The organism is Streptomyces sp. NPDC046862 (assembly GCF_040704615.1).
Classification (GTDB): Bacteria; Actinomycetota; Actinomycetes; order Streptomycetales; family Streptomycetaceae; genus Streptomyces.
This window is the reverse complement of the sequence record NZ_JBEYXP010000036.1, coordinates 20,700-121,133: the sequence shown is the minus strand read 5'-3', so window position 1 is coordinate 121,133 and position 100,434 is coordinate 20,700. Positions and strand designations below refer to the sequence as shown.

General features: G+C 70.9%; 92 protein-coding genes and 10 pseudogenes. 68 read left to right on the top strand and 34 right to left on the bottom strand.

Annotated features, from left to right (window positions below):
• Positions 1 to 203 precede the first annotated feature (203 nt).
• Positions 204 to 1,223, top strand: coding sequence for a sugar kinase (locus AB0959_RS33565; RefSeq protein ID WP_366830469.1), 1,020 nt, complete (start codon positions 204 to 206; stop codon positions 1,221 to 1,223).
• Between the two features lie 338 nt (positions 1,224 to 1,561).
• Complete coding sequence (locus AB0959_RS33560; RefSeq protein WP_366830468.1) at positions 1,562 to 2,572, top strand: sugar ABC transporter substrate-binding protein; 1,011 nt, start codon at positions 1,562 to 1,564, stop codon at positions 2,570 to 2,572.
• 22 nt (positions 2,573 to 2,594) lie between these two features.
• On the opposite strand, the gene AB0959_RS33555 is transcribed toward AB0959_RS33560, so the two are convergent.
• The 4 genes from AB0959_RS33555 to AB0959_RS33540 form a co-directional block, all read right to left on the bottom strand.
• Positions 2,595 to 3,596 (bottom strand): LacI family DNA-binding transcriptional regulator, encoded by a 1,002-nt coding sequence (locus AB0959_RS33555; protein ID WP_366830476.1) that lies wholly within the window; start codon positions 3,594 to 3,596, stop codon positions 2,595 to 2,597.
• Positions 3,597 to 3,803: 207 nt separating this feature from the next.
• A complete protein-coding gene (locus AB0959_RS33550; RefSeq protein ID WP_366830467.1) occupies positions 3,804 to 4,385 on the bottom strand; it encodes a PadR family transcriptional regulator in 582 nt (193 codons plus the stop codon).
• A 52-nt stretch (positions 4,386 to 4,437) separates the two neighbouring features.
• Positions 4,438 to 5,235, bottom strand: coding sequence for an SGNH/GDSL hydrolase family protein (locus tag AB0959_RS33545; RefSeq protein WP_366830466.1), 798 nt, complete (start codon positions 5,233 to 5,235; stop codon positions 4,438 to 4,440).
• Between the two features lie 71 nt (positions 5,236 to 5,306).
• Entirely contained in the window at positions 5,307 to 6,281 is a 975-nt protein-coding gene (locus tag AB0959_RS33540; RefSeq protein ID WP_366830465.1) for a sugar-binding transcriptional regulator, read from the bottom strand.
• Between the two features lie 575 nt (positions 6,282 to 6,856).
• Here AB0959_RS33540 and AB0959_RS33535 point away from each other — a divergent pair.
• The 9 genes from AB0959_RS33535 to AB0959_RS33495 all read left to right on the top strand — a co-directional run bounded on the left by AB0959_RS33535 (position 6,857) and on the right by AB0959_RS33495 (position 14,651).
• Entirely contained in the window at positions 6,857 to 7,528 is a 672-nt protein-coding gene (locus tag AB0959_RS33535) for a PTS glucitol/sorbitol transporter subunit IIC (RefSeq protein ID WP_366830464.1), read from the top strand.
• Positions 7,525 to 8,544 (top strand): PTS glucitol/sorbitol transporter subunit IIB, encoded by a 1,020-nt coding sequence (locus tag AB0959_RS33530; RefSeq protein ID WP_366830463.1) that lies wholly within the window; start codon positions 7,525 to 7,527, stop codon positions 8,542 to 8,544. Before AB0959_RS33535 ends, AB0959_RS33530 begins: the two co-directional genes overlap by 4 nt.
• Positions 8,544 to 8,915 carry a PTS glucitol/sorbitol transporter subunit IIA gene (locus tag AB0959_RS33525; protein ID WP_366830462.1) on the top strand — a complete coding sequence of 124 codons (372 nt, stop codon included), beginning with the start codon at positions 8,544 to 8,546 and terminating at the stop codon, positions 8,913 to 8,915. The genes AB0959_RS33530 and AB0959_RS33525 overlap by 1 nt, the downstream gene beginning before the upstream one ends.
• A 73-nt stretch (positions 8,916 to 8,988) precedes the next feature.
• Positions 8,989 to 9,312: a hypothetical protein gene (locus AB0959_RS33520; protein ID WP_366830461.1), complete on the top strand. Its 324-nt coding sequence runs from the start codon at positions 8,989 to 8,991 to the stop codon at positions 9,310 to 9,312.
• Between the two features lie 11 nt (positions 9,313 to 9,323).
• Entirely contained in the window at positions 9,324 to 9,779 is a 456-nt protein-coding gene (locus AB0959_RS33515; protein ID WP_366830460.1) for a transcriptional regulator GutM, read from the top strand.
• Positions 9,780 to 10,016: 237 nt separating this feature from the next.
• Positions 10,017 to 11,348, top strand: coding sequence for an SAF domain-containing protein (locus tag AB0959_RS33510; protein WP_366830459.1), 1,332 nt, complete (start codon positions 10,017 to 10,019; stop codon positions 11,346 to 11,348).
• Between the two features lie 8 nt (positions 11,349 to 11,356).
• Positions 11,357 to 12,331 carry a thiamine pyrophosphate-dependent dehydrogenase E1 component subunit alpha gene (locus AB0959_RS33505; protein ID WP_366830458.1) on the top strand — a complete coding sequence of 325 codons (975 nt, stop codon included), beginning with the start codon at positions 11,357 to 11,359 and terminating at the stop codon, positions 12,329 to 12,331.
• Positions 12,332 to 12,417: 86 nt separating this feature from the next.
• Positions 12,418 to 13,467: an alpha-ketoacid dehydrogenase subunit beta gene (locus AB0959_RS33500; protein WP_366830457.1), complete on the top strand. Its 1,050-nt coding sequence runs from the start codon at positions 12,418 to 12,420 to the stop codon at positions 13,465 to 13,467.
• Positions 13,467 to 14,651 carry a dihydrolipoamide acetyltransferase family protein gene (locus AB0959_RS33495; RefSeq protein WP_366830456.1) on the top strand — a complete coding sequence of 395 codons (1,185 nt, stop codon included), beginning with the start codon at positions 13,467 to 13,469 and terminating at the stop codon, positions 14,649 to 14,651. Before AB0959_RS33500 ends, AB0959_RS33495 begins: the two co-directional genes overlap by 1 nt.
• A gap of 67 nt (positions 14,652 to 14,718) precedes the next feature.
• Here the strand turns inward: AB0959_RS33495 and AB0959_RS33490 are convergent, their stop codons facing one another.
• Positions 14,719 to 15,666, bottom strand: a complete 948-nt coding sequence (locus tag AB0959_RS33490; protein ID WP_366830455.1) for a sugar-binding transcriptional regulator — start codon at positions 15,664 to 15,666, stop codon at positions 14,719 to 14,721.
• 220 nt (positions 15,667 to 15,886) lie between these two features.
• Here AB0959_RS33490 and AB0959_RS33485 point away from each other — a divergent pair, with 220 nt between their 5' ends.
• Positions 15,887 to 16,201: a hypothetical protein gene (locus tag AB0959_RS33485; RefSeq protein WP_366830454.1), complete on the top strand. Its 315-nt coding sequence runs from the start codon at positions 15,887 to 15,889 to the stop codon at positions 16,199 to 16,201.
• A gap of 91 nt (positions 16,202 to 16,292) precedes the next feature.
• Positions 16,293 to 17,747 (top strand): glyceraldehyde-3-phosphate dehydrogenase, encoded by a 1,455-nt coding sequence (locus tag AB0959_RS33480; protein WP_366830453.1) that lies wholly within the window; start codon positions 16,293 to 16,295, stop codon positions 17,745 to 17,747.
• A gap of 110 nt (positions 17,748 to 17,857) precedes the next feature.
• On the opposite strand, the gene AB0959_RS33475 is transcribed toward AB0959_RS33480, so the two are convergent.
• Together AB0959_RS33475 and AB0959_RS33470 are read right to left on the bottom strand one after the other, a co-directional pair.
• Positions 17,858 to 18,505, bottom strand: coding sequence for a response regulator transcription factor (locus AB0959_RS33475; protein WP_366830475.1), 648 nt, complete (start codon positions 18,503 to 18,505; stop codon positions 17,858 to 17,860).
• Positions 18,493 to 20,172 (bottom strand): ATP-binding protein, encoded by a 1,680-nt coding sequence (locus AB0959_RS33470; protein WP_366830452.1) that lies wholly within the window; start codon positions 20,170 to 20,172, stop codon positions 18,493 to 18,495. The genes AB0959_RS33475 and AB0959_RS33470 overlap by 13 nt, the downstream gene beginning before the upstream one ends.
• A gap of 260 nt (positions 20,173 to 20,432) precedes the next feature.
• On the opposite strand from AB0959_RS33470, the gene AB0959_RS33465 reads away from it, so the two are divergent.
• The 9 genes from AB0959_RS33465 to AB0959_RS33425 all read left to right on the top strand — a co-directional run bounded on the left by AB0959_RS33465 (position 20,433) and on the right by AB0959_RS33425 (position 27,608).
• Positions 20,433 to 22,073: an AMP-binding protein gene (locus AB0959_RS33465; protein WP_366830451.1), complete on the top strand. Its 1,641-nt coding sequence runs from the start codon at positions 20,433 to 20,435 to the stop codon at positions 22,071 to 22,073.
• A 58-nt stretch (positions 22,074 to 22,131) separates the two neighbouring features.
• On the top strand, positions 22,132 to 22,917 hold the full coding sequence (locus AB0959_RS33460; RefSeq protein ID WP_366830450.1) for a PIG-L deacetylase family protein: 786 nt from the start codon (positions 22,132 to 22,134) through the stop codon (positions 22,915 to 22,917).
• On the top strand, positions 22,914 to 23,231 hold the full coding sequence (locus AB0959_RS33455) for a hypothetical protein (protein WP_366830449.1): 318 nt from the start codon (positions 22,914 to 22,916) through the stop codon (positions 23,229 to 23,231). Before AB0959_RS33460 ends, AB0959_RS33455 begins: the two co-directional genes overlap by 4 nt.
• Positions 23,228 to 24,235 (top strand): PDR/VanB family oxidoreductase, encoded by a 1,008-nt coding sequence (locus AB0959_RS33450; protein WP_366830448.1) that lies wholly within the window; start codon positions 23,228 to 23,230, stop codon positions 24,233 to 24,235. The genes AB0959_RS33455 and AB0959_RS33450 overlap by 4 nt, the downstream gene beginning before the upstream one ends.
• A 30-nt stretch (positions 24,236 to 24,265) precedes the next feature.
• Positions 24,266 to 25,309, top strand: a complete 1,044-nt coding sequence (locus AB0959_RS33445; RefSeq protein ID WP_366830447.1) for an aromatic ring-hydroxylating dioxygenase subunit alpha — start codon at positions 24,266 to 24,268, stop codon at positions 25,307 to 25,309.
• Positions 25,306 to 26,022 (top strand): alpha/beta fold hydrolase, encoded by a 717-nt coding sequence (locus tag AB0959_RS33440; protein WP_366830446.1) that lies wholly within the window; start codon positions 25,306 to 25,308, stop codon positions 26,020 to 26,022. The genes AB0959_RS33445 and AB0959_RS33440 overlap by 4 nt, the downstream gene beginning before the upstream one ends.
• A gap of 77 nt (positions 26,023 to 26,099) precedes the next feature.
• A complete protein-coding gene (locus AB0959_RS33435; RefSeq protein ID WP_366830445.1) occupies positions 26,100 to 26,381 on the top strand; it encodes a muconolactone Delta-isomerase family protein in 282 nt (93 codons plus the stop codon).
• A complete protein-coding gene (locus tag AB0959_RS33430) occupies positions 26,378 to 26,767 on the top strand; it encodes a protocatechuate 3,4-dioxygenase (protein ID WP_366830444.1) in 390 nt (129 codons plus the stop codon). Before AB0959_RS33435 ends, AB0959_RS33430 begins: the two co-directional genes overlap by 4 nt.
• A gap of 1 nt (position 26,768) precedes the next feature.
• On the top strand, positions 26,769 to 27,608 hold the full coding sequence (locus AB0959_RS33425; protein ID WP_366830474.1) for a class III extradiol dioxygenase subunit beta: 840 nt from the start codon (positions 26,769 to 26,771) through the stop codon (positions 27,606 to 27,608).
• Between the two features lie 62 nt (positions 27,609 to 27,670).
• Here AB0959_RS33425 and AB0959_RS33420 read toward each other — a convergent pair whose 3' ends face one another.
• Positions 27,671 to 29,284, bottom strand: coding sequence for an MDR family MFS transporter (locus AB0959_RS33420; RefSeq protein WP_366830443.1), 1,614 nt, complete (start codon positions 29,282 to 29,284; stop codon positions 27,671 to 27,673).
• Between the two features lie 82 nt (positions 29,285 to 29,366).
• Positions 29,367 to 29,984 (bottom strand): TetR family transcriptional regulator, encoded by a 618-nt coding sequence (locus tag AB0959_RS33415; RefSeq protein ID WP_366830442.1) that lies wholly within the window; start codon positions 29,982 to 29,984, stop codon positions 29,367 to 29,369.
• Between the two features lie 218 nt (positions 29,985 to 30,202).
• On the opposite strand from AB0959_RS33415, the gene AB0959_RS33410 reads away from it, so the two are divergent.
• From AB0959_RS33410 to AB0959_RS33395, 4 genes are read left to right on the top strand one after another with little or no spacing between them, the layout of a single operon-like run.
• Complete coding sequence (locus tag AB0959_RS33410) at positions 30,203 to 31,141, top strand: ATP-binding cassette domain-containing protein (RefSeq protein ID WP_366830441.1); 939 nt, start codon at positions 30,203 to 30,205, stop codon at positions 31,139 to 31,141.
• Positions 31,141 to 31,986: an ABC transporter permease gene (locus AB0959_RS33405; RefSeq protein ID WP_366830440.1), complete on the top strand. Its 846-nt coding sequence runs from the start codon at positions 31,141 to 31,143 to the stop codon at positions 31,984 to 31,986. Before AB0959_RS33410 ends, AB0959_RS33405 begins: the two co-directional genes overlap by 1 nt.
• A 25-nt stretch (positions 31,987 to 32,011) precedes the next feature.
• On the top strand, positions 32,012 to 33,355 hold the full coding sequence (locus AB0959_RS33400; protein WP_366830439.1) for a histidine kinase: 1,344 nt from the start codon (positions 32,012 to 32,014) through the stop codon (positions 33,353 to 33,355).
• A complete protein-coding gene (locus tag AB0959_RS33395; protein ID WP_366830438.1) occupies positions 33,352 to 34,020 on the top strand; it encodes a response regulator transcription factor in 669 nt (222 codons plus the stop codon). The genes AB0959_RS33400 and AB0959_RS33395 overlap by 4 nt, the downstream gene beginning before the upstream one ends.
• A 674-nt stretch (positions 34,021 to 34,694) precedes the next feature.
• Here the strand turns inward: AB0959_RS33395 and AB0959_RS33390 are convergent.
• Positions 34,695 to 35,513, bottom strand: a complete 819-nt coding sequence (locus AB0959_RS33390) for a LysR family substrate-binding domain-containing protein (RefSeq protein ID WP_366830437.1) — start codon at positions 35,511 to 35,513, stop codon at positions 34,695 to 34,697.
• A 161-nt stretch (positions 35,514 to 35,674) separates the two neighbouring features.
• Between AB0959_RS33390 and AB0959_RS33385 the strand changes: the two genes are divergently transcribed.
• Entirely contained in the window at positions 35,675 to 36,067 is a 393-nt protein-coding gene (locus AB0959_RS33385; protein ID WP_366830436.1) for a DUF5997 family protein, read from the top strand.
• A 136-nt stretch (positions 36,068 to 36,203) separates the two neighbouring features.
• Here AB0959_RS33385 and AB0959_RS33380 read toward each other — a convergent pair whose 3' ends face one another.
• A complete protein-coding gene (locus tag AB0959_RS33380) occupies positions 36,204 to 36,803 on the bottom strand; it encodes a DUF998 domain-containing protein (RefSeq protein ID WP_366830434.1) in 600 nt (199 codons plus the stop codon).
• 148 nt (positions 36,804 to 36,951) lie between these two features.
• On the opposite strand from AB0959_RS33380, the gene AB0959_RS33375 reads away from it, so the two are divergent.
• Both AB0959_RS33375 and AB0959_RS33370 read left to right on the top strand, forming a co-directional pair.
• The gene (locus AB0959_RS33375; RefSeq protein ID WP_366830433.1) at positions 36,952 to 37,122 is read left to right on the top strand and encodes a hypothetical protein; all 171 of its coding nucleotides are present in this window, start codon (positions 36,952 to 36,954) and stop codon (positions 37,120 to 37,122) included.
• A gap of 214 nt (positions 37,123 to 37,336) precedes the next feature.
• Positions 37,337 to 37,861, top strand: coding sequence for a tautomerase enzyme (locus tag AB0959_RS33370; protein ID WP_366830432.1), 525 nt, complete (start codon positions 37,337 to 37,339; stop codon positions 37,859 to 37,861).
• Here AB0959_RS33370 and AB0959_RS33365 read toward each other — a convergent pair.
• Entirely contained in the window at positions 37,833 to 38,114 is a 282-nt protein-coding gene (locus AB0959_RS33365; protein WP_366830431.1) for a hypothetical protein, read from the bottom strand. The two genes, AB0959_RS33370 and AB0959_RS33365, sit on opposite strands and share 29 nt — an antisense overlap.
• Here AB0959_RS33365 and AB0959_RS33360 point away from each other — a divergent pair.
• The 4 genes and pseudogenes from AB0959_RS33360 (at position 38,103) to acnA (ending at position 43,635) form a co-directional block, all read left to right on the top strand.
• On the top strand, positions 38,103 to 38,342 hold the full coding sequence (locus tag AB0959_RS33360) for a hypothetical protein (RefSeq protein ID WP_366830430.1): 240 nt from the start codon (positions 38,103 to 38,105) through the stop codon (positions 38,340 to 38,342). The two genes, AB0959_RS33365 and AB0959_RS33360, sit on opposite strands and share 12 nt — an antisense overlap.
• A 106-nt stretch (positions 38,343 to 38,448) precedes the next feature.
• Positions 38,449 to 39,695, top strand: a pseudogene (locus AB0959_RS33355) (lactonase family protein).
• A gap of 74 nt (positions 39,696 to 39,769) precedes the next feature.
• Positions 39,770 to 40,660, top strand: coding sequence for a GntR family transcriptional regulator (locus tag AB0959_RS33350; protein ID WP_366830429.1), 891 nt, complete (start codon positions 39,770 to 39,772; stop codon positions 40,658 to 40,660).
• 290 nt (positions 40,661 to 40,950) lie between these two features.
• Positions 40,951 to 43,635, top strand: a complete 2,685-nt coding sequence (gene acnA, locus AB0959_RS33345; protein ID WP_366830428.1) for an aconitate hydratase AcnA — start codon at positions 40,951 to 40,953, stop codon at positions 43,633 to 43,635.
• A 50-nt stretch (positions 43,636 to 43,685) separates the two neighbouring features.
• Here the strand turns inward: acnA and AB0959_RS33340 are convergent, their stop codons facing one another.
• Complete coding sequence (locus AB0959_RS33340; protein WP_366830427.1) at positions 43,686 to 44,450, bottom strand: FCD domain-containing protein; 765 nt, start codon at positions 44,448 to 44,450, stop codon at positions 43,686 to 43,688.
• A gap of 793 nt (positions 44,451 to 45,243) precedes the next feature.
• On the opposite strand from AB0959_RS33340, the gene AB0959_RS33335 reads away from it, so the two are divergent.
• The 3 genes and pseudogenes from AB0959_RS33335 to AB0959_RS33325 all read left to right on the top strand — a co-directional run.
• Entirely contained in the window at positions 45,244 to 45,822 is a 579-nt protein-coding gene (locus AB0959_RS33335; RefSeq protein ID WP_366830473.1) for an extracellular solute-binding protein, read from the top strand.
• Between the two features lie 43 nt (positions 45,823 to 45,865).
• Positions 45,866 to 46,330 carry a hypothetical protein gene (locus AB0959_RS33330; protein WP_366830426.1) on the top strand — a complete coding sequence of 155 codons (465 nt, stop codon included), beginning with the start codon at positions 45,866 to 45,868 and terminating at the stop codon, positions 46,328 to 46,330.
• Positions 46,331 to 46,389: 59 nt separating this feature from the next.
• Positions 46,390 to 46,692, top strand: a pseudogene (locus AB0959_RS33325) (ABC transporter permease subunit); the annotation flags it as partial.
• Here the strand turns inward: AB0959_RS33325 and AB0959_RS33320 are convergent.
• A complete protein-coding gene (locus AB0959_RS33320; RefSeq protein ID WP_366830425.1) occupies positions 46,689 to 46,967 on the bottom strand; it encodes a hypothetical protein in 279 nt (92 codons plus the stop codon). The pseudogene AB0959_RS33325 and the gene AB0959_RS33320 sit on opposite strands and share 4 nt — an antisense overlap.
• 176 nt (positions 46,968 to 47,143) lie before the next feature.
• Here AB0959_RS33320 and AB0959_RS33315 point away from each other — a divergent pair, with 176 nt between their 5' ends.
• The 3 genes and pseudogenes from AB0959_RS33315 (at position 47,144) to AB0959_RS33305 (ending at position 48,744) form a co-directional block, all read left to right on the top strand.
• Positions 47,144 to 47,626 carry an ABC transporter permease subunit gene (locus AB0959_RS33315; RefSeq protein ID WP_366830424.1) on the top strand — a complete coding sequence of 161 codons (483 nt, stop codon included), beginning with the start codon at positions 47,144 to 47,146 and terminating at the stop codon, positions 47,624 to 47,626.
• Positions 47,619 to 47,993 (top strand): annotated as a pseudogene (locus AB0959_RS33310) (ABC transporter ATP-binding protein); the annotation flags it as partial. The gene AB0959_RS33315 and the pseudogene AB0959_RS33310, both read left to right, overlap by 8 nt.
• Positions 47,994 to 48,126: 133 nt before the next feature.
• Complete coding sequence (locus AB0959_RS33305) at positions 48,127 to 48,744, top strand: ABC transporter ATP-binding protein (RefSeq protein ID WP_366830423.1); 618 nt, start codon at positions 48,127 to 48,129, stop codon at positions 48,742 to 48,744.
• A 57-nt stretch (positions 48,745 to 48,801) separates the two neighbouring features.
• On the opposite strand, the gene AB0959_RS33300 is transcribed toward AB0959_RS33305, so the two are convergent.
• Positions 48,802 to 50,382 carry a ricin-type beta-trefoil lectin domain protein gene (locus AB0959_RS33300; protein ID WP_366830422.1) on the bottom strand — a complete coding sequence of 527 codons (1,581 nt, stop codon included), beginning with the start codon at positions 50,380 to 50,382 and terminating at the stop codon, positions 48,802 to 48,804.
• Between the two features lie 440 nt (positions 50,383 to 50,822).
• Between AB0959_RS33300 and AB0959_RS33295 the strand changes: the two genes are divergently transcribed.
• A complete protein-coding gene (locus AB0959_RS33295; protein ID WP_366830421.1) occupies positions 50,823 to 51,278 on the top strand; it encodes a hypothetical protein in 456 nt (151 codons plus the stop codon).
• 120 nt (positions 51,279 to 51,398) lie between these two features.
• Here the strand turns inward: AB0959_RS33295 and AB0959_RS33290 are convergent, their stop codons facing one another.
• Both AB0959_RS33290 and AB0959_RS33285 read right to left on the bottom strand, forming a co-directional pair.
• The gene (locus tag AB0959_RS33290) at positions 51,399 to 52,082 is read right to left on the bottom strand and encodes a hypothetical protein (RefSeq protein ID WP_366830420.1); all 684 of its coding nucleotides are present in this window, start codon (positions 52,080 to 52,082) and stop codon (positions 51,399 to 51,401) included.
• Between the two features lie 380 nt (positions 52,083 to 52,462).
• The gene (locus AB0959_RS33285; protein WP_366830472.1) at positions 52,463 to 53,116 is read right to left on the bottom strand and encodes a TetR family transcriptional regulator; all 654 of its coding nucleotides are present in this window, start codon (positions 53,114 to 53,116) and stop codon (positions 52,463 to 52,465) included.
• 205 nt (positions 53,117 to 53,321) lie between these two features.
• Here AB0959_RS33285 and AB0959_RS33280 point away from each other — a divergent pair.
• A pseudogene (locus AB0959_RS33280) lies at positions 53,322 to 53,483 on the top strand (sensor histidine kinase); the annotation flags it as partial.
• Positions 53,484 to 53,919: 436 nt separating this feature from the next.
• Here AB0959_RS33280 and AB0959_RS33275 read toward each other — a convergent pair.
• Positions 53,920 to 54,264 carry a transcriptional regulator gene (locus AB0959_RS33275; protein ID WP_366830419.1) on the bottom strand — a complete coding sequence of 115 codons (345 nt, stop codon included), beginning with the start codon at positions 54,262 to 54,264 and terminating at the stop codon, positions 53,920 to 53,922.
• 137 nt (positions 54,265 to 54,401) lie between these two features.
• On the opposite strand from AB0959_RS33275, the gene AB0959_RS33270 reads away from it, so the two are divergent.
• Positions 54,402 to 55,379, top strand: a complete 978-nt coding sequence (locus AB0959_RS33270; protein ID WP_366830418.1) for a zinc-binding dehydrogenase — start codon at positions 54,402 to 54,404, stop codon at positions 55,377 to 55,379.
• Positions 55,380 to 55,642: 263 nt separating this feature from the next.
• Here AB0959_RS33270 and AB0959_RS33265 read toward each other — a convergent pair whose 3' ends face one another.
• Complete coding sequence (locus AB0959_RS33265) at positions 55,643 to 56,701, bottom strand: low specificity L-threonine aldolase (RefSeq protein ID WP_366830417.1); 1,059 nt, start codon at positions 56,699 to 56,701, stop codon at positions 55,643 to 55,645.
• Positions 56,698 to 57,378: a TetR/AcrR family transcriptional regulator gene (locus AB0959_RS33260; RefSeq protein WP_366830416.1), complete on the bottom strand. Its 681-nt coding sequence runs from the start codon at positions 57,376 to 57,378 to the stop codon at positions 56,698 to 56,700. The genes AB0959_RS33265 and AB0959_RS33260 overlap by 4 nt, the downstream gene beginning before the upstream one ends.
• Positions 57,379 to 57,549: 171 nt before the next feature.
• On the opposite strand from AB0959_RS33260, the gene AB0959_RS33255 reads away from it, so the two are divergent.
• Together AB0959_RS33255 and AB0959_RS33250 are read left to right on the top strand one after the other, a co-directional pair.
• Complete coding sequence (locus AB0959_RS33255) at positions 57,550 to 58,773, top strand: cytochrome P450 (protein ID WP_366830415.1); 1,224 nt, start codon at positions 57,550 to 57,552, stop codon at positions 58,771 to 58,773.
• 83 nt (positions 58,774 to 58,856) lie between these two features.
• Positions 58,857 to 59,054 carry a ferredoxin gene (locus AB0959_RS33250; protein ID WP_366830414.1) on the top strand — a complete coding sequence of 66 codons (198 nt, stop codon included), beginning with the start codon at positions 58,857 to 58,859 and terminating at the stop codon, positions 59,052 to 59,054.
• Positions 59,055 to 59,234: 180 nt separating this feature from the next.
• On the opposite strand, the gene AB0959_RS33245 is transcribed toward AB0959_RS33250, so the two are convergent.
• Entirely contained in the window at positions 59,235 to 59,978 is a 744-nt protein-coding gene (locus tag AB0959_RS33245; RefSeq protein WP_366830413.1) for a carbonic anhydrase family protein, read from the bottom strand.
• 399 nt (positions 59,979 to 60,377) lie between these two features.
• On the opposite strand from AB0959_RS33245, the gene AB0959_RS33240 reads away from it, so the two are divergent.
• The 4 genes and pseudogenes from AB0959_RS33240 to AB0959_RS33225 all read left to right on the top strand — a co-directional run.
• Positions 60,378 to 61,514 (top strand): DUF2235 domain-containing protein, encoded by a 1,137-nt coding sequence (locus AB0959_RS33240; protein ID WP_366830412.1) that lies wholly within the window; start codon positions 60,378 to 60,380, stop codon positions 61,512 to 61,514.
• A gap of 79 nt (positions 61,515 to 61,593) precedes the next feature.
• Positions 61,594 to 62,463 carry a nuclease gene (locus AB0959_RS33235; RefSeq protein ID WP_366830411.1) on the top strand — a complete coding sequence of 290 codons (870 nt, stop codon included), beginning with the start codon at positions 61,594 to 61,596 and terminating at the stop codon, positions 62,461 to 62,463.
• A 63-nt stretch (positions 62,464 to 62,526) separates the two neighbouring features.
• A complete protein-coding gene (locus AB0959_RS33230; RefSeq protein ID WP_366830410.1) occupies positions 62,527 to 63,282 on the top strand; it encodes a hypothetical protein in 756 nt (251 codons plus the stop codon).
• A 35-nt stretch (positions 63,283 to 63,317) separates the two neighbouring features.
• Positions 63,318 to 63,526 (top strand): annotated as a pseudogene (locus AB0959_RS33225) (AAC(3) family N-acetyltransferase); the annotation flags it as partial.
• 96 nt (positions 63,527 to 63,622) lie between these two features.
• Here AB0959_RS33225 and AB0959_RS33220 read toward each other — a convergent pair.
• Positions 63,623 to 64,258 carry a class I SAM-dependent methyltransferase gene (locus AB0959_RS33220; protein WP_366830409.1) on the bottom strand — a complete coding sequence of 212 codons (636 nt, stop codon included), beginning with the start codon at positions 64,256 to 64,258 and terminating at the stop codon, positions 63,623 to 63,625.
• 129 nt (positions 64,259 to 64,387) lie between these two features.
• Here AB0959_RS33220 and AB0959_RS33215 point away from each other — a divergent pair, with 129 nt between their 5' ends.
• From AB0959_RS33215 to AB0959_RS33190, 6 genes are all read left to right on the top strand, one after another.
• Positions 64,388 to 64,984: an XRE family transcriptional regulator gene (locus AB0959_RS33215; protein ID WP_366830408.1), complete on the top strand. Its 597-nt coding sequence runs from the start codon at positions 64,388 to 64,390 to the stop codon at positions 64,982 to 64,984.
• Positions 64,985 to 65,242: 258 nt separating this feature from the next.
• Positions 65,243 to 66,124, top strand: coding sequence for an endonuclease/exonuclease/phosphatase family protein (locus tag AB0959_RS33210; protein ID WP_366830407.1), 882 nt, complete (start codon positions 65,243 to 65,245; stop codon positions 66,122 to 66,124).
• Positions 66,125 to 66,277: 153 nt separating this feature from the next.
• Entirely contained in the window at positions 66,278 to 67,270 is a 993-nt protein-coding gene (locus AB0959_RS33205; RefSeq protein WP_366830406.1) for a hypothetical protein, read from the top strand.
• Between the two features lie 87 nt (positions 67,271 to 67,357).
• Positions 67,358 to 69,205, top strand: coding sequence for an HSP90 family protein (locus AB0959_RS33200; RefSeq protein WP_366830405.1), 1,848 nt, complete (start codon positions 67,358 to 67,360; stop codon positions 69,203 to 69,205).
• A 2-nt stretch (positions 69,206 to 69,207) separates the two neighbouring features.
• Complete coding sequence (locus AB0959_RS33195; RefSeq protein ID WP_366830404.1) at positions 69,208 to 72,153, top strand: hypothetical protein; 2,946 nt, start codon at positions 69,208 to 69,210, stop codon at positions 72,151 to 72,153.
• Between the two features lie 251 nt (positions 72,154 to 72,404).
• Positions 72,405 to 73,619, top strand: a complete 1,215-nt coding sequence (locus AB0959_RS33190; protein ID WP_366830403.1) for an MFS transporter — start codon at positions 72,405 to 72,407, stop codon at positions 73,617 to 73,619.
• Between the two features lie 132 nt (positions 73,620 to 73,751).
• Here the strand turns inward: AB0959_RS33190 and AB0959_RS33185 are convergent, their stop codons facing one another.
• The gene (locus AB0959_RS33185) at positions 73,752 to 73,889 is read right to left on the bottom strand and encodes a hypothetical protein (protein ID WP_366830402.1); all 138 of its coding nucleotides are present in this window, start codon (positions 73,887 to 73,889) and stop codon (positions 73,752 to 73,754) included.
• Positions 73,890 to 74,493: 604 nt separating this feature from the next.
• Between AB0959_RS33185 and AB0959_RS33180 the strand changes: the two are divergent.
• Positions 74,494 to 74,637 (top strand): annotated as a pseudogene (locus AB0959_RS33180) (electron transfer flavoprotein subunit alpha/FixB family protein); the annotation flags it as partial.
• Positions 74,638 to 74,764: 127 nt separating this feature from the next.
• A complete protein-coding gene (locus tag AB0959_RS33175) occupies positions 74,765 to 77,110 on the top strand; it encodes an excinuclease ABC subunit UvrA (protein ID WP_366830401.1) in 2,346 nt (781 codons plus the stop codon).
• 139 nt (positions 77,111 to 77,249) lie between these two features.
• Here AB0959_RS33175 and AB0959_RS33170 read toward each other — a convergent pair whose 3' ends face one another.
• Positions 77,250 to 78,203, bottom strand: coding sequence for a LysR family transcriptional regulator (locus tag AB0959_RS33170; protein ID WP_366830400.1), 954 nt, complete (start codon positions 78,201 to 78,203; stop codon positions 77,250 to 77,252).
• 170 nt (positions 78,204 to 78,373) lie between these two features.
• Between AB0959_RS33170 and AB0959_RS33165 the strand changes: the two genes are divergently transcribed.
• From AB0959_RS33165 to AB0959_RS33145, 5 genes are all read left to right on the top strand, one after another.
• Complete coding sequence (locus AB0959_RS33165) at positions 78,374 to 79,519, top strand: PrpF domain-containing protein (protein WP_366830399.1); 1,146 nt, start codon at positions 78,374 to 78,376, stop codon at positions 79,517 to 79,519.
• A gap of 103 nt (positions 79,520 to 79,622) precedes the next feature.
• The gene (locus AB0959_RS33160; protein ID WP_366830398.1) at positions 79,623 to 80,846 is read left to right on the top strand and encodes an SLC13 family permease; all 1,224 of its coding nucleotides are present in this window, start codon (positions 79,623 to 79,625) and stop codon (positions 80,844 to 80,846) included.
• An 87-nt stretch (positions 80,847 to 80,933) separates the two neighbouring features.
• Positions 80,934 to 81,533 carry a TetR/AcrR family transcriptional regulator gene (locus tag AB0959_RS33155; protein WP_366830397.1) on the top strand — a complete coding sequence of 200 codons (600 nt, stop codon included), beginning with the start codon at positions 80,934 to 80,936 and terminating at the stop codon, positions 81,531 to 81,533.
• Positions 81,533 to 83,152 carry a CocE/NonD family hydrolase gene (locus AB0959_RS33150; protein ID WP_366830396.1) on the top strand — a complete coding sequence of 540 codons (1,620 nt, stop codon included), beginning with the start codon at positions 81,533 to 81,535 and terminating at the stop codon, positions 83,150 to 83,152. The genes AB0959_RS33155 and AB0959_RS33150 overlap by 1 nt, the downstream gene beginning before the upstream one ends.
• Positions 83,153 to 83,298: 146 nt before the next feature.
• Positions 83,299 to 83,502, top strand: coding sequence for a lipopolysaccharide assembly protein LapA domain-containing protein (locus tag AB0959_RS33145; protein WP_366830395.1), 204 nt, complete (start codon positions 83,299 to 83,301; stop codon positions 83,500 to 83,502).
• Between the two features lie 6 nt (positions 83,503 to 83,508).
• Here the strand turns inward: AB0959_RS33145 and AB0959_RS33140 are convergent, their stop codons facing one another.
• Positions 83,509 to 84,519, bottom strand: coding sequence for an aldo/keto reductase (locus AB0959_RS33140; RefSeq protein WP_366830394.1), 1,011 nt, complete (start codon positions 84,517 to 84,519; stop codon positions 83,509 to 83,511).
• 418 nt (positions 84,520 to 84,937) lie between these two features.
• On the opposite strand from AB0959_RS33140, the pseudogene AB0959_RS33135 reads away from it, so the two are divergent.
• Positions 84,938 to 85,435, top strand: a pseudogene (locus AB0959_RS33135) (glycoside hydrolase family 43 protein); the annotation flags it as partial.
• A 154-nt stretch (positions 85,436 to 85,589) separates the two neighbouring features.
• On the opposite strand, the pseudogene AB0959_RS33130 reads toward AB0959_RS33135, so the two are convergent.
• The 3 genes and pseudogenes from AB0959_RS33130 to AB0959_RS33120 all read right to left on the bottom strand — a co-directional run.
• Positions 85,590 to 85,718, bottom strand: a pseudogene (locus AB0959_RS33130) (IS5/IS1182 family transposase); the annotation flags it as partial.
• Positions 85,719 to 85,769: 51 nt separating this feature from the next.
• The gene (locus AB0959_RS33125) at positions 85,770 to 86,537 is read right to left on the bottom strand and encodes a glucose 1-dehydrogenase (RefSeq protein WP_366830393.1); all 768 of its coding nucleotides are present in this window, start codon (positions 86,535 to 86,537) and stop codon (positions 85,770 to 85,772) included.
• A gap of 92 nt (positions 86,538 to 86,629) precedes the next feature.
• Positions 86,630 to 87,652 (bottom strand): zinc-dependent alcohol dehydrogenase family protein, encoded by a 1,023-nt coding sequence (locus AB0959_RS33120; RefSeq protein WP_366830392.1) that lies wholly within the window; start codon positions 87,650 to 87,652, stop codon positions 86,630 to 86,632.
• A 125-nt stretch (positions 87,653 to 87,777) separates the two neighbouring features.
• Here AB0959_RS33120 and AB0959_RS33115 point away from each other — a divergent pair, with 125 nt between their 5' ends.
• On the top strand, positions 87,778 to 88,674 hold the full coding sequence (locus AB0959_RS33115) for a helix-turn-helix transcriptional regulator (RefSeq protein WP_366830391.1): 897 nt from the start codon (positions 87,778 to 87,780) through the stop codon (positions 88,672 to 88,674).
• Positions 88,675 to 88,835: 161 nt separating this feature from the next.
• Here the strand turns inward: AB0959_RS33115 and AB0959_RS33110 are convergent.
• A pseudogene (locus tag AB0959_RS33110) lies at positions 88,836 to 89,264 on the bottom strand (family 1 glycosylhydrolase); the annotation flags it as partial.
• Between AB0959_RS33110 and AB0959_RS33105 the strand changes: the two are divergent.
• Positions 89,265 to 89,756 (top strand): hypothetical protein, encoded by a 492-nt coding sequence (locus AB0959_RS33105; RefSeq protein WP_366830390.1) that lies wholly within the window; start codon positions 89,265 to 89,267, stop codon positions 89,754 to 89,756.
• A 57-nt stretch (positions 89,757 to 89,813) separates the two neighbouring features.
• Positions 89,814 to 90,345 (top strand): annotated as a pseudogene (locus AB0959_RS33100) (site-specific integrase); the annotation flags it as partial.
• A 36-nt stretch (positions 90,346 to 90,381) separates the two neighbouring features.
• Here AB0959_RS33100 and AB0959_RS33095 read toward each other — a convergent pair.
• The gene (locus AB0959_RS33095; protein ID WP_366830389.1) at positions 90,382 to 91,017 is read right to left on the bottom strand and encodes a TetR family transcriptional regulator C-terminal domain-containing protein; all 636 of its coding nucleotides are present in this window, start codon (positions 91,015 to 91,017) and stop codon (positions 90,382 to 90,384) included.
• A gap of 129 nt (positions 91,018 to 91,146) precedes the next feature.
• Here AB0959_RS33095 and AB0959_RS33090 point away from each other — a divergent pair, with 129 nt between their 5' ends.
• Positions 91,147 to 92,577: an amidase gene (locus tag AB0959_RS33090; protein ID WP_366830388.1), complete on the top strand. Its 1,431-nt coding sequence runs from the start codon at positions 91,147 to 91,149 to the stop codon at positions 92,575 to 92,577.
• A gap of 202 nt (positions 92,578 to 92,779) precedes the next feature.
• Positions 92,780 to 93,316, top strand: coding sequence for a DUF2087 domain-containing protein (locus tag AB0959_RS33085; RefSeq protein WP_366830471.1), 537 nt, complete (start codon positions 92,780 to 92,782; stop codon positions 93,314 to 93,316).
• Positions 93,317 to 93,913: 597 nt separating this feature from the next.
• Here the strand turns inward: AB0959_RS33085 and AB0959_RS33080 are convergent.
• Entirely contained in the window at positions 93,914 to 95,215 is a 1,302-nt protein-coding gene (locus tag AB0959_RS33080) for an MFS transporter (protein ID WP_366830387.1), read from the bottom strand.
• A gap of 207 nt (positions 95,216 to 95,422) precedes the next feature.
• Here AB0959_RS33080 and AB0959_RS33075 point away from each other — a divergent pair, with 207 nt between their 5' ends.
• Positions 95,423 to 96,421 carry a LacI family DNA-binding transcriptional regulator gene (locus AB0959_RS33075; protein ID WP_366830386.1) on the top strand — a complete coding sequence of 333 codons (999 nt, stop codon included), beginning with the start codon at positions 95,423 to 95,425 and terminating at the stop codon, positions 96,419 to 96,421.
• 564 nt (positions 96,422 to 96,985) lie between these two features.
• Here AB0959_RS33075 and AB0959_RS33070 read toward each other — a convergent pair.
• From AB0959_RS33070 to AB0959_RS33060, 3 genes are all read right to left on the bottom strand, one after another.
• On the bottom strand, positions 96,986 to 97,831 hold the full coding sequence (locus AB0959_RS33070) for an ATP-binding cassette domain-containing protein (RefSeq protein ID WP_366830385.1): 846 nt from the start codon (positions 97,829 to 97,831) through the stop codon (positions 96,986 to 96,988).
• Positions 97,828 to 99,588, bottom strand: a complete 1,761-nt coding sequence (locus tag AB0959_RS33065; protein WP_366830384.1) for a dipeptide/oligopeptide/nickel ABC transporter permease/ATP-binding protein — start codon at positions 99,586 to 99,588, stop codon at positions 97,828 to 97,830. The genes AB0959_RS33070 and AB0959_RS33065 overlap by 4 nt, the downstream gene beginning before the upstream one ends.
• Positions 99,585 to 100,434 (bottom strand): ABC transporter permease (locus AB0959_RS33060; RefSeq protein WP_366830383.1); only part of this gene is annotated, 850 nt, incomplete at its 5' end. The genes AB0959_RS33060 and AB0959_RS33065, both read right to left, overlap by 4 nt.

Below are 100,434 nucleotides of genomic sequence, written 5' to 3'. Positions count from 1 at the left end.
CTTTCCATACACCACGCTCTTCCGTTCTGTCCCTCCCGGGGTTCCTCCCGCGTGTGGCGTGGGCGCGCGGCCCCACCGGCCGCGCGCCCGGGACCGTCCGCCCATCGCACATCGCCCCAGCCCCCTGTCCCTGCCCTGCCCTGCCCTGCCCTGCCCTGCCCTGCCCCAGAGCCGATCCCCAGCATCAGCCCCAGGAGAACGCCTTGCCCCACTCGCCCGTCGGCCTCAGCGCACCCGCACGCCCCGAGCATGCGTCGCTGGACGTGGTGTGCCTCGGTGAGACCATGGCCGTCCTCGCCCCGCCGGATGCCCGGCCGCTCGCCGACCAGCCCACGCTCCGTCTGTCGATCGGGGGCGCCGAGTCCAACGTGGCCTGCGGGCTGGCGGCTCTCGGGCACCGTGCCGCATGGCTGAGCCGTGTGGGCGACGACCCCTTCGGGCAGCGCATCGTGACCGAGCTCGCCTCCCGGGGCGTGGAGGTGAGCGCCGTCGGCACCGACCCCCACCACCCGACCGGCGTCTACTTCAAGGACCCGGGCCCGGACGCGACGCGTACCCACTACTACCGGCGCGGATCAGCCGCCGCCCACATGGGCCCCGACGCGGCCCGTGCCCCCGAACTGCGTGACACCCGCGTCGTACACCTGTCCGGCATCACCGCGGCCCTCTCCGACAGCTGCGCCCGCCTGCTGGAGGAGATCGTGGTGCACCGGACCCCCTGGACCGACGACGCCTCCGGCACGACGGTCCGCCCGGTCCGCCCGGTCGTCTCCTTCGACGTCAACCACCGCCCCGCCTTGTGGCGCCACCACGGCGACGCGGCGCGGGCGCTGCTGGAACTCGCCCGCGCCGCGGACATCGTCTTCGTGGGGCGGGACGAGGCCGAGGCCCTGTGGCACACCGCCCGGCCCGACGAGATCGCGGCCCTGCTCGCACCGGCGCCGCTCGTCGTCGTCAAGGACGCCGAACACGGAGCCACCTCCTACAGCGCGGGAACCCGCGTCTTCGCGCCCACGCCGCCGGTCGAGGTGGTCGAACCCGTCGGCGCGGGCGACGCCTTCGCGGCCGGGTACCTGTCCGGCGTGCTGCACGGCCGTGACGAGATGTCCCGGCTCCGCCTCGGGCACCTCACGGCCGGGGCCGTCCTGCGCACCAGGGACGACGTTCCGGTCCTGGGACCCGACATGGCCGCCGAGCTCAGCGGACAGCCCTCGGCCGGGTGAAGGACGGCTCCGCCCCTCGCCAGGTGAGCTCTCGAGCGGTGCCGAGCGCTTTGTTGGAAAGTCATGACAAACCTGTTGACATCCCCTGTGGACGGCTGGATAGTACCTGCCACTAGAGCGCGCTAATAAAGCGCTCCAGTGACGCAGAACAGGTGGTCGGCACCCATGACCGCCGCTGACCCCACCCACAGCCGCACAGGGCGCCCACAACCGCTCCGCCCGTCTCGCCGAGCCGGGTGAGGCCTGGTTCGTCATGGCCGCAAGGCCCGACCGCCGGTAGCCGACGCCCTTCCCCCACCTGACCGCCACCCTGAACCGCACAGCGAGGTGCAACAGACATGCGCAGACACCACCGAGCGCGCGCCGCCACCCTCACCACCACCGTCCTCGTCGGCACACTGCTCGCAGCGGGCTGCTCCAGCGGTTCGGGTGGCAAGAAGTCCGAGGAGGGCGGCGTGGACGCCTCGGCGGGCAAGGCGAACACCCCTCGCATGACGGTGGCCATGATCACGCACGCGGCCCCCGGCGACACGTTCTGGGACCTCATCCGCAAGGGCGCCCAGGCCGCGGCGGCCAAGGACAACATCAAGCTCGTGTACTCCAGCGACCCCAACGCCGGCAACCAGGCCAACCTTGTACAGAACGCGATCGACCAGAAGGTCGACGGCATCGCGCTCACCGCGGCCAAGCCGGACGCCATGAAGGACGTCGTGGCCAAGGCCAAGGCCGCCGGCATCCCGGTCGTCGGCTTCAACTCCGGCCTGGACAACTGGAAGGAACTCGGCATGCTCGAGTACTTCGGCCAGGACGAGAACATCGCGGGCCAGGCCTTCGGCCGGCGGCTCAACGAGCTCGGTGCCAAGCACGCCGTGTGCGTCGTCCAGGAGCAGGGTCAGGTCGCCCTGGAGGCCCGCTGCGCGGGTCTGAAGAAGGGGTTCAAGGGCAAGACGGACAACCTGTACGTCAACGGCACGGACATGCCGTCGGTGAAGTCGACGATCACGGCCAAGCTCAAGCAGGACAGCTCCATCGACCAGGTGGTCACCCTCGGCGCTCCGTTCGCGCTGACCGCGGTGCAGTCGGTGTCCGACTCCGGCGGCAAGGCCAAGGTCGCGACCTTCGACCTCAACAAGGACCTGGTGAAGGCCGTATCGGACGGTCAGGTCGAGTTCGCCGTCGACCAGCAGCCCTACCTGCAGGGTTACCTCGCCGTCGACTCCCTGTGGCTGTACCGGACCAACGGCAACTTCAGCGGCGGCGGCACCGCTCCGGTGCTCACCGGTCCGGCCTTCGTCACCAAGGACAACGTCGCCGACATCGCCAAGTTCGCCGCGAACGGGACTCGTTAGGGGCAGGGGCCGGTCCGCTGCCTCAGGCCGACGCCTCCCGGACCGGCCCGCTGGTGCCGCGCACCACCAGCTTCGGTTCCACCACCGCCTCCCGCGGTTCCATCCCCTCGTTCTCCAGGCGCTCCACGGCGAACCGCACCGCGTGCTCCGCCATGAGGGAGGCGTCCTGGCGGACGGTGGTCAGGCCGATCGGCATCAGGTGGGAGAGGTGGCTGTCGTCGTATCCGACGACGGACAGGTCGCGCGGGACGTCGACGCCCGCCCGCGTCAGCGCCATCAACAGGCCCCACGCGCACCGGTCGTTGCCCGCGAGGACGGCGGTGGGCAGTGGCCGGCCGCTGTCCCGCTCGCGCAGGAGCAGCTCACCCGTCTCGATGCCCGACTGCTCGGTGTGGTCGCCGGGGAGCACCCGCAGTTCGGCCTCCAGCCCGTGGCGCCGCATCGCGGCCCGGTAGGCGCGCCGCCGGTCGGCCGAGCCGGGACCCTGACCGCCGTCGATGTGCACGATCCGGCGGTGCCCCAGCTCCACCAGGTGGTCCATGGCCTGCCGTACGCCCTTGCCCTCGGCCGAGTGCACGAAGTCGACGTGGGCCTGCGGCACCCTGCGGCTCACCGAGACGGCGACCGTACGGCGGCCGAGGGCGTCGAGGTACCCGGACTCGGCGTCGGGGCCGAGCAGGATGACCGCCTCGCAGCGGTGGCTGAGCAACGCCTCGATCGCCTTGGCCTCTTCGCGGCCCTGGGTGACGGCGGAGAGCAGGACGTCGTAGCCGAGCCGTTCGGCCTCGGGGTAGATGCCCGCGATGAGGTTGGTGTGGAAGGTCTGGTGGACGGTGAACATCACGCCGAGCGTGCGGCTGCGGCCGCGGGCGAGCAGTCGGGCCGCGTTGTCGGGACGGTAACCGATCTCGTCGGCGACGCGCAGGACCCGCTTGCGGGTCTCCTGGCTCGCGCCCGGCTGGTCACGGAAGACGATCGAGACCAGCGCCCTGGACACGCCCGCCTTTGCGGCGACGTCCGCCATCGTGGGCCGCTGCCTGCTCGGAACATCCACCTGTGAACCCACCCTTCGACGGCGCCCACCTTACGGGCCGTGGCCACTCCCCCGGCAACAAGGTATTGACATGGCATGTGAACGGGGTTCATCGTACTCGGCTGGAGCGCGCTATTAGAGCGCGCCAGAACGCCACCCCGCGGCGGGCTGAGACCTATGTCCTCCTCGCTCAGCCGGTCAGGCAGGGCGGGTTGCCGAAGCACGTCGTTCGAGCCCCTTCAGGACGGTCTCGCCCCACTGGAGGTTCGCCCGCTCAAGGGCCATCCCGCCCAGCAGGGTGAGGTAGGGGCCGACGCGCTCGGCGGTGGCGAGGTACTCGTCCTCGGCACGTCCGGCCAGCAGCCGTTCCTGGAGGCGCTCGTAGCGCGCCAGTTTCGCGGTGGCGCGCTCCACGCGCTCGACGACCGCGGCCCGGACGGCCTCGATGGCGTCGCCGCCGCCGATGTCGACGCACTGGACCTTGACCATCAGTTCGTCCCGGATGGCCGTCGGCCTGGCGGGGGCTTCGGCGACGTAGCCGCTCAGGACCCGCAGACCGGCGTCGGTGAGCGAGAAGAGCCGTTTGTTCGGCCGGCGCTCCTGCTGGACGACACGGGCGGAGACGAGTCCCTCGCTCTCCATGCGCTCCAGTTCCCGGTAGATCTGCTGGGGGGTGGCCATCCAGAAGTTGGCGACGGAAGCCTCGAACCCCTTCGCAAGGTCGTACCCGGACGCCTCGCCCTCCAGAAGCGCCGCCATCACCGCGTTGCGCAGAGCCATCGGCCCGATCCCCTACTTTGCTGATGAGTCGATAGAGCGACCATGGCCCCGGTCAGGAGGGGTCCTCGGCGAGCCCGTTCATCGGCAGCAGTGCCGGCCGTTTCGCCCGCCTGCCGTCGCCGGACGAGCGGCCGCGCACCCGCCGCACGAACCAGGGGCCGAGGAATCCGCCGGCCCAGCGCAGTTCGGCGCCCACGGCGCGCAGGCCCGAGGGCGCCGTCGCGTCGGGGGGCAGCGGCCGCGTCCAACTGTCGTCGCTGCCCGGCAGGTCGAGGGCGTGCGCGACCGCGGCCGCGATCCGTGCGTGGCCGAGCGGGCTGGCGTGCAGCCGGTCGGGGCTCCACAACCGGGGGTCGGTCACCACCGGGTGTGAGGACGTCTCGGCCACCACGACGCCGTGGCGCAGGGCGGCTTCGCGTATACGGTCGTTGAGCGCGGCCGCCCGTGCGCCGATGGGCCGGGCCAGCGGGGTGATCCGGGCGGCGTCGGGGAAGGTGAGGGTCGCGACCCGGGCGCCCTGTCCGGTGAGTTCGGCGAACATCGCCTCCAGATGACCGGCCACCTCGTCCGCGTCGAAGCGGGGCCGCAGCAGGTCGTTGACACCGGCCACGACCGTGGCGAGGTCGGGCCGCAGGGCCACGGCGGGCGCCAGCTGTTCGGCTCGCACCTGCCCGGCGAGGCGTCCGCGCACCGCGAGGTTGGCGTACAGCAGTCCCGGGCTCTCCCGCTCGATCTGCTCGGCGAGCCGGTCCGCCCACCCCCGCAGCCCGAGCACGTCGTCACCGTCACCGAGCCCCTCGGTCTGACTGTCGCCCAGGGCGACGTACCGCACGTACGCGCTGACCGGCACGGGCCGTCCACCTTCCGACGTCGTCCTCGAAGCCGCGAGATGGGAAACTAATCACCTACTCGCATTGTTGACTATATGGGAAGCGTGGAGAAGCTGGAAGCCTTGGCGTCGAGCAGGGCCCGGGCCAAGGCGCTGTCACAGATCAGCACGTCGACCGTGCCGCTGCGCAGGGCGCCGAGGACACCGCGCGCCTTCTCCACCCCGGCCGCCACTCCGGCGACGCGCGGGATCCGGGACAGCTGATCGAGGGACAGGGCCAGCACGCGGTCCTCGACCGGGCCGGGGATCGTCCTCCCCCAGGCGTCGAAGAAGCGGGCGCAGAGGTCGCCGACCGGTTGGCGGCGTTCGAACTCCTCCCGTTCCCGCACGTCGAGCGCCAGGGCGTCGATGATCGCCGCGGAGGAACCGACTCCGTGGCTGCCGATGCCGACCAGTGCGATGCCGACCTGTTCGGCCGCCGTGAGCGCCTCCTGGACGGCGGGCTCGTCGAGCAGGATCTGCCGACTCGCCGGAGTGGTGAGCAGGGCCGGGGCGTGCAGGCGGCGGAACCGTCCGCCGAGTCGCGCGGCCAGGTCCCGCACCAGTTCCTCGCCGGTGATCTCGCGGTCCACGGAGGACAGCCCTCCAACGAGGGGCACCACTTCGACGTTCAGCCCGCCGCTGCCGGGGACCTGCCGCACCACCGCCTGGAGCGTGCGCCCCCAGGAGACACCGACGCTCTGCCCGGGCCGCAGGGTGTCGAGCAGCCAGCGGGCTCCGAGCTCACCGACCCGGGCCAGGGCGCTGTCGCCGCCGGGGACTTCGGCCACCCGGCAGTCACGCAGCCCGAACGCCACGCGCAGTTCGCTCTCCAGGGCCAGGTCACGGCCGGCCGGATCGTGGACGCTGATTTCGACGATGCCCCGCTCCCTGGCCGCGGCGAGCATGCGGGAGACGCCTGGACGGCTGACGTCGAGGGCGTGGGCGATCTCCTGCTGGGATCGGCCCTCCTCGTAGTACATACGGGCGACCTTCACCAGCAGGTGGTGGTCACGGGCGGTCGGCACGGCGATTCCCCGGTGGCACGACGGCCTCAAGGAAGGCCGCCGCGGGCCGGGCGTGCGGTCCTGCTGCGGAGGCGATCGTCACGCGGGTCTCGGGCACGGCGTTCTCCTTCGCGGCTCCGGCCGAGCAGGCGCGTCGTTATACGCGGATCGCTCGGCCGAGGGCTTGGTTCCGGGCGAGGCCGCACGCTACACAGCGGTGGGACCGATGTGAAGAGGGTCTGCATCGATGTGCACATGGCTGCGGTGGGCGGCTGTGCGGCGAGCCAGACCTCCGACATCGTCACTCAACGTAATCAGAGCCGACATCTTGTCGCGCCGTGTCGGCCGATGCTACACCTCTACGGAACAGAGGTGAGGAACCCTGAACAGGCGTGCAAACCGCGCGCCGACCGTGGCCCGGTTCCTCCCGCCGCTTCTCCGACACGCCGGCTCTCCACACCCCAAGAGCCGCCCACAAGCCTCCGCCGTACGAGCCGACGAGCCACGGGCGCGTACGGGCTCCGCATCCATCCGGAATCCCCACTCGGAAAACGAGACCTCCCTATCCCCGCTCAGAAACAGAGAGGAGGGCCGAGATGGTTACCGTTGCTGCCGCCGCCCTGGCCGCGTCGACGCCCAAGGGCGAGGAGAGCGACAACCCCGTCATTCGTGGCGCGGTCTGGGTCGGCTCCCACTTCATCGGCCTGTTCAACGAGGCCGGCAAGCAGTTCACCGGTCTGGTCACCGGGATTCTCCCCACGCTGATCGTCCTGCTCACCGCGATGTACGCGCTGGTGACGTTCATCGGCGAGAAGCGCGTGACCCGGGCCGTCGAGTGGTCCTCACGCTGGTGGATCACCCGCTACACCGTGATGCCGGTGCTCGCCGTGCTGATGCTCACCAACCCGATGTGCTATTCGTTCGGCAGGTTCCTGCCCGAGAAGTACAAGCCGGCCTTCTACGACTCGGCGGTCTCCTTCGTCCACCCGGTGACCTCGTTCTTCCCCTACGCCAACGCCGGCGAGCTGTTCGTCTGGCTGGGCATCGCCAGCGGCGTGCAGAAGCTGGGGCTGTCCACCGTGCCCCTGGCGCTGTACTACCTCGCCACCGGCGTCGTGGTGATCTTCATCAGGGGCGTCGTCACCGAGCGGATCACCCTCATCCTGATCAAGAGGACCGGCCGCACCGAGATCTTCCGCAGGTTCGACGAGGAATTCACCACGGGCACCGGCAGCAGCGCGTTCACGGCGACCGGGGGGACGCGATGACCACCATCGAGCAGAGCCCACGCACGTACCCCTCGGTGTTCGTCCGCAAGGGCGCGGGCGGCTGGGGCAACGGACTCACACTGCGCCGCACCGACACCCGCAACAAGGTCCTGTCGGTCACGGGCGGGGGTATCCACCCGGTCGCCCGGCGGATCGCGGAGCTGACCGGGGCGGAGGCCGTCGACGGGTTCCACACCAGCGTCCCCGACGAGGAAGTCATCTGCGCGGTGATCAACTGCGGCGGCACCGCACGGATCGGCGTCTACCCGCGCAAGCGCATCCCGACGATCGACATCTATCCCGGCTCACCCGGCGGCCCGCTCGCCCAGTTCATCACCGAGGACATCTTCGTCTCCGCCGTCGGGGTGGACGACATCGTGGTCGAGGAGGGCGAGGACGCGGGAGCCGCCACCGGCCCGGAGTCCGCCGCCGTACCGTCAGGAGAGCCCACCGCGGTACCGGCGGGAGGCGGTGGCCGCTTCTCCCGGATCTCCGACGGCTTCATCAAGTTCAGTTCCGGGATCGGCTACGCGGTGAACACCCTGCTGGCCTCGGGCCGGCAGGCCATCAGCCTGACGATCAGCACCATCCTTCCCTTCATGGCCTACGTCAGCCTCCTGCTGGGCTTCGTCATCTACACCGGCGTCGCCGAGAAGATGGGCGAGGGCCTCAAGCCGCTGGCCGGGAACCCCTTCGGGCTCATCGCCCTCGGCGCCGTGGTGGCCATGCCCTTCCTGTCCCCGATCCTCGGGCCGGGAGCGGCGATCGCCCAGATCATCGGCGTGCTGATGGGAACGCAGATCGCCACGGGCGCCATCCCCGTCGAGTACGCTCTGCCCACCCTGTTCGCCATCAACGGTCAGGTCGGCTGCGACTTCATCCCCGTCGGTCTCGCTCTCGGCGAGGCGAAACCCGAGACGGTGGCGGTCGGCACGCCGGCGGTGCTGCTCAGCCGCCTGATCACCTCACCCCTCGCCGTGGTCCTCGCCTGGCTCGTCAGCTTCGGGATGTACTGATGGACAACTTCTACTACGAGAGCACGATCCTCCGCGTCGGTGACGAGGCAGCCGACCTCATCAACGGCGGCGTCCTCATCCTCTTCGGTGAACCGCTGCCCGGTGACCTGGAGAGCCTCAGCGTGGTGCACAAGCCGGCCGACCACCCGGCCCTGGAGATACGGCCGGGCGACGAACTGTGGCTCGGCCGGGCGCGGCTGACCCTGACCGCGGTCGGGGAGCGCGCCCAGGAGAACCTGACGACCCTCGGGCACATGGTCGTCTACGTCGACCCCGATCCGGCCGCCGGACTGCTCCCCGGAGCGGTGCACGCCGAGGGCCCCCTCGGTGTCCCGGAGCCGGGGTGCGAACTGAGGCTCGTCCGCGCGTGACCCGACGTCGTCCCTCCGTGCGCCGTTCCCAGGTGCGGCGCTCGACGGCGGGACCGGGAGGGAGCAGCACCCCATGAACAGGCCCGACGACAGCACCCCGGCCGAGGACGCCTGCCGCGACTGCGGCGGGGCGCTCGTCGAGGGTTCCATGGCACTGCCGCTCCTCGGCTCACCCCGTTTCGCCTACCGGCTCGGCACCACCGAGGTCACCACCGAGGTGGCGGCCCTGATGTGTCTGAGCTGCGGAACCGTCCGACTTCGCGGGCGGAACCCCGATCGGATACGGAACGCGGTGGCGGCCGGGTCGGTCCGCCACCGCCGCTCCCCGGGCCTGCCCCGCATACCGGGCCTGCCTCGCACGCACGGGGCCTCGTCCAACGACCCCGAAGGCCCCTGAGAAGAGGACTCATGGCATACCTCCCCCTGGCCCTGCTGCTGCTCGGCGGCTTCGTTCTCTCCTTGCTGGCGAGCCTGGCCCAGCACCGCTACTACCTGCGCACCGTGAACCGGCTCGCCGGCCAGGAGCACCGGGCGGGTGTCACCCTCGTCTCCGGCCGGGCCACCGGACGGTTCCGCGGCGCCGTGGTGCTGCTGGTCGTACGGCGGAGCGACAAGGTCGTCGAACGGGCCCTGGTGATGCAGGGCGCCTCCGTTCTCGCCCGCTTCCGCGAACGCCCCGAGCTCACCGGGGAGTTGGCCACGGCATCCGCACGGGCCGCATCCGCGGTGACGGCACGCGCGATCGAGGACGCCCACGACCGCTTCCGCCGTATGCAGGCGGGTGCCACGGCGGACACCGGCATCGCCGGAGTCTTCGACGGCCTGGGCGGTCTGGGCGGTCTGGGCGGCAAGCTCCGCGCCTAGCGCGGGGAGCAGTTCGCACGCGGGGTCCGACCGCACACCGCACACGTTCTGAGCATCGAACGACATTCGACTACACGAACAGTTACCGCCAACGCGAACGGCTGCCCCGCGAGCCCGGACCTTGTCCCGAACGCCGCACACGTGCTACCAAGGAAATCACTTAAGTGCATATCTAGTGCACATATGTGCAAACGCTCGGGCTGAGTCATCGGTGGGGCGGCAGGAAGGGACCGGAGCATGAGCTACATGGAGCAGTTGCGGCAACGGGAGCGGGAGCTCGGCCGGCCGGTCCGGGTGGGCCTCGTGGGCGCCGGGCAGATGGGACTCGGCTTCGTCGCGCAGGTGGCGCACCTCCCGGGCATGGAGATCTCCGCGATCGCCGACATCGACCCGGAACGCGGCCACGAGGCGTTCAAGCGCTCCGACCGGGGCCACGCGCTCAGCGGTGGCACACCCGACGAACGCGCCGCGGCCGTACTGGGAGGCCGACCGGTCGTCGTGGCCGACGCCCTCGATCTCGTCCCGCTCCCCATCGACATCATCGTCGACGCCAGCGGTGTGCCGGACGTCGGCGCCTCGGTCGCCTTCTTCGGCCTCCTCGCGGGCAAGGACATCGCGCTGCTCAACGTGGAGTGCGATGTGACGGTCGGTCTGCTGCTCGCGACGGTCGCGCAGCGGATGGGCCGTGTGTACACGGTCTGCCGTGGCGACGAACCGGTGGAGTGCAAGCGCCTGGTGGACTACGTCCGCGACATCGGCTTCACCGTGGTCTGCGCGGGCAAGGGCAAGAACAACCCCCTCGACCCGACGGCGACCCCCGAGGCACTGGCCGACCGGGCCAAAGCCAAGGGCATGAACCCGAAGATGCTGGCCAGTTTCGTCGACGGCTCCAAGACGATGATCGAGATGGTCGCACTCGCCAACGCGACGGACCTCCGGCTCAGCAGGCGCGGCATGACGGGCCCCCACGCGACCGTCGCCGACCTGGCCAAGACCTTCCGCCCGGAGACCGACGGAGGTGTGCTCCCCACCTCCGGGGTGGTCGACTACTGCACCGGTCCGGTCGCGCCCGGCGTGTTCGTCATCGGTCACTGCGACGACCCGGTCGTCACCGCCGAGATGGAGTACCTGTCGATGGGCGAGGGGCCGTACTACTCCTTCTACCGGCCCTACCACCTGGCCAGCGTGGAGGCTCCGCTCTCCGTCGCCGAGGCGGTGCTGGACCGCACCCCGAGCCTCGCGCCCACGGTGTGGAACGCCGAGGTGGTGGCGGTCGCCAAGCGGGACCTGCGGGCGGGCGAACGGGTCGACGGCATCGGCGGTTCCACGGTGTACGGCCTCGCCGAGAGCGCCGAGGCGACCGCGGCCGGGGATCTGGTGCCCCTGGGTCTCGCTGCCGGAGCCGAGCTGGTACGGGACGTCCCCGCCGGCACCGTGCTCACCCACCAGGACCTGCGGATCGACCACCAGTCCATGATCGCGACGCTGCGCCGTCTGCAGGACCGGTTGCTCGCGGGCGAGCGGATCGACCTGCCGACGTCGGGTCCCGCCCCGTCGCTGGCCGCGTGAGGGGCGCCGTGAGCAAGGACCTGACGCGGGACCCCGAGTCGGCCCGCTCGGCACTCACCACCATGTGGACGATCCGCCGGTTCGAGGAGGCCGTCGACGACCTGTTCGCCCGCGGCATGATGCACGGCACCATGCACCTGTCCATCGGTCAGGAGGCCGTGCCGGTCGGCGCCTGCGCCGAGTTGCGCGAGGGCGACTACATCACCTCCACCCACCGCGGCCACGGACACTGCATCGCGCGCGGCGCCCGACTCGACCGCATGATGGCCGAGTTGCTCGCCAAGGAGACCGGCTACTGCCGTGGCCGCGGCGGATCGATGCACATCGCCGACGTCGCGACAGGCAACCTGGGCGCCAACGGCATCGTCGCCGGTGGTGTCCCCATCGCCACCGGCGCCGCCCTCGCGAGTCGGCTGCGCGGCGAGGACCGCGTCGTCCTGAGCTTCTTCGGGGACGGCGCCGTCAACGAAGGGGCCTGGCACGAGGGAGTCAACCTGGCCGCCATCTGGGACCTGCCCGTGGTGTTCGTCTGCGAGAACAACAACTACGGGATGTCGATGTCCGTCCAGCGCGCGTTCCGCGTGGACCGCCTGGCCGAGCGCGCCGCCGGCTACGGCATCCCCGGCGTGACCGTCGACGGCAACGACGTGGGCGCGGTGCAGGAGGCCGTCCGCACCGCCGTCGAACGGGCCCGCGCCGGCGGCGGCCCCACCTTCGTGGAGGCGCTCACCTACCGGTGGAAGGGCCACTCCAAGAGCGACAAGAACCTCTACCGCACGCGCGAGGAGATCGACCGGTGGCGTGAGCGGGATCCGATCGCCCGCTACACCGCCGCCCTGCTGGACGCCGGCACGCTCTCCGGGACCGAGGCGCGGCACTGTCAGTCCGAGGCCCGTGAAGCGGTGCGCGCGGCGGTGCGTACGGCGAACGCGGCCCCCGACGCGAGCGCGGCGGAGCTCACCTCCGCCGTGTACGCCGTCTGAGCCCGCCGAGCCCTCGTGCCCCATGCCTCCTCTTGATCTCTTGAAGACCTGATCCCTTGGAGACCTGACCCCTTGGAGACCCGCGCATGACCACCACGCTCCCCGGCCCCGCGGCTAAGGCAGAGCAGGTGCCGGGGGCCGCCCCGGCACAGCGCACCCTCACCTACGCCGAGGCGGTCCGCGAGGCCCTCGCCGAAGCCCTGCGGGCCGACCCCCGGGTTTTCCTCCTCGGCGAGGACATCGGTGTCTACGGAGGCGCCTTCGGCGTCACCGGCGACCTGGTGCACCGCTTCGGTGAGGACCGGGTGCGCGACACCCCCATCAGCGAACTCGGCATCGTCGGCGCGGCGGTCGGTGCCGCGCTCGCCGGGATGCGGCCCGTCGTGGAGATCCAGTTCTCCGACTTCACGGCCCAGGCCATGGACCAGATCGCCAACCAGGCCGCGAAGATCCACTTCATGCTGGGCGGCGCGGCCCACGTGCCGTTGGTACTGCGCGCCCCCAGCGGCTCGGGCACCGGGGCCGCCGCGCAGCACTCCCAGAGCCTGGAGGCCTGGTTCGCGCACGTCCCCGGGCTGAAGGTCGTCATGCCCGCCACCCCGGCGGACGCCAAGGGCCTGCTGCTGGCCGCGATCGACGACCCCAATCCGGTCGTCTTCCTGGAGCACAAACTGCTCTACAAGCAGAGCGGCCCGGTACCCGCCGGCGCGGACCGGGTTCCGCTCGGACGGGCGGCAGTCCGCCGGCAGGGACAGGACCTCACCATCGTGGCCACCGGCGTCATGGTGTCCCGGGCCGAGGAAGCCGCCCAGCGACTGCTTGCCGAGGAAGGCATCGGGGCGACCGTCGTGGACCCGCGCACCCTCGTCCCGCTGGACGAGTCGGCGATCGTCTCCGCCGTGGCCGCCACCGGACGCGCCCTGCTGGTCCAGGAGGCTCCGCGAACCTGCGGCTACATGGCGGAGATCGCCGCGCTGATCGCCGACTCGGAGGCGTTCGGCCGGCTGCGGGCCCCGATACGCCGGCTCAGCGGCCTGGACGTACCGATCCCCTACGCTCCCCGTCTGGAGCGCGCGGCCGTGCCCCAGGTGCCCGACATCGTGGCCGAGGCCACCCGTCTGGTCAGGTCGTGGTGATGCCGGAGATTCCCCTGGTCATGCCCAAGATGTCGATGACGATGGAGGAAGGCGTCCTCCTGGTCTGGCATCGGGCCGAGGGCGACGAGGTCCGCGCCGGTGACGTGGTGTGCGAGGTCATGACCGACAAGGTCGACATGGAGGTGGAGTCCCCCGTCGACGGGATCCTCGTCAGGCTGGTGGCCCGGCCCGAGCAGGTGGTGGCCGTCGGGGAGCCGATCGCCTTCCTGTCCGGCGCCGAGGACGACCTGCTGGGCGGCGTCCTCGACGACGATGACGACGTTCCGGCCGGGGCGGACGGCCCCCGCCCCACTCGGACGCCACTCGCTCCCGTGCCCGCTCCGGCTTCGTCCCCCTCGCCCCTGGTGTCGGCCGTGCCTCTCGCCCGGAGCCGGGCGGTGGAACTCGGTGTCGACCTCGCCGCCCTCGACGGAACCGGGCCGGGTGGGACGATCAGGGTGATCGACGTGGAGGCCGCCTCCGCGCCGTCGGGGACGCTCACGGGCCAGGTGCCCGGGCGGTCGCCGGCCGCCCCTGACACGTCCGCACCGCGGCTGAGGTCCCGCAGGGCCGTCGCCCGCCGGGCCGGAGCGAGCGCCTCCGTCCCTCAGGCCGTCGTCTTCCGCGACCTCGACCTGGAGGCCCTCGTCGAGCGGCGCGGCCGGTGCGGCTGGACGGGCCTGATCGTCCGGGCGTACGCGAACGCGCTGCGGGACAGCCCGCTCAACGCCCGGTGGACCGGCGAGGCCGGCGAGGTGTGGCCCGACGTCGCGGTGGCGCTGACGGTGGACACCGAACGCGGCCCGGTCGCCCCGGTGCTGGCCGCCCCCGACCTGCTCCCGACCGAGGAACTCGACGAGCTCGTACGGCGCCTGAGCGGCCGGGCCCGCGGCGGCAAGGTACCGGTGGAGCACCTGATCGCGGCCACGACCACCGTGCACGACCTCGGCGAGCTGGGCGTCGACGCCTTCCAGGAGCTCATCGACCCGCCCCAGGCGACCGTGTTGTCGGTGGGTGCGGTGGCCCCGCGCGTCGTTCCCGTCGGCGAGGCAGTCGGGCTGCGTACCCGCTGCCAGGTGGCTCTCACCGTCGACCACCGCGTCGGCGACTGCGCGGACGCGGCACGCCTGCTGCACGCGGTCCAGCGGCGCCTGGACGACCCGGGCTGGTTCGGATGGCGGTGATCCCGAAGGCCGACGGATCGCCCACGTCCTCCGGTGAGCGACCGCGTCCCCGGGGAGTCCCGGCCGCTCAGGCCAGGTCGAGCAGTACCTCTGCCAGCGGGGCGTCACAGATGAGGACGTCCACGTACCGTCCGCGCAGCGCACCGAGCACACCCCGGGCCTTCTCGACGCCCGCGGCCAGGCCCACCACCGTGGGGATCCGGCGGAGGTCGTCCAGCGAGACGGCCAGCACCCTGTCCTCGACCGCTCCGTGCACGGGGTTGCCGTCCTCGTCGAAGAACCGGGCGCACACATCCCCCACCGGCTTCGCCGCCTCGAAGGCCGCCCGGTCGTGGTCGGCCAGGTGGAGCGACCCTATGACGGCCGCGGAGGAGCCCACTCCGACCGCACCGACCCCGAGGAAGGCCACGGAGGACCTGCGGCCGGCCTCCAGGACGCTGCGGATGGAGGGCTCGGCCATCAGGGTGTCACGTGACGCCTTGGTCTCCAGCAGGGCGGGGGCGTGCAGCCGCTGGTAGGTGGTGCCCAGGCGGTCGGCCAGGTCCCGCACCAGTTCCTCACCGGTGATCTCCGAGGTCACCGAGGACAGTCCGCCCACGAGGGGGAGGATCTCCACCGCGAGGTCCTGCCCGGCGGGGACGGCGCCCACCATGGCCTGGAGCGTGCTTCCCCAGGACAACGCGATGCTGTTGCCGGGCTTGACCGTGTCCAGCATCCAGGAAGCCGCGAGTTCCCCCACCTTGGCCAGCGCCGGTTCGTCCGCGCGCACGGAGGCCACACGGCAGGCGGACACACCGAAGGCGGCCTGCAGCCGTTCCTCCAGGTCCAGCTCACGTCCGGCCGGATCGTTGATCCGGATCTCCACGATGCCCTGGTCGCGAGCGGCGGTGAGGATGCGCGAGACGTTGGAGCGGCTGACTCCCAGGGCGCTGGCCACCTCCTGCTGGGACAGGTTGTCCTGGTAGTAGAGCCGCGCGGCCTTCACCAACAGGTCGCGTTCGCGGGACGCCGGCATGTCCACCCCCTCGCCTCGCCTGTCGTCACATCTGCTCGGATTGTTGCACAGCCGACCAGCCGACGGCCCTGCGGATCTGGACAGGGATGGACTTCCGTGCGACCATTTTCACGTCCGTGAATTCATCATGCACATATGTGCATCACCCACCCCCTAAGTGCATTACGAGAGATGGGCGGGCAGCTGGGGCGCACTCGCACACCCGAAGGAGGAGCCGGCAATGATCGAGACCCAGACGGAGACCGCGTATCTGGAGTGCACCTGCGGCGGAGAGCGGCTTCATCGGCTCACCTACGTCCACGGCTGTCTGCTGACGATCGTCTGCGACACCTGCGGGAAGACCACGGCGATGCCCAGAGAACTGGTCATGGGGCAGTACGCCCACGACTTCCGCGGCCGCCTGGGCCGACTGCCCGCCAAGCTCCGGTCCGGCGCCCGCGACCATCCGGTGCGCTTCGCCTTCGGCCTGCCGGGCAAAGCGATCAGCAAAGTGGGCCAAGTACTGCATGAGATACGCCTGATCGCCCGCACCTGAGCTGCGGCGACGGCACGCGCGGCACCCCGTTGAACAGTCAAAACGACGTACGGCTACCATATGAGCGCCGCCTAGCTCGAAAGATACGCCTGTGACTGCCAACGAGGACTCGTTCACCAACTGGAATACCCGCGAGGAGATCGCGGAGTCGATGATCCCGATGATCGGGAAGCTGCACCGCGAGCGGGACGTCACGGTTCTGCTGCACAGCCGCTCCCTGGTGAACAAGTCGGTGGTCAGCATCCTGAAGACCCACCGGTTCGCCCGGCAGATCGCCGGTGAGGAACTGTCGGTCACCGAGACCCTGCCCTTCCTGCGGGCTCTTACCACGCTCGATCTCGGCCCGTCCCAGATCGACCTCGGCATGCTCGCCGCGACGTACCACGCCGACGACCGTGGCCTGTCGATCGAGGAGTTCACCGCCGAGGCGGTCGCCGGCGCCACGGGCGCCAACAAGATCGAGCGCGGCGAGGGGCGCGACGTCGTCCTGTACGGCTTCGGCCGGATCGGCCGTCTCGTCGCCCGGCTGCTGATCGAGAAGGCGGGCTCCGGCAACGGTCTGCGGCTGCGCGCCATCGTCGTCCGGGGCGGTGGGGGGCGGGCCTCCGAGGATCTCGTCAAGCGCGCCTCGCTGCTGCGCCGCGACTCCATCCACGGTCAGTTCCAGGGCACGATCACGGTGGACGAGGCGAACAGCACGATCGTCGCCAACGGCAACGCGATCAAGGTGATCTACGCGAGCGACCCGTCGGAGGTCGACTACACGGCGTACGGCATCAAGAACGCCATCCTCATCGACAACACCGGCAAGTGGCGTGACCGCGAGGGCCTCTCGGAGCACCTGCGTCCCGGCATCGACAAGGTCGTCCTGACCGCACCGGGCAAGGGCGACGTCCCCAACATCGTCCACGGCGTCAACCACGACACGCTCAAGCCGGACGAGCAGATCCTGTCCTGCGCGTCCTGCACCACCAACGCGATCGTCCCGCCGCTGAAGGCGATGGCGGACGAGTACGGCGTGCTGCGCGGCCACGTGGAGACCGTCCACTCGTTCACCAACGACCAGAACCTGCTGGACAACTACCACAAGGCCGACCGCCGCGGCCGCTCGGCGCCGCTGAACATGGTCATCACCGAGACGGGTGCCGCCTCGGCCGTCGCCAAGGCGCTGCCCGACCTCAAGGCGCCGATCACCGGCAGCTCGATCCGCGTCCCGGTGCCGGACGTGTCGATCGCGATCCTCAGCCTGCGACTCGGGCGCGAGACCAATCGCGAGGAGGTTCTCGAATACCTCCGCGACGTCTCGCTGACCTCGCCGCTCAAGCGCCAGATCGACTTCACCACGGCCCCCGACGCGGTCTCGAGCGACTTCATCGGCTCGCGCCACGCCTCGATCGTCGACGCCGGCGCCACCAAGGTCGACGGCGACAACGCGATCCTCTACCTCTGGTACGACAACGAGTTCGGCTACTCCTGCCAGGTCATCCGTGTCGTCCAGCACGTCTCCGGAGTGGAGTACCCGACGTACCCGGCCCCGGCGGTCTGATCGCGGCGGTCTGATCGCGGCGGCCGGCCCTCGCTCCGTTCGTCGAAAGCCGGCCGGTCCGGGGTGTCCGGTCATCCAGGAGACCGGAGGTCGTGCTCATGACGCGAACGTCAGGACCGTGGCGGCACCAGTCCCTGCCGTACGGCGAAGAGCGCGGCCTGGGTGCGTGAGGTGAGGCGGAGTTTGCGCAGCACGTTGCTCACGTGGGTGCGGGCGGTGCGCTCGCTGATCACCAGCTCGTCGGCGATCTGCTGGTTCGAGCGTCCCTCGGCGACGAGGACGAGGACGTCGCGTTCCCGCCCGGTGAGCGCCAAGAGCCCGGTCGGCGGCGAGACGATCTCCTGGGTGAGGCCCCTGGCCACCGCCGGGTCGAGGAAGACCTCGTCCCGTGCGGCGGCCCGGATCGCGGCGACCACCTCGCCAGCCTCGGCGTCCTTGAGCAGGTAGCCGGCCGCTCCCTGGGCGAGCGCGGCGTGGACACGTTCCATCTCGCCGAAACTGGTGAGGACCACGACCCGTACGTCCGGGTGGCGCTTCTTGATGGCTCCGATCGCCGTCACCCCGTCCATCCTGGGCATGAGCAGGTCGATCAGGACCACGTCCGGCAGTTCCCGATGGGCCGCCATCGCGTCCAGCCTGGTGAGCGCCTCCTGCCCGTCGGCGGCCTCCTCGGCCACCTCCATGTCGTCCAGGACCTCGAGATAGGCGCGGATCCCCCGGCGTACGACGGCGTGGTCGTCGACGATCAGGACGCGGATGGGGCGGGGTCCGGGGTCTCGCTCAACGGCACCGCCCGCGGGGCTCTCCGGAGGCCGTCCGGTTCGGAGCGGGCCGGCTCCGGCACCCGTACGGGAAGAGGTATGACCACGCGCACGGTCGTACCGCTCTTGGCGCCCGACCTGATCCTCATGCTGCCGCCCCATCGCTCCGCCCTTTCCCGCATGGTCGTCAGTCCGTAGCCGTGCTCCCAGCCCTGGCCGTCCGTCCCGCCGCGCTCCCCCTCCCGCGGGGCTCCTCGTCCGCCGCCGGATGCCGCGAGTCCACGGCCGTCGTCGCGGACGCTCGCGCTCAGGGTGTGGTCCCGTACGCCGAGGCGGATGGTGACGGCGGTGGCCTCGGCGTGCTTGACCACGTTGTGGATGGCCTCGGCGACGATCCGGTACATGTCCTCGGCCAGTTCCGCCTCGACCGCGTCCAGGTCCCGGCCGCACAGCAGCCGGAACCTCAGGCCGGTCCGGTTCTCCGTGCTCCTGACGAGCGCGCTCACCGCGTCCTGAAGACCGAGCCGGGTGGAGGAGGGCGGACGCAGTTCGTGGACCATCGCCCTGAGGTCGGCGAGCACGGTCCGCGAGAGCGCGCCGACCTCGCCCGCGAAGGCCCGCACGGCCTCCGCGGGAACCGCTTCTCCGCGCCCGCCCAGGACACCGACGGCGTTGGCCTGCATGCCGATGGAGAACACCTGCTGGACGATCGAGTCGTGCAGGTCGCGTGCGAGGCGCCGGCGCTCGTTGCGGCGCGCTCCCTCCCGCTCGCGCTGGAGCAGCGTGGCGTAGTCGACGGCGAGGGCGGCCTGTTCCGCCATGGCGGCGAGGAACTCCAGGGTCCGGCCGCCGATCTCCTGGCCCGGCGCGAAGTAGGCGTTGAGCACACCTTCGGCGCGGCCCCGGGCCGTCAGCGGGACGCTGACGAAGGAGTCCCAGTTCAGCTCGCCGAGGTAGCCGTGCAGCGGCTCCCAGGCCGGATCCTGGCGGATCTGGGACCACCGGTGGGGGACGACGATCGGTTTGCGCTCCGTCAGCGAGTCCAGCATGCACAGCCGGGCACCCCGGTCGCGGCACTCCAGCAGACGGTCGAGGAACACGTCCCAGTGCCGCAGCCCCGCCGATCCCATGAGCCGCAGTTCCCTGCCGGTGCTGTCCAGGATGAGGATCTGGGCCCCGGCCAGACCGTCGGCCTGGACTATCTGCCGTGCCACCGCGTCCAGGGTGGAGCCCAGCGAGACCTCCGAGGCCAGCGCGATCGACGTCTGGGCCATGGCCGCGATCCTGCGCTGCCGGTGCCGTTCGTCGGTCACGTCGCGGAACGACACGACCGTGAACGCCGGGTCCGCCCGCAGGGTGCGGGACCGGTAGGCGAACTCACGCCCGGGTCCGGAGGGCGGCGCCCAGAGGGCGACCTGTTCGTCCGCGTGGCCGGGGTGTTCGGAGTGGTCCTCCTCGGGCGCTGCCTCACCCGCGACGGCACCCTCCTCAAGCAGGGTGAACGGCGCGGGCGCGCCGAGCAGATCGGCCTCGTCCTCCGCCCCGAAGAGCGCGACAGCCGCCGGGTTCAGCCGGACGAAGCGGCCCGTCCGGTCCAGTACGGCGAGACCGTCCGGCAGGGCGGCGGCGACGTCGTCCCACCCGACGAGCGGCGTACCGGACATGACCGATCTCCTCAGCATCGTCGTCGTCGCCATCGCCGAGCGACGGAACCGGCCCACGGGGCGACGCACGGCCGTGGCGGCCCGCGGTCGGCGTGCAGCATCGTAGCCCGGTGGATTCGGGGCGGGCCTACGTCATTCGACCCGTTCCTCGCCACGTCGAAGCGCCGAGCCGGTTCGGTCATTGCTCGCGTTCCCGCGGGGACGCCCCCTGCCTACGTTGAAGAGGGAGCGGGCGGATCCCGGACGAGGAGGTCTGAGGTATGGACGTGTCCATCGGCACGATCTGGGAGGCGGTCTGCCGTGCGTTGCCCGATGCCGTCGCCGTCGCGGAACCGGGCCGGGAGACCACCTACCGCGGGTTCGACGAGCGCGCCTCCCGGCTGGCCGCCGCGCTCGCGGCGGCCGGGGTGGGCGAGGGCGACACCGTGGCCTGCTATCTGTACAACGGGGCCGCCTACCTGGAGACGGTCTTCGCCGCCTTCAAGCTCGGTGCCGTGCCGGTGAACGCCAACTATCGCTACACCGGCGAGGAACTCTCCGAGCTCCTCGGCGACGCCGACGCGGCCGCTGTCGTCTTCAGCGGAGCCCTGGCCGACCGGCTCACGCACGCCGCCGGGCACGTCCGCACCTTGAAGCTGCTGGTGAGAGACGGCGACCCGCCAGGTGACGGTCCGCCCGGACCGGACGTCCCCGGCTTGGAGGAGCTGCTGGCGGCGCACACGCCACGTGAGCCGCGGCCGCGCCCCGGGTCGGACCGGCTCTTCATGTACACCGGCGGGACCACGGGCAAGCCGAAGGGTGTGGTGTGGCGGCAGAGCGACCTGCTCCACTCCCTCGTGGTCCCGGTCTTCCACCCGCTCGGTGTCACCGAGCTCCCGGCCACCCTCGACGCGGCCGTGGACATCGCGACCGCGGCACACCACGAAGGCCGCGCCCCGACCACCATGCCCGTCGTGCCGCTCATGCACGCCACCGGATTGTTCAACACCATGGGCGCCCTGATGGTGGGAGGCCGGGCCGTCACGGCCCGGCAGGGTGGTCTCGACCCGGAGCACGTCTGGCACACCATCGCCGAGCGGCAGGTCGACACGGCCATCGTCGCGGGCAACGCCGTGTGCCGGCCACTCGTCGACGAACTCGTGCGCGCGGAACGGGCGGGGACGCCGCACGACCCGCGGTCCCTGCGCAGGTTCATCAGCTCCGGCACCGCGCTGAGCGACGACCTCAAGGCAGCGCTGCACGAGCGCGCCGAAGTGACGGTCATCGACGCCATCGCGTCCAGCGAAGGAGGGCCTTTCGCCTTCGCGATCACGTCGTCGGTACGGGACCTGCCCGCCCGCTTCTTCCCCGTTCCCGCGACCCGGGTGATCGGCGCGGATTACCGCCCCGTCGAACCCGGCGGCGGCGAGCCTGGACACCTCGCGTACTGCGGGCCCATGCCGCTCGGCTACTACAAGGACACGGAGAAGAGCGCGACGACGTTCCGCACCATCGGCGGGGTCCGGTACGCCGTCCCCGGCGATCTCGCCACGATCGAGGCGGACGGCGCGATCCGGTTCCTCGGACGCGGCGCCGGCGTGATCAACACGGGCGGGGAGAAGGTGCACCCCCAGGAGGTCGAGAACGTCCTGCTGGCCCACCCCGCCGTGACGGACTGTGCCGTGGTCGGCGTCCCCGACGAGACCTGGGGAGAACGGGTGGCTGCCGTCGTGGCGGTCCGGCAGGACAGCGGCGTCACGGCCCGGGAGTTGTGCGACTGGGCCCGGCGGAGCCTCGCCGGCTACAAGACGCCGCGTTCCGTCGTTCTGACGGACCGCCTGCCGCGGACCCCGACCGGCAAGCTCGAACTCGCCTGGGCCAGGAAGGCCGCCCAGGAATCCGGTGCGGGCCACGGTATGTGACGGCCGTTCACGACTCGTTCCGCCCTCTCCGTACCCGCCCTCGACTCCAAGGAGCTCCATGCCCATCGACGCCTCCCCGCCGGCCGGTCCGACCGCTCCGTCCGCTCCCACCTCTCAGCCCGAAGGGGCGCTGCTCGTGGTCAGCGCCCACGCGGGCGACTTCGTCTGGCGAGCGGGCGGCGCCATAGCGCTGGCCGCCGAACGCGGTCTGCGTGCCAAGGTGCTGTGCCTGAGCTTCGGCGAGCGCGGCGAGTCCGCCAGGGCCTGGCGGGACGGCCTGCGCCTCGAGGAGATCAAGGAACTGCGCCGCACCGAGGCCTCGAACGCCGCGGCCGCGCTGGGCGCGGAGATCGAGTTCCTGGACGCCGGGGACTACCCGCTGCTGGAGACACCGGAGTTGGTGGACCGCGTCGTGCGCGTCTACCGGGAGGTGGCCCCCGCCGTCGTCCTCACGCACACGCTCGCCGACCCCTACAACGGCGACCACCCCGCCGCCGCCCGCATGGCGCTCCAGGCACGCGTCCTCGCCCAGGCCGTCGGCTACGACGCACCCGGCGAACCGCTCGGCGCTCCCCCGGTGTTCTTCTTCGAGCCGCACCAGCCGGAGCAGTGCGACTTCAAGCCGAACGTCCTGCTGGACATCACCGCCGTCTTCGACAGGAAGCGCAAGGCCATGGAGTGCCTGGCCACACAGCAGCACATGTGGGACTACTACACCGACCTCGCCAAGCGGCGCGGCGTACAGCTCAAGCGGAACGCCGGCCCCAACCTCGGCCTCTCGCACGGAACCATGGGTGAGGCGTACGTGCGTCTGTACCCGCAGACCACGGACGTCCTGGCATGACGGAGCGAAGCGCGACGGCTGCCCGAGGGGCCACGCACATCTGGGTTCCCTTCCGGGAGACGGCCCTGTACGTGGACTTCGCGGACAACAAGGGGTTCACGGACGACGCGAGCCTGTTGGACGACGCCGTTCCCCGGGGTGGCATCACCCGCGACGACCGCTACGGCGCACCGATGTGGCGCATCGACGCCCAGCGGCTGCACGCCGTGGTGGAGGCCCTGTGGAGCGACGACCACCAGGTGCGGATCCATCTCGACCAGGCGCCGACCGAAGGCCGTGACCGGAGTGGCCCGCAGACCGTGCCGAGGAGATGACGAACGTGACGAGCCCCTCAACCGCAGCCCCCGCCGCGTCACGGCACGCCGCCGAGTACGAGGGCGCCGTGACCGTAGTGTCCCGGCGGACCGTGGCGGACGGTGTCGTGTCACTGGAACTCGCGCCGGACTCCGGCGCCCCGCTGCCGGGCTGGCGACCGGGAGCGCACACGGACGTCGTCCTGCCCACGGGGGTCACCCGGCAGTACTCGTTGTGCGGTCCTCCGGAGGACACCGCCCTCTGGCGCGTCGCGGTGCTGCGCGAGCCCGACGGACGCGGCGGTTCGCGGTGGATTCACGACAACGTCCGCGAAGGCACCCGACTGCGGGTACGGGGCCCGCGCAACAACTTCCCACTGCGGCCCGCCGCGCGGTACCTGTTCGTCGGCGGCGGCATCGGCATCACCCCGCTGCTCCCGATGATGGCCGAGGCGGAGGCGGCCGGGGCCGAGTGGTCCCTCCTCTACGGCGGCCGGACGCATGCGTCCATGGCGTTCCTGCCCGAACTGGAGGGCTACGGCGACCGGGTGACCGTACGGCCGCAGGACCGGTACGGGCTGCTCGACCTCGCCGGCTTCCTCGGCGAGCCCGATCCGTCCGCCCTCGTGTACTGCTGCGGCCCGGCGGCGCTGATCGAGGCGGTCGAGGCGCACTGCGCCGGCTGGCCGCCCGGATCGCTGAACGTGGAGCGGTTCGCCGCCGCGCCCGGAGCACAGCCCGCCGACGAGCGGGGCGAGCAGCCGGTCGAGGTGGAACTCCGGGCGTCCGGGATGACGCTGACCGTCCCGCCGGGTCGGTCGGTCCTCCGGGCCGTCGAGGAGGCGGGCGTCCCGGTCCTGTACTCCTGCGAGGAAGGCATCTGCGGCTCCTGTGAGACCGCCGTCGTCGAGGGCGAGGTCGACCACCGCGACTCACTGCTCACCGACGAGGAGCGTGCCGCCGGAGACACGATGCTCATCTGCGTCTCCCGGGCCCGCGGTGCCCGCCTTGTCCTGGACCTCTGAACTCGCGTCACCGAAGGGAAACGACCCGCCATGTCACAGCACGTACGCAACGGCTGGTACCTGGGAGCCTGGTCCGACGAGATCGGCCGGACCCTCACCCCGCGCTGGATCACCGACCTCCCGGTCCTGTTCTACCGGCTGCCCGACGAGACGGTGACCGCCGTCGAGGACCGCTGCCCCCACCGCAAGTACCCGCTGTCCCTGGGCCACCTCGACGACGAGGGCATCCTCCAGTGCGACTACCACGGTTACCGCTTCGACGGCCGGGGCGTGTGCGTCGGGGTCGCCGAGCAGGCCGACCGGCCCAAGGCCACGCTGCGCCGGTTCCCGCTGGTCGAGCGGAACGGCGCCCTGTGGATCTGGCCCGGCGACCCCGAACTGGCCGACGAGGGCCTGCTGCCCGACACCTCGTGGCTGACCGACCCGGGCTGGACCCAGGTGCACGGCGTCGTCCCGCTGAAGGCACGGCACCTGCTGCTCGTGGAGAACCTGCTCGACCTCACCCACGAGACGTTCCTGCACCCGACGAGCATCGGCAACGCGGCCGTCGCGGCCACCCCGATCGACGTCACCGTGGACGGCGACCGGGTCGGTTTCAGCCGCCGCATGACCGGCATCCAGGCTCCCCCGTTCTACGAGAAGTCCTGCGGACTGACCTCGCCGGTGGACCGCTGGCAGGACGGCGAGTTCCGTCCGCCGGGCATCTTCGTCCTCGACATCCGCGTCGCGGCCACCGGCACCGAGGAACCGGAAGGCTTCCACATGAAGGTGCTGTACGGGCTGACACCCGCGTACGGCAACGAGACGCACGTCTTCTACACGCTGGGCCGCGACTACCTCATCGACGACGAGGAGTTGACGAGGTTCCAGCACGAACAGCAGCTCGGGGTGATGCAGGAGGACGTCGACGCGCTGGAGGCACAGGAGATCATGTACGCCACCGATCCTGGCGGCAGTGCCGAGTCGAGCATCAGGTCCGACCTCGCGGCCCTGCGCGGACGCCGCGCGCTGGCGAAGATGCTGGCCCGCGAACAGCGGGACGCCCGCCCGCGGCAGGGCGGGGTGCCGGCGTGAGCGGCAGCCGCGTCTTCGTACTGCTCCACGGTGCCTGGCACGGCGGCTGGGTGTGGCGGCGCGTGGCACCGCTGCTGCGGGCGGCCGGGCACGAGGTCCACACCCCCACACTGACCGGTGTGAGCGACCGCGCCCATCTGCTCGACCCGCGGGTCGGCCTCGGTACTCATGTCCAGGACGTCGTGGCGCTGCTCGAGGCCCACGACCTGAGGGATGTCGTACTCGTCGGGCACAGTTACGCCGGCCAGGTCGTCACCGGGGTCGCGGACCGCGTCCCGGAACGGCTGGCGAAGCGGGTGCACCTGGACGCCTTCGTCGGCGACGACGGGGATGCGGCGATCGATCTCCTTCCCACCACCGTCGCCGGGCACTACCGGGAGTCGGTGTCCGGACCCGGGTTCGGCTGGCTCATCCCGGTGCGCTCGCTGAGCGTGCTCGGCGTCGAGGACCAGGCGGACCTCGACTGGCTCACCCCCCGGCTGACGCCGCACCCGTGGCTGTCCTACACCGAGCCGTTGCGGCTGACCGGCAAGGGAGACCACATTCCGGGTGCCTTCGTCGAATGCATCGACTGGATGCGGGTGTTCACCCCGCACGCGGAGCGGGCAGCCGCCCGAGGCTGGCCGGTCCACGAGATCGCCACGGGCCACGAGGCCATGGTCACCGCACCCCGCGAACTGGCCGCACTCCTGCTGGAGATCGGCACAGCCTGAACAGATCCAGGTAAGGGACCTCAGTCGTCGTCATACCGTCCGAACCCCACGAAACCCGGCCCACGAAGGAACCCCGCATGGAATTCCTCGTCCGCACCGAGAACAAGCTGCCCGTGGACACCCCCGACGACCTCCGCGAGAAACTGCGCGGGGCCGAGCGCGAGCGAGCCCTGGAGCTCCGCGAGGCGGGAATCCTCAAACGGCTGTGGCGAGTCCCCGGCCGCAACGCCACCATCGGCCTGTACGAGGCCGCCGACGCGGCTCAGTTGCACGACGCGCTGGTCTCCCTGCCGATGTGGAAGTGGATGGACATCACCGTGGAGGCGCTCGCCACCCACCCGCAGGAGAAGGCGCCATGACCGGCTCGCACGGCGAGAGGAGGAGCGCCGTGTCCGGCACCACGCCCAAGGTCCCCGGCACCTACGTCTTCGACGCCGCCGAGAGCCGCCGCGGCCGGGCACTGAACCGGCTGTGCGGATCCCTCAAGGACCCCGGGAACCGTGCGAGGTTCAGCGCCGACGAGGCCGCGTACTGCGCCGCGTACGGGCTCACGGCCGAGCAGCGGGACGCCGTCCTGCGCAGGGACTGGAACCGGATGATGGAGCTCGGGGGCTCCATCTTCTACGTCTTCAAACTCGCCGTCCTCGACCAGAAGTCCATGCAGTACCTGGGTGGTGTGTTCACCGGCATGACGACCGAGGAGTTCACGGAGGCGCTCAGAGCGGGAGGGCGGAGTTTTGGCTGAGGTGATATGGGGACTGGCCACCTCGCACGTGCCGTCGATCGGCGCGGCCATGGACCACGGCAGGACCCAGGACCCCTACTGGAAGCCGCTGTTCGACGGGTACGCGCCGGCGCGGGAGTGGATGGCCCGGCACACCCCCGATGTCGCGGTCGTCGTCTACAACGACCACGCCAACGCCCTCGACCTGAGCGCCACCCCGGCCTTCGCGATCGGCACCGCCGCGTCGTACCCGGTGGCCGACGAGGGGTGGGGCAGCCGGCCCGTACCCACCGTCACCGGCGCCCCCGAGTTCTCCGACCACCTCGTCGAGAGCCTGATCGACGCCTCCTTCGACCTCACCGTCTACCAGGAACTCGACGTCGACCACGGGCTGACCGTGCCGCTGTCGGTGTACTGCCCCGACCCGGGCGAGCGCTGGCCGTGCACGGTGGTTCCCCTCCTGGTCAACGTCATCCAGTACCCGCAGCCGACCGCCGCGCGGTGCCTGGCCCTCGGCCGCGCGCTCGGCGAGGCGATCCGCGGCTACCCTGAGGACCTCAGGGTCGCCGTCTTCGGCACCGGCGGGATGTCCCATCAACTCGCGGGCGCCCGCGCGGGCCTGATCAACCAGGACTTCGACCGGATGTTCCTCGACGCGATCGAGCACGACCCGGAGAAGCTGGCCGCGCTGACGCGCGAGGAGTACATTCGCGAGGCCGGCTCCGAGGGCATCGAACTCATCATGTGGCTGATCATGCGCGGCGCCCTGGGGCCACGGATCCGCCGTGTCCACGAGACCTACCACGTACCGGCGTCGAACACGGCGGCCGGGATGGTGCTGTTCGAGAACCTCGGCGTGTGAGGCCCGGCAGGGTGTGGTTCTCCTCGCCGACGGCGCCCCGCACGGGCGAACCCGGGACCGGCTCAGCCCGCGACGGGCGCCGTCGCCTCGCTGTTCTCCGGTCCGGTTCCGCCTGCGCTGGGTGCTACCTCGTCGGCATCGGGGCCGTTGCCGTCGGCGAGCTTCTTCTCCGGCAGGAGGAAGGCGAGCGCGAGACCGAGGACGAACACCGGGACCATGTAGCGGAACACCGGTGTCAGGGCGTGCTGGTAGGAGAGGATCACCGCGTCCTGGACCTTGTCCGGGAGGGAGTGGACCAGGGCCGGGGTGAGCGAGTCGGTCGCGCCGACCGTTTTCGCGGCGCCGGCGGTCAGGCGGTCGTCGAGCTGGTCGGCGAGGCGGTGGGTGAACACCGCGCCGACGCCCGCGGTGCCGAGGGTGGCGCCGATCTCGCGGAAGAAGTTGTTGGCGGAAGTGGCGGTGCCCACGTCGGAGCCGGGGAAGTCGTTCTGCACGGCCAGGACCAAAGGCTGCATCGCGAGGCCCAGACCGGCGCCCAGCAGGAACACGTAGGCGCAGACCAGGACGAGCGAGGTCCCGGTGTCCATGGTGGACATCAGCAGCGCGGCGGCACCGACGAGGACCGTCCCGACGATCGGGTAGATCTTGTACCGGCCGGTCCTGCTCATCAGCTGTCCGGAGGGGATGGCGGTGGCCATCAGGCCGACGACCATGGGGATGAGCAGCAGCCCGGACTCGGTGGCGCTGACGCCGTAGACCATCTGCAGGTACGTCGGCAGGTAGCCGATGATCGCGAACATGCCGATGCCGATGACCAGGAGCCCGATCAGGGTCGCGGTGGTGAAGATCCGGCTGCGGAACAGCCACAGCGGGATGATCGGTTCTGCGGCGCGGCGCTGTGAGAGGAAGAAGAGCACCCAGGCCAGCAGGCCGCCGCCGGCCATGCCGAGGATGAGGGGATCGGACCAGGCGTAGTCCGTGCCGCCCCATTCGGCCACCAGGACGGTGCACGTCACGGCCGCCGCCATGAGGGCGAAACCGAGGTAGTCGAAGACGACCGTGGCGGCCCGGCGCGGCAGACGCAGCGCGAACGCGCCGACGGCGAGGGCCAGGGCGCCGACCGGAAGGTTGATCCAGAAGGCCCAGCGCCAGCCGATGCCGTCCGTGAACCAGCCGCCGAGCAGCGGTCCGGCGACGGAGGAGAGGCCGAAGACGGCGCCGATCGGGGCCATGTACTTGGCGCGCTGCCGCGGCGGTACGAGGTCGGCGATGATCGCCTGAGAGGTGATCATCAGTCCGCCGCCGCCCAGCCCCTGGACGGCCCGGCCGATGATCAGCATGGTCATGTCCTGCGCGGCGCCCCCGATGACGGAGCCGACGAGGAAGACGGCTATGCCGCCGAGGAACAGGGTCTTGCGGCCGATGAGGTCTCCCAGACGGCCGTAGACGGGCATGACGATGGTGGCCGCCAGGATGTACGCGGTGGTCACCCACGCCATGTGGTTCACGCCGTGGAGTTCGCCGACGATGGTCGGCAGCGCGGTGCTGACGATCGTCTGGTCCAGGGACGCGAGCAGCATCGCGGCCATGAGGGCGGCGAAGGTGAGGCCGAAGCGGGGCGGAATGCCGGAGGAGTCCTGCTCCTCCGCCTCCACCGCCGGGGTCGAGTCACTCAAGGGAAGCTCCTGATATCGATGAGGAGAGGGAGAGCGCGTAACGGCACCGGGGCGCCGGGCCCTTGACGGGCCGGACCGGCGGTCAAGGGGTCAGCAGGGTGCGCAGGAGTTCCGCGGAGCGTTCGACGTACGGCACCGGGGAGTCGTCCTCGGCGCCCGGGGACTCCGCCCCCGCCCAGCGCTCCAGTCCGGTACGCATCGCGGTCAGCGCGAGCGCGGCGAGCAGAGTGGGGACCTCGTCGGCCGCCCGCTGTCCGAGCCGCCGCGCGACCGCGTCGGCGACCGATCGCTGGAAGCCGTCGAAACGGGCCAGCAGCGCGGCCAGCAGGGCGGGGTGGCTGCGTGTGAGCGCGAAGACGGCCTGCGTCTCGGCGCGTCGCGGGGGGCTGTCGCTCAGATCCCGCACGAGCAGCCGGGTGAGGTCCGCGAGCACGTCACGGGGGTGTGCCTCGCCCCGGTCGGCGAACTCGGCGACCAGCGCGGCAGGCAGTTGGGCCGGGGGCGCCGACAGGACGGCCGCCTCCTTGTTCGGGAAGTAGTTGAAGAACGTGCGGGGTGAGACACCGGCCTCCGCGCTGATCATGTCGACGGTGACCTTGTCGAAGCCGTGTTCCTGCGCGAGCCGCAGTGCGGCGCCATGGATCTCGCGCTCCGTCTGACGTCGCCGGCGGTCGCGCAGACCCTCACTCGTGGAAGCCATGGTGAAATTCTTGCACACCATGCAAACTTTGCGTGGTGTGCATCATGGATGTCATCCCTGAGTCGCATGGGCGCGGGCTGCGCGGTGGTACCGCGGTACCACCGGGGTGCCGAGGATTCCCCTCCGGTCCCAGGGCTTCGACCGGCCGCGCTCATAACGTCGAACGCAGACGCCGCGGTGCTTCCGCAGCCGTGTTCGAGGCAAGAAAGGCCACTTCCATGATCGAAGCGCGTGAGCTGACCAAGCGGTACGGGGACAAGACGGTGGTCGACCGGCTGAGCTTCACCGTGAAGCCGGGTGAGGTGACCGGATTCCTGGGCCCCAACGGCGCGGGCAAGTCCACGACCATGCGCATGATCATCGGCCTGGACTCCCCCACCGGCGGCTCGGTCACCGTGGGCGGACGCTCCTACGCCCGGCACACCGCACCGCTGCAGGAGATCGGCACCCTGCTGGAGGCCAAGTCCGTGCACCCGGGGCGTACCGCGTTCAACCACCTGATGGCGCTCGCGCACACCCACGGCATTCCGCGCCGCCGCGTGGACGAGGTCATCGAGCTGGCCGGGCTCACCAGTGTGGCCGGCAAGCGCGTGGGCGCCTTCTCCCTGGGCATGGGCCAGCGGCTCGGCATCGCCGCCGCCCTTCTAGGTGACCCGGCGATCGTCATGCTCGACGAGCCGGTCAACGGTCTCGACCCCGAGGGCGTGCTGTGGGTGCGCAATCTCCTGCGTGGGCTGGCCGACGAGGGCCGGGCCGTGATGCTCTCCTCCCACCTGATGAGCGAGACCGCGCTGATCGCCGACCACCTGGTGATCATCGGACGTGGCCGGCTGCTCGCCGACACCACGGTCGACGACTTCACCCGTGAGGCCGGCGGCGGTGGCGTGAAGGTCGCCAGCACCGAGGCCAGGAGGCTGCGTTCCCTGCTGGCCGGCCCGGACGTCACGATCAGCTCGTCCTCCGACGAGGAACTGCTCGTCTCCGGACGTGACGCCCATGAGATCGGGGCGATCGCCGCCCAGCACGGGGTGGCGCTGTACGAACTCACCCCGCAGTCCGTCTCCCTGGAGACCGCGTTCATGGACCTCACCCGTGACGCCGTCGAGTACCAGAGCGCTCCGGCCGACATGGCCGGCTCCGACCGAAAGGCCGCCTGATGACCGTCACCAGCCTCGCGCCCGCCCCTGCCCCTGACCGCACGACGAAGTACAAGGTGACCGGCCCGCGGGTGCTGCGCGCGGAGTGGGCCAAGTTCTGGTCGCTGCGCTCCACCTGGATCACGCTGGGCGTCGCCGTGTTCCTGCTGGTCCTCTTCGGGGCGATCGCCAGCTACACCTACAGCCCCGACGCCGTCGCGGCCGGCGGACCCCCCGGCCCGGGAAGCGGCAGCGGCGACAGCGACGCGGTCAGCCTGGCCCTGACCGGCGTGTCCTTCGCCCAACTGGCCATCGGCGTGCTCGGGGTGCTGCTGGCCGCGGGCGAGTACACCACCGGCATGATCCGCTCCACCCTCGCCGCTGTCCCGCGACGGCTGCCCGTCCTGTGGTCCAAGGCCGCCGTGATCGGGCCCATCGCCGTGGTCCTCACCACGATCGGCGCGCTGGCCGCGTTCCAGCTGGGCGTTCCGGGTCTGGACGGCGAGAAGATCGCGCTCTCGCTGAGTGACGACGGGGTGCTGCGCAGCCTGGCAGGCGCCGGTGTCTACCTCGGCCTGGTGGCCGTGTTCGGTGTGGCCCTGGGCATGCTGATCCGCTCCTCCGCCGGGGCCATCGCGGCCCTGGTCGGCATCCTGCTCATCCTGCCCGGTCTGGCATCGCTGCTGCCCGACTCCTGGTACGACACCCTCAGCCCCTACTTCCCCAGCAACGCCGGCTCGGCCGTCTACGCCCTGCACCAGTCCTCGGACGCCCTCTCTCCGGGGGCGGGACTCGCCGTCTTCGCCGGATGGGTGGCACTGGCCCTCGCGGGGGCGGCGTTCCGGCTGGTCCGGACCGACGCCTGACCTGGGCACGAGCACAATGGTGTCCATGAGCGCGGAACGCGCGGCAGCCGCCGCGGACACCGCCCGGGGGACAGCGCTCCCGCCGTCCCCCGGGTTCGACGCCGACTGGACGCACCCCGTCCTGGGACGTATGTGGCGCGGCCAGCAGGACCGGCAGCGCTTCGACCGCCGGCATCCGTGGCTGCTCGACACCGCGGTGGTGCTGTTCGTCGTGTGCGTCAGCCTTCCCGATCTGCTCTGGGGTCACGGCGGCTCGCCCTTCGGCGACATGGACTCCCGTGACCGGCTGCCGGCCGGTGTCCTGTTCGTCCTCACCGCCGCACTCGCCGTTCCGCTGTGGTGGCGGCGCAGGGCTCCGGCCGTCGTGTTCTGCGTGATAGCTCTGGTGTCCCTGGTCCAGTGGTCGCTGGGCGTCTGGCTGCCGGCCGGCATCAGCGCTCTCATCGCCCTGTACACGCTGGCCCGGCAAGGTCCGTTGCGGGTTCTGGGCTGGGCCGTCGCGGTGGCTGCCGCCAATGTGATTCTGGCCGTCTCCGTCCTGGTTCCCGTCGAACATCCCCTGCTGGGTGTCTTCTTCATGCTGGGGACGGTGACGGCGGCCACCGCCGTCGGCCTGACGCTCCGCATCCGCCAGATGTATCTGGCGGCGCTGGAGGACCGTGCCAGGCGCCTGGAGATCGAGAACGAGCAACGCGTCCGGCTCACCGCCGCCGCCGAACGCTCCCGGGTCGCCCGCGAGATGCACGACATCGTCGGCCACAACCTCTCGGTCATGGTCAGCGTCGCCGACGGCGCCGCCATCCTCGCCACCAACCGGGGCGAACAGTCCGCCGACGCCCTGCGCGTTCTCGGCGACACGGGCCGCCAGGCCATGAGCGAACTGCGCCGCGTCCTGGGCGTCCTTCGCGAGGAGCACGACGACGAACGGATGCTCGCCCCTCAGCCCGGCATCCGTGATCTGGAACCCCTGCTGGCACGGGTCCGCGCGGCGGGAGTGCCGGTGACCTATCGGACCGTGGGCCACCTCGACGCCCTGGGCGACGGCGTGCAGCTCACCGTGTACCGCATCGTCCAGGAATCACTGACCAACACCCTCAGGCACGCCGGGGCCGGAACCTCCGCCGAGATCACCCTCGCCGTCGAGGCGGGGGAAGTACGTATACGGGTCGCCGACACCGGCGTGCCGCCGGAGGCACTCCCGCGGGCGAAGCCGGAGACGCGGGACGACGGCCCCGGCCACGGCCTGGTCGGCATCCGCCAGCGGGCCGCCATGTACGGCGGGACCGTCGTCATCGGACCGCACGACACCGGCCACGGCTGGCTCGTGGACGTCGTGCTCGACGTACCAGCAGGAGAGCGACTGCCATGACCACCGTCCTCATCGCCGACGACCAGCCCCTCCAGCGCATGGGCGTCCGCATGCTGCTGGAGGGCACGTCGGGCCTGGAACCGGTCGGCGAGGCCGAGCACGGCGCCGAGGCCGTCCGCATGGCCGCCGAACTCCGCCCCGACGTCGTCCTGATGGACATTCGCATGCCCGGCATGGACGGCATCGAGGCCACCCGCCGCATCGTCGCCTCCGGCGGCCGCACCCGGGTCATCATCGTCACCACCTTCGACCTCGACGAGTACGCCCACGACGGCCTGCGTGCCGGAGCCAGCGGCTTCCTGCTCAAGGACGCCCGCCCCGAGGAACTCGTCGCGGGCATTCGCGCGGTCGCCACCGGCGACGCCGTCGTCGCCCCCCGCCTGACCCGACGGCTGCTGGACGCCTACGCCCACCAGGTCCTCGCACCGGCCGGCGCCCCCGCCCCGGAGGACCCCCGGCTGCAGACGCTCAGCGAACGCGAACGCGAGGTGCTGGTGGCCATCGGCCAGGGCTGGACGAACACGGAGATCGCCGAGCGGCTCGTCCTCACCGAGTCCACGGTGAAGAAGCACGTCGGGCGGGTCCTCGCCAAGATCGGAGCCCGCGACCGCGTCCAGGCCGTGATCGTGGCGTACGACGCCGGGCTGGTCAGAGCCAGGTCGTAGCCCGGGCGCGCGTCGAAGACGTCGGTGTCCCCCCTGTCCAGCGTTGCCCCTGTCCAGCATGGAGAAGACAGGCATGGCCTGCGTTACTCGTCGTCAGTGACCAGTCCCCGCAGCGCCACGCCCCGCGCAGGCTGCTGGCCGCGGAGAGCGACCTGACGGTCGTCGGTGAGGCGAGGAGCGGGGCCGAGGCGGTCCCCATGAGCACCTCGCACCGTCCCGATGTCGTCCTGATGGCCGGCCGGCCCTTCGAGACGGGCGGTGTCGAGGCCGTCCGGCACATCGCGCGGCCCTCACGCCTTCTCCAGGCAGTCGAACCCTCCGAAGCCGATGCCCCTCCTCCCCGTGTACTGGTTCTGGCACCGGCCGGCCAGGAGGGACACGCCTGCGCCGCGCAGCGCTGCGGAGCCGGCGGATTCCTCCTCGACGACGCCGGCCCTGCTGAGCTCACCTCGGCCATCCGGGTGGTGGCCGCCGGAGAGGCCGTTCTCGCTCCCGGGCCTGGGAGGTTTCTGAGAGTCGCCGGGAGAGCGGCGCAGGTCACGGGGCAGGCACGACCGGGACGGCGGCCCTCTTCTCAGGAACTTCCCAGAGCCGCACCGGCGCCACCGACGTAGGGGCTCAAGCCACGACCGTCACACCCGTGTTGAGCGCTCGGTGAGAGGCGGCACCCCTCCTCACCGGTGGCGCGGCCTCCCGCGCCTGCCGCCTCGGGAACCGCCGGAGCCGCCGGAGCTCCCAGAGCCGCCCCCTGTCTTCTTGGGCTTCTTGCCGCTCGTGCTGCCTGCCCCGTTGGGCTTCCTGCCGCTCGTGGTCCCTGTTCCGGGCTTCCGGCGTGCGCGGTCCTCGTCGGGACGCCCCCGCTCCGGCTGCGCCTTGGTCGCGGCCCGCCCTCGTGTGCTGTTGACCGTCCGGCCCCGGACGATTCCGATGAAGTCCTCGACCAGGTCGGTGGTGGCGTCCTCGGGCCAGGACAGCGCGACGCTCGACTGTGGCGCGTCCACGAGCGGCCGGTAGGTGAGATCCCTGCGGTGGTACAGGCGTGCCAGGGACTGGGGGACGACGAGGAGCCCCACACCCGCCGCCACGAGTTCGATGGCGTCGGCCGTCGTGGCGGGGCGTTCGAAGGCGGGGCGCCCCGGCGGCTCGTCCCAGCCGAGGACGTCGTCGAGAGGATGGAACACGACCTCGTCGGCGAGGTCCTCGGCCGACACCTCGTCCGCCGCTGTCGCGAGGTGATCCTTGGGGACGACCACCACGGTGGTCTCGGTGTAGAGGGGGATCGCACTGAAGACCGTACGGTCGACCGGCAGCCGCAGCAGCGCCGCGTCGGCCCTCTCGCTCCGCAACGCGTCAGCTGCTTCCGCGGCCGGCACGGGGACGAGGGTCAACGGCACGTCCGGCAGACGCTCGTTCCAGGTCCGGACCCACTTGGCGGGCGTCGCCCCCGGGACGTACGCGAGCCGGAACGAAGAGGATGCTTCCGAACCTGTCACCCGGCCAGGTTACCGGTCGCCCGCCGAGGTCTCTCCAACAGACCTCGCACGCAGATGCCTCGCGGGCAGACGGATCTCAGACAGATGCCTCGCGGGCAGACGGATCTCAGGCGGACGGCTCGAAGTCCGGGGCCCCGTTCACGGCCGATAGTCTGGACACCATGAAGTCGCAGAAGAGCACCCAGACGATGAAGCCCGCGACCGCGGCGAAGAAGCTGGGTGTGTACCTCGAGGCCACCCCGGCCGAGTTCCAGGCCGGTGCCGTCTCACGCGCCGAGTTGAACGACCTCCAGGCCAACCCGCCCGAGTGGCTGCGGGAGCTCCGGCGCAACGGCCCTCACCCGCGTCCGGTGGTCGCGGCGAAGCTGGGGGTCTCCATCTCCGGCCTCGCACGTGGCGGTGTCACGGACCCCCTCACCACCGGGCAGATCGAGACCTTGCTGACGGACCGGCCCGAGTGGCTGGAGAAGGAGCGCGCCACCCAGGCCGAGGTCCGCAGGGAGGCCGCTCGGATCAAGAAGAAGAACGCCGACGTCGGCCAAGAGGCCGGCTGACCGCGCGCCAGTCCCCCGACCCGGACCCCCGGGCATCTCCCCTCCCCACTCCCCCTTCCCCTGGCCTCTCCTCCGCTTCCCCCCTCCACCCCCGCCCCGCCGTCGGCCCTGGCGGCCCGCCAAGTGCCCGCACCGGTCACGTCAGCCGTTGATCGTGACGAGGGTGGAGGAGGCAGGAGGCGACGACCACGAACGGCCACACGGACTGAGCGGACGTCACAACGCGTTCCGCGACACCAGGGGCACCGCGCACCTGCATTTCGAACAGGAACCATGCGGCGCCGACGCCCATCACCGCGGTCGCCACGAGAGAGGGCACGAGGCGCAGGCCCCACGGTGCGGCGCCGCCGCGCCGGGCGGCCAGGACGGGCCACACCGCCATGAGAGTGAATCCGGCCGCGGCGACCGAACCGTGGCGCAGGGAGCCCCCGCTGGTCGGCGCCGGGAACAGCGCCACCATCAGCGCCGCCAGTCCGCCACCGCCCAACGCCACACGTCCGGCGAGCGTGGCGGCGCGCAGACCCCAGGCGGTCAACAGGTAACAGGCGCCCAGGGCGACCAGCGCTCCGGTCATCACCCAGAATCCTGCGGCGCCGTAGGCCGCCAGCACGCTGATCGTCTGCGTGACAGGGTCGTATGCGGGCCCTTCGAGCGTCCCCGCGATCGTCCAGCCCCCGGCCAGCAGGACGGGCGCGCACCCGGACGGGAGCAAGGCCCACTTAGGAACAACTCGCATCAAGATACCGTAAAACACCCACAGATCCCGCCGCCCAGCACACGCGGACGTGAAGCGCAGTCCCCTTCACGACACGTTTGAGTCACCCTTCCGCGGGGAACCCGGTCGGCTCCAGCGAAGAGCGGTACCGGAAAGAGGATGAGGCGTCGTGAGCACGCAGACGGTCGAGAAACTCGTGGTCCGAGAGACCGGCTGGGCGAAGGCCCGCCGTCAGCCCGGAAAGGGTCTGCGCACCTGCCTTCCCGCGCTCGAGACCCGGGGTCTTCGCCGTCCGGAGCGCGTCGGCGCGGACTCGAACATCGTCAGGGGCGAGGACTGACCACTCGATCCTCACCGCACACCGCGCGGGGCGCACTGGCGAAGGGAAGAACCAGGGGAAGGTGCCCGGCGGGCGGTCCGAGAAGGGCCGGCAGGGACAGGCGGAGCTGTCCCGGCCGGCCTTTCGCGCGCCCGGGCCCACCCGCGCCACCGTATGACACTCGTTACAAACCCGGTGTGCGATGCGGCTATAACAATCGTTACAGGAGGTTGCCGTGACCGTCATCACCGCGAACGCGCCGAAGGGCCGTCTCGGTCTCGAGCAGCGTCGCACCCTGGCCGAGACGCTGACGGACGCCGTGCCGGTACCCGAGGTCGGCCGGTTCGCCCCGGCCGCCCGACCCGGGTTCCAGGTGCACTTCGTGGAGCGCGAGCCGGACATGATGGCCATCGGAGGGCGCCTCCTGGCGGACGCCGGTCAGGACCTGGACGTCATGGTCATCGACGTGGCGGTCATGGACGGTGACTGGCCCCGGGAGGTCCGGGCCGAGGTCATCGAGCGCGTCCTGTCCGCGCTCGCCGAGGCCTGCGGACTGCCACAGCCGTCACCGGCCTGGTGGGCCAACTTCCGGGTCATCGAGGAAGGCAGCTGGGGCTCCGGCGGCGGCGCCCTGTCCATCCTCTCCCTTCTGGCCGGCGGCGTGTTCACCGAGGAGAAGGCCAAGGCGATCCGCGCGGCGATCGAGGACCGGGAGCGCGCCCGCTTCGCCGTCAGGCCGGACGGCCCAGCGCAGCGGTGATCAGCGCTTCGAGCTGCTCCGCGACCTGATCCAGGGCTTGCGCGGTGCGCCTGGCGCGGCACATGGCGGTGGCGCCCTCGACCGACGCCACGACGAGAGCCGCCAGCCCTTCGACCCGATCGGCGGCCACTCCGTGCGCCCGCAGCGAATCGGCGAGCAACCCCTCCCAGCTCTCGAACGCCTCAGCGGCGGCGAGGAGAGCGGGCGGGGCCTCGCCGGCCGGCGGCTCCTCGACGGAGAGGTGCGCTACCACCGGCCCGTCCCGCTGGAGACACCGCTGCGGCTCCACGCCCGGGTCACGGGCACCGAGGGCCGCAAGGTCTTCGTGGACGGCTCGATCAGCATGGAGACGGATCCGTCGGTCGCCGTGGTCACGGCGGACGGCGTCTTCGTCACACCCGACCCCGACCGCACCGGGCCCTGTTCCCGAGCGTGCCGGCCGGGCGGTCCGCCACGGCGGCCGCCCAGCCGGGCTGACTGACCACCTCGGCCTCTCAAGGACGCCGATCCAGCACCTGTTGTATCAATCAATCGAAAGATGCAATCAGTCCGCCCATCGACCTCAGAGATCAGAGAGGGGAGCGGACGTGACTTCGCCTGCCGGGCGCCCTGGCCGACGACACCCCACGACGGTCGCCGCGCTGTCACGCCGGGCGGTGGTCACCCTCCCGGTCGCCGTCGTCGGAGCGGCCCGCACCCCCTCGGCGGCCGCCGCTCCGGCCGCACGGCGCGGACGGACCGTCGCCTACACCGGCTCCCGGACCACGGCCGCACGAGAGGGCCGGGGCAAGGGAATCGAGGTGTACGACGTCGGTCCCGACGGCGACGAGTGGACACTGCTGCAGACCATCGAGCTGGACAATCCGACGTTCCTGGCCACCGACCGCACCCGGCGTTTCCTGTACGCGGTGCACGGCGACTTCACGTACGTCAGCGCCTACCGCATCGATCCCGGCAGCGGGCGGCTCACCGCCCTGGGCCGTCAGGAGACCGGCGGCCGCAATCCCGCACATCTCGCGGTGGACCCGGCCAACCGTTTCCTGGTGGTGGCCAACCACTCCTCCGGCACCGTGGCGACTCTCCCGCTGCTGGACGACGGTCGCCTCGGCCCGCTCGCCGATCTGCTGTCCCTCCCGGGAGAGCCCGCACCGCACCGCACCGACCAGACCGGAGCCAAGCCGCACCACGTGCCCTTCTCGCCCGACGGCCGCTTCGTCGTCGTACCGGACAAGGGGCTGGACCGGATCTTCACTCTCACACTGGACGCGGAGTCCGGGAAGCTGGCCCTCGGCCCTGTCCCACCCGTCGCGACCCGCGAGATGGCGGGCCCCGGCACATCACCTTCCACCCACGCCTGCCGTTCGCGTACGGCGTCGACGAGCTGCGCTCGACGGTGACCACCTACCACTGGGACGCCCGGCGCGGCGGGCTGAAGGCGCGGCAGATCCTCTCCAGTACCGAGCCGACGACGACAAGTGACAGCCGGGGCGCGGAGATCGCGGTCAGCCCGGACGGGCGGTTCGTGTACGCGTCCAACCGCGGTGGAGCCGGGGACAACACTCCGGGCGGGCCCGAGCCGGACACCATCGGCGTGTCCAAGGTGTCGGCGCGGACCGGCATGCTGCGGCCGGTGGAGTGGACGTCCACGGGGGGCGTCCGGCCGCGGTTCTTCTGCCTGAGCCCCGACGGCCGGAAGCTCTACGCGGCGAACGAGCGCAGCCACACCATCGTGGCCTACGACGTCGACGTCACGGACGGCCGCCTCCGGCCCACGGGCGGCGTGGTGCACACCGGCTCGCCGGTGTGTGTCCTGTTCCTCCCGTTGGATTCGTAGGTGGCAATCGCAGGGCCTCGGGAGATTCGTAGGATGAGGCTTCGCCGACCCACCACGTGAAGAGCGCAGGAGCGATGTCGCGGCCGAACCTGACCACCTCCATGGCCACCCGGCTGGTGGACCTGATGCGTCGCAGCGGCCTCGAAGAGGGCGCCCACGTCACCGAGCAGTGGGCGGCGGACGAGCTGGAGGTCTCCCGTACCCCGGTACGCAAGGCGATGCTCTTCCTGACCGAGGTCGGCATCCTGGAGCGGATCCCGAACCGCGGCTTCTTCCTCGCGCGTGACGCGGGCGCCCTCGTCCGGCCGGACCTGAGTGAGGGCGAGGACCTGGAGCAGTCGGCGTACTTCGAGATCGCGGACGACTATGTCGGCGGCCGCTTCACCGGCTCCTTCACCGTGGCCGACATCAGCCGCCGCTACCGGCTCACGCCCCGCCAGGCCGACCGGGTGCTGTCCCGGATGGAGGCCGAGGATCTGGTGCGGCGCAAGGCGGGCGGCCGGGGCTGGGAGTTCCAGCACGTGATGGCCACCGTCGACGCGCACGACCAGAGCTACCGGTTCCGGATGATCATCGAGCCGGCCGCGCTGCTGGAACCGGGCTTCACCGTGGACGCCGACGCCTTCGCACGGCACCGGCGGCAGCAGGAGGCCCTCCTGCACGGGGACATCCTGTTGCTGCCGCGGGCCGAGCTGTTCCAGGTCAACGCCTCGTTCCACGAGATGCTGGTGGACTGCTCCGGCAACCAGTTCCTGCTGGACGCCGTACGCCGTCAGAACCGGCTGCGGCGCCTGATCGAGTACCGCCACCAGATCGACCGCTCCCGGCTCGCGGGCCAGGCCCGGGAGCATCTGAGGCTCCTGGACCTGGTGGAGAACGGGGATCTGAAGGAGGCGTCCGCCTTCCTGAGCGCGCACCTGGACAAGGTGCGGTCGCTCAAGACGGGGATCGGCGGGGACGGTTAGGGCGTCACCGGCGAGGTGCGCCGGGCCTCGTCGGAGGCCGGGCTGCCGTCCGTCGGGGGCTTCGCGCCGCCGCCGGTCCTGACCACCGGGTGCGTGCGCGCCGGCCTGCTGCTCCTTGTCCAACTCGACCGTCATCCACTGCCGTTGACGGTCGATGACTCACTTGACGTCGACGGGTTTCTCGGTCAGCGGAGTGATGCGTCCGGAGCAGTTGTATCAATCAGCACTGTAAGACAATATGTGGTGCCGTACGCCGCGCCAGATCGCCACGCCCAGGACCGCAGGGGATCATGAACACTGACCGCACCGCGCTGCTCGCCGTCGAGGGCCGCTCCTACGGCTATCAGCCCCTGGACCGGGTCCTGCCGACCGCCGAGCTGGACACCCTGCCGTACGCGATCCGGGTGCTGCTGGAGAACGTGGCCCGCCGGGCGCCGGAATCGCTCGCGGACGTGGTGTCCCGGGCACGTGCCAGGAGCGGCGCGTGCGAAGTCCCCGTGCACCCGAACCGGATCATGCTGCACGACACCACCTGCCTGCCGGCGCTGGCCGATTTCGCGGCCATGCGCGACAGCGTCGCCGAACTCGGCGGGGATCCCGGGCGGTTACAGCCGTCGATCCCCGTGGACCTGACCGTGGACCACTCCGTGATCGTCGAGGAGTACGGCCGCGCCGACGCCGTCGAGCGCAACCTGCTGATCGACTTCCGGCGCAACGGCGAGCGGTACGCGATGGTGAAGTGGGCCGAGCGCAGCGTGCGGAACTTCCGCGTCGTGCCTCCGGGGACGGGCATCATCCACCAGGTCAACATGGAGGCGCTGGCCCGGGTCGTCTGGCAGGAGGACCCGGCCGACGGCGGTCTCCCGGTGCTGCACCCGGACGTTCTGGTCGCGACCGACAGCCACACCCCGATGATCAACGCCCTGGGCGTCGTCGGCTGGGGAGTCGGCGGCCTCGAAGGGCAGGCCGCCATGCTGGGCGAACCGGTCACCATCCCCTACCCGGACGTGGTCGGCGTCCGCCTGACCGGACGGCTGCGCCAGGGCGTCGGCGCCACCGACCTCGCCCTGACCCTGACCGAACTGCTGCGCGCCACGGGAGTGGTGAACAAGTTCGTCGAGTTCTGCGGCGACGGCGTCACCACACTGGGCTGGGCCGAACGCGCCGCCGTCTCCAACATGGCGCCCGAGTACGGCGCGACCTGCGTGTACTTCCCCTACGACGACGAGACCGCCGCCTATCTGCGCCTGAGCGGGCGGGAAGAGGAGCACGTACGTCTCGTCGACGCCTACCTCACCGCCCAGGGCCTCAAGCGCACCGACGACCGCGCCGTCCCCCACTACGACCAGCTGCTCGACCTCGATCTCGGCACCGTCGAGCCCAGCGTGGCGGGCCCGAACCTGCCGCACCAGAGGCTGCCGCTGTCCCAGGTCCCGGCCTCGTTCCGGCAGGCGGCGGGTCGCAGGACGGAGGGGACGTCGGCTACGGAGGGGACGACGGCCTTCGCTGAACCGCTCCCTGACGGTCCGGTCGCCATCGCCGCCATCACCAGCTGCACCAACACCGCCAATCCGGCCCTCATCGTGCAGGCCGGCCTGCTCGCCAGGCGGGCGGTCCAGAGGGGGCTCACCGCCAAACCCTGGGTCAAAACCTCCCTCTCCCCCGGCTCACGGGTGGTCGAGGAGTACCTGCGCGAGGCCGGGCTGCTGCCCGCCCTGGAGAAGACCGGCTTCCACATCGTCGGCTTCGGCTGCATGACCTGCATCGGGAACTCGGGCCCGCTGCACCCGGCGATGGAGCTACTCTCCGAGGAGGGCGCGGCGGAACCGGTCGCCGTCCTGTCCGGCAACCGCAACTTCGCGGGCCGGGTCAACCCGCGCGTCTCCCTGTCGTACCTCGCCTCTCCGCCACTGGTCGTCGCCTACGCGCTGGCCGGTTCGGTCCTGCACGACTTCGACCGGGAGCCCCTCGGCACCGACCATGAAGGCCGCCCCGTCCACCTCAAGGACCTGTGGCCCTCCGACGAGGAAGTCGCCGCATGCGTGGCGGAGTTCGTACGGCCCGAGATGTTCCGCGGCAACGCCGCGCGCATCCGGCAGGGCACCCCTGCCTGGCAGGAGATCGAGGCACCCGGCGGGACCCTCTTCCCCTGGGATCCGGAGTCGACGTACATCCGCCGCCCCCCGCATCTCACCCGACTGTCCGCCGGCCCTCGGGCCCGCCTGACGATCGACCGGGCCAGGATCCTCCTCCGGCTCGGCGACAACGTCACCACCGACCACATCTCCCCCGCCGGTGCCATCCCCGCCCGCAGCACGGCCGGACAGTGGCTCACCGAACGCGGAGTCGCCCGCCGCGACCTCAACCAGTACTCCACACGACGCAGCAACCACGAAGTCATGCTGCGTGGCGCCTTCACCAACGCCGCCGTCACCAACCTGCTGCTGGAGGACGGCTGCGACGCGCAGCCAGGGCCGGGGCCGGGACCCAGCGGCCACGCGTACACGGCCGACGGCGCCCACGTCCTGCCCGTCCACCAGGCCGCGCCCACCTACCGGGACGCGGGCTACGACCTGGTCGTCGTCGCCGGCCGCGGCTACGGGGCGGGCTCCAGCCGGGACTGGGCGGCCAAGGCCCAGGCCCTGCTGGGCGTGCGGGCGGTCGTCGCCGAGTCGTACGAGCGCATCCACCGCAGCAACCTGATCGGCATGGGCGTGCTGCCCCTCGAGTTCGCCCAGGGCGACAACGCGTCGTCGTACCCCTTCACCAGCGAGGCGGAGCTCTCCTTCGACGGGCTCGACGGCCTGGGCGTCGGCACGAACCGCGTCACCCTCCACATACGGGGAGCAGAGGGCCGCCATGCCACGGCGGAGCTGCGACTGAGGATCTTCTCCCGCCAGGAGCTGGCCTATCTCCGGCACGGGGGCATCCTGCCGTACGTCGTCCGCCGTGCCCTTGTCACCGCGGCGTCATGACAGCTACGTATCAACCGGTTAACCGGTTACGATGCGACCGACATCCACCTTCAGCCTCCGCCGAGCCGGGCCCTCAGCCGACGCGTCGCCGAGTCCATGTGGGCATGCATCGCGGCCCTCGCGGCACGCGGGTTCCTGGCCCGTACGGCCTTCAGGACGGCCTCGTGCTCGCCCAGTCGCCCGTCTCCCGGTTTGCGGATGTTCTGCCGGATCCACACGGCGACCAGCGTCTCCAGGCGTGCCTGCAGGCCGGCCAGGGCACTGTTGTGCGAGGCCTGCGCCAGCGCCCGGTGAAAGGCCAGGTCGGCCTCCAGATAGCGCTCGGGGTCGCCGTGTTCGGCCGCCATGCGGGCCAGATGCGTCTCGAGAGCGGTGACGTCGTTGTCGGTGCGGCGCAGGGCGGCCAGTTCCGCGAGGTCGACCTCCACGCACACGCGCGCCTCAAGGAGTTCGTCCGTGGTGTGGTCGCCCAGCATCAGTCCCCACTCCAGGACCTGCGGCAACAGGTCCGAGGTGGCTCCCCGCACGTAGGTGCCGTCGCCCTGCCGGATCTCCAGCAGGCCGAGCAGAGACAGGGACTTCAGTGCCTCGCGGACCGCCGAGCGGCCCACTCCGAAGGTCTCCGCGAGCTCCCGCTCCGGCGGCAGCCGGTCACCGGCCCCGAGCCGGCCCGACGTCAGCAGGTGGTCCAGCAGGCGGCGGGCCACCTCCACCGCGGGAGCCCGCGGCTCCTCCCGTTCGATCCGTGCAAGCCCGGCCATTCCCGCGGCCTCCCCTGTCTGGTGCTCCACCGGCGCGGCAGGACTGTCGCGCACGATCGACACGGTAGCCGTCCAAGGCCCGGCCGACCTACCAACCCGGCACTAATGGTTGACAGGCTGACTGGTTGCGGTCAGGTCTTCGACAACCAACGGGAGCAGCACCGGCACCATCACCGGGACGGAAGCAGCCGCGAAGCCCGGTGCTCTCGACGCAGCTGACACCGCCGTCGCGCCCACACGAGAAGAGCCCCCATGTCTCCCACCCGTTCCGGCCGCGCCGCCGCAGCGGAACCCGATCGCATGCCGTCGCGCCGCAGCGTGCTGCGGGGCGCCGCCGCCGTCGGCGCCCTCGCCGTCACCGGCAGCTCGCTCGCAGGCTGCACCACCACGGACGCTAACGCCGCCGCGCGGCCGAACCCCGCGTACTACCCCTCCTCGTACGAGAGGATCGTCGACGCCTCGCGCCGCGAGAAGAAGCTCCTGATCTACTCGAACACCTCGCAGACCAACTGGCAGCCGATCTTCGACGCGTTCACGGCCCGCTACCCGTGGCTGGCGGACATCCGCGCGACCAACCTCGGCAGCTCCGCCGTCTACGAGCGGTACTACAGCGAGGCCGCCACCGGTGGTTCACCGGCCGACCTGCTCGCCTCCAACTGCGGTCCGCTCTGGGGCGACTACGTCCCCCGCGGGATCGCCTCCGACCACCGCTCGCCGGAGAAGGGCCACCTCCCCGACTGGGCGGAGATGATGCCCGGCGTCTGGGTCTTCTCCACCGACCCCGTCGTCGTCCTGTACAACCGCAAGACGCTCGACGTCTCGCAGTACCCCCAAGGGCCTTGTCTCCCTGGCGGAGATCGCCGAGGCCGAGCCGTCCCGCTTCCGTGGCAGGATCGGCGTGTACGACCCCACCAACGCCTACGGCTACTCCACCAACCAGGGCTACACCAGCGGCGTCGCGCGCGGCTGGGACACCTTCGGGCGCCTGCTGCCGTTCGCCCGCGCGGACCACTCCTCGGGCACCCTCGTGGAGAAGGTGGTCTCCGGCGAGTACGACGCCTCCTTCAATCTCAGCGGCGGTGTGGCCGTCCCCGCCGCCGAGGGCAGCGGCGGGCTGCTGGGCTGGACGTACTGCGACGAGGGCACGGTCGTCGTCCCGCGCGCCGCCTCCGTCGTCAGGACGGCGCCGCATCCGAACGCCGCCCGCCTCTTCGTCGACTTCCTGCTCTCCGCCGAGGGCCAGGCCGCGGTCGCCAGGGGCGGTCTCACGCCCTACCGGGAGGGCGTGGAGCAGACCGACCACGACAGTCTGCAGGACATCCGTCGCGGGCTCGGCACCGACCGCGTGCACCTCCACCGCTACACACGCGTGCCCGAACAGACGCAGGACGCGTACGTCGAGCGCTGGGAGAAGGCCATGGGCTGACCCCTCCCCGCCCACCGCCCCTACACCGTCGTACGGAGTCGCCATGGCCACCCGGACACCCCCGGCGCCCGCCCCGCCGCGCACCCTGCGCGCGGACGAGCTCGGGACACCGCACTACCAGCGCCTGTTCGGCGCCGGCCGTGAAGTCACCATCCACTGGCTGACGTTCCTCGTCACCGCCGCGCTCGTCCTCGCCCCGGTCGTCCCGATCCTCTTCCAGTCGGTCCGCGACCAGCCGCTGTACGCCGCGGGCGGCGTCTTCACCCTGTCGAACTACGCACACCTGTTCACCGAGGCCGAGTTCGGCACGATCATCCTGGACACCCTCCTCTTCGCCGTGCTGACCACGGTGTTCGCGCTCGTCATCGCGGTTCCCATGGCGATCCTGCTGGAGCGCACGCAGTTCCCCGCCGCGCGGGTGATCGGGCAGGTGCTGCGCTGGCCGATCTACATCTCGCCGCTCGTCCTGGCCTTCGGCTGGATCGTCGTGTACGGGCCGGCTTCCTGACCTCCGCGCTGCGCGAGGGCATCGGGTGGGTGCCGTGGAACCTGTACTCCCTGACCGGGATGGCCTTCGTCGAGGCCGTCGCCCAGGTGCCCGTCGCCTACCTCTTCTGCGCCAACGCCCTCGCCGCGTCGGACACGTCGCTGGAGAACGCGGCCCGCTCCGTCGGCGCCGGACCGATGCGCGTCCTGTGGTCGGTCGTCGTGCCCATGCTGCGGCCGCCGGTGCTCTACGCCGGCCTGCTCATCTTCGGTACGGCGGTCGAGACCCTGTCGATCCCCCTGATCCTCGGCGAGCCCGCGGAGATCACCCTCTTCTCCAGCTTCCTCTACGAGCAGGGCATCGACGCCGTCAACCCGGACTACGGTCTCCTCGGCGCGGCCTCCACCTTCATGCTGGTGACCACCGTCGGCCTCGTGATCGTGCAGGCTCGGCTGCTGAAGCACGCCCAGCGGTTCGTCTCGGTGCGCGGCAAGGCGGCCCGCTCGAACCTCCTGGACCTCGGCGGCTGGAAGTGGGCGGGCTTCGCCTTCGTGGGGGTGTACGTCGTCTTCGGCGCCCTGCTGCCGATGATCGCGCTGGTCCTGCGGGCGTTCACCACGCTGCTCACGCCGCTGGTGAACCCACTGAACCTGCTCACCCTGGACAACTTCCGGCTGATCTTCGACTACGCGCCCTACACCGAGTCGATCACCAACAGCATCACCGTGGCGTTCATCGGCGCGGTCGCCGTGACCCTGTTCGGCACGGTCGTGGTGCTGGTGGCCCGCCGCTCCGACTTCCGCCGGGCCCGTCGCCGCGCAGTCCCCGCACGCGGTGCCGGGACTCATCATCGGCATCGGCTTCTTCTGGGCCTTCGCCTGGATGCCCGGCGGCGACGCGGTCCGCGGCACGCTCCTGGCGCTGGTCATCGCCTTCGGCGTACGGGCCCTGCCGTCGGCCTACGGCGCCATCTCCCCGGCGACCATGCAGCTGGGCAGCGAGCTCGACAACGCCGCCCGGGTCGCCGGAGCCGACTGGTGGCGCACCGTCTCCCGCATCCTGCTGCGCCTGCTGGTGCCCGCGATGCTCGCCTCGTTCCTGCTCATCTGGACCCAGATGATCCGCGAGTACGCGCCGGCCATGTTCCTCGCGGGAGCCGAGTCCCAGGTCATCGGGACCACCGCCATCGACCTGTGGACCCAGGGCGAGACCGGCTCCGTCGCCGCCCTCGCCACCCTGCAGATCGCCGTCACCGCCGTCGTCGCCGGCCTCGCCGGACTCCTGCTCAAGGGCAGGAAGGAGAAGAACCATGCCTGAGCTGGTCGTCGAGAACCTCAAGAAGTCCTTCGCCGGCAACGCCGTCCTTGAGGACATCGACTTCACCGTCGCCGACGGTGAGTTCTTCACCCTGCTGGGCCCGTCGGGCTGCGGCAAGTCCACCACGCTCGCCTGCGTGGCCGGTCTGGAACACCCCGAGTCCGGCACCATCCACGTCGGCGATCAGGTCTTCTTCGACGGCGACCCGCGCTCCGCGGTGCCACCCGAGGGCCGCAACCTGGGGCTCGTCTTCCAGTCGTACGCGCTGTGGCCGCACATGACCATCGCCGACAACCTCGCCCTGCCGCTGAAGCTGCGCAAGGTCTCCAGGGCCGAGCGGAAACGCCTGATCGACGAGGCGCTCGACAAGGTCGACATGCTGCACCTGCGCGACCGTTACCCGCACCAGCTCTCCGGCGGCCAGCAGCTGGGGGTCCCCCAGGCCCTTAAGGCACTGGGGGAGCGTCGCCCTCGCCCGCGGCATCGTCTACGCGCCGGGAGTGCTGCTGCTCGACGAGCCGCTGTCCAACCTCGACGCCAAGATGCGCGACCAGGCCCGCATGTGGCTGAAGGCGCTGCAACGCGAGGTCGGCATCACCACGGTCTACGTCACCCACGACCAGATCGAGGCCATGTCCCTGTCCGACCGTATCGCCGTCTTCATGCACGGCCGGCTCCAGCAGGTGGGCACCCCGACGGAGATCTACGAGACCCCGGCGACGCCCGAGGTCGCGGGCTTCATCGGCCGCTGCAACCTGCTTCACGGCCGTATCGACGAGGCCCCGGCCGAGGGCAGGACGGTCCGGGTCGAACTCGGCACGACCGGGCGGCACTTGAAGGTCGTACGGACCAAAGGCGTCACGGAGGGCCAGGGCGCGACCGTCGGCCTGCGCTCCGAACGCATCGTCCTCGCCGACCGCGCGGACGTGGCCGACGACGGCGTCAACGTCCTGCGGGCCACCATCAAGCAGTGCTCCTACACCGGCGCCCGCTTCGAGTACCAACTCGTCGTCGGCGACCTCGAGATCCACGCCGAGAGCTCCGTCCGCCACGACGGCGAGGAGATCAACCTGCTGATCCGGCCCGAGGACTGCCTGCTGTATCCGGCGACGGTCTGATCCGCTCGCGCTCCGCAGGGTCGCCGACGGTGGCGGCAACAAGGGCTCTGGGCGACCTCATTCGGCGGCCGTGGTGTCCCGGGCGGTCCGCGACGCGGTCTGTGACGGCGCGGGGGCAGTGGTGGACACCTCATCGGTACGCCAGCGCTGGGACCTGCGGACCCTGTCCTGCGGGACGGGTTCCAGGAGGATGATCGACCCCTTGACGGGGCGATCGGGTGTCACCGCCACTGCGGCCTCCGCGGCGAGGGTGAGGAGGCCGTCGGCCTCCATGTCGTACCGCGTGTCGCCGGACTCGTCGCCGTCCGCGGCCTCCTGGGCGGCGCACGGCCGCAGGTCGAGGCTGCCTTCCGGCTGGGCGTTCAGACACAGCCTGGGAACCGCCTGGTTGCGCAGCCGTCCCCCGTCCTCCATCCGCCACACCTGGGTCGGCGATCCCCCGCATTCCTCCATCACCGCGGGCGAGCCCTCCACCGCCGCCGGAGCGGCCACATCGAGGCACAGTCCGGTCCTCGCGTTGCGCAGGCGCGCGACCAGGGCGTTCTCCGCGCCGGGCGGAGTGGAGGCGCCGGGTGACGGGGTGACGGCGGACGACCCTGGGGCGGAATCGGACGGGCTACGAACGGGGCCGGGCGCCGGGCCGCTCGCCCCTTCCGGGTCGTCCCCGATGACGCTGAGCGCCATGGGGGTCGCCGCGACGACCCCGCACAGGACCACGCCCATGGCGACGAGCAGCGGCCACCGGCGGCGGCGCGATGCGGGTTCGTCCGAGGCGGTCGGCCGGGCCTCGGCACCCGCGTACTCCGGGGCGGGCCACGAGTGCGCACGGGCCGACGCTGTCGCCTGGCGGGCGGGCCGGGTCGCGAGGTAGTCCGCCGCGCGGAATCCCAGGACGGCCTCGGCCAGCAGGGCGGGGAGCCGGTCCGGGGACTGGTCCAGCTGCTCCGCCGCCGCCCCGCAGTAGGCACAGCCGTCGAGGTGTTCCAGCGCCGGCGGCACTGTCTCGCCGGAGCCGGGTCGGGCGTGGACGTCGATGAGCCGGTTGTGGCGACGGCAGCGCTCGTCGTCCGCGAGGTCGAGGTGGGCCTGCACGCACTTGTCGCGCAGCAGGGTGCGTGCGCGTTCGGGGTTCAGCAGGGAGGGCTCGGCGTCGAGCAGGGACGCCACCGCCTCGATGTCCTCCGCTTCGACCTCCGTGTGCCACAGCAGTGCCTGGGCACGTTCGGGCAGGTTCCGGAAGGCGTGCAGCACCAGGCTTCTCCCGCCGGCACCGCCGGCCCTGTCCAGCAGGTCCGGGTGGAGGGTCGACCGCCTGTCGTCGGCTTTCCACTCCCGGGCGGTATCGAGGACCGCTGTGAGCAGCCGTAACCGCCACGGGAAGGTGGCGTCGGCATGCGACGCCGCGTCGCCGTACGTGTTCCAGAAGGCCTGCCCGGCGAGCCGATCGGCGGCGCCCGGGCTCGGTCCGGTGCACAGCGCGGCGTAGTCGAGGACGGGTTTGCCGTGCAGCGTCAGCAGCTCCTCGACCGAGGGCCCCGCGTCTCCTCCTTCCTCCTCGCCGGGGTCGGGCTGCTCGGTCTGCTCGGTCTGCGCGGTCTGCGCGGTCTGCGCGGAGGCGAAGTCCTCTCCGGGCGTCATGCGCTCTCTTGCGCGGAACGGAGCTTCCGCTGTCGGAGCAGCATCCATGAAACCGGTCCCTTCCCTGTTCCCTACCGCCGATGCGTCCGACCGCAGCTCCGCGCTCGGACGCCCGAGCCGGATGGTCGCGATCACGCCGGGATCAGTCATGAGTACGTTCCGTACGGTGACACGGTTCACGGCATCCTGAAGCGCATGGCGAGGATCGAAGACGCGAACTGCTTGACCGCTCCGCGGAATTGACTTGAGGCATCCCCGCACACGCTGGCACGGTGGCCACTTGTGCCCACGACAGACGCGCCGCAGAGCCAGGACCCGGACCATCGGCGAAGGACGCGTCCGCGGTAGCCGGTAAGGGCCTCGCGTCCGAGCGGCCGCTCCGCTCCGCCGCTTTCCGGTGGTTCCTGGGCGGCCAGTCGATCCCCTTGGCCGCCAGCGCCATGTCACCTGTCGCCCTGGCCTTCGGTGTCCTGGAGGTCACCGACAGCGCGGCCCGGCTGTCCGCGGTCACCACCGCGGCCCTGGTGCCGATGGTCGCGACGCTCCTCCTCGGCGGGGGCATCGCCGATCGCCACCGGCGCGACACCGTCCTCTGCCTCACCAGCCTGGGCGCCGGCCTCACACAGGCCGTCGTCGCCGTCGTCCTCCTGTCCCACCAGCATCCGGCGTTCCTGCTGCCGCTGTCCGCCCTCAACGGCGTCTGCCAGGGGCTGACGAAGCCGGCGTTGCGCGGCATCGTCGCGAATCGCGGCCAGTTGTCCACGTCCGACCTCGCCGCGGTGTTCGGAACGGCGACGGTCGCCGTCACCGGCGGAGCGGTGGCGGCGGTCGCCATGCTGGTGCCGCTGCTGCTGCCGTCGCTTCGGAGGATCGAGATCAACCGTGACAGGGACTGAAGGCGGCTGTGGCAGGGCGGCAGCTCGGCCCGGAGCCCGGGAGGACGGGGGCAGTCGGGCTGGGACTCGGCTGCGCCGGACGGCGTGCAGGCGGAACTTCCCGCGGGAACCGCGACCGGCTCAGTGCCCCGGCTCAGCCCCCGGTGGCCTGACCTGGGCGTAGGGCAGAGGCGGCTTGAAACAGATCAGCACTTCGAGAGGGTGACCGCCGCCGGGCCCCTGAACCAGGGTCGGGAGCGCCGTCATCAGCGCCGAGTGTCCTTTGGCGACGTTTTTCTGGTGCGGACCCCAGCCCGCCGCGTGGGCGAAGTCCGTGGCGATCGCGGCGAAGACGTCCCGGCTGCCGAACAGGAAGAACGTCCGGGCGTGAGTGGCGTGTCGCAGCTCCTCCCGGAAGCCGGTCCTCTCCCCGTGCTCTCGCCAGGAGGCCGCGTCCCGGGCGGTGCGTGCCTCGTCGGTGCGAACGGTCAGCGGAGTGCCGTTCACCAACTTGCGCCGCAGCTCGGGCCACTTACTGGGGCGCAGGCCGAGCGAGTGATGTGCCAGGACGAGGTCGACCAACTCGCCGACACCTTCGCCGGGCGGAACGCCGTCTCGCAGTGGTACGTGGACGATCGTGTGCCGGGAGCAGGCCGCGAAGGAGAACAGGCCAGCGAGTCGGTTCAGCCCGTCGTGGTCGCCGAGCAGCAGACCGATGGGCTCGGGCGCGCGCAGTGAGGTGTGGCGAAGGGGCTGCCGGGGCTGCACGACACGGTGCTCGTGCGGCCCGGTCCGGGGCCTGAACTGACGCAGCCTCAGCCGCATAAGGAATGCCTCATGGCCTGAAGGATGGCGGTCGGCGAGTCTCCTCGGCAACGGGGTTTCCGCCCAGCGGCGCCCTGTTGAGGCGTACGGCAGGAAGCGTCCGCAAACGGGGCGGGCGCTGCTGTTCCGGGTGTCGATCCGACTCCTCGCCCGCCCGGGGCCGCAGCCCCTCGGGTGCTCGGTGCGGGGTGCCCGGCGCCAAGTGATCGAGGTCAGGCGGTCGATGTCAGGCGGTCGGCAGAGGTGTGGCCGGCCCCGGAACGTCGCCGCCGCGGGCCACGCGATCTCCTTCGACTCGACGTCTCCGTGGATCAAGGCAACCATCAAGCCCCGCAGGGGGACCCGCCGGACACACCGAAGCGTGCCAGGCGGGTCGGACGTCAGTCCTCGCGCGTCACCGGCGCCTGCCACAGGGCCACGACGGCGTCGATCAGACCGTTCGCCGCCTCGCGCCAACTGGCGCGGAACGTCGGCGTGTTGTCCGCGAGAGCGCGTTCCCGTTCCGCGACCATCTGCGTGATCAGATGACGGGTCATGGCGGAACGCTCGGCGTGCACTCCGGCCGGCAGGTCGGGCAGACAACGATTCAGGCCGTCCTGCAACTTCCGCATCGACGGGGAGGCGGCCGCGAACTCCTCGGTCGTGACCGCCCGGAGGGCCGGGTCGGCCGTGACCTGGGCGATGAACCGGCCGTACCAGCTGGAGGCCCCCAGGGCCTCCACATGTCCGGTGACGGGGCGCACCGCACAGGCCACCCAGTCCCGCAGGTCGGCGGAGTCGCCCATCTCGGCCAGCATGCGCAGACGTCCGGCCTCTATGCCCTCGGCATGCCGACGGGCGATGGCACGCACCAGGTCGATCTTGGTGCCGAAGTGATAGCTGACCGCGGCGTTGTTGCCCTGCCCGGCGGCCTCGCTGATCTGACGGTTGGCGACCGCGTGCACCCCGTGTTCGGCGAACAGCCGCTCCGCCGCACCCAGGAGCGCCTCACGCGTCGCACTGACCTGCTCATCCCGCCTCGTCCTGCCGGCCATCATCACCACTTCGGGACATCGGATCAGTCCGCGAGTGCCCGTCCCCCAGGCCGACGCAGACCCTCGACCAGATCGGCGAGGTCAAACGACGAAAGCGTACGCAATCGCGTCGGCCCTCCCGGGCCATCCTCGTCCACGGCCTCGCCACGTCGCGTCACCACTGGATTCGGTCGGCCCGACTTGAACACGGCCATCCGCCGGAGTGCCCCTCGGTGCCGGGACGGATCTCACGGCGTACCGCATCCTGCAGGAGGCCTTCCCCAACGTCACCAAGCACGGCGGCACGGACTCGGCAGAGGTGCGGATCACCTGCGACGGCAGTTGGCTGCGCGCCGGGCCTCGCCCCGCAGGCAGCTTCCAGGTCAGTCACCGAACTGCCCCTCCGCCTCCCCGTCGATGCGTCCTGCTGCCCTTGGTCAGCCCGGGAACCGGACGCGAGAGGGAACAGCCTCCTGGGTCCGGGCGCCCACGAGTCCGATGCCCCGCCCCTCGGACCGTCGGGGACAACCCCCGCCCCTCCCCACCCCCGCCGCGCAGCCCCCACACCCGTGCCAACTTCACCTTCGGGCCTGCGCGTCGACCGCGCCGCACGCGTCCTCGACACACCCGCGGAGTGACCGTCCCGGGACTGCACGCGGCGGGTGAACTCGCCGGCGGGCTCTGCTACTTCAACTACCGGACGGCTCGGGGCCGACCACCGGGTCCGTGTTCGGGCCGCAGGGTCGGCCACTCCGCGGCAGCCACGGCGGCGGGCCGGGTCGAGTGAGTCCGATCGGCCCGGGCCCGACAGGTCACTTGGCGCCTCACTCGGCGCCGTCGGCGCGGAGGACCAGGTCGAGCAGCCCGGGGAAGCGCGCGTCGAACTCCTCGCGGCGCAGCCGGTTGACCCGCTTGGGCCCCTCGTCACGCTGTTCGACCAGACCGGCACCGCGCAGGACCGAGAAGTGATGACTGAGCGCCGCCTTGCCGACCGGCACATCGAAGCTGCCACAGCTGCGCGTCCAGACGGCGGAGCCCGCCAGCTCGCGAATCAGCTTGATGCGCACCGGGTCGGCGAGCGCGGACAGCGCGGTCAGGACGGAAACGTCCTCGGGATCCGTGTGGACCGGCGCCGCACGATGACTGCCGCCGGCAACCTGGTTGGACATGCCCCTGACCCCCGCCATCCTCATCTCGCCGCGACACCCCGTGAAGAGTCCCAGCCGCTTGCTTAGTGTTCGATGAGCATCTTACAGTGCCGGTGTTCGCTTTCCATTGAACACTTGTCGAAGGGTGCGTTCCCCTCATGCGCGCAATCGAGTTCCAGGAGTACGGCGCCCCCGAGGTGCTGAAGATCGTGCAGGCCGAGCCCCCCGAGCCGGGACCGGGTCAGGTGACCATCGACGCCGCCTACGTGGGGGTCAACTTCGCGGACCTCAAGGCGCGCGCCGAGGGCTACCGGGTGGAGTCGCTGCCCTTCCGCCCCGGTCTCGAAGTCTCCGGACGGATCCGGGCCGTCGGCCAGGGCGTCGAGGGACTGCGACCGGGCCAGGAAGTCGCGGCCCTCGTGAACGGCGGCGCCTACGCGGAGGTGGTCATCGCCGAGACCGCCACCGTCTTCCCGCTCCCCGCGGGCCTCGACCTGCGGACGGCGGCCACGCTCCCCACCGTGGTACCGACCGCGCACGCCCTCCTGCACGAGGTGGGCCGACTGCGGGCCGGAGAGACCGTGCTGGTGCACGGCGCCGCTGGGGGCATCGGCACGGCGGCCGGTCAGCTGGCCCGGGCGGCGGGCGCCGGTGCCGTCTACGGCGTCGTCTCCTCCACGTCCAAGGCGGATCACGCCCTCGAGCACGGCTACGACGAGGTGTTCACCACCGACACCTTCGCCGACGACGTCCGCCGCGCCACCGGCGGCAGGGGCGTCGACCTGGTCCTCGACCCGGTCGGCGGCGACACCCTTCGCCGCGGCCTCGACGCCCTGGCGGTCTTCGGGCGCCTGGTCTCCTTCGGCAACGCGAGCGGCGAGGCGCCGTGGCAGGTCGGGCAGCCCGAGCTCTACGCACAGGGCCGAGCGGTCGGGGGTTTCTCCATCCTGGCCCTCGCGCAGACGGCGCCCGAGGCGCTGCGGGCGCTCGCCCAGCGGGCCTTCGGTACGGTCGCCGACGGCACCGTGAGCCTTCCGGTCACCGCGGAGTTCCCGCTGGAGGAGGCGGCCGAGGCCCACCGGCTGATGGGCGGGCGCAGGTCGACGGGCAAGTTGCTGCTGCGGGTGGCCGACTGAACGGCACCACCCACAGGACCTGAACACAGTGCCTGAACCGCAGAGCGCGAGCAGGCCGAACAGGCCGCCGAACCGCTCCCCCGTCGCAGGACTTCCCCGCGGACCGCTTCTCCCTGCGTACCCCGATCACAGTCCTGGTCTTCGGCCCCAGGCCGTCGAGGTCCTGCGCACCCACGCCCCCATCCTCGCCGACACCGAACGCCTCCAGACGATCGGCTCGACGTCCCTGATCTCTCTCGCCGCGCTGTCCTGCGTCCGTCGAGTCAGGCGGCGTGGCGGGCGACGGCCCGGACGAGGTGGTCGACGTCCTGTTCCGTGGTGGCGAAGGAGGTCACGAAGCGGACGACGCCCGGCTCCCAGCGGTCGTGGTAGAAGGCGTAGCCCTCGGCCAGGAGTGCTTCGGTGACCTGCTGGGGCAGGCGGCAGAAGAGGATGTTGGCGTCGGCGGCGCCGAGCAGACCCACCCCCGGTACCGCCTTCAGGCCCTCCTGGAGGCGTGCGGCCATGGCGTTGGCGTGGGCCGCGTTGCGCAGCCACAGGTCGTCGCTGAGGTAGGCGTCCAACTGGGCGGCCTGGAAACGCATCTTGGAGGTGAGCTGACCCGCGCGCTTGGCGCGGAAGGCGAGTTCGGGGGTGAGGGAGCGGTCGAAGACGACGATCGCTTCGGCGGTCATCGTGCCGTTCTTGGTGGCCCCGAAGGACAGCAGGTCGACCCCGGCCCGCCAGGTCAGCTCGGCGGGAGGGCAGCCGAGGGAGGCGACGGCTCCGGCGAAACGCGCGCCGTCCATGTGCAGGCGCAGACCCGCCTCCTCGGCCACCGCCCCGAGGGTACGGACGTCGTCGAGGGTGTAGACGGCTCCGGTCTCCGTGGCCTGCGTGACGCTCACCACGGAGGGCTCCACGCTGTGGACGTCGCCGGCCTTGTGCCGTGCGGCGACCCGCAACTCCTCAGGGTCGATCTTGGCGTCGTCGCCGCCGAGTGGAACCAGCTTCGCGCCCGCCGTGTAGAACTCGGGCGCTCCGCACTCGTCGTTGTTGATGTGACTCTCGCGGTGGCACAGCACGCTGCCCCAGGGCGGGGTCAGCGCCGCGAGGCTCAGGGCGTTGGCCGCGGTCCCGGTGGAGACCAGCAGGACGTCGACGTCACGTTCGAATATCTGGCACAGCCGGTGCCTCACCGTGGCCGTACCGTCGTCCGCTCCGTAGGGCATGGCCGGGCCGGAGATCGCCCTGGTCACCGCTTCGATGATCTCGGGCGAGGTACCGGCGGTGTTGTCGCTGCTGAAGACGCGGGACGTGGGAGTGGTCGTGGAGGTACTCATGGTCGGATGTCCTTGCTCTTCTTGGACGGGTTGTTGTTGCGTACCGGGTCCGCCGCCCGGATGAGCTGGCGCAGCGCGCCGTAGTAGACCTCGTGGTCGGTCACGGCGGGCACGATCGCGGCCAGGTTGCCGCTCAGCGCCGGGAACTCCTCCGGATCGAGCGCGGCCAGAGCGGTGCGGGTGGCCGCCTGGGCGGCCTTGGCCGCCCGGTGGTCGACGAATCCGGCGCTGCCGAGGGTGAGCAGGTACATCCGCCGGTACGCGGTGATCGCCTCCTCGGGAGTCATTCCGGCGGCGAGGCTGTCGGCGAGTTGCGGCTCGACCAGGCGGGCCAGCAGGTGGGGCCCGAGCCAGGGGCGCGTGCCGCGCAGGGCGAGCAGGCCCGGACGATCCGCGAGCAGCCGGTAGAGCGCGGTGAACCGGGTCTCGGTGGCGGTGGCCCAGGCGGCGTCCGGCCCGGCCTCGGGCAACTGGGCGGCCAGATGGTCGAGGCAGAGGTCCAGCAGTCCGGCCAGGTCGGTACAGCGGCGTTGGAGCGAAGCGAGGGAGATCTCCAGGCGCGATGCCAGCGCGCGGAAGGTCAGCGCCTCGGGGCCGTCCTCGTCGACCAGGAGGAGGGCGGCTTCGGCAATACGGTCCGGGGTCGCGCGGTCCAGTGAAGGAGAGTGCCGGGGCATGCGAGTCATCGTACGATACGACGTATCGAATGTCACCCAAGGGCGGCATTCAGCCACATCGCCAGGGCGATCTTGAAGAAAGATCCCTTTGGGGTTATGTTAAATAAATCCTTTGATTTAAAAGGTCAAGCGCTCCAGATCTCACTCTCTCCCCCCACACGGAGATGCCAGATGAGTCAGAACAACGACTCCCTCGTCCGTCTGCCGTTGCCCTCCGACGGCCCCCTCGATCCCCCTGCCGAGTGGAAGCGGCTGCGCGAGCGGTGCCCGGTGGCCACCGCCGAACTCCCCAGCGGAGACACAGGTGCCCTCCTCACCCGCTACGGCCACATCAAGGCCCTCCTGTCGGACACCCGCTTCTCCCGCCCGACGGCCGAGGACAGCGGTGCGAGGATCGCCCCGGAAGGGGGCGGCGGCGCGTCGACCAACAGCGACATGTCGCTGTCCGTCCCGCAGAAGGGCGAGGGTCACCTGAGGTGGCGGCGGTTGCTGGGCAAGTACTTCACCGCCAAGCGCATGACGGCGCTGCGCCCCGGCATGACGGCCATGGCCGAAGGGCTCGTCGACGACATGGCCAAGAGCGGCACGCCGGCCGACCTCAAGGCCGCGGTCGGCTTCCCGCTGCCTGTCTACGTGATCTGTGACCTGCTCGGCGCGCCCGCCGAGGACCGGGACCGCTTCTCCTACTGGTCCGACGCGTTCCTGAACGTCGACCGCTACACCGGGGACGAGACCAAGGGAGCCCACTCCGCCTTCCTGACCTACATGACCGACCTCGTCGCGGCCAAGCGCGCCCGGCCCGGCGAGGACGTCATCAGCATGCTGATCGACGAGAGCCGGGCGGAGGGCGAGGGGCTCAGCGACTCCGAACTCGTCGCCACCGGCATGGGCCTCCTGGTCGCCGGGCACGAGACCACCGCGAACATGATCGGCAAGATGGTCGCCATGCTCCTGGCCGACCGCACCCGGTGGGAGCAGCTGCTGGCCGACCCCTCCCTGGTGCGTACGGCGGTCGAGGAGGTGCTGCGCTCCGACGCCAACCTGGGCGGCTTCGGCACCCGGCGTTACCTCACCGAGGACTTCGACCTCGACGGGACGGTACTGCCGAGCGGCACCACCGTCTTCTGCCTCCTGTCCGCCGCCAACCGAGACGAGCGGGCCTTCCCCGACCCGAACGCGCTGGACCTCACCCGCAGCCCCAACCCCCATCTCACCTTCGGTGGCGGCATCCACTCCTGTCTGGGCCAGTCCCTGGCCCGTACCGAACTCCAGGTCGTCCTGGAGGTCCTGCTGCGCAGGCTGCCGAACCTCGAACTGGCCGTGCCGGTCCCGGAGTTGCAGCGGGTCGAGGGGCTGACCGTCGGCGGGCTGCGGGAGGTACCCGTGCGATGGTGACGCGGCTCGACGAGACCGACGTACCGACTGAAAACGCCAGTGAAGGCACGGCACAGGGGCCGACCGAGAGGAAGGGAGCGACCATGAAGGTCACCGTGGACGAGGACAAGTGCTGCGGCGCCGGGAGTTGTGTCCTGGCCGCCCCGGACGTCTTCGACCAGCGTGACGAGGACGGCATCGTCGTACTGCTCGACGCGGAGCCCACCGAGGACCAGCACACGGCGGTCCGGGACGCGGCGGCCGTATGCCCCGCGGCCGCCATCGCGCTGACCGAAGGCTAGAGCGCCCGCCGCCACCGGTGCGGAATCGAGGGTGGGGCGTGTCCGGGCAAACCCCGTACGTGCCCTGCCCTTTCCTACCGGCACGCCTCAATGCCGAAGGAGCGGCGCGAGCCGGCACGCGGGGAGACGCGGAGGCGCGGCGGCGCGGCGGCGCGGCGGCGCCTCGACGGAGGACGACCACTACCACCAGCGATGGCGGTCGCTGCTGATCCGCCGGTCACCGAGCGGCTGCACCGCCCTGGCATTGCCCTTGGGGAAGATTTCCCGATAGCGCCCCAGCGCGGCGGCGGACGCCTGCACCGGATGAGTCAGCACGATCCAGCGCACTCCTGGGATGTAGGGGCAGACGGTGGTGGAACCGAGGTAACGGTAGGACTCGGTGCACGACGGCAGCAGAGCGTCCAGCTCTACTTCGGGCACCTCCCAGGAGCCTTCGGACCGGCGGGCCGAAGCCAGCAGCCGGTCCATGGAGCCGTTGGCCTGCCCCGGATGAACAAAGGCGGAGATGACCGCGTACCTGCCCTCGTCCGCTGCGGCCGCGCCGGCGCCTTTGACTGTGCGTACGTACTTCATGTGCTGCTCCATCGGGAACGCCACCCCGCCGACGGTGTGCTCGGACGGCGTGTGCCAGTGCACGTCGACCAGTCGGTAGGTGTCGGCGCCCACGGTCAGCAGACATTCTTGTCCGGGGGGCGGCTCGGCCTTCACGGTGCCCTCGTCGTCCCGGGTACAACCCGACCTGGCGCCATCGGGACGGTGCCGCCCCGGATCGTCGAAGTGCAGTCGCAGGGCGAGCCGCAGCGGGTGGTGGAAACGCAGAGGCGGCAGGGACGAGGAGTCGGTGTCCTGCGGACGGATGTCGACGGGGCTCTGCGACAGCAGCGGGCTGCCGGGAACGGACAGTACGGGTGCGGTCTGGGACATACGGACACCTTCGGCCAGTGGGAAAGACGGGCATGATTCACCACACACCCTCCCCCGTTGCCACGCCGGAACTCGTGACATCACCAGGACTACTGAACGGGCTGCACCGCCTTGACGCCCAGGACGCGTGCATCGTAGAGACGTTGCTCCACGGTCGGCAGACGTCCCGTCGCATGGCGAGGACCGCGGAGCGGTGCAAACATGGAACTGGCGCCTGTTGGACCGACATCTCAGCGCGTGAACCGGGCGGGGAAGTAGTCGCGCGTCGTCTCAGGGCCATCGCCTGAGGGCCACGCGCCCGCTCCAGGCGTACTCGGCGCGTACTCCTCCCTCACGCCTCACGCCTCACGCCTCACGCCTCACGGAAGCCTGCCTTCACCCTTGCGAGGAGGGATGGTCATGGCCAAGCGTCTGGTCGTCTGCTGCGACGGAACGTGGAACTCCGCCGACCAAACGAGCAAGACCAACGTGACCAAGGTCGCCCTGTCCATACCAACAGGGCCAGTTGCCGGGAAGGACCAGCGCGTCTACTACCACAGCGGCGTCGGTACTCACCGTTGGGAGCGCCTGCGCGGCGGCGCGTTCGGCGTCGGTCTGTCCCAGAACGTCATTGACGCCTACCGCTTCCTCGTCGAGACGTACGAGCCCGACGACGAGCTGTTCCTCTTCGGTTTCAGCCGGGGCGCGTTCACCGCCCGCAGCCTGGCGGGCCTGGTGCGCAACTCCGGCGTCCTCCGCCAGGACCAGGCCGCCCGGATCAAGGAGGCGTGGGCTCTCTACCGTGACCGCATCGAGCAGCCGAGCGGCGCAGCCTCCGCGTTGTTCCGCCGCTCGTACGCGCACGAGACTCCCATCCACTTCATCGGGGTGTGGGACACGGTCGGTGCCCTGGGCATCCCGGCTGTGGGCCCCAGGCGGCTCGAGCCGGTCGTCAACCAGCTCAACCGCCGCTGGGCGTTCCACGACACCACTCTGAGCAGCTGGGTCAAGGCGGCCTTCCACGCGCTGGCCATCGACGAACAGCGCTCGGCGTTTCAGCCGACACTGTGGCACCAGCAGCCCGGCGCCGCCGAGCAGGGCCAAGTGCTGAAGCAGGAGTGGTTCGCCGGGTCGCACTGCGATGTCGGTGGCGGTTACAAGGAGACCGGGCTGTCCGACATCGCCCTGCTGTGGATGGTCGAGCAGGCCCGCGACTGCGGGCTGGAGTTCGACGCGAAGGCGCTCGGCGCGGCCGGCCCGATGGTGATGAAGCCGGACGAGAGCATCGACTTCCGTGTGCGACCGGACCCCATGGGTGACCTGCACCCCTCGCGGACGGCGCTGTTCCGACTTGCCGAGCCGCTGCACCGGCCCATCGGCCGGGCGGCGAACGACGAGGGCCGGCTCGACGGGAACGAATCCCTGGCCGTGTCGGCCAAGGAGCGCTACGACAAGGACCCGGGCTACCGGCCGCCGGAGCTGGAGCGGTATCTCGACGCTCAGGGGCCGGACCGACTGGACGTGACGTCCGCCGGTGCGGAAGCAGTCCATCAATGAGCAATCACACGGCCACGGCCGATTACATGGCCATGGTGCCGGTCTGAGTTCGCGACACGACCACCAGGAGAGTGCCACCATGCCGATGCTGCTGATCAAAGGCGCGTACAAGATCATAGGAGCGAGCCCCGACGGGGACTCCGTCCGCTTCTACCCCGACAACCCCGACGAGTGGGACCTCCTGCGTGGGCGGCGGGTACGACGCAACCGCAGCGGTGGCGCTCAGCTCCGGCTCGACGGCATCGACACCCTGGAAACCCACTACCGTCCGCCCCGCGGGCCCGAGTTGCACCAGCCGGCCCCGTTCGCCGGCCAGGCCGCGGACGAGCTGCTGTCCTGGCTGGGCTTCGAAGACGTGCGGCGCGACGCCCATGGCATCGTCACCAGCAGCAGCCCCGACTCCCGGCCCGGCTACATCCTCACCCGCAACGCGGACATCCACGGTCGCTGCGTCGCCCTCGCCGGCCGCGGCACCGACGCTCCGGGCTCCAGCGGCACGTTCCTCACCGTCACCCCTGCGCATCTCCGGGAGACGGCCAATCACCACCAGCTCGCCGTTGGCCTGGCCTATCCCACCTTCTACCGCAAGCTGTTCGTCGACCTGCGGCAGGAGATGACCGCGGCGACCCAGCAGGCAAGGCAGGCCGAAGCAGGCCTGTGGCCCAAGGACCAAACCCGCAGCGGAGCGAAGGTCGAGGGAATGTCCACCCTCACCGACACCGCCGTGCTGCTGCCCAAGCTGTTCCGCCGGCTGGCCGACTACCTCCAGCTCAACGACGGCGACCCCTCGCTGGAAGGCTTCCCCGCCTACCTAGAGCAGCGCGAGGACCGGCTGTTCGTCCTCTCCACCGGGCAGTGGACCGGCTTCGACACCATCGTCGAGGTCACCAACGGCAACACCGTACGGCTCAGCCATGACCCCGAGGACCTCGTCTTCGACGAGAAGTGACCAGCCGGACAGCCGGACGGCAGAGACGATTTCGGCGTTGCGGATACGCACAGGAGCGGTGCGATGAACTTGTTGCCGGTCGAGATCAAGGTCAACATCGAGAGCGACGTGGGGACGGCGCTCGCGGCTCTCAACGGGTCGCACGGGGGTGCGACAACGACGCGTCACATCTGGTTCGCCGAAGACCGGGACGGCGTCGCCGAGGGTCGGGTTCCTCTCCTGGACGGCGGCGTGATCGTGCGGTTCAGGACCGGGGGCGGCCCGGACGACCTGACCGTCAAGTTGCGTCCGTGCACACCGGATCAGTTGGTCGGCCGGTTCTCCGCCCCGTTCGACGTGGAACCCTTCACGTACAAGATCGAGCACGACTGGTCGGGCGAGCGCCGTGTACTGGCCGCCTCTCTGACGCACGGTCACCCACCGGGGACGCTGTTGGACGCGGTCGCGCCAGGGGCCGATCCCGCTGCGCCCATCGACGCGGTGCAGGACCAGTTCCTGCATGTCTGCACGCCCGCCGTACGGCTCGATGGGCTCCTCGCCCTCGGGCCGATCCTCTCGACGAAAGTCGACGACGTTCCGCTCGACGACCTGAAGGTGGACCTGGAGGCATGGTCGGTCGCCGGTCTGGAATTCCTGGAGGCCTCGATCCGGGTGAAACCCAAGGACGAGGACGACGCCGAGAAGCTCACGGCGCGGGCCGAGCGCAAGCAGCGAAAGCTGGAGGAAGCCGTGAGGGAGCGCGGAGTGGCAGTCTCCGAGCACCCCGAGAACAAAACCCGACGCGTCCTCACGGCCTTGGCGGAAGCCGGGCGGAACTGATCGAGGACTGCGACGGTGCCCCCCCCGAGCCAGGAGCGGTGGGCTACGTGTCAGGCGGACCGCAGATCGTCATCAGCGCCCTCCACGACGTGGTCGGAACGCAGGGGACCCTCATGGTGACCTGCGGCTGGAACGATGCGCCCCCTATGACTTCGTCACCTGGCCACAGGCCTGGCAGAACGCCTTGCGCGCGGAACAGCCCGCTCACGACCCCGACCTCAGCGAGGCAGACCACAACAACGGCCACGCGGCAGCGCGGTGGTGATGGCCTCGGCGGACGGTGTCGTCGTCAACCCCATGGCGCCGGAGCAGCGAGCTCCGGCGCCGTCGGATGGTGTTCCTACGGGCGGCGGGTGGCGCGCACGACGACATCGTGGAGGGGGACCGCTCGGCCGCCGGGGCCCGTCAGGGTGCGGAGTTGCTCGTCGGCGGTGACGATGTCCCACTCCGTGCCGTCCAGGCGCGCGGTGACGGCCGCGGAGGTGGCCGACGCCTCGGCAGGAGGGTGGTGCCCGTGGCCGGTGGAGGCCTGGTTGTGCAGGTGCGCCACGATGAGCAGCGTGCCGCCGGGAGCCACCCATCCGGATATGCGGTCGTAGAACTCCAGTTGAGGCATCGCCGGGTGGGCATAGCAGGTCATGACCAGGTCGAACCGCACGTCCGGCGTCCAGGCGCCCAGATCCGCCTCCATCCACTGCAAGCGCTCGGGTGTCCTGGTCGCCGCCGCGCGCTCGGCCGCGCGAGCCAGGGCCTCGGGCGAGATGTCGGCCGCGGTGACGTGCCAGCCGTGGGACGCGAGCCAGATCGCCTCGGCACCGGCGCCGCACCCCGCGTCCAGTGCCGTACCCGGTGTCAGACCACTGGTCTCACGAGCGACGTAGGGGTTCGGCGGGTTGCCGCCCATGGATCCCGGCCCCTCGTCCGGCCCCTGTTGCCAATGCCGCTCCCAGAAGTCCTTGTCGAATCCGTGCTTCACAGGTCACCTTCCTCGTTCCTGACGATCTCTCCGCCGGGGCTCGGCGGGCGTGTTCCTCGGTGCGTTCTTCACGGTGCCGAGCGAGAAGGCAGATGAGTAAACGTTGTTGCCGAATGGCAAAATGGAGGGGTGGATGAAGCCATCGACCGCACACTTGACGCCGTCGGACCGAGGTTGAAACGCCTTCGGCTGCATCGAGAGGTCACGCTCGCCGACCTCGCGAAGGAGACCGGCATCTCCGTCAGCACCCTCTCCCGGCTGGAGGCCGGCCTGCGACGTCCCACGCTCGAGCAGCTGCTTCCGCTTGCTCGCGCCTACGGGGTCACGCTCGACGAGCTCGTCGACGCGCCGCCGACCGGCGACCCCCGCATCAATCTGCGTCCCATCCCCCGCGGCGACGGCTCGGTCATCCTGCCGCTGACCCGCAGGCCCGGAGGAATCCAGGCCTACAAGTTCATCCTCCCCACCGGAAGCGACGACGCCGAACCCGACTTGCGCACCCACGAGGGCTACGACTGGGCCTACGTCCTCAACGGAACGCTCCGCCTTGTACTCGGGGAGCACGACCTCATCCTCAGGCCCGGGGAGGCCGCGGAGTTCGACACGCGCACCCCGCACTGGTTCGGGGCCACCAGTGCGGGCCCCGTCGAATTCCTCAGCCTCATCGGGAAACAGGGTGAACGCGCGCACGTTCGTGCCGCACCACGGCGGGGCCCGGACGAGTAACGGCCCGACGGACCGACGCCCCCCATTCGACGACCCCCATTCGACGCCCCCCATTCGAGGACGGCCGACTGGGGCGAGCTGGGCCGCCATGCCGCAGACGGGGCGCGCCGGACCGGGTACGTGGACGAGATCGGCGAACTGCGAGGCGTGGCCCGTTCATTGCTGGACGGCCCGCGTCTAGGCGGCGACTTCGTCCGTGCGCAACGAGATCCGGTACACCGCATGGGTTGTTGACAGCCTCGTCTCATAACCTCCTGCATGAAGACGTCAGATGCCCTGTGCATCCACACCGAGGAGGCGATGGTGCTCGAAAGGAGCACGCGGTTGCTCGCCGGCGCCGTGATCGTGGCCTGCATGGTGCTCGTCGGCCCCAGTGCACCAAGCGGTTCCCTCTCCGTCAGGTCGCTGCCCGACGAAGCTGTCAGGGATGTCGTACCGAACCGGGTCATGACGTGGAACATCTGCAACCCCTGCGACGAAAGCAACGTCGACCGGGCAGCGGAGATCGCCACGTACGCGCCCCAGGTCATCGGCCTGCAAGAAGCGTGCGTGCGCGACGTCGAGGGGATCCGGGACCATCTGGAGAACCTCTACGGGCTGGTTTACCACGTCGAGTACGGAACAGTTCTCCGGAGTTGGGGCCGGTGCGGGGGGACGCCGTGGAGTCCGGGAGCCTACGGTCAGGCGGTCCTCTCGGCGGCACCGATGACAGACCTCGTCACCGTGGAATACCCCGACGGCGGATCCGAAGACCGTGGATACATGGCAGTCACCACCACTGTGGGCGACCGGCCCGTCCGCGTCTTCAACACACACCTCGCCGAACGACGTCAAGAGGCAGTCCGAGCAGACCAGGCCGGCGTACTCGCCGCAGAAGTCGCCCGGCACGACCGCGCGATCGTTCTCGGCGACTTCAACGCCGTGCCGGACGCCCCCGAACTCACCGGGATATGGGCACTGGCCACGGACACGGACCCCGAGTGCCGTCCCACGCCGACCGGCACCTGTCAGCCGACCACCGACTGGCAGAGCAAGTTCGACTACATCTTCCTGCGGGGCATCGTCCCGCTCGACCACCAGGTGCACCCCACCCCGTACTCGGACCACCATCCGCTGCACGCCGACCTGGACCCGGCCTGAGCCAGCATCCTGGCCGACTCGGCTGGTCGTAACGCCCGAAGAGTTCCCTTCGCGCACTCCGTGCAGCACCGGTGAAAACCCTGTGGAAACGGTGTCGGTGGGGCCGTTTATGCTGCACCGGAAGATCACACGGGGACCACGGGAGGGCGCGGCATGTTCGGCAAGCTGTTCGGCAGGGGTGCGGAGAGACCGGCGGCGGATTCGCACGTCCTTCCCGCCCCGCGTCGGCAAAGAGGCGGGACATACGCGCTGCGCGCGTTGGGGGACACGCGGGTGCTCGCGCTGGTCGAGGCGGCCGACGCGGGTGACTGGGCGGCGGTCAAGGCGGCTTTGGCCCCCTTCGACCTCGGCCGCGAGCAGGCGGTCCTGGGGCAACTGGCCGTTGTGGACGGTGTGGAGGAGTGGATCGTCCGGGCCGCCGAGGAGGACAAGGGCGACCAGGAGCTCCGGGCGACCGCCCTGCTGATCTCAGGTGCGCGCCATGTCAACTGGGGCTGGGAGGCACGCACGTCCGCCCGTGCCGTGGACGTCAGCCGCGAGCAGTGGCAGATCTTCTACGAGCGGCTGCGCATCGCCGAGGAGCACCTGCTCGAGGCCGCCGAGCTGCGGCCCGACTCGGTCACACCGTGGCGCCATCTGCTCACCTCCGGACGCGGCATGTCTGTCGACGACAGCGTCCAGGAGGCCCGGCTCGCGGCGGGCCTGCGCCGTGATCCGCTGAACCTGGACCTCCACCTCGAGTGGGTGTCGCACCTGCAGCCCCGCTGGGGCGGAGAGCCGGGCCAGGCGCTGGAGTTCGCCCAGAAGGCCTTCGCCGCCGCGCCCGACGGGCACCGGCTCGGCTGTGTCGTCGCCATGGCACGTATCGAGGAGTGGGTGGAGTCCGACGACCGCAACTGCCTGCAGCACCCGCGGATCCGGACCGAGTTGAGGGAGGCCGCGGAGCGCAGCATCCTGCACCACGCGTATGAACGCCACCTGGGCTGGCAGGGCGACTACAACATGTTCGCCATGGCCCTCTCGCTGGCGGGCAGCAGCAAGGCCTCGAATGTCTTCCGCGAGCTGGACGGTGCGTTCACCGAGTGGCCGTGGACCTTCATACCGGATCCGCAGAAGGCGTACGCGCGCTTCCGCAAGGCCTTCTGAGCCGCCGACCACACCGCCGCCCGTCCCCGGCCGGTCCCGCGCGGACCACCGCCCGCCCCCGCCGTTCCCTTCACCCCGGACTGACCCATGCCCCTGCGTCCCAACGCCGCCGACCACGCCACCACCGACCGCACCTTCCAGGTCGACCTCCGCGGCCTGGTGGACCTTCTCTCCCACCACCTCTACTCCAGCCCCCGCGTCTACCTGCGCGAACTCCTGCAGAACGCGGTCGACGCCCTCACCGCACGGCACGCCATCGAGCCCGACGGCAGCTTCGGTATCCGCCTGTACGCCGACGGCTCGGTCGTGCGTGTCGAGGACGACGGCGTCGGTCTCACCGAGGCCGACGTGCACACCTTCCTCGCCACGATCGGCCGCAGCAGCAAGCGCGCCGAGGGAATCGCCGAGCAACGCGGCGACTTCATCGGCCAGTTCGGCATCGGCCTGCTCTCCTGCTTCCTGGTCGCGGACGAGATCCATGTCCTGAGCCGCTCCGCACGTACCCCCGACGCACCCGCCGTGGAATGGCGGGGACGCGGCGACGGCAGCTACACCATCCGCACGCTGCCCGCCTCCGCCCGCCCCCGGCCCGGCACCACCGTCACGCTGACGCCGCGCGCCGACGCGGGCGAGTGGACCCGCCCGGCGCAGGTGCACGGGCTGGCCCGGCACTTCGGCTCCCTGCTGCGCCACCCGGTGACCTTCGACGACGGCACAGGCGGCCCGGGCGGCCCTGGCGCGTACGTCAACCCCGAGCCCGCACCCTGGGCGCGCACGTACCCCACGCCGGGAGCCCGTTCCCGTGCGCTGGCCGCGTACGGCGAGGAGGTCTTCGGGTTCACGCCGCTGGACACCATCGAGCTGTACCTGCCGGCCGTGGGCCTGAAGGGCATCGCGTGCGTGCTGCCCGAGGCGGTGCCGGCCGGTCGCCGCCACGGCCACCGCGTGCACGTCAAGGGCATGCTGTTGTCGGAGCAGGCCGAGGAGATCCTGCCCGAGTGGGCGTTCTTCGTCCGCTGCGTCGTCGACGCCGAGAGCCTGCGCCCGACGGCGTCCCGCGAGTCCCTGTACGAGGACGACACCCTCGCCGCCGTCCGCGACGCCCTCGCCGAGCGGCTGCGCGCGTGGATCGCCCGGGCCGCCGCCAGCGACCCCGACCTGCTCGCCCGTTTCCTCCAGGCCCACCACCTGGCCGTGAAGTCGCTCGCGGTGCACGACGACGAGATCCTGCGGATGCTGCTGCCCTGGCTGCCGTTCGAGACCACCGACGGGCACTGCACCCTCGACGAGTTCGCCCGCACTCACCGGACCGTGCTCGTGACGTCGAGTGTGGAGGAGTTCCGGCAGGTCGCGGCGATCGCCTCGGCCGCCGGGCTCGGCGTCGTCAACGGTGGCTACACCTACGACCGTGAACTGGTCCACCGGCTGCCCGAGATCAGGCTCGAGGTCGCTGTCGCCGACCTCGACCCGGCGACCCTCACCGCCCACCTCGACCCCGTCGACCGGGAGACGGAACTGGCCGCCGCGGCCTACCTCGCCCGGGCCCGCGACGCCCTCGCCGTCTTCGACTGCGACGTCGCGCTGCGCACCTTCCAGCCCGCCTCCGCCCCCGCCCTCCTCGTCGACAGCCGCGAGGCCCGGCACGAGCGCACGCGCTCCCAGCTCGCCCGTGAGCAGGAGGGCGGACTGTGGGGCGACATCCTGGGCGCCCTGCGCCAGGAGGCACCGCGGGCCCAGCTGATCCTCAACCAGCTCAACCCGCTGGTGCGTACCGCCGTCACCATCGACGAGCCCGAGCTGGCCCGCACCAGCGCCGAAGCCCTCTACGGGCAGGCCGCGATGCTGTCCCGGCGCCCGCTCAGGCCCGCCGAATCGAGCCTCATCAACCGCTCCTTCCTCGACCTTCTCGCCCACGCCCTCCGCAAGGACAGCTGACGATGCCGACCGCCCCCCAGACCACCGACGAGCTGTACCAGGCGCTCCAGGAGAACGACCGGCGCCCCTACGGCCGCACCCGCACCGTGACCGCCGAGGAACTCGTCGACGCCGCCGAGCAGTTCGAGGAGCCCGTCCCGCTCATCCACGCGCTCCTCGAACTCCAGGAGGCGTACACCTACGGCTCCGAACCCCGTAAGTCGCCCGTCGTCTTCGCCCGCCTCCTCACCCTCTTCGACGAGCAGCCCGACGTCTTCGACGAGCGCCTGCGCCACATGCTGTTCTGGCGGTTCAAGTGGGTGGCCCACGCCCTGCGCCAGCTGCCCGAGATACCGCTGGCCAGCCTGCGCCAGTGGCTGACGGAGATGCGTGACCGGTATGAGAAGGCCGGCCTGGGCCTCCAGCCCTACTACGGACAGGCGTACCAGCTCGCCACCCACGTCGGCGAGGACACCACCCCCGCCTACGAGTTGTGGGCGGGCCGCACCCGCACCCGGCTCAGCGACTGCGAGGCCTGCGAGATCTGCGAGCGCGCTCTGTACCACCTCGCGGCGGGCGACGACGAGCGGGCGCTGGACGCCTGGGAGCCCGTCCTGGCCGGGAAGGAATCCTGCCAGGAGGAGCCCGCCCGGTCCGTCTCGCACGCGCTGTTGCCCCTGCTGCGCACCGGCCGCACCGACCGGGCCCGCGCCTTGCACCTCACCGGCTACCGCAGCTGCCGCCGGAACCCCTCGATGTCCGGCGAGGTCGGCCGGCACCTGGAGTTCTGCGCGCTGACCGGCAACGAGGCACGCGGCCTGGAACTGCTCGCCGAGAACCGGAACCTGTTCGAGGAGGTGGACTCGCCGCTGAACCTGTTCGACTTCCTCACCGGCGTGGAGGTCCTCCTCCAGCGCGTCGAGACCCTCGGCCACGGCGAACTGCCCGCGGCGGGGTACGCGGGCCGCGCCTGGACGGTGGCCGGCCTGCGCGCCGAGGTGCGGGGCCGCGCCGACGACCTCGCCGCCCGCTTCGACGCCCGCAACGGAACCGCGGCCCACAGCGACCGCCGCAGAGCTCGCCTGGACCGTGCCCCGCTCCTGGACGCGCTGGAACTGACCCTGCGCACCCGCGGCCTCGACGACGTGACTCCGGCCGCCCCGGTTGCCGCGCCGGCCGCTCGTACGGCCGCCGCCGTCCCGGACTCTCTGCCCGAACTCATTGTCCGTGCAAGGACGTTGGAGGAGCAGGGTCACCCGGACGCACAGGCCTGCTGGGCACGGCTGCGCACACTGGTCGCCGCCCGCGACTACACCCACCCCGACGACCCGGCCGTGGGCCCGCTCGTCCGGCTGCGCGCGGACCTGCTGGCCGACGAGGCGGGCCGGGCGGGTGAGAAGGACGAGTTCGCCGTCGCCTCCGCCCTCCACGAGGAGGCGGCGGGCCTGTACGAAGACGCCGGAGCGCCGGGTCACGCGGCGCTCGCCCGCGCCTGCGCCCTGCTCGCCACGGCCGAGATGCCCACGGAGGAGGCCGCGGAGGACGCCGACGCAGCCGGGGCGAAGGCCGCCGCGCTGACCGCCGCCCACGCGTCCATGGTCCGCCTGCACGAGGAGACGCCCGGCCTCGCCCCGTACCAGGAGGCCCGGCTGCTGCGGCTGCGGGCGACCGCGCTCGGCCTGCGCCTGCAGACATCGGGGAGCGAGGACCACGTCGCACCGGTCTTCGCCGAGGTGGACCTGCTGCACGAGTTCGCCACCCGGCACGACGTCGTCGGGCAGATCTCCGGCGGCCTGCTGCTGCGGGCCAGCACGTACGCCATCTCCGGCGACCTGCCGGCCGCGGTCACCGAGATCGACGCCCTCCTCGACCGGCTGAAGGCGCACGGCCCCGCCTGGCACCTGCCCCGCACGCTGGGTCTGCGTGGCCGGCTCCAGCTCGGCCTCCGGGACGCGCAGGCCGCGCACGCGGACCTCACCGAGGGACTGCGACAGGCCGCCGACTGGCCGGCCGGCACGGTCGGCACCACTCGCCTCCACGGTGATCTGGCCGAGGCCTGCATGCACCTGGGCCGCCCCGACGAGGCACTGCGGCACCTGACGCGCGCCGCGGAACTGGACCTTCGCCACGGCAGCCGGACGGACGCGTTCTGCGCCTACAGCAACGCGGCCCAGCTCAGCCTCGACCTGGGCCGCGTCGAGGACTGCATCGCTCTGCTCGACTCCCTGCTGGCCGAACCCGACGTCGCCGCCGGAGAGCTGGACGACCGGCTCGTCGCCCAGCTGCGCCTGACCCGCGCCCGCGCGCTGCAGGCCGGGGAGGACCTCAAGGCCGCCACAGCGGAGTTCGTCGCCCTCGCGGCCGAGTCGGCCGGCTGGGACGACGACCCGGGAAGCCATGCCATGATCGCCGCGGAGACGGCCGTACTCCTCGGCGAGTCCGGCGAGTTCGGCCGGGCCCGCGAGGCCGCGGACCAGGCACTCGTAGCGCATGCCCGGGCCCCGCGCTACGAGCAGCTCAGCAACTGCCTGCGCGAACTCGCCCGCCTCCAGGCCCAGCAGCAGGGCCCCGACGGCCTGGCCGACTCCCTCGCCCTCCTCGCCGATGCCGGCCGGGTCGCCGAGGAGGCCCGCGCCGCCGGGTACGAGGTCCGCGGCCGCTCCCTGGACACCGCCCTGGCCTACGAACACGGGCGGGTCAACGCCTACGCCGGCGAGTACGAGGACGCACTGGCCGCCCTGGAGAAGGCCCTCGCTCTGCTCGGCGAGCCGGGACCGGACGACGACCACGCCGGCGAGTGGGCCGAGTGCGTCCGCCTCGCGGGTGCCGTGGAGGGCATCTACCTGGAACGCCCCGCCCCCGCCCTCACCCGCCTCGACGCGGCGGTCTCCCGCCTGACCGCTCTGGGCCACACCGAGGAGACCGAGCCGCTGACCTCCTTGGCGGCCCGGCTGCGCGACGAGGAGTGACGCGGCGGCCGCGGTGCCGGGGCAACGGCCCGCCCCGGCACCCGGACACCGGACGGACAGCGTCCGTACGCGCGACCGCCGTCCTGCGGGACAGCCGACACGCCGGAGCCGGCGCGGTCCAGGTCGGCGGAACTGTTCGCCGCCGGCGACGGTCCTGTGAGCAATCCAATCCCGGTTCGTCGCACTCGTGCTCATTCGCCCATGTAGACAGGTGGTGTACCGACACGTTCACGTGAAAGAGCATCGTTCCCATGAACCTGGCCACGCGCCGCCGCCGAACGGCGTTGTTCCTCTTCTTCCTCATACCCGGTTTGTCGATTTCCTCGTGGGTGACCCGAACGCCCGACATCCGAGACCAACTCGACCTCTCGACCGCACAGATGGGGATCGTGCTGTTCGGGCTGTCCGTCGGCTCCATGATCGGGATTCTCAGTTCCGGAACGCTCGTGGCCAGGTTCGGTACCCGTCCCGTCATGGGCGTCGCAACGCTGCTGGTCATTCTCAGCGTGGTGGTCATCGGCGGCGGGACGACACTCACTTCCGCCCCTACGGTCACTGCCGGGCTGTTCCTCTTCGGTGCCGGAATGGGCGGCGGAGAGGTCGCGGTCAACATCGACGGCGCCGACGTCGAGCAGATCACCGGACGGTCGGTACTGCCGACACTCCATGGCTTCTTCAGCCTGGGCACCGTCATAGGAGCCGCGATCGGCATCCTGTGCACCGCTGTCTCGTGGCCGGCGCAGTGGCACCTGACCGCCATTGCCGCCGTAACGGCAGCCATGTTCGCCTATGCGTTCCGCGCCATCCCCAGCGGAGTGGGCAAAACCCGTGACGACGGCGTGCGGTCGGACGCCACCACGGCGTCGGCCCGGACAAAGGTCTGGAAGGACCAGCGGCTGCTGCTGATCGGCGGCGTCATCCTGGCCATGGCTCTGGCCGAGGGTTCCGCGAACGACTGGCTGCCGCTGCTCATGGTCGACGGACACGGCATGGACCCCGCCCTGGGGTCACTCGTCTATACCGGCTTTGCCGCCGCCATGACCATCGGCCGTTTCGGCGGCGGACTCCTCATCAACCGTCTCGGCCGCTCCCCCGTCGTCCGAGCCAGCGCCATCAGCGCGACCCTCGGAATCGCCATCGTCGTCTTCGCCGATTCCAGCGCTCTGGCCGGCGCCGCCGTCCTCTTCTGGGGCCTGGGAGCATCGCTCGGTTTCCCGGTCGCCCTCTCGGCGGCGGGTGACTCCGGTCCGAACTCAGCCGCGCGTGTCAGCCTGGTGGCGATGATCGGCTACATCGCATTCCTCGTCGGGCCCCCATGTCTCGGCTTCCTCGGCGACCATTACGGCCTTCGCGTCGCCATGATCGTCGTCCTCGCCTTCACCGCCGTGGCGATAGTCCTCGCTCCTGCGGTCGGCGCTCGCTCCGCCACGGCCTCATCGACACCCGACTCGGCAGTCCAGCACTGAACAGCGTCCTTGGTGCCGCCCCGGCACAGATGCACAGGCTGAGCCAGTCCCGTCGCCCGAACCGAGTACCTCAGTACCCGACGACGTCCGTTTAGCCGTGTCCGGCGACCTCTTGTCCGGCGAGCGTGCCGGTCACGGAACACACGCCAGTGGCTTCTCGCCCTCGTCGAGCAGCCTGGCGGCGAACCACCAGGAGTCCGCCCCCTGATCGGGGGACGTCGCGGCGAGCCCGTTCTCGGCACTCACCAGGGTGGGGTGGGTCATGCTCATCAAATCTCCGAGTCGGCCGCGGGCACGGGCCGCGCCGCCCCGATGGGCCCGGTGCGGTCTGTCGGGGTCGTCAGGTCATGAGGGCCTTGACGAGCTGTGAGCCGACGGGGGTGTGGGTCGCGCGGATGAGGCCGCGGCGGGCGTGGTAGCCGAGTCGGTTGGCGGGCATGAAGAAGTGCTGCATGCGCAGGGCTTCCTTCTGGTGGCGGGCGACGAGCGGGCGCAGCTTCTGTTCCCAGGCACCGAGGGCAGCGGACAGGCCGTCGTGTTCGGTGAGCAGCCGGGCCAGCAGTTCGGAGCCGGCGATCCCCATGCCGGAGCCCTGGCCGGAATGGAGCGTCATGCACCAGGCGGAGTCGCCCAACAGGAGCACCCGGCCCTGGCTCCAGCGGTTGAGGTGGATCTGGCTGACCTGGTCGAACACGACGGACTGGGAGCGCTCCATCGCGTCGAGCATGGCGGGCACGACCTTCCCGCCGAAGCCGGCGAACGCCTCGCGCAGAGCGTTGGCGGGCTCTTTGCGGATCTCGGCTGCGGGCCAGGGCGTGCGGTAGAGGAGGAAGGCGACCGGGGGATGGTCACGGTAGCTGTTGATCCAACGCCCGCCGGCCTGCAGACCTCGAAGACGATCGTGGCGGTCAACAAGGACGCCGAGGCCCCGATCTTCGACCCGGTCGACCACGGCGTCGTCGGCGACCGGTTCGACGTCGTCCCCCAGCTCACCGAGGAGATCAGCACCCGCAGGGGCCGACCCCGCCCAGGCGCTTCAAGGCTCGTCGCGCGGCCGTCGGCCGGGCCCCCGGAAGGCCGCGCGCCCCCGCATGAAACCGTGGAGCCGTCCCCCGCTCAGCGCACCACCGTACGGAGCCCTCGCCATGCACGGTCACCCCGACCCGTACGTCCGTGTCCGAGGTGCCCGCGAGCACAACCTCCAGGGCGTGGACGTCGACATTCCGCGCGACGTGCTGGCGGTGTTCACCGGCGTGTCCGGCTCCGGCAAGTCGTCGCTGGCGTTCGGCACGATCTACGCCGAGGCGCAGCGCCGCTACTTCGAGTCGGTGGCGCCGTACGCCCGCCGCCTCATCCACCAGGTCGGCGCCCCCGAGGTCGCCGAGATCACCGGTCTGCCGCCCGCTGTCTCGCTGCAGCAGCGGCGCGCCACGCCCACGTCCCGCTCGTCGGTCGGGACGGTCACGAACCTGTCCAACTCCCTGCGGATGCTCTTCTCCCGCGCGGGCGACTACCCGCCCGGCGCGGGACGTCTCGACTCGGACGCCTTCTCCCCGAACACGGCGGCCGGCGCGTGCCCGGAGTGCCACGGACTCGGCCGGGTGCACCATACGACCGAGGAGTCACTGGTCCCGGACGCGTCACTGTCCATCCGCGAGGGCGCCATCGCGGCGTGGCCCGGTGCGTGGCAGGGCAAGAACCTGCGCGACATTCTCGACGCGCTCGGGTACGACGTGGACCGGCCCTGGCGCGAGCTGCCCGCCGAACAGCGGGAGTGGATCCTGTTCACGGACGAACAGCCGGTCGTGACGGTGCATTCGGTGCGGGAGGCCCATCGCATCCAACGGCCCTACCAGGGCACGTACACGAGTGCCCGCCGGTATGTGATGAAGACGTTCTCGGACACCAAGAGCCCGGCGCTGCGGGCGAAGGCGGAACGCTTTCTGGAGAGCGCGCCCTGTCCGGCGTGCGGCGGGAGCAGGCTGCGGCCCGAGGCGCTGGCGGTGACCTTCGCGGGCCGCACGATCGCCGAGCTGGCCGCGCTGCCGCTGGCGGAGCTGGCCGGCCTTCCGGCGGGCGGCTCCCGGACGGCACGTGTCCTCACCGACGACCTCAGGTCCCGTGTCGAGCCGGTCCTCGAACTGGGTCTCGGCTATCTCAGCCTGGACCGTGCGACGCCCACCCTGTCGGCGGGGGAGCTGCAACGGCTGCGGCTTGCCACGCAGTTGCGGTCCGGGCTGTTCGGCGTGGTGTACGTCCTCGACGAGCCGTCCGCGGGACTGCACCCGGCGGACACGGAGGCCCTGCTCACCGTGCTGGACCGGTTGAAGACCGCGGGCAACTCGGTGTTCGTGGTGGAGCACCACCTCGACGTGATGCGCGGCGCGGACTGGCTCGTGGACGTGGGGCCGCTCGCCGGCGAGCACGGCGGGAAGGTGCTGTACAGCGGGCCGGTGGCGGGGCTGGGCGCGGTCGCGGAGTCGGCGACGGCCCGCTTCCTGTTCGACCGCTCCCCCGCGCCGGCCCGCCGCGTCCGTTCCTCTCAGGGGCAGTTGAAGGTCGGACCGGTGATCCGGCACAACCTGCGCGGTGTGAGGGCAGAGTTCCCGCTGGGCGTCCTGACCGCGGTCACCGGGGTGTCGGGATCGGGGAAGTCCACGCTGATCGGTGAGATCAGCGAGGACCTCGCGGGCGTGGGGCGGCTGGTGTCGGTCGACCAGAAGCCCATCGGCCGCACCCCGCGCTCGAACCTGGCGACGTACACCGGCCTCTTCGACGTCGTGCGCAAGGTGTTCGCGGCCACCGACGGGGCGCGCGAGCGCGGTTACGGCGCCGGGCGGTTCTCCTTCAACGTGGCCGGCGGGCGCTGCGAGACGTGCCAGGGCGAGGGCTTTGTGAGCGTGGAGCTGCTGTTCCTGCCGAGCACGTACGCGCCCTGCCCGGAGTGCGGGGGCTCCCGCTACAACCCTCCGACTCTGGAGGTGACCTACCGGGGGCGCAGCATCGCGCAGGTGCTGGACCTGACGGTCGAGGGGGCGGCGGAGTTCTTCGCGGACATCCCGACTGCCGCCCGCGGTCTCGGCACCCTGCTCGACGTGGGCCTCGGCTACTTGCGCCTCGGCCAGCCCGCGACCGAGCTGTCCGGCGGCGAGGCCCAGCGCATCAAACTCGCCGGCGAACTGCGGCACGGGCGCCGCGGCCACACTCTGTACGTCCTCGACGAGCCCACGACCGGCCTCCACCCGGCCGACGTGGAGGTGCTGATGCGCCAGCTGCACGGTCTCGTCGACGCCGGGCACACCGTGGTGGTCGTCGAGCACGACATGGCTGTGGTCGCGGGCGCCGACTGGGTGATCGACATGGGACCGGGCGGCGGCGCCGCGGGCGGGCGGATCGTGGCGGCGGGGACACCGGCCGAGGTGGCGCGGACGGAGGGGAGCGCGACCGGACCGTACCTGGCCCGGATGATCGCGCCGAGCAGCTCGAACTGAGGCACATGCGGTGACCGGCGCTCATGGCCTCCGCAGCACCCGCTCCCCCACCGCCCGCCAACCTCAACGCGTGCCGGCTCGGTGCTGACTGATCTGCGTCCGGCCAGCGGCCGAGTCGCCGTCACACCGCTCCGTGTCCTCAGCCGCGCCGTACCGCACCGAGCTGGGCCCGGTGCAGGCCGGGGGCGGTGAACCGCTGCGCCACCGTGCGCAGGACGCGGGCCATCGCCTGGGCGGGCGGGGTGGCGGGTCGGGCCGTGGCGCGGGCGAGGAGGATACGGCGGGTGGGGGCCGGTACGTCGGAGGCGAAGGGCAGGAGACGTACGTCGCTGCGACGGCTGGTGAGGGCCAGGCGGGGGGCGAGGGCGATGCCGAGCCCGGCGGCGACCATCGCCTGTGCCTCCTGGTAGTCGTGTGAGGAGTAGGCGATGTGCGGCTCGAAGCCCGCCTGGCGACAGCTTCGGCGCAGGACGTCGGCGACGGGGTGGTTGTCGGCGCGGATGATCCACTCCTGGTCGGCGAGGTCACCGAGGCGCACGGAGGGATGGGTGCGCAGGGGTGAGTCGGCGGGGACGACCAGCACCGTGGGGTCGTCCAGGAGGTGGGTGAGGGAGAGCGCCGGATCGTCGAGGCGGTTCCACTCGTAGTCCCAGAGCAGCCCTTGCTCCACCTCGCCGGTGTGCAGCATTTCCCGGAGCTCGGCGAGGACCCCGGCGCGTACCTCGATGCGGATGCCGGTGTGACGACGTCGGAAGCGGGTGAGCGCGAGCGGCAACAGGGACGCGCTGGCCGTGGGGAAGGAACCCAGCCGCAAAGTGCCCTGGTCGAGGGCCGTGAAAGAGTCCAAGTCGGCTTGCGCTGCGCGCAGTTCACGGCGGATCGCCTGACCTCGCCCGGCCAGCGCGGCACCCGCCGGGGTGGGGCGGATCCCGCGTGGCAGCCGCTCGATCAGGGGCTGTCCGGCCTCCTGCTCCAGCAAGGACATCTGCTGGGAGGCGGCGGACGTGGTCATGCCCAGCGCCTCCGCCGCGGCGGTGAGCGAACCGCGTTCGGTGGCCTCGGTGAGCAGCAGCAGCCGGCGCACGTTCAGCATGCCTGCGACTTTAGCTGAGCTAAACCCATGTGAAGCGAACTGCGATTGTCCCGAAGTCACGCCTCTGCGAAGGTCTCCGCAATCGCCGAGCGGTTCACCGGCCAACAATGCGCCCGCAACCACCGCATCGGCCCTTCCCTCCCTCTCGTTGATCAAGGAAGAGCTCAGACGTGCACACTCCCGCGACCCTGGTGCGTGGCGGCACCAGCAAGTGCTGGCTGTTCAACCAGGTCGACGTCCCCGCCGGCCGCGGCGAACTGGAGAAGCTGCTGGTCTCCGCGTACGGCGCCACCGATCCCGTGGAACTGGACGGCGTGGGCGGGGCGACCCCCACCACCTCGAAGGCGGCGGTCGTCAGCGCCTCCCCCGAACCCGGCGTCGACGTCGACTATCTCTTCGCCCAGGTAGGCATCGGCACGGGCTCGGTCGAGTGGACGAGCAACTGCGGCAACTGCGCCACGGGGGTCGCGCTGTACGCGGTCGCAAAGGGCATGGTGGCGATCACCGGTGACCGGACTCGTGTGGTGATGCGCAACACCAACACCGGCGCGGTCCTCGAAGGGCTCGTGGACACCACCGGTGGCGTCGTACACCACTTCGGCCGCCAGACCGTACCCGGCACTCGTGCCGGCGGGGTCGCCGTCGGCCTCACCTTCCGTGATCCGGCCGGCGGCACCACCGGTTTACTGCTCCCCACCGGGCAGGCGGCGCAGGACCTGCCGGTCGCTGCCGCCGAGCCGGTACGGGTGAGCATGATGGACGCCGGAGCACCCGTCGTCCTCATCGACGCCCTCGGCGCCGGCCGCACCGGCGCCGAGCCGCTGGAGCGGATGGGCACGGACGTGCCCTGGTTGCGCGCTGTGCGTCATACCGCCGCACCGCTGATGGGGCTGCTCAAGCCCGGCGAGGAACCGGGCGACGCGGTGCCCAAGGTGGGCCTGGTGGGCCCGCCGGTGCCGTACACCACCACCCTCGGGGAGCAGATCGCAGCCGGGGACTACGACATCTCGGTGCGCATGCTCAGCATGAACGCCCCGCACCCCGCGATCGGCCTGACCTCCGCCGTCGCCGTCGCGGCAGCCGGGCTCGTCGAGGGCTCCGTGGTCTGCCGGACCGCGGGCGGCCCGACCGAGGAATGGCTGCGTCTCGGCACACCCGCCGGCATCGTCGCGGTCCGCTGCACCGACGTAGGGGACGGACTGCCGCGGCGGGTCACCGTCCAACGCGCGGCACGGCTGCTCGCCGACGCCCGTATCTACGTCCCGGAAACGAGCCGCATCCACGTCCCGGGAACAGGCCGCACCCAAGCCGCCTGACCGGGACGAACATCACCTCGGTCGGCCGGTCCCCCAGCCGTCCGCACCGGGACACCCTCGCGCCCTCGCGGCGCGCCCCTCCCTCATCGCACCAAGGACAAAGATGTCTGCTGAAGTGATCTCCATAGGCGCGCTGCTGGTGATGTTCGTGGTCGGCACGGTGTTGCCGATCAACCTGGGCATCCTCGCCTTCGTCGCCACCTTCGCCGTCGGCACCGCCTCGCTCGGCCTCACCGAGGACGAGATCTTCGAGGGGTTCCCGGCGAAGCTCTTCGTCACCATCGTCGGGGTCACCTACCTGTTCTCCGTCGCCCGCCGCAACGGCACCATCGACTGGCTCGTCGCGGCCGGGGTACGGCTGGTGCGCGGCAAAGTCGCGCTCATCCCCTGGGTGTTGTTCCTGGTGGCCGCCCTGCTGACGGCGTTCGGCACCTTCACTCCTGCCGCGGTCGCGATCCTCGCACCGATCGGCATGAACTTCGCCTACCGCTACAAGCTCAACCCGCTGGTCGTGGGCATGATGGTGATCAGCGGCGGACACGCGGGCGCGTTCTCCCCGCTCGCCGTGTCCGGTGCACTGGTGCTCGGCCTGGTCGACAAGACCGAACTGCACGTCTCCGCGGTGACTCTGTTCAGTGCCAGCTTCCTGATCAACCTGGTGCTCTCGGCACTCACCTACGTACTGCTCGCCAAGCGCCCCGTCCCGCTGGCCGAGGGTTCCGAGGAAGCGGCCGAGGACGACCTCGCCGTGTCCGGCAGGCCCGACTGGCGCCAATGGCTCACCCTCGCCTGCCTTGTGGCGCTCGTGGTCGGCGCTCTCGGCTTCCATCTGGAGATCGGCTTCCTGGCCCTTGCGGCCGGTGCGCTGCTGGCCCTGGTGGACATGAAGCGGCAGGAGAAGGCCGTGGACGGCGTCAGCTGGTCCACCCTGCTGCTGGTCGCGGGCATGATGACCTACATCGCCATGCTGGAGAAGGCCGGCATCATCGAGAACATCTCCGAGCACGCGGCGGGCCTGGGCGCACCGGTCGCCGTCGCCCTGCTGCTGTGCTTCACCGTGGCCATCACGTCCGCCTTCGCCTCCTCCACCGCGATCCTCACCGCGATCATCCCGATCGCCGTACCACTGCTGCTCTCCAGCCACCTCAGCGCCGCCGGGCTGATCGCCGCTCTCGCCGTCTCCACGACGATCGTGGACACCTCGCCCTTCTCCACCAACGGCGCACTCGTCCTCAGTAACGCCCGCGGGGTGGACCCCCGCCGCTTCTACCGCCAGGTCATCGGCTACACCGGCGGAATCGTCGCCCTCGGCCCTGTCGTCGCCTGAGGCGCGCTGGTCCTGCCCTGGTCATAGGGAATGAATCCATTGATTTAACAGTTGCCTATTTTTTGACACCTGTCTAATCTCTGGGTCATGCAGGATCGACAAGCCCGCCGCGTGCTCCGCTCCCGCGCCGCCCTCATGGAAGCCGCGGTCCGCCTGGTCTCCGAGCGCGGCACCACCGCCCTCCCCGTCATCGACCTCTCCGATGCCGCGGATGTCAGCCGCCAGCTCGTGTACATCCAGTTCGGGGACCGCGACGCGCTCCTCGTGGCGGCCGCGACCGACCTGGTGGAGCGGGAGCTCATCACCGCCGAGGCGGGGGACGACAGCTCCTCGCCCCACGAGCGCCTGCTGGCCATGGCCCGGCACTTCGCCCGGCACCGGCCCTTCTACCGCGCGATGCTCACCGGGTCCTGCGCCTTCCCGATGACCCGCGCGCTGAACAGGCTGTTCAGCTCACTGATCACCGCGTCGGGCCTGCGGGAACAGTTCGGCGACCTCGACGAGACCACGGCCAAGGACCTGAAGGCCCTGTTCACCGGCGGGACCGGCGCGATCGTCAACGACTGGGTGATCGAAGGGGAGGACCCTCTGGTCCCCGAAGAACTGGCGGACCGCCTGCTGCGCCTCACCTCGGCGCTCACCCACAACCGCCCCACGCCGGCTCCCCCACCAGGAGGGCACCCCTGATGAACCTCGGCAGCCACATCGTCCAGCGCGCCCTGCGCCTTCCTCCACCCGTCACCAGGAACCTGACCGTCGAACGCGACCTGCGCGTGCCGATGCGCGACGGGGCCGTCCTGCTGGCCGACCGCTGGATCCCGAAGTCCGGCGGCGACGGCCTGCCGACCGCACTCGTCCGCATTCCCTACGGCCGGGCCGGCCTGGTCGGCAACCAGATGGCCAGGCCACTGGCGGAGCGTGGCTTCCAGGTCCTCGTCCAGAGCACCCGCGGCACCTTCGGCTCCGACGGCCCCTTCGACCCGCTCCGACGCGAACGGGAGGACGGTCTCGACACCCTCGACTGGGTGATCGAACAGCCCTGGTTCGGCGATTCGATGATCCTCTACGGCCCCAGCTACCTCGGCTTCGTCCAGTGGGCCGTCGCCGACTCCGCGCCACCCCAGGTGAAGGCCATGATCCCGGTCGTCTCCGAGTCGGCCCTCACCCTGGAGTTCCTCCGCGCGGACGGCTTCTCCCTGGAGACGCCGTTCGGCTGGGCCGTCCAAGTCGCGCGGCAGGAAAGGAAGTTCGCGATGCCCCGCGCGATGCTGGGCGCGAAGAAGGTCCGGCGCGCCCTGCACACGCTGCCCCTGAACCAGGCCGACACCGCCGCCATGGGATACCGCTACGACTACGTCCAGAACATCCTCGAGCACGACGACACCACGCCGTTCTGGAAGGGCCTCGACCATCGCCACCGGGTCGCCGACATCGACGTGCCCGTGAGCAGTGTCGGCGGTTGGTACGACATCTTCCTGCCCGGCCAGCTCCGCGACCACCGCGTCCTCCAGGAGGCCGGCCGCACACCCCTGCGCCTCACCGTCGGCCCGTGGGGACACACCTCGATGGGTGTGGGTCCTGCGGCCTTCGGCGAGGCTCTCGACTTCGGGCTCGCCCTGTGCCGAGGCGAACAGCCCGCGGAGCGTGCGCCGGTGCGCCTGTACGTCATGGGCCAGGAGAAGTGGCGCGACTTCCCCTCCTGGCCACCGCCGGGATACGAGCCCCGGCGCCTCCACCTCCAGCCGGACGGCGGCCTCTCCCCCGACACACCGCCCACCGACTCACCCCCCGACACCTACCGCTACGACCCCACCGACCCCACCCCCGCCGTCGGCGGCGTCCGCATGGCTTTCGGCGTCAAGACCGGCCGCGTCGACAACACCGCCCTCGAAGCCCGCCCTGACGTCCTGACGTATACAACTCCCGTACTGGACGAGGACGTCGAGGTCATCGGCGAGGTCATCGCGGAGATCTTTGTCCGCTCCAGCATCCCCCACGCCGACGTCTTCGTCCGCCTCTGCGACGTCGACGACTCAGGCCGCTCCACCAACATCTGCGACGGCCTCACCCGCCTCACCCACGCCGACCACACCACCCGCGCCACCGTCCAACTGTGGCCGACCGCCTACCGCTTCAAACGCGGCCACCGCATCCGCGTCCAGATATCCAGCGGCGCCTTCCCCCGCTACAACCGCAACCCCGGCACCGGCGAACCACGCGCCACCGCCACCACCCTCCGAGCAGCGGACCAGCACATCCTCCACGACCTCGCACACCCCTCCGCCATCATCCTGCCGACGCGATAGGGGCCGCAGGGCTCCCTGCCGTGGGAGGGAGCGTCAACGGCAAGTGTTCGATCTCGGCATGCCCAGCTTCAGCCAGATCGCGACACGGATCAGTACGGCACGAGGGCCATCAGGTTTACCCAATTGACCAAACTCAGGAGCAGTCGGTGGACGTCAGCTACTTCGGTGCCCTCGGGCACGTTCCGCTGCGCGTGGCCCTGCTCCTGGCCGCAGTGGGGGGCATCCTGCTCACCGCGCTGGCGGGCAGCGCGCGGATCATGCAGTTGCGCGCGACCGCCCGCAAGCACCGCCGGGCTGACCACAGAGCTGTGAAGGCCGGGGCCAAGGACTCGTCGAAGGCCCGGCGGTAGCCCGGACTACCGGGAGCCCGCCACAGGCTGCCGCTTGTAGAAGGACTCCTCCAAGTAGGCGGCCTCGTGCGGCTGGTAGGGCTCCTCCAAGTAGGCGGCCTCGTCTTCGTCGAGTTCGACGTCCACCGCGGCGACCGCGTCGGCCAGCTGGGCCGGCTTGGTGACCCCGACGATGGGCGAGGTCACCGCCGGGTTGCGCATGACCCAGGCCAGGGCGACCTGGGCCGGGGACAGACCCCGCTTGCCCGCGATCTCGTGGACGCGCTCGGCCACCGACTGGTCCTCGTCGCGGTAGAGGATCTTGCCGCCCGCGTCGGTCTCGGCACGCGCCGTGGCGGTGTCCCGGGCCCGCGTCAGCCTGCCCCGCGCCAGCGGGCTCCACGGGATCACGCCGATGCCCTGGTCGGCGCAGAGCGGGATCATCTCCCGCTCTGCTTCCCGGTGGATGAGGTTGTAGTGGTCCTGCATCGACACGAACCGGGTCCAGCCGTGGAGGTCAGCCAGGTACAGGGCCTTGGCGAACTGCCAGGCGTACATGGAGGAGGCTCCGATGTAGCGGACCTTCCCGGACTTGACCGCGTCGTGCAGCGCCTCGAGGGTTTCCTCGATCGGGGTGTCGTAGTCCCAGCGGTGGATCTGGTACAGGTCGATGTAGTCGGTCCCCAGTCGCTTCAGGGAGGCGTCGAGCTCGGCGAAGATCGCCTTGCGGGACAGCCCGGCGCCGTTCGGGCCGGGACGCATCCGCATCCAGACCTTGGTGGAGAGAACGACCTCCTCGCGCCGGGTGAAGTCCTTGACCGCCTGGCCGACGATCTCCTCGCTGCTTCCGGCGCTGTACCCATTGGCCGTGTCGAGGAAGTTGACGCCACCATCGAGGGCCTGCTTGATGATGTCCCGGCTGGCATCCGCGCCGAGCGACCAGGGCTCGCCGCCCCGGTCCGGCTCGCCGAAGCTCATACAGCCGAGGGTGATGGCGGAGACTTCCAGTCCGGTCGTTCCGAGTTTGATGTATCGCATGCTTCCGAACCTAGGAGTTGGAGTGCGCTTTAAAGCAAATACCTCTCGGTCCGGAATTCGGAGGCGTCTGGCATGTGCGCCCTGTCAGGTTTCGACCGTTTCGGCCAGACGTACCAGAGAACCCAGTGGTAGCGAGTAACAAACTGTCCATTCTCAGCCGAGCGCGTGGGACACTACTCAGCCCCCGACGGCAAACCGCCCTCGCAGGTCCGTGCCACGACCGATCATCGCTCGATGACTAAGAGATTCCGCTGGTCCGGGCGGCGGTATCGCGGCGGCTCGCGACGGCGCCCCTACCCGCAGCATCTCTTAGTTCAGAGAAGAACTCGCGGTCGTCCAGGCTGCCTGGACGTCCCGAGGTGGCCCGGGGTGCTGCTGACCGGCGTCGCCTGCGCCGTGTTGCTGGGACGACTTCGGCACCCCCGACCTGCACCCGCGCTGGATCGCGCCGGGCACCGACCCGCGCTCCTTCGCCGTCCCCGAACCGGGCAGGGGCCTGCGCCTGCTGGCGGGCCGGGCACCCGAGGCACGGGACGCCGAACGCCTGTTGTCGGTCCGGGCACGTGATGCCTCCCGGACCGCGACCGCGGCCCTGCCGCAGGGCGACGCGGCCCTGGTCGTGCGGATCGACGACGCGCACTGGATCGGGGTGGAACGCCGGGGCGACACGCTGTCGGCCCGCGCGGTCGTCGGCCCGCTCGACCAGGTGCTGGCCACCGCCGACGGGATCGGGCCGGAGCACCCGCTCGCTCTCCGCGCGGTGGGCAACACCGAGCAGTACAGCTTCGCCAAGGGACCGGACGAGATCCACGTCGGCCACTTGGCCGGGGACGAGTTCCACACACTGGCCACGATCGACGGCCGCTACGTCTCGACCGAGGTCGCCGGGGGCTTCACCGGCCGGGTGATCGGCGTCGAGGCGCTCGGCGCGGACGCCGTCCTCACCCGCTTCGGCTACACCCCGGAGTCCGTCCGCCCACCACCCCGTGACGTGACGCGTCGGGGCGGACCGGATGAAGAAGACCGGGCCGCCCCGACGGCCGGGCGGGACTGGGCCGGTTTCGTTCGGATCATCGGGCGGACCAGAGCAAGATGCCCGCGATGCGGAGTCCGGCCAGGTAGATGGTGGCGTTCTTCTCGTGGCGGGTGGCGATGCCGCGCCACTGCTTGAGGCGGTTGACGCACCGCTCGACGGTGTTGTCCTGTTTGCAGGTCTCACTGTCGAAGGCCGGTGCGCCGGTGAGCGAACGTCAGTGGGCGGTGAAGCCACCATCGACGGGGAGAGCTGTGCCGGTGACGAAGCCGGCGCCGGGGCTGCACAGCCACAGGACGGCTGCCGCGACCTCGTCCGCTGTCCCCAGTCGGCCGATGGGCTGTTCCTTGAGGATCCCGGCCATGGCCTCGGCCTGGTTCTCGACCATGTCGGCGACCATCGGGGTGTCGATGACGCCGGGGCACACGGCGTTGATACGGATGCCCCGCGGCGCGTACTCGACCGCGGCGCTGCGGGTCAGGCCGATGACGCCGTGCTTGGAGGCGTGGTAGGCCGCACGCTCGGGCAGCCCGACAAGCCCTCCCAGGGATGAGCAGTTGACGATGGCTCCGCTGCCCTGCTCTCGCATCTGTCGCAGTTCGTGCTTCATCGCCGCCCAGACGCCGCGCAGGTTGACGGCGTTGACCCGGTCGAAGGAGTCGGCCGTCTCGTCGGCCGCGTCGACCGGCGGCACCTGGATGCCGGCGTTGTTGAACGCCATGTCCAGGCGGCCGTACTCCGTGACCGCGCGCCGCACCGCCGCTTCCACTTGCTGTTCGTCGGTGACGTCGCAGACGACACCGATCGCCCGCCGCCCGCGGCCGGTGATCTCCTCGGCCACGTTGTGGACGGCGTCGGGGTCGAGGTCGGCCAGAACCACGGCGGCGCCGGAGTCGGCGAAGGCGCGGGCGGCGGCCAGGCCCATGCCGGAGGCGGCGCCGGTGACCAGGGCCACCTGCGCGGAGAAGTCGTAGGTGGGGTTCATGGTGTTCTCCCGTCGAATCAAACAAGGTTCCGCAAACTGCCCAGGATCTTCGAGGTCCCGGGCGAGGGCGGCTGGAATCGGTGAGTGAGGAGTCAGGGCTTCAGCAGGGTTTTGACGGCACGGCGCTCGTCCATCGCCTTGTAGCCCTCTTCGGCCTGATCGAGCGGCGGTGTGAGGTCGAAGACGCTGGCCGGGTCGATCGTGCGGTCCCAGATGAGCTGGATCAGCTCGGGCAGGAACCGACGCACCGGAGCGGGGCCGCCGAGCAGGTCCACCTCGGCGAAGAACAGTTCCTCGCCCGGAAGCTCCACCCCGTGGGCCACGCCCAAGAACCTCACGTGCCCGCCGGCACGGGTGGAGCGGATGGCCTGCGTCATGGATTCCTGGGTGCCGACGGCCTCGACAACACTGTGGGCGCCGTACCCGCCGGTGAGCTCCTTGATCCTGGCTACGCCCTCGTCGCCTCGCTCTGCGACGATGTCGGTCGCGCCGAACTCGAGGGCGAGCTTCTGCCGCGACGCGTGCCGCGACATCGCGATGATCCGCTCTGCGCCCCGCTGCTTCGCGGCCAGGACAGCGAGCAGACCCACGGCTCCGTCACCGACCACGGCCACGGTCCTGCCCGGCCCGGCCTCAACGGCCACGGCGCCGGACCAGCCCGTTCCGAGCACATCGGAGGCGGCCAGGAGCGAGGGGGTCAGGTCGTCGTCCGGCATTCCGGGTGTGGCGACGAGGGTGCCGTCGGCCAGCGGCACCCGCAGGTACTCCGACTGCGCCCCGTTGGCGCCGACGTACTCGGCGTGCGCGCACCGTGACTGGTATCCGGCTTCGCAGATCTGACAGGTGTTGTCCGAGGCGAAGAACGAACCGCCGACGAAGTCACCGACCGCGATGTTCTTCACCTCGCCGCCGATCTCGGTGACCACGCCGGCGTACTCGTGCCCCATCGGGGTCGGCTGTGTCGCATCGTTGCTGCCGCGGTAGTCCCACAGGTCCGACCCGCACTCGCACATGGCCGACACGCGGATGATCGCATCCGTCGGCGCGACGATCGCGGGGTTCTCGCGCTCTTCCACCCGGACATCGCCCGGGGCACAAATGACAGCTCCACGCACGTGGCGGACATTCCCTTTCACACAGACTCTCTGAGTTGCCTGGCCACTGTGCCTCGCCTCGCGGATGCCTGCCAGGCACTCTCAGGGACCCCCACACCGGGAACAGGCGTCCTAGCCTTGACGCCATGGATTTTCAGCAGGAGATCCGGGGCTTCCTCATGAGCCGCAGGGCCGGGGTCACCCCCGAGCAGGCCGGCCTGCCCTACGTCGGGGGCAACCGCCGCGTCAAAGGGCTGCGGCGCGAGGAAGTCGCGATGCTCGCCGGCCTCAGCGTCGAGTACTACACCCGCATGGAACGCGGCCAACTCGGCGGCGCGTCCGAGAGCGTCCTCGACGCGATCGCCCGTGCGCTCCAGCTCGACGACGACGAGCGTGCCCACCTGTACCACCTGGCACGCAACGTCGCACCCGGCTCACGCCGCAAGCGCCTCGAGCGCACCTTCCCCATCACCGCGTCGGTGCAGCAGGTCCTCGACTCCATGAGCGTTCCCGCCGTCGTACAGAACGGCCGCCTCGACCTCCTCGCGGCCAACGACCTGGGCCGGGCGTTGTACGCCGACGTGTTCACCATGGGCCAGCAGCCACCGAACCTCGCCGACTACGTGTTCCTCGACCCGCGTGCGGAGGCTTTCTACGCCGACATCGACGAGGCGAAGAACCAGCTGGTCGCGGTACTCCGCGCGACCGCCGGACGCGACCCGCTGGACAAGCAGGTGGCCGAACTCATCGGCGGGCTCTCCACCCGCAGCACCGATTTCAGCACCCGCTGGGCCAAGCACAACGTGCGCCGCCACTCGCGCGGACGCAAGGTCGTCAACCACCCGGCAGTCGGCAGGATGGACCTCGCGTACGACGACTTCGCACTGCCCGGCGACCCACACGTCTCCATCACCACCTACACCGCAGATCCCGATACGCCCAGCGCAGACGCTCTCACCCTGCTGGCGGCCTGGGCCGACACGCAGAAGCAGCCGCAGACCATCAACGACGAAGTACGCCGTACTCGCCCCCGCCACCCTTAGGGCCTGTCGTTCGGATCACGCCGCAGACGCGGGGCCCGGCACGCGTATGTGCCGCGTTGTCGTCGGTTGCCGACTCCCCCACGCTCGGCTGCGCTCGCGCGGGGCGCCCCCGTCGCGTCGACGCCCTCCTCCACCTTGCAGCGGCACGCACCGGGCCCCGCTCACCGGCGATGACGAAACACCGTCGATTCCCTGCGCCCTGCTCCGAACGACAGGCCCTGGGTCACATCCAGGGCGCCGCCCTTGCGAGCGACCTCACCCAGCCAGGCCAGGCTCGGCTTGGGGGTGCGCTCGAACGTCTCACCGTCGACCGCGATGAGCCCGAACGTGGGCGCCCAGTGGCCCCGTTCGAAGTTGTCCAGCGCCGACCAGTGCAGGTACCCGCGCACGTCGATGCCGTCGGCGACCGCGTCGTGCAGATGTCCCAACGCCTCGGTGGGGTAGGCGATGCGGCGCGTGTCGTCGGCCGTGGCGATGCCGTTCTCGGTGACGAGCAGCGGGATCGCCCCCTCCGTGGCCTTCCAGGCGTCCCTCAGCGCCATGCCGAGCGCGTCCGGCCGGTACGCCCAGTCCGTCAGCGTGTTGTCCGGGTGTCCGGCTGGATCCTCGACGACTTCGGATACCGCGGCGTGCTGTGGTTCATGGTGATCGCCACCGCGATCAGCCTGGTCTCCGTGCTGTTCCTCGTGCCCGGGAGCCCGGTGCGCGAAGCCCGCACCCCCACCGACTGGGTCGGCGGGGACCTGCTGGGCGGCGGCATGGCGTCCATCCTCTACGGCGTCGGCAAGGGCGGTCAGTGGGGCTGGACCAGCGGTGACACGCTGGCCTTCATCGGGGGCGGCGTGGTGGCCGTGATCGCCAGCATGATGCAGGGCGTCCTGCAGGCCGTGCTCACCCAGCTGGCGTACGCGGTCGTCGCCCAGAACAGCAGGGTGATGAGGGGCACCGCGTTCTACGTCGACGACAGCTACACCAAGGGGCTCCTGCTCTTCGCCGGCGTGGTCGCCGTGGCCACTGCGCTCATCACCCTCGTCCCCAAGGCCAAACGCCTCGACGAGGCCGAGGTGGGACAGGCGGTCTGACCCTGCCCCGTGGTCGGCTCCGGTGATCTTCCGAGCCGGCCGGCGACGTCCGAGACGCAGCTCCTGCTGGGACCGCTCAACGACTGAACCGAGGACCTGGACTTCGCCGGGCGCCGCTGCCCGGTCAAGGCCAAGAGCGCCCGGACCAAGGCCCGCTGCCGCGGCCAGGCGCGCGAGGACTTCGTATGGGAGACGGTCTACTGCGGCGCCGGCACCGTCCGGCTCCGGCCCCGCCTGCTCAAGGGCCGCACCTGCCGCCCGGTGTTCGTCACCCACCGCAAGCCCGGCCCCGGCAAAGTCGTCTGTCTGCGTGACGTGTGCCCGGACACCGGCTTCGCCCCGCTGTCGTAAGGAGGCCCGAGCTTTGCCGGATGAACACACCGCCATGCGCGGGCCGGGGACCGAATGGGACCGGCACGAGTACCGCCATTCCGCCCTGACCCCTCGGAGAGGCCGGGGCGAGTCTGTTGTGCTGATGGCGACGTCACGGCATAAGAAACCGGAGAACGTTCGCAGATGCTTCAAGCCGTCACCGGAGGCGATTGCCGAGCTCACCAGCCTGCTCGCCCCCGGTGACAGCCGACGCTGAACGCAGGCGGCCTGATTCGCCTGTCGCTTCTTCGCCTCAGTTGGTCCGGTCTTCCAGGAAGCGAGGAGGCAGGGCCGGTTGCTCCCAGAGGCCGGTCAGGTGCTCGTGGAGGACCTCGTGTGCCTCTTGCGGGGTGAGGTGGCCGATGAGGACGTGCGTGGTGAGGCCGTCCGCGAGGGCGAGGAGAGTGCGGGCCTCGCGTTGTGGATCGAGGGGTACGGCGCGGTCGGTGCCCTCGCCGGCTTCCGAGATGAGGCGGGTGAACGCCTCTTGCAGGGCTGCGTAAGACACCTTCAGCGTCCCGGCGAGCGCCTTGCTGACAGCCGCCTGCGCGACGAAGGCGAGCCAGACCCGTGCCTCGGCGCGGTGATCTTCCCTGAGCAGTGAGATCTCGGTGGCGGCGTGGCCCAGGGCGGTGCCGGCCGACTGGGCCGGGCTCCCGTCAAGGCGGGCCTGTACGCGCTCGCTGATCCGCTCGCTGACGTGCCCCAGAGCGAATACGAGCATCTCTTCCTTGGTGCGGAAGCACCGCTGAACGGCGCCCATGGACACCTGCGCGCGAGCGGCGACGTCACGAAGGGTCACGCCCTCAAGGCCACGTTCGTCGGCGAGGTGGCAGACGGCCTCGGCGATGAGGCGGCGTCGGCCCGCGTGATCCACCTGCCTGGGCATGCCCGGTCGCCTCCCTGCTCCACGGCGCTCTGCTCGCAGCGCGCCTTATGCGATGCGCTCGTACCGGTACCAGGGTACGGTTCGGTTTCGATGCAGGCGCATCGGTACGTAGGGGAGGAAGGAAAGGCCATGCAGGACGCCTTGTGGAAGATGTCGGCCGCCGCCCAGGCGGAGGCCGTGCGCGGCGCACATGTCTCGGCACTCGAACTGGTCGACAGTCACCTCGATCGCATCGCCGACGTCAACCCACAAGTGAACGCGGTCACGCAGCTCCTGGCGGAGCGCGCACGCGAGGCCGCGACCCAGACGGACCGTCGGCGGGCCGCCGGTGAGGCGCTGGGGCCGCTTGCGGGCGTGCCGTTCACCGTGAAGGAGAGCACCGCCGTCGAAGGCGTGCCGACCACGTTCGGCACGGAGCGCTTCCGCGATCTGGTGGCGTCGGCCGACGCGCCCCCGGTGGCGCGGCTGCGTGCGGCCGGGGCCATCCCCATCGGGCACAGCAACATTCCCACCCTGATCCTGGCGGGGATGCACACGCGCAGCGAACTGTTCGGCGACACGATCAATCCGTGGGACAGCGGCCGGACCCCGGGCGGCTCCAGCGGGGGCGACGCGGTGGCCGTGGCCACGGGCATGGCGGCGCTCGGGCTCGGCAACGACTCCGGGGGATCGGTGCGCATCCCGGCCCAGTTCTGCGGCGTGGCCGGGCTGAAGCCGTCCACGGGCCGGTTTCCGGCGGACCACCGCGTTCTCGGCCCGGACGACCCGGGCCCGGCGTCCCAGATACTGGTCACCGACGGCCCGCTGGCCCGGAGCGTGGGCGACTTACGGCTGGCTTACGAGGTGCTGGCCGGGACCGATCCGCGAGACCCACGGGCCGTACCGGTGCCCGCGTACGGCGAAGCGCTCCCCGGGCCGGTGAAGGTCGCGGTCGTGGCGGACCCCGGCGGGCACGGCGTCCACCCCGCGGTGCGCGGAGCCATCGAGACCGCGGCCGACGCACTCCGCGACGCCGGATACGCCGTGCGCGAGGTACGGGACGTACCGCGGATGGACGAGGCTCTCGAAGCGTACGGCCGGATCACCGTGACCGAGTTCGCCCCGACCTGGCCGGTGGTACGCGAACTGCTCGGCAAAGGCGGGGATCGCTACATCGCGATGGCGATGGAGCAGACCCCGCCCGCAAACGCGGACGAGTTCATGAAGCTGATGGGCACCTGGATGACCATTCGCCGCTCGTGGGCCGAATTCCTCGATACATACCCGCTGTTGCTCGGCCCGTCGTTCACCGAGCCACCGGTCGAGCCGGGGCTGGAGTCGCGGGACAGGGCAGGCCGGGACCGGGTCGGGTCGGGGATGCGCCTGTGCAGCGTGACCAGCTTCGTGGGCGTGCCCGGTGTGGCCGTACCGACCGGCGTGGTCGACGGGCTCCCCTTGGGAGTGCAGATCGTCGGGCGCGCGTTCCGGGAGGACCTGTGCCTGGAGGCGGCCCAGGCGATCGAGGACCGGCTCGGAGTTCTCACACCGGTCGATCCGTGTGTGGGAGGCCGGGCTGATTGAGCCCTTGCGCCAGGGAGAGCGCCCTGGTCGGCCCCCGCGTCCCTCACCCTCAGCATGCCGGCCCCGTGCCAATCGGCATGGCTTGAAAGGAACCCGTTCACCATAAACCGCTTTCAACGGCAGCCCGAGATCGCGGTACGTGTAGAGACGCCCGAGGCTCCAACGACGATCGGCGCCCGGAACCACAACCGGAATGGACACCATGAACACGGCCCCCACCGAGGATCATTCGCCCTCCTGCCGCGACTTGGTCGGTCTCCTCGCCCAGACCGACCGGCGCGCCGCCTACGCGGCCCTCGCCCTCGGCGCGACCTCCGTGGCCGAGGTCGCCGAACTGGCCAAGCTCCGCCCACCGGCCGCTGCCGCTGCGCTGCAGAAGCTGACGGACGGCCGGATCGCCGCCTTCGACAGCGAAAAGCGCACGTACACGCTGCTCGACGACACGTTCCGGCACGCAGTCCAGGCCGAGGTCAGAGTCTCCGGTCGGGGCAGCGGAGACGGGGCGGGCTCCTACTTCCGCCGTGGCCGGCTCACTTCCATTCCGGGCAAGGCGGAGGTACGCGGCCGTGTTCTGGCCGTTGTGAAGGATTCGTTCGTGCCCGGCGTGACGTACTCCGAGGCCAAGGTCAACGCGATCTGCGGCGAATGGTTGGACGATTGGGTGAGCCTGCGCCGTGCCCTCGTGGACGAGGGTCTGTTGCGCAGAAACGAGTCCGGCACCACCTACGAGCGCGTCTGACGGATGGTGCGCGTACTGCCCGACGATGCCGGCACACCCTCGGATCACCGCGCGGGCCTGGCACGCAGGCACACCCTCCGACGCGTTCTGTCGTCGCCGTGGTTTCGTGGCTCGGCCCGGACGAGTCGCACTGTGAGGCGGCACGACGACGGAGGCACCATCCGATGAACCTGAGCAGCCAGGGCAGCGCATGCGGCCGGCTGCCCCGGCCCGTGACCAGGGACCTGGTCATCGAACGCGGCGCGCGTGCCGATGCGCGACGGCGCCGTCCTGTCGGCCGACCGCAGGGATTCCGAAGTCCGGCGGCGACGGCCTGCCCACGGCGCCCATCCGCGTGCCCTATAGCCGGGCAGGTGCACACGGCCGGCAGCCGGCCCGCCCGCCGGCCGGCCGGCCGAACGCGGCTTCCAGGTCCTCATCCAGAGCACCCGCGGCACGTTCGGCCCCGACGGCCCCTTCGAAGGCCTGTCACCTGGAGCCGCTGCATGCCGAGGTAGTGGAACTGGGGGTGGGCGGCGGACCGCCTCGGCGAGTCGGCTTCGAGAGGTCCGACCGGACCGGGTCCCAGGCGCCGCCGTCGGCTTGCGCGGTGGTGGATCACACGGCTGTCCTTCGGGGTGTGCCGGGTGCGGCCGTGCTGGGTGCCATCGGCTCGGGTCGGGGAGCCGTGGGCAGACGGGGCACCCAGAGCAGGCCGATGACCGCCGCGGCCAGCGCCAGGCCGAACAGGGTGCCGAACATCAGGCGGGTGTGGCCCAGGGCGAAGGCGGGGGTGCCCAGGGCGGCCAGTCCGGCGACGGCCCGGGTGAAGGCCATCGTGACGCCCTGGGCGGTGGCTCGCAGCAGGGTCGGGAACATCTCTTGCGACCAGACCTTGTAGACGGACTCACCGGCGAAGGAGTTGCCGAGACCGGAGATGAGCATGACGGCGACCAGGGTGAACCTGCTCGGCCCCAGCAGCGCGGGCAGCGCCCAGGCCAGGACGATCAGCCCGGAGCCGACAGCGAACCAGGCATGCCGGGACGGTTTGTCGATCACCCGCATGAACAGCAGGCCGGCGGCGAAGCCGACCGGCAGTCCGAGCAGGGTCAGCTGGGAGAACTGCGCCACCTCTCCCTTGGCCAGAGCGGTCCACAGGAAGGTGCCGAACTGGCCGAGGGTGTTCGCGCCGAGGTTCCAGGTGGCGTAGTACAGGCCCGTCGCGAGCAGGGCGTGGAGGGCCGGTGCACGGAAGAGGTCCCGGACGCGGCTGAACTCGATGTTCTCGGAGCGGGCCGTCGAACGCGTGTCGGCCGCCCGGCGGGCAGCCGTCCATTCGGCCGACTCACTGAGGGTGAGGCGCAACAGCAGCACGACGACGGCCACGACGAGCAGATGGGCGAACAGGATCCGGCCGCCCAGCATGCCCTGGACTCCCATGAAGGAGCTCAGCACCAGCACGGCCACGATGCCTGCGAGCCAGAGCATGCCGGAGAACACCACCATGGTGCCCTTCCTGCCGGCCGGTGCCTCTTCGTTGACGAGGGCGAGCGAGACGGGGAGATCCGCGCCGATGGCCAGGCCTGCGGCCACGACACCGGCGTACAGCAGAGCGGGGCCCACCGCCACCAGGAGCAGCAGGGCACCGACCGCGTAGAGCCCGAGCGAGAGGGTGAAGACCGTTCTGCGGCCGAACCGGTCACCCAGTCGGCCGCCGAACAGCGCGCCGACCGCGAACGCCAGCGTCTGCAGACCCAGCAGGGATCCGATGGCGCCGGCGCCGAGCTGGAGCGGCCCGGCGTAGTAGCCGCCGACGGCGATGCCCGACGTGACCAGGGCCGCGGCGTCCAGGTAGGAGGCCATCCCGGCGAGGGTCGCGGTCTTCCACGGGCTACTCGCGGCGTTCTTGATGCCGGACATGACTCCTCCTCGACGGGCACAAGGAAGGGGGCGGGAGGTCTGTAGCCTGGCTGCGGGTCGTCCGGGTGACGGTGAGCAGGCACCGCTCCTGGCGAGAGCCGCCTACTCGTTTCACTTACGCGTGCCAGTTGAACGATCTGGCCGGTAAGCTAGCCGCGGCCGTGGGCTTTGACAAGAGGTGCGACCGAGGCGAGGCGGGGTGGCCGGGTGTCCGAGGGCAGACGGGTGACCAGCGCGGATGTGGCGCGGGAGGCCGGAGTCTCCCGCGCGACGGTGAGCTACGTCCTCAACGGCGTTCCCCATCAGAAGATCCCCGAGGCCACCCGGCAGCGGGTGTGGGACGCGGCCGCCCGGCTGGGTTACGCGCCCTCGGCCGCGGCGCGTGCCCTGCGCACGGGACGCTCGGAGATCGTGCTCGGTCTGCTGCCCGACTGGCCGATCGAGCATGTCCTCGGACGGCTCATCCAGCAGCTGACCAACGCCTTCGCCGAGAACGGGCTGACCTTCGTGGTGCACTCGTCGGCTCATCCCGCGCGCCCCCTGCGTGACATCTGGAAGGCCATGACGCCGGCGGCCGTGCTGGCCCTGCAGGGGTTCGACGACGTGGAAGCCGAGGCGATGCGGGCGGCGGGCATCGAGGTCGTCATGGCCATGCACGGGTCGATACGAGGTGAGCCGCGGCCTCCTCTGGTGTCCGAGCAGCCGATCGGCGCACTGCAGGCACGGCACCTCGCCGCACCGCACCGCCGGCTCGGCTACGCCCACCCCGACCTGCCGGGACTCGACGTCCTGGCCCAGCCGCGGCTGGACGGCGTCCGCAAGGTCTGCGCCGAACTGGGCATGCCGGAGCCGGACGTCCGGACGGTACCCCTCGATGCGGCCGGCGCCGCCGAAGCGGTGAAGGGGTGGCTGGACGCGGACCCGCCGGTGACGGGCATCTGCGCGTTCAACGACCATGTCGCCCTCGCTGTACTCGCGGGCCTGAGCCATCTCGGACTGCGTGCTCCGCGTGACCTGGCCGTGATCGGGGTCGACGACATCCCGGGCGCGTCGCTGGCCCAGCCGCCGCTCACGACGGTCGTCCGCGACACCGACGCCATCGCGCGGGGACTGGCCCGCCGCGTCGTCGACACGCTGGGCGGCAAAGAGCCCCCCGCCGAGCCCCTCCGGGACGACCTCCTGCTCCGCTTCCGGGAATCCGCCTGACCGGCGCGCGCCCGCACGGGTCTTCTCGGCCTCACCGGAACGGGTCACGGGTGCCGGTGTGGCTGTCCTGTTCCCCGCCGGGGGTGGCGGTCCAGCCGGCGAGGAGCGCGGCGAAGAGGGTGGCGAGAATCAAGGAACTCACGGGCGGACTCGGCGCGCACTCGGTGGTCGAGGCGGTCGGCACGCAGGGGTCCTTCATGCAGGCCGTCGGCGCGACCCACGGAGGTGGCCACCTGGGCTACGTAGGGGTGAACTACGACGTGAGCACCCCCGGCATCGAGCTGTTCTTCGCCGGCGTCCACACCCTCGATCGAGCTGTTCCTCGCCGGCATCCACACCCTCGGCGGCCCCGCGCCCGTACGGCGGTTCCTGCCCGAACTGATCCAGCTCATCTGGGACCGCGAGATCGACCCCGGCAAGGTCTTCGACCTCACCCTCCCCTGGAGCAGGCCCCGGAGGGCTACAAGGCGATGGACGAGCGCCGCGTCACCAAGGTGTTCCTGCCCCTCTGACGCGTGCGCCCACGAGGTGGATCGCCCGACCGTGGGCGCGTGGTCCGGCGGCTCAACCGGTGGTCGCTTGCACTTGCGTCCTCTGCTGACGGCGCCTGCGTTGCAGGACCGGGTCCGGGACAGGGGCGGCCGCCACGAGGCGCCGGGTGTACTCGTGCCGCGGCCGGTCGCACACGTCGGTGCTGCGTCCCTCCTCGACGATGCGTCCGTGTTGCAGCACCAGGGTGCGTGCCGCGAACTCCTTGACGACAGCGAGGTCGTGGGTGATGAACAGGTACGCACAGCCCAGGGTCTGCTGGAGTTCGGAGAGGAGTTCCAGGGCGGCGGCCTGGGTGGTGACGTCGAGGGCGCTGGTGGGCTCGTCGCAGATGATGAGCCTGGGCTGCCGGGCGACCGCGCGGGCGATGGCGATGCGCTGGCGCTGACCTCCGCTGAACTGGGCCGGGTAGCGGTCGGCCGCGTCCTCGGGCAGGCCGACGCGGCGGAGCAGCTCGGTGATGTGGTCCCGGACTTCGCCGCGTGAGCTGGTGGAACCCGAACCGGCGAGCAGTGGCTCGGCGAGTGTCCGGCCCACCGGCAGTGCCGGGTTGAGCGAGCCGTAGGGATTCTGGAAGATCACCTGGATGTCGGTGGACAACAGGCGGCGGGCACGGCCGGTGAGACGTGTGATGTCCCGACCGTCGAGCAGCACGCGCCCGCCGCTGACCGGCGTCAGTCCCAGCACCGCCCTGCCGATGGTGGTCTTGCCCGAGCCGGACTCGCCCACGAGGGCGACCGTCTCTGCCTGACCGACCTCGAACGACACGTCCTCGATGACCGTGGTCGGGGGCTTGCGGAAGCCGCGGCTCGGGTAGCGGACCGCGAGCCCGTCGACTTGGAGTATCGGTGTTCCGGTCACGCGATCCTGCCCTCGGTCCGAGCGATGCTGGGTGTGCTCTCGATGAGTTTCTTCGTGTACGGATGCCGGGGCCGGTAGAAGATGTCCTCGACCGAGCCCTGCTCCACGATCCGGCCCTTCTCCATCACGATCGCCCGGTCACAGGTGTCCGCCACCACTCCCAGGTCGTGTGTGATCAGGACGATCGCCATGCCGCGCTCGTCGCGCAGCGACCGGAGCAGGTCGAGGATGCCGGCCTGCACGGTGACGTCCAGTGCCGTGGTGGGTTCGTCGGCGATCAGCACCTTCGGTGACCCGGCCAGCGCCATGGCGATGACGACCCGCTGCACCATGCCGCCGGACAACTCGTGCGGGTGTCGGCGCGCGACGTCGTCCGGATCTCGCAGTTGGACGCTGGTCAGCAGCTCGCGGACTCTTTGCCGCACGGCGTGCTTCCCGCCCGGCACGGCGCCGGTACGCCGGATGACCTCGCCCAACTGGGAGCCGATGGTGAAGTACGGGTCGAGTGCCACCATGGGTTCCTGAGACACCAGGGCCATCTCCCTGCCGCGGATGCGCTGCAGCTCCCGTTCCGGCAGGCCGGTGATCCGGGTCCCGGCCAGCCAGGCCGAGCCGCTCGTCACCGTCCCGCCCGGGGCGAGCAGCCCGAGGAGCGACAGGCCCGTCACCGTCTTGCCGCTTCCGGATTCACCCACCAGCCCGAAGATCTCGCCGGCGTTCACCGTGAAGCTGACGGAGTCGACGACGGTCCGCCGGCCTTGCGGGGTGGCGAAGGCGACGGAGTAGTCGCGCACGGCGAGCACACCCGCGTCCGGTGGTGTGTCCGGTGTCTCGGCGGTGTCCTTGGCGGCCGTCACGGCAACCGGCCGCCGCGACGGGCCGCCGGCGCCTCGCTTCCGGGCCTGATCGAGGTCGCGCAGCCCGTCGCCGAGCAGCCCGAAGGAGACGGACATGAGGCCGATCAGACCGCCGGAGACGAGCAGCAGATAAGGGCTCTGCTCCATGACCTGCGAGGCCTCTCCGACCATCCCGCCCCAGCTGGGAGCAGGTGGCGGGGTGGCCAGGCCGAGGAACCCGAGCCCGGTCTGCACCATGAGGGCGACGCCCGAGAATAGGCACACCTGGACCAGCAACAGCCCCACCAGGCCGGGGAAGATGTGCCGTGCCATGATCCGTGCCGAACCGAGCCCGGACACTCGGGCGGCGTCCACGAACAGTTCCTCCCGAAGCGCGATGCACGAACTGCGGATGATCCGGGCCAGGCCCGCGGAGGAGAGCATGCCGAGCGTGATCATGGCGGCGACGTTGCTCTGGCTGAAGATCGCCAGAACGGCGAGCATGAGGATGACCACGGGAACGGAGAGCATGACGTCCATCACGGCCACGATGGCCCGGTCGGTCCAGCCGCGCAGATAGCCGGCGAGGATGCCGAGTGACATGCCCAGGCAGATGTAGACGCTCACGGCCACACCGACCCCCAGCAGGGCCGGCCGCCCCCCGTAGAGCAACCGGCTCAGCACGTCACGGCCGAGGTCGTCGGTGCCCAGCGGGTGGCTTGCCGACGGACCGCCGCGCGCGTGCAGCAGGTCCTGCGCCAGCGGCGGGTGCGGTGCCAGAAGAGGGGCGAGCATCACGGCGACGGTGACCGCCAGGACCACGGCGAGCGCCGCCGCGGTGAGGGGGCGGCGCCAGACCCCGGCGAAGGGGTTGGTCCACTTCCGTGCTCGCACGCTCACGGGCGGATCTGCAGCGGTCATGCCACACGCACCTTCGGATTCAGGAAGCTGTAGACAACATCGACGAGAAGGTTCACGGCGATCACCAGGATCGTGAAGGTGATGGCAGCGCCCTGCACGACCGGCAGATCGTGCTGGTTGGTCGCGTCGACGACCGTCGTCCCGAGCCCGGGCAGGGTGAAGACGTTCTCGACGAGAATCGTGCCGGGAATGTACGCGATCATCGTGAGGCCGACCGCGGTCGCCACCGGCAGCCCGCAACTGCGCAGGGCGTGCTTCCAGACGATGGATGCGGGCCGGACGCCGGAGGCCCGCAGCGTTCTGATGTAGTCCAGGCCCAGGGTGGTCAGCATCGCATCGCGGGTGATCTTGGAGATCAGGGCGACACCCCCGATCGACAGAGCGATCACGGGCAGCACGAGGCCGGCCGCCCATTGCCCCGGAGACTGGGCGAACGGGGTGTACCCGGTGGCCGGGAAGATCGGGAACCTGACCGCGAACAGCGTGACGAGCATCAGGGCGAGCCAGAAGTTGGGCAGGGCGCTGCCCAGCAGGGACACCACGTCGATCAGCCGGCGGCTGAACCGGCCACGCGTCGCGCTGTACACGCCCAGCAGGACGCCGACCAGCGTCGACAGCACGGTGGCCCCGATCACCAGGGTCAGCGTGACCGGCAGACGTTGTTGGATCGTCCCCAGTACGGATTCGCCGCTGAACAGCGAGTTGCCGAAGTCGCCGTGCAGGATGTCGCGCAGGTAGAGCCAGTACTGCTCGACGAACGGCTGGTCGAGATGGAGCGCGGACCTCAGCGCGTCGTACTGCTCCTTCGTCGCGTTGACCCCCAGGACCGTTCGTGCCGGGTCACCC

Coding starts and splice junctions, on each gene's coding strand:
- AB0959_RS33435 (WP_366830445.1), top strand. CDS start 26,100: ATGGAATTCCTCGTCCGCACCGAGAACAAGCTGCCCGTGGACACCCCC.
- AB0959_RS33460 (WP_366830450.1), top strand. CDS start 22,132: ATGCCCATCGACGCCTCCCCGCCGGCCGGTCCGACCGCTCCGTCCGCT.
- AB0959_RS33125 (WP_366830393.1), bottom strand. CDS start 86,537: ATGAACCCCACCTACGACTTCTCCGCGCAGGTGGCCCTGGTCACCGGC.
- AB0959_RS33170 (WP_366830400.1), bottom strand. CDS start 78,203: ATGCTGAACGTGCGCCGGCTGCTGCTGCTCACCGAGGCCACCGAACGC.
- AB0959_RS33400 (WP_366830439.1), top strand. CDS start 32,012: ATGAGCGCGGAACGCGCGGCAGCCGCCGCGGACACCGCCCGGGGGACA.
- AB0959_RS33455 (WP_366830449.1), top strand. CDS start 22,914: ATGACGGAGCGAAGCGCGACGGCTGCCCGAGGGGCCACGCACATCTGG.
- AB0959_RS33385 (WP_366830436.1), top strand. CDS start 35,675: ATGAAGTCGCAGAAGAGCACCCAGACGATGAAGCCCGCGACCGCGGCG.
- AB0959_RS33150 (WP_366830396.1), top strand. CDS start 81,533: ATGAACCTCGGCAGCCACATCGTCCAGCGCGCCCTGCGCCTTCCTCCA.
- AB0959_RS33520 (WP_366830461.1), top strand. CDS start 8,989: ATGAACAGGCCCGACGACAGCACCCCGGCCGAGGACGCCTGCCGCGAC.
- AB0959_RS33230 (WP_366830410.1), top strand. CDS start 62,527: ATGAACTTGTTGCCGGTCGAGATCAAGGTCAACATCGAGAGCGACGTG.
- AB0959_RS33270 (WP_366830418.1), top strand. CDS start 54,402: ATGCGCGCAATCGAGTTCCAGGAGTACGGCGCCCCCGAGGTGCTGAAG.
- AB0959_RS33175 (WP_366830401.1), top strand. CDS start 74,765: ATGCACGGTCACCCCGACCCGTACGTCCGTGTCCGAGGTGCCCGCGAG.
- AB0959_RS33235 (WP_366830411.1), top strand. CDS start 61,594: ATGCCGATGCTGCTGATCAAAGGCGCGTACAAGATCATAGGAGCGAGC.
- AB0959_RS33470 (WP_366830452.1), bottom strand. CDS start 20,172: ATGTCCGGTACGCCGCTCGTCGGGTGGGACGACGTCGCCGCCGCCCTG.
- AB0959_RS33265 (WP_366830417.1), bottom strand. CDS start 56,701: ATGAGTACCTCCACGACCACTCCCACGTCCCGCGTCTTCAGCAGCGAC.
- AB0959_RS33530 (WP_366830463.1), top strand. CDS start 7,525: ATGACCACCATCGAGCAGAGCCCACGCACGTACCCCTCGGTGTTCGTC.
- AB0959_RS33555 (WP_366830476.1), bottom strand. CDS start 3,596: ATGGCGGACGTCGCCGCAAAGGCGGGCGTGTCCAGGGCGCTGGTCTCG.
- AB0959_RS33485 (WP_366830454.1), top strand. CDS start 15,887: ATGATCGAGACCCAGACGGAGACCGCGTATCTGGAGTGCACCTGCGGC.
- AB0959_RS33510 (WP_366830459.1), top strand. CDS start 10,017: ATGAGCTACATGGAGCAGTTGCGGCAACGGGAGCGGGAGCTCGGCCGG.
- AB0959_RS33200 (WP_366830405.1), top strand. CDS start 67,358: ATGCCCCTGCGTCCCAACGCCGCCGACCACGCCACCACCGACCGCACC.
- AB0959_RS33405 (WP_366830440.1), top strand. CDS start 31,141: ATGACCGTCACCAGCCTCGCGCCCGCCCCTGCCCCTGACCGCACGACG.
- AB0959_RS33065 (WP_366830384.1), bottom strand. CDS start 99,588: ATGACCGCTGCAGATCCGCCCGTGAGCGTGCGAGCACGGAAGTGGACC.
- AB0959_RS33495 (WP_366830456.1), top strand. CDS start 13,467: ATGCCGGAGATTCCCCTGGTCATGCCCAAGATGTCGATGACGATGGAG.
- AB0959_RS33330 (WP_366830426.1), top strand. CDS start 45,866: ATGGCCACCCGGACACCCCCGGCGCCCGCCCCGCCGCGCACCCTGCGC.
- AB0959_RS33500 (WP_366830457.1), top strand. CDS start 12,418: ATGACCACCACGCTCCCCGGCCCCGCGGCTAAGGCAGAGCAGGTGCCG.
- AB0959_RS33190 (WP_366830403.1), top strand. CDS start 72,405: ATGAACCTGGCCACGCGCCGCCGCCGAACGGCGTTGTTCCTCTTCTTC.
- AB0959_RS33430 (WP_366830444.1), top strand. CDS start 26,378: ATGACCGGCTCGCACGGCGAGAGGAGGAGCGCCGTGTCCGGCACCACG.
- AB0959_RS33350 (WP_366830429.1), top strand. CDS start 39,770: ATGTCGCGGCCGAACCTGACCACCTCCATGGCCACCCGGCTGGTGGAC.
- AB0959_RS33255 (WP_366830415.1), top strand. CDS start 57,550: ATGAGTCAGAACAACGACTCCCTCGTCCGTCTGCCGTTGCCCTCCGAC.
- AB0959_RS33245 (WP_366830413.1), bottom strand. CDS start 59,978: ATGTCCCAGACCGCACCCGTACTGTCCGTTCCCGGCAGCCCGCTGCTG.
- AB0959_RS33450 (WP_366830448.1), top strand. CDS start 23,228: ATGACGAACGTGACGAGCCCCTCAACCGCAGCCCCCGCCGCGTCACGG.
- AB0959_RS33085 (WP_366830471.1), top strand. CDS start 92,780: ATGAACACGGCCCCCACCGAGGATCATTCGCCCTCCTGCCGCGACTTG.
- AB0959_RS33160 (WP_366830398.1), top strand. CDS start 79,623: ATGTCTGCTGAAGTGATCTCCATAGGCGCGCTGCTGGTGATGTTCGTG.
- AB0959_RS33415 (WP_366830442.1), bottom strand. CDS start 29,984: ATGGCTTCCACGAGTGAGGGTCTGCGCGACCGCCGGCGACGTCAGACG.
- AB0959_RS33095 (WP_366830389.1), bottom strand. CDS start 91,017: ATGCCCAGGCAGGTGGATCACGCGGGCCGACGCCGCCTCATCGCCGAG.
- AB0959_RS33465 (WP_366830451.1), top strand. CDS start 20,433: ATGGACGTGTCCATCGGCACGATCTGGGAGGCGGTCTGCCGTGCGTTG.
- AB0959_RS33210 (WP_366830407.1), top strand. CDS start 65,243: ATGAAGACGTCAGATGCCCTGTGCATCCACACCGAGGAGGCGATGGTG.
- acnA (WP_366830428.1), top strand. CDS start 40,951: ATGAACACTGACCGCACCGCGCTGCTCGCCGTCGAGGGCCGCTCCTAC.
- AB0959_RS33560 (WP_366830468.1), top strand. CDS start 1,562: ATGCGCAGACACCACCGAGCGCGCGCCGCCACCCTCACCACCACCGTC.
- AB0959_RS33260 (WP_366830416.1), bottom strand. CDS start 57,378: ATGCCCCGGCACTCTCCTTCACTGGACCGCGCGACCCCGGACCGTATT.
- AB0959_RS33185 (WP_366830402.1), bottom strand. CDS start 73,889: ATGAGCATGACCCACCCCACCCTGGTGAGTGCCGAGAACGGGCTCGCC.
- AB0959_RS33550 (WP_366830467.1), bottom strand. CDS start 4,385: ATGGCTCTGCGCAACGCGGTGATGGCGGCGCTTCTGGAGGGCGAGGCG.
- AB0959_RS33240 (WP_366830412.1), top strand. CDS start 60,378: ATGGCCAAGCGTCTGGTCGTCTGCTGCGACGGAACGTGGAACTCCGCC.
- AB0959_RS33535 (WP_366830464.1), top strand. CDS start 6,857: ATGGTTACCGTTGCTGCCGCCGCCCTGGCCGCGTCGACGCCCAAGGGC.
- AB0959_RS33090 (WP_366830388.1), top strand. CDS start 91,147: ATGCAGGACGCCTTGTGGAAGATGTCGGCCGCCGCCCAGGCGGAGGCC.
- AB0959_RS33285 (WP_366830472.1), bottom strand. CDS start 53,116: ATGGCCGGCAGGACGAGGCGGGATGAGCAGGTCAGTGCGACGCGTGAG.
- AB0959_RS33290 (WP_366830420.1), bottom strand. CDS start 52,082: ATGCGGCTGAGGCTGCGTCAGTTCAGGCCCCGGACCGGGCCGCACGAG.
- AB0959_RS33080 (WP_366830387.1), bottom strand. CDS start 95,215: ATGTCCGGCATCAAGAACGCCGCGAGTAGCCCGTGGAAGACCGCGACC.
- AB0959_RS33525 (WP_366830462.1), top strand. CDS start 8,544: ATGGACAACTTCTACTACGAGAGCACGATCCTCCGCGTCGGTGACGAG.
- AB0959_RS33250 (WP_366830414.1), top strand. CDS start 58,857: ATGAAGGTCACCGTGGACGAGGACAAGTGCTGCGGCGCCGGGAGTTGT.
- AB0959_RS33515 (WP_366830460.1), top strand. CDS start 9,324: ATGGCATACCTCCCCCTGGCCCTGCTGCTGCTCGGCGGCTTCGTTCTC.
- AB0959_RS33295 (WP_366830421.1), top strand. CDS start 50,823: ATGTCACCTGTCGCCCTGGCCTTCGGTGTCCTGGAGGTCACCGACAGC.
- AB0959_RS33115 (WP_366830391.1), top strand. CDS start 87,778: ATGGATTTTCAGCAGGAGATCCGGGGCTTCCTCATGAGCCGCAGGGCC.
- AB0959_RS33300 (WP_366830422.1), bottom strand. CDS start 50,382: ATGACGCCCGGAGAGGACTTCGCCTCCGCGCAGACCGCGCAGACCGCG.
- AB0959_RS33275 (WP_366830419.1), bottom strand. CDS start 54,264: ATGTCCAACCAGGTTGCCGGCGGCAGTCATCGTGCGGCGCCGGTCCAC.
- AB0959_RS33155 (WP_366830397.1), top strand. CDS start 80,934: ATGCAGGATCGACAAGCCCGCCGCGTGCTCCGCTCCCGCGCCGCCCTC.
- AB0959_RS33195 (WP_366830404.1), top strand. CDS start 69,208: ATGCCGACCGCCCCCCAGACCACCGACGAGCTGTACCAGGCGCTCCAG.
- AB0959_RS33205 (WP_366830406.1), top strand. CDS start 66,278: ATGTTCGGCAAGCTGTTCGGCAGGGGTGCGGAGAGACCGGCGGCGGAT.
- AB0959_RS33395 (WP_366830438.1), top strand. CDS start 33,352: ATGACCACCGTCCTCATCGCCGACGACCAGCCCCTCCAGCGCATGGGC.
- AB0959_RS33380 (WP_366830434.1), bottom strand. CDS start 36,803: ATGCGAGTTGTTCCTAAGTGGGCCTTGCTCCCGTCCGGGTGCGCGCCC.
- AB0959_RS33445 (WP_366830447.1), top strand. CDS start 24,266: ATGTCACAGCACGTACGCAACGGCTGGTACCTGGGAGCCTGGTCCGAC.
- AB0959_RS33410 (WP_366830441.1), top strand. CDS start 30,203: ATGATCGAAGCGCGTGAGCTGACCAAGCGGTACGGGGACAAGACGGTG.
- AB0959_RS33490 (WP_366830455.1), bottom strand. CDS start 15,666: ATGCCGGCGTCCCGCGAACGCGACCTGTTGGTGAAGGCCGCGCGGCTC.
- AB0959_RS33140 (WP_366830394.1), bottom strand. CDS start 84,519: ATGCGATACATCAAACTCGGAACGACCGGACTGGAAGTCTCCGCCATC.